118 protein-coding genes and 3 pseudogenes (2 of these 121 only partly in view) are annotated in these 110,455 nt (G+C 62.2%); 53 read left to right on the top strand and 68 right to left on the bottom strand.

Annotated features, from left to right (window positions below):
• Positions 1-423: the start of an ROK family transcriptional regulator gene (locus tag NKI66_RS10145; protein WP_023810301.1), read on the bottom strand. The gene continues 744 nt to the left of window position 1, outside the view; only the first 423 of its 1,167 coding nucleotides appear in the window; its start codon is at positions 421-423; the stop codon falls past the left edge of the window.
• Positions 424-644: 221 nt separating this feature from the next.
• Here NKI66_RS10145 and NKI66_RS10140 point away from each other — a divergent pair, with 221 nt between their 5' ends.
• Both NKI66_RS10140 and NKI66_RS10135 read left to right on the top strand, forming a co-directional pair.
• Positions 645-1,823: a M24 family metallopeptidase gene (locus NKI66_RS10140; RefSeq protein ID WP_352751557.1), complete on the top strand. Its 1,179-nt coding sequence runs from the start codon at positions 645-647 to the stop codon at positions 1,821-1,823.
• A complete protein-coding gene (locus NKI66_RS10135; RefSeq protein WP_031212928.1) occupies positions 1,810-3,039 on the top strand; it encodes a M20 metallopeptidase family protein in 1,230 nt (409 codons plus the stop codon). Before NKI66_RS10140 ends, NKI66_RS10135 begins: the two co-directional genes overlap by 14 nt.
• Before the next feature lie 49 nt (positions 3,040-3,088).
• Here NKI66_RS10135 and NKI66_RS10130 read toward each other — a convergent pair whose 3' ends face one another.
• Together NKI66_RS10130 and NKI66_RS10125 are read right to left on the bottom strand one after the other, a co-directional pair.
• Positions 3,089-4,393 carry a M23 family metallopeptidase gene (locus tag NKI66_RS10130; protein WP_352720383.1) on the bottom strand — a complete coding sequence of 435 codons (1,305 nt, stop codon included), beginning with the start codon at positions 4,391-4,393 and terminating at the stop codon, positions 3,089-3,091.
• 151 nt (positions 4,394-4,544) lie between these two features.
• A complete protein-coding gene (locus NKI66_RS10125) occupies positions 4,545-5,012 on the bottom strand; it encodes a peroxiredoxin (RefSeq protein ID WP_023810305.1) in 468 nt (155 codons plus the stop codon).
• A 95-nt stretch (positions 5,013-5,107) separates the two neighbouring features.
• Here NKI66_RS10125 and NKI66_RS10120 point away from each other — a divergent pair, with 95 nt between their 5' ends.
• Positions 5,108-8,488, top strand: coding sequence for a hypothetical protein (locus tag NKI66_RS10120; protein ID WP_352751555.1), 3,381 nt, complete (start codon positions 5,108-5,110; stop codon positions 8,486-8,488).
• 6 nt (positions 8,489-8,494) lie between these two features.
• Here the strand turns inward: NKI66_RS10120 and tyrS are convergent, their stop codons facing one another.
• Complete coding sequence (gene tyrS, locus NKI66_RS10115; protein WP_352610547.1) at positions 8,495-9,748, bottom strand: tyrosine--tRNA ligase; 1,254 nt, start codon at positions 9,746-9,748, stop codon at positions 8,495-8,497.
• Here tyrS and NKI66_RS10110 point away from each other — a divergent pair.
• Genes NKI66_RS10110 through NKI66_RS10100 form a run of 3 tightly spaced genes read left to right on the top strand, consistent with a single transcriptional unit; the run spans position 9,735 to position 12,557 of the window.
• Positions 9,735-9,989 (top strand): hypothetical protein, encoded by a 255-nt coding sequence (locus NKI66_RS10110; protein WP_155930568.1) that lies wholly within the window; start codon positions 9,735-9,737, stop codon positions 9,987-9,989. The genes tyrS and NKI66_RS10110 overlap by 14 nt on opposite strands.
• 48 nt (positions 9,990-10,037) lie before the next feature.
• Entirely contained in the window at positions 10,038-11,681 is a 1,644-nt protein-coding gene (locus NKI66_RS10105) for an ArnT family glycosyltransferase (RefSeq protein WP_352720377.1), read from the top strand.
• A 45-nt stretch (positions 11,682-11,726) separates the two neighbouring features.
• Positions 11,727-12,557, top strand: coding sequence for a phosphatase PAP2 family protein (locus tag NKI66_RS10100; protein WP_352610549.1), 831 nt, complete (start codon positions 11,727-11,729; stop codon positions 12,555-12,557).
• 11 nt (positions 12,558-12,568) lie between these two features.
• Here NKI66_RS10100 and NKI66_RS10095 read toward each other — a convergent pair whose 3' ends face one another.
• Positions 12,569-13,219: an FMN-binding negative transcriptional regulator gene (locus NKI66_RS10095; protein WP_352720375.1), complete on the bottom strand. Its 651-nt coding sequence runs from the start codon at positions 13,217-13,219 to the stop codon at positions 12,569-12,571.
• A gap of 21 nt (positions 13,220-13,240) precedes the next feature.
• Positions 13,241-13,915 carry an alpha/beta hydrolase gene (locus tag NKI66_RS10090; protein ID WP_023669128.1) on the bottom strand — a complete coding sequence of 225 codons (675 nt, stop codon included), beginning with the start codon at positions 13,913-13,915 and terminating at the stop codon, positions 13,241-13,243.
• A 236-nt stretch (positions 13,916-14,151) separates the two neighbouring features.
• On the opposite strand from NKI66_RS10090, the gene NKI66_RS10085 reads away from it, so the two are divergent.
• From NKI66_RS10085 to sufA, 7 genes are all read left to right on the top strand, one after another.
• The gene (locus tag NKI66_RS10085; RefSeq protein WP_352751553.1) at positions 14,152-15,315 is read left to right on the top strand and encodes a cysteine desulfurase family protein; all 1,164 of its coding nucleotides are present in this window, start codon (positions 14,152-14,154) and stop codon (positions 15,313-15,315) included.
• 186 nt (positions 15,316-15,501) lie between these two features.
• Positions 15,502-17,019, top strand: a complete 1,518-nt coding sequence (gene sufB, locus NKI66_RS10080; RefSeq protein ID WP_352751551.1) for a Fe-S cluster assembly protein SufB — start codon at positions 15,502-15,504, stop codon at positions 17,017-17,019.
• A gap of 27 nt (positions 17,020-17,046) precedes the next feature.
• Entirely contained in the window at positions 17,047-17,802 is a 756-nt protein-coding gene (sufC, locus tag NKI66_RS10075; protein WP_352751550.1) for a Fe-S cluster assembly ATPase SufC, read from the top strand.
• Between the two features lie 19 nt (positions 17,803-17,821).
• Positions 17,822-19,090, top strand: a complete 1,269-nt coding sequence (gene sufD, locus NKI66_RS10070; RefSeq protein WP_352751548.1) for a Fe-S cluster assembly protein SufD — start codon at positions 17,822-17,824, stop codon at positions 19,088-19,090.
• 4 nt (positions 19,091-19,094) lie between these two features.
• A complete protein-coding gene (locus tag NKI66_RS10065; RefSeq protein WP_352751546.1) occupies positions 19,095-20,339 on the top strand; it encodes a cysteine desulfurase in 1,245 nt (414 codons plus the stop codon).
• Between the two features lie 21 nt (positions 20,340-20,360).
• On the top strand, positions 20,361-20,753 hold the full coding sequence (locus tag NKI66_RS10060; protein WP_352673838.1) for an SUF system Fe-S cluster assembly protein: 393 nt from the start codon (positions 20,361-20,363) through the stop codon (positions 20,751-20,753).
• Positions 20,754-20,856: 103 nt separating this feature from the next.
• Positions 20,857-21,237, top strand: a complete 381-nt coding sequence (gene sufA, locus NKI66_RS10055; protein ID WP_023810316.1) for a Fe-S cluster assembly scaffold SufA — start codon at positions 20,857-20,859, stop codon at positions 21,235-21,237.
• A gap of 249 nt (positions 21,238-21,486) precedes the next feature.
• On the opposite strand, the gene NKI66_RS10050 is transcribed toward sufA, so the two are convergent.
• Positions 21,487-21,984, bottom strand: a complete 498-nt coding sequence (locus NKI66_RS10050) for a GFA family protein (protein ID WP_352552740.1) — start codon at positions 21,982-21,984, stop codon at positions 21,487-21,489.
• Positions 21,985-22,075: 91 nt separating this feature from the next.
• Between NKI66_RS10050 and NKI66_RS10045 the strand changes: the two are divergent.
• A pseudogene (locus tag NKI66_RS10045) lies at positions 22,076-22,400 on the top strand (TfoX/Sxy family protein).
• A gap of 205 nt (positions 22,401-22,605) precedes the next feature.
• Here NKI66_RS10045 and NKI66_RS10040 read toward each other — a convergent pair.
• Together NKI66_RS10040 and NKI66_RS10035 are read right to left on the bottom strand one after the other, a co-directional pair.
• Positions 22,606-23,523, bottom strand: coding sequence for a pseudouridine-5'-phosphate glycosidase (locus NKI66_RS10040; RefSeq protein ID WP_352440142.1), 918 nt, complete (start codon positions 23,521-23,523; stop codon positions 22,606-22,608).
• Between the two features lie 75 nt (positions 23,524-23,598).
• Positions 23,599-24,543 (bottom strand): carbohydrate kinase family protein, encoded by a 945-nt coding sequence (locus NKI66_RS10035; RefSeq protein ID WP_352751544.1) that lies wholly within the window; start codon positions 24,541-24,543, stop codon positions 23,599-23,601.
• Between the two features lie 281 nt (positions 24,544-24,824).
• On the opposite strand from NKI66_RS10035, the gene recA reads away from it, so the two are divergent.
• Together recA and alaS are read left to right on the top strand one after the other, a co-directional pair.
• Complete coding sequence (recA, locus tag NKI66_RS10030) at positions 24,825-25,925, top strand: recombinase RecA (RefSeq protein ID WP_023810321.1); 1,101 nt, start codon at positions 24,825-24,827, stop codon at positions 25,923-25,925.
• A gap of 298 nt (positions 25,926-26,223) precedes the next feature.
• On the top strand, positions 26,224-28,890 hold the full coding sequence (gene alaS, locus NKI66_RS10025) for an alanine--tRNA ligase (protein ID WP_352751542.1): 2,667 nt from the start codon (positions 26,224-26,226) through the stop codon (positions 28,888-28,890).
• A 6-nt stretch (positions 28,891-28,896) separates the two neighbouring features.
• Here the strand turns inward: alaS and NKI66_RS10020 are convergent, their stop codons facing one another.
• The 3 genes from NKI66_RS10020 to NKI66_RS10010 are packed head-to-tail and all read right to left on the bottom strand — an operon-like array spanning position 28,897 to position 31,338.
• A complete protein-coding gene (locus NKI66_RS10020) occupies positions 28,897-29,478 on the bottom strand; it encodes a demethoxyubiquinone hydroxylase family protein (protein WP_352751540.1) in 582 nt (193 codons plus the stop codon).
• Positions 29,479-29,493: 15 nt separating this feature from the next.
• Positions 29,494-30,114, bottom strand: a complete 621-nt coding sequence (locus NKI66_RS10015; protein ID WP_352751538.1) for a glutathione S-transferase family protein — start codon at positions 30,112-30,114, stop codon at positions 29,494-29,496.
• Between the two features lie 12 nt (positions 30,115-30,126).
• Positions 30,127-31,338: an NADP-dependent isocitrate dehydrogenase gene (locus NKI66_RS10010; RefSeq protein ID WP_352751536.1), complete on the bottom strand. Its 1,212-nt coding sequence runs from the start codon at positions 31,336-31,338 to the stop codon at positions 30,127-30,129.
• 215 nt (positions 31,339-31,553) lie between these two features.
• Here NKI66_RS10010 and NKI66_RS10005 point away from each other — a divergent pair, with 215 nt between their 5' ends.
• From NKI66_RS10005 to NKI66_RS09995, 3 genes and pseudogenes are all read left to right on the top strand, one after another.
• Complete coding sequence (locus NKI66_RS10005; RefSeq protein ID WP_128303273.1) at positions 31,554-32,468, top strand: RNA methyltransferase; 915 nt, start codon at positions 31,554-31,556, stop codon at positions 32,466-32,468.
• Entirely contained in the window at positions 32,461-33,261 is an 801-nt protein-coding gene (murI, locus tag NKI66_RS10000) for a glutamate racemase (RefSeq protein WP_023810327.1), read from the top strand. Before NKI66_RS10005 ends, murI begins: the two co-directional genes overlap by 8 nt.
• A 64-nt stretch (positions 33,262-33,325) precedes the next feature.
• A pseudogene (locus tag NKI66_RS09995) lies at positions 33,326-33,513 on the top strand (DUF3008 family protein).
• Positions 33,514-33,597: 84 nt separating this feature from the next.
• Here NKI66_RS09995 and NKI66_RS09990 read toward each other — a convergent pair.
• A complete protein-coding gene (locus NKI66_RS09990; RefSeq protein WP_023810329.1) occupies positions 33,598-33,807 on the bottom strand; it encodes a hypothetical protein in 210 nt (69 codons plus the stop codon).
• A 375-nt stretch (positions 33,808-34,182) separates the two neighbouring features.
• Here NKI66_RS09990 and rpsD point away from each other — a divergent pair, with 375 nt between their 5' ends.
• From rpsD to NKI66_RS09970, 4 genes and pseudogenes are all read left to right on the top strand, one after another.
• Positions 34,183-34,800 (top strand): 30S ribosomal protein S4, encoded by a 618-nt coding sequence (gene rpsD / locus NKI66_RS09985; RefSeq protein WP_023759539.1) that lies wholly within the window; start codon positions 34,183-34,185, stop codon positions 34,798-34,800.
• Positions 34,801-34,907: 107 nt separating this feature from the next.
• Positions 34,908-35,792 (top strand): tRNA 2-thiocytidine(32) synthetase TtcA, encoded by an 885-nt coding sequence (gene ttcA / locus NKI66_RS09980; RefSeq protein ID WP_352720352.1) that lies wholly within the window; start codon positions 34,908-34,910, stop codon positions 35,790-35,792.
• Complete coding sequence (locus NKI66_RS09975) at positions 35,782-36,615, top strand: inositol monophosphatase family protein (protein WP_352610568.1); 834 nt, start codon at positions 35,782-35,784, stop codon at positions 36,613-36,615. Before ttcA ends, NKI66_RS09975 begins: the two co-directional genes overlap by 11 nt.
• 208 nt (positions 36,616-36,823) lie before the next feature.
• Positions 36,824-37,078: pseudogene (locus tag NKI66_RS09970) on the top strand (UCP034077 family protein); the annotation flags it as partial.
• On the opposite strand, the gene NKI66_RS09965 reads toward NKI66_RS09970, so the two are convergent.
• The 6 genes from NKI66_RS09965 to NKI66_RS09940 all read right to left on the bottom strand — a co-directional run bounded on the left by NKI66_RS09965 (position 37,075) and on the right by NKI66_RS09940 (position 43,724).
• On the bottom strand, positions 37,075-38,259 hold the full coding sequence (locus NKI66_RS09965; RefSeq protein ID WP_502900936.1) for a multidrug effflux MFS transporter: 1,185 nt from the start codon (positions 38,257-38,259) through the stop codon (positions 37,075-37,077). The pseudogene NKI66_RS09970 and the gene NKI66_RS09965 overlap by 4 nt on opposite strands.
• Before the next feature lie 253 nt (positions 38,260-38,512).
• A complete protein-coding gene (gene grxD, locus NKI66_RS09960) occupies positions 38,513-38,848 on the bottom strand; it encodes a Grx4 family monothiol glutaredoxin (RefSeq protein ID WP_006332883.1) in 336 nt (111 codons plus the stop codon).
• A 181-nt stretch (positions 38,849-39,029) separates the two neighbouring features.
• The gene (locus NKI66_RS09955) at positions 39,030-39,263 is read right to left on the bottom strand and encodes a BolA/IbaG family iron-sulfur metabolism protein (RefSeq protein WP_010909092.1); all 234 of its coding nucleotides are present in this window, start codon (positions 39,261-39,263) and stop codon (positions 39,030-39,032) included.
• 133 nt (positions 39,264-39,396) lie between these two features.
• A complete protein-coding gene (locus NKI66_RS09950; RefSeq protein WP_031212939.1) occupies positions 39,397-39,918 on the bottom strand; it encodes a hypothetical protein in 522 nt (173 codons plus the stop codon).
• A gap of 45 nt (positions 39,919-39,963) precedes the next feature.
• Complete coding sequence (purL, locus tag NKI66_RS09945) at positions 39,964-42,195, bottom strand: phosphoribosylformylglycinamidine synthase subunit PurL (RefSeq protein WP_023810335.1); 2,232 nt, start codon at positions 42,193-42,195, stop codon at positions 39,964-39,966.
• A 119-nt stretch (positions 42,196-42,314) separates the two neighbouring features.
• Entirely contained in the window at positions 42,315-43,724 is a 1,410-nt protein-coding gene (locus NKI66_RS09940) for an aminotransferase-like domain-containing protein (RefSeq protein WP_352751532.1), read from the bottom strand.
• A 93-nt stretch (positions 43,725-43,817) separates the two neighbouring features.
• Here NKI66_RS09940 and NKI66_RS09935 point away from each other — a divergent pair, with 93 nt between their 5' ends.
• Positions 43,818-44,069, top strand: coding sequence for a DUF1127 domain-containing protein (locus tag NKI66_RS09935; RefSeq protein WP_352720345.1), 252 nt, complete (start codon positions 43,818-43,820; stop codon positions 44,067-44,069).
• Between the two features lie 3 nt (positions 44,070-44,072).
• Here the strand turns inward: NKI66_RS09935 and NKI66_RS09930 are convergent, their stop codons facing one another.
• The 6 genes from NKI66_RS09930 to purC form a co-directional block, all read right to left on the bottom strand.
• Positions 44,073-44,714 (bottom strand): Pr6Pr family membrane protein, encoded by a 642-nt coding sequence (locus tag NKI66_RS09930; RefSeq protein ID WP_023810338.1) that lies wholly within the window; start codon positions 44,712-44,714, stop codon positions 44,073-44,075.
• A gap of 3 nt (positions 44,715-44,717) precedes the next feature.
• Positions 44,718-45,125 carry a hypothetical protein gene (locus NKI66_RS09925; protein ID WP_023810339.1) on the bottom strand — a complete coding sequence of 136 codons (408 nt, stop codon included), beginning with the start codon at positions 45,123-45,125 and terminating at the stop codon, positions 44,718-44,720.
• Positions 45,122-45,787, bottom strand: coding sequence for a glutathione S-transferase family protein (locus tag NKI66_RS09920; protein ID WP_352751530.1), 666 nt, complete (start codon positions 45,785-45,787; stop codon positions 45,122-45,124). The genes NKI66_RS09925 and NKI66_RS09920 overlap by 4 nt, the downstream gene beginning before the upstream one ends.
• 84 nt (positions 45,788-45,871) lie before the next feature.
• Complete coding sequence (gene purQ, locus NKI66_RS09915) at positions 45,872-46,540, bottom strand: phosphoribosylformylglycinamidine synthase subunit PurQ (RefSeq protein ID WP_023810341.1); 669 nt, start codon at positions 46,538-46,540, stop codon at positions 45,872-45,874.
• A gap of 1 nt (position 46,541) precedes the next feature.
• Positions 46,542-46,784 carry a phosphoribosylformylglycinamidine synthase subunit PurS gene (gene purS / locus NKI66_RS09910; RefSeq protein WP_023810342.1) on the bottom strand — a complete coding sequence of 81 codons (243 nt, stop codon included), beginning with the start codon at positions 46,782-46,784 and terminating at the stop codon, positions 46,542-46,544.
• A gap of 43 nt (positions 46,785-46,827) precedes the next feature.
• The gene (purC, locus tag NKI66_RS09905) at positions 46,828-47,622 is read right to left on the bottom strand and encodes a phosphoribosylaminoimidazolesuccinocarboxamide synthase (protein ID WP_013532127.1); all 795 of its coding nucleotides are present in this window, start codon (positions 47,620-47,622) and stop codon (positions 46,828-46,830) included.
• A 274-nt stretch (positions 47,623-47,896) separates the two neighbouring features.
• Here purC and NKI66_RS09900 point away from each other — a divergent pair, with 274 nt between their 5' ends.
• Both NKI66_RS09900 and NKI66_RS09895 read left to right on the top strand, forming a co-directional pair.
• Positions 47,897-48,217 (top strand): DUF1476 domain-containing protein, encoded by a 321-nt coding sequence (locus NKI66_RS09900; RefSeq protein WP_013532126.1) that lies wholly within the window; start codon positions 47,897-47,899, stop codon positions 48,215-48,217.
• A 126-nt stretch (positions 48,218-48,343) separates the two neighbouring features.
• A complete protein-coding gene (locus NKI66_RS09895; RefSeq protein ID WP_023810343.1) occupies positions 48,344-49,117 on the top strand; it encodes an HpcH/HpaI aldolase family protein in 774 nt (257 codons plus the stop codon).
• A 6-nt stretch (positions 49,118-49,123) separates the two neighbouring features.
• Here NKI66_RS09895 and NKI66_RS09890 read toward each other — a convergent pair whose 3' ends face one another.
• Entirely contained in the window at positions 49,124-49,678 is a 555-nt protein-coding gene (locus NKI66_RS09890) for an RBBP9/YdeN family alpha/beta hydrolase (RefSeq protein ID WP_023810344.1), read from the bottom strand.
• Positions 49,679-49,927: 249 nt separating this feature from the next.
• Between NKI66_RS09890 and NKI66_RS09885 the strand changes: the two genes are divergently transcribed.
• The gene (locus NKI66_RS09885) at positions 49,928-50,743 is read left to right on the top strand and encodes a VOC family protein (RefSeq protein WP_023810345.1); all 816 of its coding nucleotides are present in this window, start codon (positions 49,928-49,930) and stop codon (positions 50,741-50,743) included.
• A gap of 15 nt (positions 50,744-50,758) precedes the next feature.
• Here NKI66_RS09885 and NKI66_RS09880 read toward each other — a convergent pair whose 3' ends face one another.
• The 4 genes from NKI66_RS09880 to NKI66_RS09865 all read right to left on the bottom strand — a co-directional run bounded on the left by NKI66_RS09880 (position 50,759) and on the right by NKI66_RS09865 (position 54,102).
• Complete coding sequence (locus NKI66_RS09880) at positions 50,759-51,487, bottom strand: metallophosphoesterase family protein (protein WP_023810346.1); 729 nt, start codon at positions 51,485-51,487, stop codon at positions 50,759-50,761.
• Between the two features lie 7 nt (positions 51,488-51,494).
• Positions 51,495-52,796, bottom strand: a complete 1,302-nt coding sequence (purB, locus tag NKI66_RS09875) for an adenylosuccinate lyase (protein WP_023810347.1) — start codon at positions 52,794-52,796, stop codon at positions 51,495-51,497.
• 59 nt (positions 52,797-52,855) lie between these two features.
• Entirely contained in the window at positions 52,856-53,269 is a 414-nt protein-coding gene (locus NKI66_RS09870) for a hypothetical protein (protein WP_081734809.1), read from the bottom strand.
• Positions 53,270-53,376: 107 nt separating this feature from the next.
• The gene (locus NKI66_RS09865) at positions 53,377-54,102 is read right to left on the bottom strand and encodes a DUF2259 domain-containing protein (RefSeq protein WP_023810349.1); all 726 of its coding nucleotides are present in this window, start codon (positions 54,100-54,102) and stop codon (positions 53,377-53,379) included.
• 128 nt (positions 54,103-54,230) lie between these two features.
• Here NKI66_RS09865 and NKI66_RS09860 point away from each other — a divergent pair, with 128 nt between their 5' ends.
• Positions 54,231-54,485 (top strand): DUF2171 domain-containing protein, encoded by a 255-nt coding sequence (locus tag NKI66_RS09860; RefSeq protein ID WP_023810350.1) that lies wholly within the window; start codon positions 54,231-54,233, stop codon positions 54,483-54,485.
• Positions 54,486-54,494: 9 nt separating this feature from the next.
• Here NKI66_RS09860 and NKI66_RS09855 read toward each other — a convergent pair whose 3' ends face one another.
• Positions 54,495-55,520 carry a P1 family peptidase gene (locus NKI66_RS09855; RefSeq protein ID WP_023810351.1) on the bottom strand — a complete coding sequence of 342 codons (1,026 nt, stop codon included), beginning with the start codon at positions 55,518-55,520 and terminating at the stop codon, positions 54,495-54,497.
• Positions 55,520-56,593, bottom strand: coding sequence for a branched-chain amino acid ABC transporter substrate-binding protein (locus NKI66_RS09850; RefSeq protein ID WP_023810352.1), 1,074 nt, complete (start codon positions 56,591-56,593; stop codon positions 55,520-55,522). The genes NKI66_RS09855 and NKI66_RS09850 overlap by 1 nt, the downstream gene beginning before the upstream one ends.
• A 179-nt stretch (positions 56,594-56,772) precedes the next feature.
• On the opposite strand from NKI66_RS09850, the gene NKI66_RS09845 reads away from it, so the two are divergent.
• From NKI66_RS09845 to NKI66_RS09815, 7 genes are all read left to right on the top strand, one after another.
• Entirely contained in the window at positions 56,773-57,300 is a 528-nt protein-coding gene (locus NKI66_RS09845) for a flavin reductase (RefSeq protein WP_023810353.1), read from the top strand.
• Entirely contained in the window at positions 57,297-58,226 is a 930-nt protein-coding gene (locus tag NKI66_RS09840; protein ID WP_023810354.1) for an AAA family ATPase, read from the top strand. Before NKI66_RS09845 ends, NKI66_RS09840 begins: the two co-directional genes overlap by 4 nt.
• 3 nt (positions 58,227-58,229) lie before the next feature.
• Positions 58,230-59,474, top strand: a complete 1,245-nt coding sequence (locus tag NKI66_RS09835) for a vWA domain-containing protein (RefSeq protein WP_352751528.1) — start codon at positions 58,230-58,232, stop codon at positions 59,472-59,474.
• 60 nt (positions 59,475-59,534) lie between these two features.
• Complete coding sequence (locus NKI66_RS09830; protein ID WP_013532112.1) at positions 59,535-59,873, top strand: XdhC family protein; 339 nt, start codon at positions 59,535-59,537, stop codon at positions 59,871-59,873.
• A 62-nt stretch (positions 59,874-59,935) separates the two neighbouring features.
• A complete protein-coding gene (locus NKI66_RS09825) occupies positions 59,936-60,673 on the top strand; it encodes an XdhC family protein (protein WP_023810356.1) in 738 nt (245 codons plus the stop codon).
• A gap of 66 nt (positions 60,674-60,739) precedes the next feature.
• Entirely contained in the window at positions 60,740-62,350 is a 1,611-nt protein-coding gene (locus tag NKI66_RS09820; RefSeq protein ID WP_352751526.1) for an NTP transferase domain-containing protein, read from the top strand.
• Positions 62,351-62,580: 230 nt separating this feature from the next.
• On the top strand, positions 62,581-63,432 hold the full coding sequence (locus tag NKI66_RS09815) for an alpha/beta hydrolase (protein ID WP_023810358.1): 852 nt from the start codon (positions 62,581-62,583) through the stop codon (positions 63,430-63,432).
• 28 nt (positions 63,433-63,460) lie between these two features.
• Here NKI66_RS09815 and NKI66_RS09810 read toward each other — a convergent pair whose 3' ends face one another.
• Positions 63,461-64,513, bottom strand: coding sequence for a DUF1176 domain-containing protein (locus NKI66_RS09810; protein ID WP_023810359.1), 1,053 nt, complete (start codon positions 64,511-64,513; stop codon positions 63,461-63,463).
• 138 nt (positions 64,514-64,651) lie between these two features.
• Here NKI66_RS09810 and NKI66_RS09805 point away from each other — a divergent pair, with 138 nt between their 5' ends.
• Complete coding sequence (locus NKI66_RS09805; protein WP_023810360.1) at positions 64,652-65,158, top strand: DUF1993 domain-containing protein; 507 nt, start codon at positions 64,652-64,654, stop codon at positions 65,156-65,158.
• 61 nt (positions 65,159-65,219) lie between these two features.
• On the opposite strand, the gene NKI66_RS09800 is transcribed toward NKI66_RS09805, so the two are convergent.
• Entirely contained in the window at positions 65,220-65,384 is a 165-nt protein-coding gene (locus NKI66_RS09800; RefSeq protein ID WP_023810361.1) for a hypothetical protein, read from the bottom strand.
• A 412-nt stretch (positions 65,385-65,796) separates the two neighbouring features.
• Here NKI66_RS09800 and NKI66_RS09795 point away from each other — a divergent pair, with 412 nt between their 5' ends.
• The 3 genes from NKI66_RS09795 (at position 65,797) to NKI66_RS09785 (ending at position 68,754) form a co-directional block, all read left to right on the top strand.
• Positions 65,797-66,252, top strand: a complete 456-nt coding sequence (locus NKI66_RS09795) for a hypothetical protein (RefSeq protein WP_023810362.1) — start codon at positions 65,797-65,799, stop codon at positions 66,250-66,252.
• Between the two features lie 115 nt (positions 66,253-66,367).
• Complete coding sequence (locus NKI66_RS09790) at positions 66,368-67,435, top strand: aldo/keto reductase (protein WP_023810363.1); 1,068 nt, start codon at positions 66,368-66,370, stop codon at positions 67,433-67,435.
• 53 nt (positions 67,436-67,488) lie between these two features.
• Positions 67,489-68,754, top strand: a complete 1,266-nt coding sequence (locus NKI66_RS09785; protein ID WP_023810364.1) for a cysteine desulfurase-like protein — start codon at positions 67,489-67,491, stop codon at positions 68,752-68,754.
• 15 nt (positions 68,755-68,769) lie between these two features.
• On the opposite strand, the gene NKI66_RS09780 is transcribed toward NKI66_RS09785, so the two are convergent.
• The 5 genes from NKI66_RS09780 to NKI66_RS09760 all read right to left on the bottom strand — a co-directional run bounded on the left by NKI66_RS09780 (position 68,770) and on the right by NKI66_RS09760 (position 74,501).
• Positions 68,770-69,798 (bottom strand): histone deacetylase family protein, encoded by a 1,029-nt coding sequence (locus NKI66_RS09780; protein ID WP_023810365.1) that lies wholly within the window; start codon positions 69,796-69,798, stop codon positions 68,770-68,772.
• Positions 69,795-70,310: a GNAT family N-acetyltransferase gene (locus NKI66_RS09775; protein WP_031212950.1), complete on the bottom strand. Its 516-nt coding sequence runs from the start codon at positions 70,308-70,310 to the stop codon at positions 69,795-69,797. The genes NKI66_RS09780 and NKI66_RS09775 overlap by 4 nt, the downstream gene beginning before the upstream one ends.
• Positions 70,311-70,536: 226 nt before the next feature.
• Positions 70,537-71,466 carry a 3,5-dioxohexanoate:acetyl-CoA acetone transferase gene (kce, locus tag NKI66_RS09770; protein ID WP_023810367.1) on the bottom strand — a complete coding sequence of 310 codons (930 nt, stop codon included), beginning with the start codon at positions 71,464-71,466 and terminating at the stop codon, positions 70,537-70,539.
• A 10-nt stretch (positions 71,467-71,476) separates the two neighbouring features.
• Positions 71,477-72,856, bottom strand: a complete 1,380-nt coding sequence (locus tag NKI66_RS09765) for an aminotransferase family protein (RefSeq protein ID WP_023810368.1) — start codon at positions 72,854-72,856, stop codon at positions 71,477-71,479.
• Between the two features lies 1 nt (position 72,857).
• Complete coding sequence (locus tag NKI66_RS09760; protein WP_352751523.1) at positions 72,858-74,501, bottom strand: N,N-dimethylformamidase beta subunit family domain-containing protein; 1,644 nt, start codon at positions 74,499-74,501, stop codon at positions 72,858-72,860.
• Between the two features lie 154 nt (positions 74,502-74,655).
• Between NKI66_RS09760 and NKI66_RS09755 the strand changes: the two genes are divergently transcribed.
• The 7 genes from NKI66_RS09755 (at position 74,656) to NKI66_RS09725 (ending at position 79,407) form a co-directional block, all read left to right on the top strand.
• Positions 74,656-74,904 (top strand): ParB N-terminal domain-containing protein, encoded by a 249-nt coding sequence (locus NKI66_RS09755; protein ID WP_013532091.1) that lies wholly within the window; start codon positions 74,656-74,658, stop codon positions 74,902-74,904.
• Positions 74,905-75,033: 129 nt separating this feature from the next.
• Positions 75,034-75,519, top strand: a complete 486-nt coding sequence (locus tag NKI66_RS09750; RefSeq protein ID WP_023810371.1) for an SRPBCC family protein — start codon at positions 75,034-75,036, stop codon at positions 75,517-75,519.
• 43 nt (positions 75,520-75,562) lie between these two features.
• Positions 75,563-76,519, top strand: coding sequence for an alpha/beta fold hydrolase (locus NKI66_RS09745; RefSeq protein WP_352751521.1), 957 nt, complete (start codon positions 75,563-75,565; stop codon positions 76,517-76,519).
• Between the two features lie 197 nt (positions 76,520-76,716).
• Positions 76,717-77,115, top strand: coding sequence for a GFA family protein (locus NKI66_RS09740; RefSeq protein ID WP_023810373.1), 399 nt, complete (start codon positions 76,717-76,719; stop codon positions 77,113-77,115).
• Positions 77,116-77,299: 184 nt separating this feature from the next.
• Positions 77,300-77,497: a hypothetical protein gene (locus tag NKI66_RS09735; RefSeq protein ID WP_013532087.1), complete on the top strand. Its 198-nt coding sequence runs from the start codon at positions 77,300-77,302 to the stop codon at positions 77,495-77,497.
• 188 nt (positions 77,498-77,685) lie between these two features.
• The gene (locus NKI66_RS09730) at positions 77,686-78,558 is read left to right on the top strand and encodes an undecaprenyl-diphosphate phosphatase (protein WP_023810374.1); all 873 of its coding nucleotides are present in this window, start codon (positions 77,686-77,688) and stop codon (positions 78,556-78,558) included.
• 72 nt (positions 78,559-78,630) lie between these two features.
• On the top strand, positions 78,631-79,407 hold the full coding sequence (locus tag NKI66_RS09725; protein WP_128303307.1) for a phosphodiester glycosidase family protein: 777 nt from the start codon (positions 78,631-78,633) through the stop codon (positions 79,405-79,407).
• A gap of 72 nt (positions 79,408-79,479) precedes the next feature.
• On the opposite strand, the gene NKI66_RS09720 is transcribed toward NKI66_RS09725, so the two are convergent.
• Positions 79,480-79,755 carry a hypothetical protein gene (locus tag NKI66_RS09720; RefSeq protein WP_245490376.1) on the bottom strand — a complete coding sequence of 92 codons (276 nt, stop codon included), beginning with the start codon at positions 79,753-79,755 and terminating at the stop codon, positions 79,480-79,482.
• On the opposite strand from NKI66_RS09720, the gene NKI66_RS09715 reads away from it, so the two are divergent.
• From NKI66_RS09715 to NKI66_RS09705, 3 genes are all read left to right on the top strand, one after another.
• Entirely contained in the window at positions 79,643-80,644 is a 1,002-nt protein-coding gene (locus NKI66_RS09715) for a glycoside hydrolase family 25 protein (RefSeq protein ID WP_502895807.1), read from the top strand. The genes NKI66_RS09720 and NKI66_RS09715 overlap by 113 nt on opposite strands.
• A 154-nt stretch (positions 80,645-80,798) precedes the next feature.
• Positions 80,799-81,407: a class I SAM-dependent DNA methyltransferase gene (locus NKI66_RS09710; protein WP_352440177.1), complete on the top strand. Its 609-nt coding sequence runs from the start codon at positions 80,799-80,801 to the stop codon at positions 81,405-81,407.
• Positions 81,408-81,524: 117 nt separating this feature from the next.
• Positions 81,525-82,490 carry a DUF3592 domain-containing protein gene (locus NKI66_RS09705; RefSeq protein WP_352440178.1) on the top strand — a complete coding sequence of 322 codons (966 nt, stop codon included), beginning with the start codon at positions 81,525-81,527 and terminating at the stop codon, positions 82,488-82,490.
• Positions 82,491-82,496: 6 nt separating this feature from the next.
• On the opposite strand, the gene pqqE is transcribed toward NKI66_RS09705, so the two are convergent.
• The 9 genes from pqqE to NKI66_RS09665 form a co-directional block, all read right to left on the bottom strand.
• Positions 82,497-83,618 (bottom strand): pyrroloquinoline quinone biosynthesis protein PqqE, encoded by a 1,122-nt coding sequence (pqqE, locus tag NKI66_RS09700; protein WP_128303309.1) that lies wholly within the window; start codon positions 83,616-83,618, stop codon positions 82,497-82,499.
• On the bottom strand, positions 83,615-83,911 hold the full coding sequence (pqqD, locus tag NKI66_RS09695; protein ID WP_023810380.1) for a pyrroloquinoline quinone biosynthesis peptide chaperone PqqD: 297 nt from the start codon (positions 83,909-83,911) through the stop codon (positions 83,615-83,617). Before pqqD ends, pqqE begins: the two co-directional genes overlap by 4 nt.
• A complete protein-coding gene (gene pqqC / locus NKI66_RS09690; protein WP_023810381.1) occupies positions 83,908-84,666 on the bottom strand; it encodes a pyrroloquinoline-quinone synthase PqqC in 759 nt (252 codons plus the stop codon). Before pqqC ends, pqqD begins: the two co-directional genes overlap by 4 nt.
• Positions 84,663-85,601: a pyrroloquinoline quinone biosynthesis protein PqqB gene (pqqB, locus tag NKI66_RS09685; protein ID WP_023810382.1), complete on the bottom strand. Its 939-nt coding sequence runs from the start codon at positions 85,599-85,601 to the stop codon at positions 84,663-84,665. The genes pqqC and pqqB overlap by 4 nt, the downstream gene beginning before the upstream one ends.
• Before the next feature lie 153 nt (positions 85,602-85,754).
• Positions 85,755-85,850 carry a coenzyme PQQ biosynthesis protein A gene (locus NKI66_RS32665; protein WP_013532074.1) on the bottom strand — a complete coding sequence of 32 codons (96 nt, stop codon included), beginning with the start codon at positions 85,848-85,850 and terminating at the stop codon, positions 85,755-85,757.
• 166 nt (positions 85,851-86,016) lie between these two features.
• A complete protein-coding gene (locus tag NKI66_RS09680) occupies positions 86,017-86,577 on the bottom strand; it encodes a PQQ-dependent catabolism-associated CXXCW motif protein (RefSeq protein WP_023810384.1) in 561 nt (186 codons plus the stop codon).
• Entirely contained in the window at positions 86,574-87,467 is an 894-nt protein-coding gene (locus NKI66_RS09675; RefSeq protein ID WP_031212956.1) for a quinoprotein dehydrogenase-associated putative ABC transporter substrate-binding protein, read from the bottom strand. The genes NKI66_RS09680 and NKI66_RS09675 overlap by 4 nt, the downstream gene beginning before the upstream one ends.
• Positions 87,439-87,963, bottom strand: coding sequence for a c-type cytochrome, methanol metabolism-related (locus tag NKI66_RS09670; protein ID WP_023810386.1), 525 nt, complete (start codon positions 87,961-87,963; stop codon positions 87,439-87,441). The genes NKI66_RS09675 and NKI66_RS09670 overlap by 29 nt, the downstream gene beginning before the upstream one ends.
• A 179-nt stretch (positions 87,964-88,142) precedes the next feature.
• The gene (locus tag NKI66_RS09665) at positions 88,143-89,918 is read right to left on the bottom strand and encodes a methanol/ethanol family PQQ-dependent dehydrogenase (RefSeq protein ID WP_502900935.1); all 1,776 of its coding nucleotides are present in this window, start codon (positions 89,916-89,918) and stop codon (positions 88,143-88,145) included.
• Between the two features lie 812 nt (positions 89,919-90,730).
• On the opposite strand from NKI66_RS09665, the gene NKI66_RS09660 reads away from it, so the two are divergent.
• Positions 90,731-91,084 (top strand): hypothetical protein, encoded by a 354-nt coding sequence (locus tag NKI66_RS09660; protein WP_023810388.1) that lies wholly within the window; start codon positions 90,731-90,733, stop codon positions 91,082-91,084.
• Positions 91,085-91,211: 127 nt separating this feature from the next.
• Here the strand turns inward: NKI66_RS09660 and NKI66_RS09655 are convergent, their stop codons facing one another.
• The 6 genes from NKI66_RS09655 to NKI66_RS09630 form a co-directional block, all read right to left on the bottom strand.
• Complete coding sequence (locus NKI66_RS09655; protein ID WP_023810389.1) at positions 91,212-92,075, bottom strand: quinoprotein dehydrogenase-associated SoxYZ-like carrier; 864 nt, start codon at positions 92,073-92,075, stop codon at positions 91,212-91,214.
• 118 nt (positions 92,076-92,193) lie between these two features.
• Complete coding sequence (locus tag NKI66_RS09650; protein ID WP_023810390.1) at positions 92,194-93,165, bottom strand: quinoprotein relay system zinc metallohydrolase 2; 972 nt, start codon at positions 93,163-93,165, stop codon at positions 92,194-92,196.
• A gap of 34 nt (positions 93,166-93,199) precedes the next feature.
• Positions 93,200-93,940: an ABC transporter ATP-binding protein gene (locus NKI66_RS09645; protein WP_352751563.1), complete on the bottom strand. Its 741-nt coding sequence runs from the start codon at positions 93,938-93,940 to the stop codon at positions 93,200-93,202.
• The gene (locus NKI66_RS09640; RefSeq protein ID WP_031212962.1) at positions 93,909-94,733 is read right to left on the bottom strand and encodes an ABC transporter permease; all 825 of its coding nucleotides are present in this window, start codon (positions 94,731-94,733) and stop codon (positions 93,909-93,911) included. Before NKI66_RS09640 ends, NKI66_RS09645 begins: the two co-directional genes overlap by 32 nt.
• Positions 94,730-95,716, bottom strand: coding sequence for an ABC transporter substrate-binding protein (locus NKI66_RS09635; protein WP_352751518.1), 987 nt, complete (start codon positions 95,714-95,716; stop codon positions 94,730-94,732). The genes NKI66_RS09640 and NKI66_RS09635 overlap by 4 nt, the downstream gene beginning before the upstream one ends.
• Before the next feature lie 33 nt (positions 95,717-95,749).
• The gene (locus tag NKI66_RS09630; RefSeq protein WP_023810394.1) at positions 95,750-95,959 is read right to left on the bottom strand and encodes a hypothetical protein; all 210 of its coding nucleotides are present in this window, start codon (positions 95,957-95,959) and stop codon (positions 95,750-95,752) included.
• Positions 95,960-96,322: 363 nt separating this feature from the next.
• Between NKI66_RS09630 and NKI66_RS09625 the strand changes: the two genes are divergently transcribed.
• Entirely contained in the window at positions 96,323-96,703 is a 381-nt protein-coding gene (locus NKI66_RS09625; protein ID WP_023810395.1) for a c-type cytochrome, read from the top strand.
• Positions 96,704-96,750: 47 nt separating this feature from the next.
• On the opposite strand, the gene gph is transcribed toward NKI66_RS09625, so the two are convergent.
• The 10 genes from gph to NKI66_RS09575 are packed head-to-tail and all read right to left on the bottom strand — an operon-like array spanning position 96,751 to position 106,729.
• On the bottom strand, positions 96,751-97,452 hold the full coding sequence (gene gph, locus NKI66_RS09620; RefSeq protein WP_023810396.1) for a phosphoglycolate phosphatase: 702 nt from the start codon (positions 97,450-97,452) through the stop codon (positions 96,751-96,753).
• Positions 97,449-98,006 (bottom strand): thioredoxin family protein, encoded by a 558-nt coding sequence (locus tag NKI66_RS09615; RefSeq protein WP_023810397.1) that lies wholly within the window; start codon positions 98,004-98,006, stop codon positions 97,449-97,451. The genes gph and NKI66_RS09615 overlap by 4 nt, the downstream gene beginning before the upstream one ends.
• 21 nt (positions 98,007-98,027) lie before the next feature.
• Positions 98,028-98,714 (bottom strand): ribulose-phosphate 3-epimerase, encoded by a 687-nt coding sequence (gene rpe, locus NKI66_RS09610; RefSeq protein WP_023810398.1) that lies wholly within the window; start codon positions 98,712-98,714, stop codon positions 98,028-98,030.
• A gap of 59 nt (positions 98,715-98,773) precedes the next feature.
• Positions 98,774-99,712, bottom strand: coding sequence for a CbbX protein (gene cbbX / locus NKI66_RS09605; RefSeq protein WP_023810399.1), 939 nt, complete (start codon positions 99,710-99,712; stop codon positions 98,774-98,776).
• 7 nt (positions 99,713-99,719) lie between these two features.
• Positions 99,720-100,154 carry a ribulose bisphosphate carboxylase small subunit gene (locus NKI66_RS09600; protein ID WP_013532057.1) on the bottom strand — a complete coding sequence of 145 codons (435 nt, stop codon included), beginning with the start codon at positions 100,152-100,154 and terminating at the stop codon, positions 99,720-99,722.
• Between the two features lie 18 nt (positions 100,155-100,172).
• A complete protein-coding gene (locus tag NKI66_RS09595) occupies positions 100,173-101,666 on the bottom strand; it encodes a ribulose-bisphosphate carboxylase large subunit (protein WP_023810401.1) in 1,494 nt (497 codons plus the stop codon).
• A gap of 21 nt (positions 101,667-101,687) precedes the next feature.
• Entirely contained in the window at positions 101,688-102,767 is a 1,080-nt protein-coding gene (fba, locus tag NKI66_RS09590; RefSeq protein ID WP_023810402.1) for a class II fructose-bisphosphate aldolase, read from the bottom strand.
• Between the two features lie 11 nt (positions 102,768-102,778).
• A complete protein-coding gene (tkt, locus tag NKI66_RS09585) occupies positions 102,779-104,791 on the bottom strand; it encodes a transketolase (RefSeq protein ID WP_023810403.1) in 2,013 nt (670 codons plus the stop codon).
• A gap of 10 nt (positions 104,792-104,801) precedes the next feature.
• Positions 104,802-105,674 (bottom strand): phosphoribulokinase, encoded by an 873-nt coding sequence (locus NKI66_RS09580; RefSeq protein WP_023810404.1) that lies wholly within the window; start codon positions 105,672-105,674, stop codon positions 104,802-104,804.
• Positions 105,675-105,682: 8 nt separating this feature from the next.
• A complete protein-coding gene (locus tag NKI66_RS09575; RefSeq protein ID WP_023810405.1) occupies positions 105,683-106,729 on the bottom strand; it encodes a class 1 fructose-bisphosphatase in 1,047 nt (348 codons plus the stop codon).
• A 124-nt stretch (positions 106,730-106,853) separates the two neighbouring features.
• Between NKI66_RS09575 and NKI66_RS09570 the strand changes: the two genes are divergently transcribed.
• Entirely contained in the window at positions 106,854-107,792 is a 939-nt protein-coding gene (locus NKI66_RS09570) for a LysR family transcriptional regulator (RefSeq protein WP_023810406.1), read from the top strand.
• Between the two features lie 201 nt (positions 107,793-107,993).
• Entirely contained in the window at positions 107,994-108,194 is a 201-nt protein-coding gene (locus tag NKI66_RS09565) for a hypothetical protein (protein WP_023810407.1), read from the top strand.
• A gap of 15 nt (positions 108,195-108,209) precedes the next feature.
• Here the strand turns inward: NKI66_RS09565 and NKI66_RS09560 are convergent, their stop codons facing one another.
• The 3 genes in view from NKI66_RS09560 to NKI66_RS09550 are tightly spaced (at most 35 nt apart) and all read right to left on the bottom strand, a layout consistent with a single transcriptional unit that may run on beyond the window.
• Entirely contained in the window at positions 108,210-108,839 is a 630-nt protein-coding gene (locus NKI66_RS09560; protein WP_023810408.1) for a hypothetical protein, read from the bottom strand.
• Positions 108,839-109,675 (bottom strand): lanthanide ABC transporter permease protein PedC, encoded by an 837-nt coding sequence (locus tag NKI66_RS09555; RefSeq protein WP_050592673.1) that lies wholly within the window; start codon positions 109,673-109,675, stop codon positions 108,839-108,841. Before NKI66_RS09555 ends, NKI66_RS09560 begins: the two co-directional genes overlap by 1 nt.
• A gap of 35 nt (positions 109,676-109,710) precedes the next feature.
• Positions 109,711-110,455: the 3' portion of a lanthanide ABC transporter ATP-binding protein PedB/LutE gene (locus NKI66_RS09550; protein WP_352751515.1), read on the bottom strand. It continues 44 nt past the right edge of the window; only the last 745 of its 789 coding nucleotides appear in the window; its start codon lies beyond the right edge, outside the window; it ends in the stop codon at positions 109,711-109,713.

Below are 110,455 nucleotides of genomic sequence, written 5' to 3'. Positions count from 1 at the left end.
CACCCGTCCGCCAGCCCGTAGTCTGGTCAATTCCACCACCATCGCCCCGATCAGCTCGAAGGCGTGGTCCGGCGTCGCATTTGGCGCCTCGCGGTAGATGCTCTCGATCACGTCGCCGCTCAGATTGATCAAGGCGGCGCTGATACCAAGCGGAGTGATGTGGATGCCGACGGCATAGCCCCCATCGGGGTTGATCCGGAGCGTCGCTGGCGGCAGGCCGCGCCCCTTCGGCTCTTCGCGCAGCGACAGGATGTAGCCCTGATCTTCCAGTTCGCGAACGATGGTCGACACCGTCTGGACGGTGAGGCCGACGCGCCGGGCGATCTCGCCGCGGGCGATCGGTCCATGCAGGCGGATGGACTCAAGCACGATGCGCCGGTTGTACGGCCGCCCGAACTCCTGATTGGTCCCCCGCAGTGCCATGATTGCGCCCCTTAGGAGAGCGCAGCTTTGCATTGCTTATTTATTCAGTCAAATGGAATTCAAAAATAAATTCACGACGAAGTTTTCCAGGGAAGGCCTTCGAGGACGTATTCGGTTCAGGACCTGCTCACACGCCGCCCTGGCTGATTGCCGCCATGTCGAAACCGTTTCAAAGGTGGGCGAACCCCGCGACCGTTGATCCGACAAAGCATGGAGCAAAGATGATCGAATTGCCGTTTGCCCGCGACGAGTACCAACAGCGGCTACGAAAAATCCGCACCGAGATGGCCAAGCGCGGTCTCGAGCTCCTTGTTGTCAACGACGTTGCCAACCAGCATTACATCACCGGCTATGATGGCTGGTCGTTCTATACGCCCCAGGTCGTGCTCGTGCCAATCGAAGAGGTCGAGCCGGTCTGGATCGGGCGCGCCATGGATGCGGCCGGCGGTCTTCTGACAGCCTGGATGAAGCCGGAAAACGTGGTTGGCTTCCCGGAAGACCATGTTCAGCGCGTCGATCGCCATCCGATGGACTGGATCGCAAACTGGATCGTCGCCAGGGGCTGGGGGAGCAGACATATCGGCATCGAACTCGAAGCCTATTATTTCTCCCCCAAGGCGCACGCCCGGCTTGTCGCCGGACTTCCCAACGCAAAATGGCACGATGCCGACCTGCTGGTGAACTGGATCCGCGCGGTCAAATCGGCGCCCGAGATCGCGTATTTGCGCAAGGCATCGACCCTGGCCGAAGCGGCCGTCACGCGGACCTTCGAGGTGATTGCGCCGGGTGTTCGCGAATGCGATGCCATCGCCGCCATCCAGGCGGCGCAGATTGCGGGCAGCCCGGATTTTGCCGGCGACATCACCGCGCTTCCACCGACAATCCTCGGTGGCGAGAATGCCTCGGCGCCGCACATCATGTGGAGCGACAGGCGGTTCGGGGAAAACGAGACGATCGCGCTGGAACTTGCCGGCGTCTGCCGCCGCTATGCCGCCGGCCTCGCCAGGACCATGCAGCTTGGCAAGACGCCGACAAATGTTTCGGACACGGCAAAAGCGGTGATCGAGGGCATGGATGCGGTGCTCGACGCGGTCAGGCCGGGAACATCAGCCGAAGCCGTCGAAGCCGCCTGGCGCAAGGTCATCCAGCGCTACGGACTGAAGAAGGAATCGCGCATCGGCTACTCCATCGGGGTTGCCTATCCGCCGGATTGGGGCGAGCACACGATCAGCCTCAGGCCGGGCGACAAGACCGTGCTTGAACCGGGCAATGTCGTTCATTCCATCCTCGGCATGTGGATGGACGGCTGGGGCATCGAGATCAGCGAGACCATCCTGGTCACCGAAGCCGGCCATGAGACCCTGACGAAGTTCCCGCGAGAGATCCATGTCAAATCCTGAGGGTTCGGCCACGGCGGGTGGTGTTGCGAAAACCGTGACGACCGATATCGCCGCCGGAATTCTCGATCGGATGATCGAGGTCCGCCGCCATCTGCACCGCAATCCCGAGCTCTCGAACCAAGAGGCCGGCACGCAGCGTTATCTCAGGCAGATGCTGGTGGATCAGGGGATTGCCGACATTCGCGACGTCGCCGGCTTTGGCCTTGCCGTCGATATTGTCGGCACCGGCAAGCCGTCAAATCGAAAGGTCGCCATTCGCGCCGACATCGATGCCTTGCCGATCGAGGAGGAGTCCGGCGTCGAGTATGCATCGACGAATCCAGGCGTGATGCATGCCTGCGGCCACGACGCCCATGCATCGATGGCTTTCGCGGTCGCCGCGCATCTCCACCAGTCGCGGGACAGTTTTGGCGGTACCGTTCGCCTGATCTTCCAGCCGGCGGAGGAGGACGAACCGTCGGGCGGCAGGCGGGTGGTGGAAGAGGGGCTTCTCGACGATATCGACGCCGCCATCTGCGTCCACGTCGATCCGTACACACCGACCGGCAAGATCGCCGTCGGCTCCGGTCCCTACACTCTGGCCTGCGACACTTTCGATGTGGCCGTCATCGGCTCGGCGTCACACGCGGCAAAACCGCATGAGGGTGTCGATGCGTTGGCCGTGGCTTGCTCCCTGGTGAGCGAATTGCAGAAGATCGTTTCGCGCGAGATCGACCCGTACGATCCGCTGGTGATTTCCGTGACGGCCATCAACGGCGGCAACGCCTACAATGTCACCGCCGGCAAGGTCACGTTGAAAGGCACCATCCGCAGCGGCAGCGATGCAACCCGCGAGCGTGCCTGGCGCCGCATTCGTACGATAGCCGATGGGGTAGCGACCAGCCACGGCGCGCGTGTCGAGGTCGACATCCACAAGGGCGAACCGGGGGTTGTCAACGATGTCGAGATGACTGAACTGATTGCCGCCAGCGCCAAGGCCTGCATCGGTGCCGACAACGTCCTCAACACGCCCGGATGGACGATCGCGGACGACTTTGGCTACTACAGCGAGAAACGTCCTTCGGTCTATTTTCGGCTGGGAATCCGAAACGAGGCGATCGGATCGGTCTTTCCGCTCCATCACGCCCGGTTTCGTGTCGACGAGGCCGCGTTGAAGGTCGGCGCGGCCACCCTGGTTGCGGCAGCGACGGCGTTTCTGTCGATGGAAGCGCCTTAGTCAGCCATCATGATGGTCATCGGCGCATGGGGCAGGAGCCCAGGATCGCTTACAGATACTGGGCGACCTTCTTGCCGACCGTGAGGAAGCGCAAGGGATCGATCGCTTCGCCATTGTGGCGGACTTCGTAGTGCAGATGCGGGCCGGTCGAGCGGCCGCTGCTGCCGGTCTTGCCGATGACGGCGCCGGCGTCCAGTTTCTCGCCGACGGTGACGTCGATCTCGCTGAGATGCCCGTAACGTGTCGCAAAACCATTGCCGTGGTCGACTTCCACCATGCGGCCATAGCCGCCGTTCCAGCCGGCCCTGGTGACGGTGCCGGGCGCGGTGACCTTGGCGGCCATGCCGATCGGCGCCCTGAAATCCATGCCGGAATGCAGTGCTGCGGTGCCGAGGATCGGGTCGGTGCGCACGCCGAACGGGCTGGTGACGGAGTGGCCCGGCGCGGGGTTGGTCAGCGGCAGTTGGCGCGCTTCCTTCTTGAGATGGTCGAGCGCGTCAAGCGCTTCGTCCAACTCCTTGACCTTGCTGTCGAACATCATCGAACTGTCGACCGGGATGAGCGGTCCGCCGACATCGCTGTCGCCCTTGCCGAAGTCGCTGTCGACGGGCAGTCCGGCCGCCTCGAGCGCCTGGGTGATGGCATCGGCGCTCTTGTAGGCATTGTCGGCAAGCGTGCTTATGCGGGTCAGTTGATCGCTCTCGATGGATCTCAGCGATTGGTTGATCGAGACGAAGAGCTTGTCGGCACGATCGGCGGCTGAATCGTTGGGCAGCGGATCGGAGCGGGTCGACCACAGCGAGAACGGCCTTGTGTCGCCGGCCCCGGGATCGGCGCTCAGGCTGGCGACCGCATAATTGCGCGCGGGCTCCTTGATGCTGCCGGTCACTTCGGCGCGTTTGTCCGGCTTCGCAACCGCTGCCGGATATTCGGCCGGCGCTGCGCCGACTTCGCTCTCGGCGCGTTCGAGCAGCGGGCCAAGGCGGCCGTGACGCTGGCTCAGCTGGCTCTGCCGTTCAAGCAGTTCGCTGACCTTGGTTTCCATCAGTTGCTGGTCGAGCAACTGCCGGCTGGTGATGCGGTCGACCTGGGCGCGAAGCGCCGAAATGCGATCTTCATATGCTTGCTGCATGCGCGCCTGACGCGCCGTGGTGGCGCCGATCAAATCGTCGCGCAGCACGAGATAGGAGGTGGCCATGAGGTAGCCTATGGCAATGGCGGCCAGCGCCGAGCCGATAAAGGCCGCCAGCCACGGTCGGATCGTAAAATGCCTGATCTCGTTGCCCCGGGCGATGATGACCGTATGGGGCTCCTTACGTCTGCCGAATACTGCGGACTGACCGGTTGCGTTCACGGGACCAAGCTTTCGTTTACGACACCACGACAGCTTGACTACACATTATTAAGGTTAACAAAGGCTTGCAGCGCCGACTTGTCCGCAGCGGTTGCCCGCCAGGCGTGCGCAAGGTTGTAAGGGAAACCGGGCCGGCCTCGCCGGTAAAATCTCAAAGCGCACGAACGGCCTCAAGCACCTCTTCCGCATGGCCCTTGACGCGGACCTTGCGCCAAATCCTGGCGATCCGCCCGTCGCGGCCGATCAGGAACGTCGCGCGCTCGACCCCCATATACTTGCGGCCATACATCGATTTCTCGACCCACAGATGGTAGGCTTCGATCACCTTGCGCTCCTCGTCGGCGGCGAGGTCGATGGTCAGATTGTACTTCGACTTGAACTTGTCGTGCTTCTTGACGGGGTCGGGCGACAGGCCGATCACCACGGCGCCGGCCTTCTCGAACTCCGGCTTCAGCTGCGAGAAGCTGATCGCCTCCTGCGTGCAGCTTGTTGTGTCGTCCTGCGGATAGAAATAGAGCACGATGGGCTTGCCGGACGATGCGGCAAGGCTGACTGATCCGCCGCCGTCCCGCGGCAGGTCGAATTGCGGCGCGAGATCGCCTACGTCGAGGTCAGCCATACCGATGCCCTTGTTTGAGGTTACGCGCGAAGCCACACCGATATAGTGTCGGACGGGGATTCGTCCACGATCGAGTTCGTACAACGGAAAATTGCGTGGATCAGGAGCGACCGCAGCACGAGAAGATCCGGTTCAGGCGTGATGAGATCACCGACCTGGGGACCTTTCCGTCCGCCTGCCGTGTGCCGCCGCTCGGTCAGGCGTCGATCGGACGCGGTTTTCGCATCCTGTCGCGACTGTTCGCAGGTCTGGTCGCTTTCGTGCTGCTGGCCGCCATGCTCGTTTATCTGGTTGGCGCCTCCGGCATCGGAGCCGACCGGCTTCGCACCGAGGCGGAAACGGCGCTCGAGAAACTGGCGGGCGTCGATGTCAATGTCGCGGTCGGGCCTGCCCGCATCACGCTCGACGGTTCGAGTTTCATCGCGCTTCAGGTCAGCGACGTCAGCTTGAAGACATCGGACGGCAAGCCGATGGCCGATGCCGGCCGCGTGCGCTTCGGCGTGCGTCTGTTCCCGCTGCTGTGGGGGGATGTGCGGCTGACCAGCGCCAGGATCTCGGATGCCCGCATCGTCGTGGCTGCGATGCCGTCCGGCGGCGACTGGACCGCCGGCCTGCGCAATGCGGACGGCCTCATCGATCCGGAGAAGCTGTCCGCCGCGGTGTTCGGAAACATCAACCACGCACTCGATGCCGTGCGGGAGGATTCGCTGCGCCGGATCGACCTTCGCAATGTCGAATTCGTGCTGCCCGAAACCGGAGCGATCAAGCTCGTCAAGCTCACCGACGCCACCGTCGTGCAGTCAGGCCCGGGCGGCATGCAGTTCTCGTCCACGGCGGACATCGACGGCAGGACGGCTACCGTTGCCGCTTCCGCCTCCCGCGATATCGCGGCGCACCGCGTCACGGCACTGGATGCGAGCGTCGATCTGGCCGATACCGGCGACATGGCGGCCGCTGCCGGCAAGCTGGGAACCGTCGCGCTGAAGCTGACGGGATCGGAAGGGTTCGGCGCGAACGCATCGCGGCTGACGGCCGCTTTGTCGTCGACGGGTTCTGTCCTTGATCTCGGCACGCGAGGACTGCTGCCGGCGGACGTCGATATCAATGCGACGCTGGTTGCGGGCAGCAACAAGATCCAGGTCGACAGATTGCTGCTGAAGACCGGCCGCTCGACATTCGATTTCGCCGGGTCGATCGGGCCGAAGCCGGCAAGCGGAGCGGTGGGTGAAGAACCCTCCTATCGCTACGACCTGACCAGCGACGGGTCGTCGCTTGCGCCTTCGGAGTCGCCCGAGCCGGCGCTCACCTTCCTCGCCCGGATTGCCGGGGTCTACAATACGGTGAGCCACAAACTGGTCGCCGAGCAGATCGCGCTCCGGTCCGCCGGCTCCGGCGAGATGCTTGGCACCGCCGCCGTGGCGTTCGTCGACGGCAAAGTGCCGGGGATCAATCTGGCGTTCAACATCCACGACATGCAGGTCTCTCACGTCAAGCAGCTATGGCCGTGGTTTTCGGCGCGCAATGCCCGGCTGTGGGTGCTGGCCAATCTGTTCGGCGGCCGTGTCGTCGACGCCAACCTTCAGTTCCAGGTTGTGCCGGGCCGGCTTGGCAACGGCGTGCCGCTTTCGGCCGATGAGGTGTTCGGCCGCTTCCAGATCGAGGGATCGCGCTTCGACACCGCCGGCCGCATCCCGCCGATACGCGACGCGGTCGGTGTCGTCGGTTTCCACGGCAACGATGTCGATATCTCCCTGTCCTCGGGCACCGTCTACATGCCCAGCGGCCGCACCGTGGCGGCCAGCAACGGCACGCTGACGGTCAAGGCGGCCAACCGCCCGCCGGTCGTCGGCGCGCTCGATATCGACGTCGACGGCGAAGCGTCGGCCGTCGCCGAACTCGCATCCTACGAGCCGATCAACGCCATGCGCCATGTCGGCATTCTGCCGGAAGACCTGTCGGGCAGCGTCACCGGCCACGTCAAGGCTGATATTCCGCTGCAGTCGGGCGTCGACAGTTCGAAGCTCGATTGGCTGGTGTCGCTCGACTACACCGGTATGTCCTTGGCCAAGCCCTTCGAGGGCCAGATCGTGACGGATGCCGACGGTTCGATCACGGTCGATCCGGAGAAGGCGGTGATCTCCGCCAAGGCATTGCTGAACGGCATTCCGGCCGAACTCGATCTGGTAGAGCCGCTCAGGGATGACGGGCCGGCGCGCAGCCGCAAGGTGGCTCTGGTGCTTGACGACAAGATCCGCGCCGCCGCCATGCCCGGCCTGAAGCCGCTGCTTGCCGGAACGGTAAAGGTGGCGATCGACAAGAACGGCAGCGGCGACCAGAACGTCTCGGCCGACCTGACCAACGCCAGGCTGGACATTCCCTGGGCGGGCTGGAGCAAGGGGGCAGGGGTCCCCGCCAAGGTCACCTTCGTCATGACCAGGTCCGGCGAGACCATGACGCTGTCCGATTTCGACCTCGACGGAAAGACGTTCTCCGTCGACGGCAGCATCGTGCTGGTCAATGGCGCCTTGTCGTCGGCGCGGTTCAGCAAGGTCACCTTGAACAGGGGCGACGACGTTGCCGTGTCGGTGAAGCGGTCCGGCAAGGGCTATGCGGTCGACATATCGGGCAACGCGCTCGATGCCCGCTCGCTCATCAAGCAGTTCACTTCGGACGTCGACACGGCTACCAAGACCACCGGTTCCGATGCCATTTCCGTCAGCGCCGATGTCGACCGGCTGACCGGTTTCCACGACGAGCAATTGTCCAATCTGAAGCTCGACTACAGCGCGGCCGGCTCGCGGGTGAACGGGCTGAAGGTCAGCGCCACGGCCAGTTCAGGTGCGGCCATATCAATCAGCAACACCACCGGCGCCGGCCGGCGCACGCTCAACATGCAGTCCGCCGACGCCGGCGCCATTCTGAGATTCCTCAACATCTACGAGCATATGGAAGGCGGCGCGATCACGCTCGCACTGGCCGGGCCGAGCGACGGATCGCTCAAGGGCAAGGTCGACACCAGCAACTTTTTCGTCGTCAACGAACCGAAACTCGCCTCCATCGTCTCGACCACGCCGGCCGGCGACAACCGCAGCCTCAATCAGGCGGTCAAGGGCAAGCTGGACACATCGCGGGTGAAGTTCGAACGCGGCTACGCCGAGATCGACAAGGGCAGCGGCTATCTGAAACTGGCCAATGGCGTGCTGCGCGGACCGCGCATCGGGACGACGTTCCAGGGCACGCTCTACGACCAGAACAACAACATGGACATGACCGGCACGTTCATGCCGGTCTATGGCCTCAATCGCATCTTCGGCGAACTGCCCATCGTTGGCGCGCTGCTCGGCAATGGTCGCGACCGTGGCCTGATCGGTGTCACTTACCGGCTCAAGGGCAATGCCAACAAGCCGCTGCTGGACATCAATCCGCTGTCGGTGATCGCGCCTGGAATATTCAGGTCGATCTTCGAGTACCGGTGATCGAGTTCAGACTGGCCGCACCAGAATGTGTTTTTTCTTTCCCAAAGACAGCTTTGCGATGTTTTCCGGACTCAAATCCTTTGATGTCACCAGGCGGCGCTCGTCGCTCACCGGCTCGTCGTTCAGGCGCACGGCACCGCCCTGCACATGCCGCCGCGCTTCGCCGTTCGATGCCGCCAGTCCGGCAGTGACCAGCAGCGACAGGATACCGACGCCGGTTTCAAGCGCCGTTTTGTCGACCTCGACGGTCGGTAGCGACTCCGCGAGCGCGCCTTCCTCGAACGTCTTGCGCGCCGTATCGCTGGCTTGCTCGGCGGCTGCACGGCCGTGCAGCAGGGCGGTGATCTCGGTGGCGAGGATCTTCTTGGCCTCATTGATCTCGGATCCGCCGAGCTGTTCGAGCCGCGCCACCTCGTCCAGCGGCAGCGTCGTGTAGAGCTTCAGGAAGCGGGCGACGTCGGCATCCTCGGTGTTGCGCCAGTACTGCCAGAATTCGTAGGGGCTCAGCATCTCCGCATCGAGCCAGACCGCGCCCGAAGCCGACTTGCCCATCTTGGCGCCCGACGAGGTGGTGAGCAGCGGCGTCGTCAGCGCATAGAGCTGCGCATCCTCCATGCGGCGGCCGAGATCGATGCCGTTGATGATATTGCCCCACTGGTCGGAGCCGCCCATCTGCAGGCGGCAGCCGAGACGCTTGTAGAGCTCGACGAAATCATAGGCCTGCAGGATCATGTAGTTGAATTCGAGGAACGACAGCGACTGCTCGCGATCGAGCCGCAACTTGACGGAATCGAACGCCAGCATGCGGTTGACGGAAAAGTGACGGCCGACATCGCGGAGGAAATTGACGTAGTTGATCTCCATCAGCCAGTCGGCGTTGTTGACCATAATGGCGTCGTTCGGACCGCTGCCGAATTTGAGGTAGGGCATGAAGTTGCGGCGGATGCCGGCTAGATTGTCTTCGATGTCCTGCGGGGTCAAAAGCTTGCGCGCCTCGTCCTTGAAGGACGGGTCGCCGATCATCGAGGTGCCGCCGCCCATCAACGCGATCGGCCGATGACCCGTCTGCTGCAGCCAGTGCAGCATCATGATCTGGATCAGCGAGCCGGCGTGCAGGCTCTTGGCGGTGGCGTCGAAGCCGATATAGGCCGTCACCGTCTCCTTGGCGAAGATATTGTCGAGGCCGGCATCATCCGAAGTCTGGTGGATGAAACCGCGCTCGCTCATCGTGCGCAGGAAATCGGATTTGAAGGCGGACATTGTTTCTTTCCCGAAAGCGCCCGGCCGCTGTGGCTCGGATGTGCATGAACGCGGGCGTTTAGCATCCAAGCGCGATCAGCAAAAGTGGTTTCCGGTTTTGCGTCTGATCGCGCGCCAGACAAAGGTCCAGCGATCAGCAAAAGCGGTTTCCTGTTTTGGTGCCCGCGCGGATGGCGTTTGCGAATCCTTGCTTCGTCGTTTGGGCTGGCGTATTGAGGCGCCGCGCAGGGGCAGGGCCTGAGGCGCCGCGACGGGGCCATCCCGCAGATCAGATCCGGAAAGCTCCGCGATGAACAGGAACTATCTCTTTCTCTTTCTGTTCAGCGTGCTGATGACATTCAGCGGACTGGCGAGCCTTCCACCCGTCGACCGGGACGAATCCCGTTTTGTCCAGGCCACCAAGCAGATGGTCGAAACCTCCGACTATGTCGACATCCGTTTTCAGGATGCCTCGCGCTACAAGAAGCCGATCGGCATCTACTGGCTGCAATCGGCGGCCGTGGCGCTGAGCGGCGAGGGGGCGGCGGCGCCGATCTGGGTCTACCGCCTCGTCTCCATGCTTGGCATTGCCTTGGCCGTCGTCGGCATTGCCTGGACAGGCACCAAGCTGTTCGGGGCCAATGCCGGTCTCGCCGCCGGCCTGATAATGGCGGCTATCTTCGCCACAGCCTTCGAGGGCCGTGACGCCAAGACCGACGCCATGCTGCTGGCCTGCTGCGTGGCGGCGCAAGGCGCGCTCGCCCAGATTTATCTGGCATCGCGCCGCAACGAACCGGTGGCCGCCCATTTGCCGTGGATCTTCTGGGCGGCTCAAGGCCTCGGAATCCTTATCAAGGGGCCGGTGGCTCCGCTCCTGTCGGTGCTGACGGTCGCCGCCCTGTTTGCCTTCGAGCGCGACTGGCGCTGGCTCCTGAAGCTGAAGCTCGTGCGCGGTGTCGCTCTGGTGGTGCTCATCGTGTTGCCCTGGGTGGCCCTCATCACCTGGAAGAGCGGCGGCGCCTTTCTCAGTGATGCCGTCGGCAAGGACATGATGGCCAAGGTCGCCTCGGGCGAGGAATCGCACGGCCTGCCGCCGGGCTTCTACATGCTGACCTATTCCTTGTTCATGTGGCCGTTCGGTCTGATCGCGGTCGGCGCCGGGCTGCAGGCCCTCAACCGTCTGCGCGACGATCCGCGGTTGCGTTTCTGCCTGGCCTGGTACATTCCGTTCTGGCTGGTGTTCGAGCTGATCCCGACCAAGCTGCCGCACTATGTCCTGCCGGCCTATCCCGGCATGGCGCTGCTGATCGGCTGGCTGCTGACCTTGCCGCCGCAGGAGGCGAATGCGCCGCTCAGGCGCTGGCAGGATTGGTTGTGGTGGTCGACCGCATTCGGTCTTGCCGTGGTCAGCCTTGGCCTGGCGGCGGTCTGCGTCGGAGCGCCGATCTACCTCACCGGCACCTTCTCCTGGTGGAGCATTCCGGCCGCCGCGGCAGCACTGGGGGCGGGCTACCTTGCCTTCTCGCGGGAGTTGCAGGTTCCGCTTCCTCGCATCGGCGCCGTCGCGGCTTGCGCGGGCATCACCTATGGGCTGTTGTTCGGCGTCATCGCGCCTTCGCTGAAGCCGATCTGGCTGAGCCCGGCGATCGAGGCGGCGTTCCAGGCCAACAGGCCTTGCGACACCACGGTGCTCGCTTCGGCGGAATATCACGAGCCGAGCCTGGTGTTCCTGGTCGGCACCAAGACCGTCCTGACCGATGTCGATGGCGTCGCCAAGCATCTGCTCGGCGATCCTGCCTGCGCCCTGGCGCTGGCGCAGGTCGGCGACGAGCAGAAACTGAATGGGCTGCTGGCGGCGCAAGGCAAGTCGGCGAACCGCGTTGCCGAGGTCGACGGCCTCAACTATTCATCGGGAGACAAGCTGTCGCTCGGCCTCTATCGTGTAACCCAGTGACGGCTCGCCGATGCCCATGACGGCAACAATGGGGTCGAATTTCCTATGCTGGTGAAATCACGCCCGCCCGTTTCGAGCCTGCTCCTTGGGGTAGGGCGCCGGTCGCTCGACAATTTTCGCGATACGATGCAGATCGCCAAAAGCCGCCTTGCCACCCGTCCGGCCAGATACCCGAACGTTTTGTGGTCGGTCTGGGTGCTGGTCTGGATTTTGCTGACGGCGGCAGCGTTTGTTCGTCTCGACACTCCGGCCGGAATGCTTCACGGCAAGTGGTCGGCGGGATTTGCCCGGACTGCCGACTTTTTCACCCAGTTCGGCCTGGGTGGCTGGTATCTCATTCCGTCGGCGCTTCTGCTTGTCGCCGCGAACCTGACGGATTGGCGAAGCCTCTCCCGGCGCTCGCTGATGCTCCTCTACAACTGGACCTGCCTGGCTTTTCTGGTGCTGTGCGCCACCGGCCTGTCGGGAATCGCCGTCAATGTGCTGAAATATGCGATTGGCCGGGCTCGCCCGCTCTATTACGAGGACTTTGGCGTGCTTACCCTGCACCCCTTCGCTTTCGATGCGCGCTTCGCCGGCTTTCCATCCGGCCATGGTACGACGATGGGCGCAGTGTTCGGGGTCGCTTTGCTGTTGTTTCCGCGGCGCTGGTACATCGCCCTGGCGATCACTGCCTGCATCGCCTCGACCCGTATCTTCGTTGGCGCGCACTATCCCAGCGACACCGTCGCCGGCTTCGGCCTTGGCTGCGGTTTCGCGCTGGCCTGCGGGCTGGTCTTTGCCCGGCTCGGCTTCATCTTCCGGCCGATGCCTTCGGGACTGCCGGTCCGCAAGACAACGTTTTGGCTGATCGGACCGACAAGGAAGGCTGCCTGAGCATCCGAAGTTCAGTTGCCGTCCAGCCCGCCATAGGATCTGACTAGGCCGGCCATGCCGGGCGACTGGTGGTCTTCGCTTTCCAGCCCTTGGGCAACGCCGACGCGATCGGCCACAGGCCGGTTCTGGCTGACCTTCCACTTGCCGTGGATTTCGCTGATCTCGATTTCCAGCCCGATAATGGCTTTGATCTGCGACTGGATGAACGGCTCCGGCGCGTCGGTCACTGCCCAGGGCGCTTGGCGAGCGCCTTCCTGCGACGCCGTCAGATCGGCGATCTGCTGCGCCAGCCAATCCTGGTCATCCATCACCTTGACTGTGCCGCGAACCTGCACGATGGCATAATTCCAGGTCGGCACCACCTTGCCGGTCTCGCGCTTGGTCTCGTACCAGGACGGCGTCACATAGGCATCGCTGCCCTGGAAGACGATCAATACCGGTGAAGCCGGATTGTCGGCCAGCAGGCGCCATTGCGGGTTGGCCCGCGCCAGATGGGCGCGCAGCCTGCCGTTAGGCCCGATTTCCGCGTCGAGCAGGAACGGGACAGCGTTGGCGACCGGCCCATCGGACCCGTTGGAAATCAACAGGCCCAGCGGATGCGTCCGGATCAGCCCGTGCAGGATTTCCGGCCGCGTTTCCCTGAAATGAGGAGGCTCGTACATCGCCGTCCGTTCTTTTCTTGTTTATCTCAGCCGCTTCGGACGCGGATCCGACAATTCGCCGGCCAGCCGGCGGTCGAGATAGTCGGCGCATTCCTCGAGCAGCAGGTCGGCATCGTTGGCGAAGAAATGGTTGGCGCCGGGCAACGTCTTTTGCGTGATGGTGATGCCCTTCTGCGTGTGCAGCTTGTCGACCAGGCCCTGCACATCCTTCGGCGGCGCCACCTTGTCGGCATCGCCATGGATGATCAGGCCCGATGACGGGCAGGGCGCCAGGAACGAGAAATCATAGGTGTTGGGCTGCGGCGCGATCGAGATGAAGCCTTCGATCTCCGGCCGGCGCATCAGAAGCTGCATCCCGATCCAGGAGCCGAAGGAGTAGCCGGCGACCCAGCAGCTCTTGGAATCGGGATGCAGCGACTGCACCCAATCCAGCGCCGCGGCGGCATCCGACAACTCGCCGGTGCCGTGGTCGAATTCGCCCTGACTGCGGCCGATGCCGCGGAAATTGAAGCGCAGCGTGGTGAAATCCCGCTTCTGGAACATGTAGAAGAGGTCGTAGACGATCTTGTTGTTCATCGTGCCGCCGAATTGCGGATGCGGGTGCAGGACGATGGCAATCGGCGCGCTTTTTTCCTTGGAAGGCTGATAGCGACCCTCCAGGCGGCCGGCAGGACCGGTGAAAATGACCTCAGGCATAAAATACTCCACTTGGTAATACGAACGCGCGGTGCCTGGAACGTTTCCTCTGGCCTTGACGCAGGGCGAGCGTCTTCTTAGAAGCTAGTTTAGAATTGTTCAAAACTGGGTGGCAAGACATCGAGCCCGGCCACCCGCGCCGCAAGCCGCGTAAATAGGACGGCTCGCCTTGGAATTTCAAGGAAATAACGCCATACGACATCGGAATGGCTTCTGACGGGACTTGACGGACGAAAATGGCCGCAAAACGCGCCTATCTCGATTATAATGCCAGTGCGCCGCTGCTTGCCGCGGCCCGCGAGGCTATGGTCGCGGCGCTTGACGTCGCCGCCAATCCGTCATCGGTTCACGCCGAGGGGCGTGCGGCCCGCCGCCTGATCGAGACCGCCAGGCGTGACGTGGCGGCGCTCGTCAACGCCAAGGCGGAGCATATCGTGTTCACCTCCGGTGCGACGGAAGCAGCCTCGACGCTGCTGTCACCAGACTGGCGGATGGGGCGCGGCACCGTGCGCATGAGCCGGCTTTACGTGTCCGAGGCCGATCATCCCTGCCTGTTGAATGGCGGACACTTCCCGGCAGCGCAGGTTACCCGGATCGGTGTCGACGCCAACGGCATCGCCGATCTCGGCGCCTTGGCATCGGTGCTCGGCGGTCATGACAAGAGCGAAGGCCTGCCGCTGGTCGCCATCCACACCGCCAACAACGAAACCGGCGTCATCCAGCCGATCGATCGCATCGCCGGGATTGTCAAGGCGGCGGGCGGTATCCTCATTGTCGACACCGTGCAGGCCGCCGGGCGTGTTTCGATCGATCTATCAGCTGGTTACGCCGATTATCTGATTCTGTCCTCGCACAAGATCGGCGGTCCCAAGGGCGTCGGCGCCATGGTCGCGGCTTCGGATCTGATGATTCCGAAGCCGCTGGTCACTGGCGGTGGCCAGGAAAAGGGCCATCGCGGCGGCACTGAAAACCTCGCTGCCATTGCCGGTTTTGGCGCGGCCGCCCGCGAGGCCCTTGCCGGATTGCCGGCCATGGATGCGGTGCGCCGGCGCCGCGACGAGATCGAGGCCATCGTGAAAACGCTGGTGCCGGACGCGGAAATCTTCGGAACCGGTGCGCCAAGGCTTGCCAATACGGCATTCTTCGCTATTGCGGGCGTCAAAGCCGAAACCGCGCAGATCGCCTTCGATCTGGCCGGTGTGGCGCTGTCGGCCGGCTCTGCCTGTTCGTCTGGCAAGGTCGGACCGAGCCATGTGCTGAAAGCCATGGGATACGGCGACAGTCTCGGCGCCTTGCGGGTGTCCATCGGACCGGCGACCGGCGCGGAAGACGTTGAGCTTTTCCGCACCGCGCTTGCGGGTATTGCCGCACGTAGGGCGGATAGAGAACGGGCCGCGTAGCGGTTGGACGAATTTGGGCCTTTCGGCCTGGTAGAGCCGTGCGTTTCATGCTGGCCGGGTGAATTCCCGGTCGAAGCGCACTATATTAAACTTACGCTGCCGCGAGCACCTCTTGGGGTTCGGTTTTGGCGGTGCCATAGTTTGAAAACTGTCGGGCCTTGACCCCGGCGTGGATGGAGAACGCATATGCCTGCTGTGCAGGACACGATCGATCGGGTCCGAAAGATCGACGTCGACCAATACAAATACGGATTCCAGACCGAAATCGCGATGGACAAGGCCCCCAAGGGCCTCAGCGAAGACATCATCCGTTTCATTTCGGCCAAGAAGGACGAGCCGTCCTGGATGCTGGAATGGCGTCTGGAAGCGTATCGCCGCTGGCTGACGCTTGACGAGCCGACCTGGGCGCGCGTCCACTATCCGAAGATCGATTTCCAGGACATCTATTTCTATGCGGCGCCCAAGAGCACGCCCGGCCCGACCTCGCTCAGCGATGTCGATCCCGAACTCTTGAAGGTCTACGAAAAGCTCGGCATTCCGCTGCAGGAGCAGGAAATCCTTGCCGGTGTGCAGAAGACCGATGCCTCGGAGCCCGAGGAGGTCAGCGATAACGTCTACAAGTCGGGCCGCGTCGCTGTCGACGCCGTGTTCGATTCCGTTTCGGTCGTCACCACCTTCAAGAAGGAGCTGGCGCAGGCCGGCGTCATTTTCTGCTCGATCTCGGAAGCCATCCGCGAGCATCCGGAGCTGGTGAAGAAATATCTCGGTTCGGTCGTGCCGACCTCCGACAATTACTACGCGACGCTGAATTCGGCTGTGTTCACCGACGGCTCGTTCGTCTTCGTGCCCAAGGGTGTGCGCTGCCCGATGGAACTGTCGACCTATTTCCGCATGAACGAGAAGAACACCGGCCAGTTCGAGCGCACATTGATCATCGCCGAGGAGGGGGCCTACGTCTCCTATCTCGAGGGCTGCACGGCGCCGCAGCGCGACGAGAACCAGCTGCACGCCGCGGTGGTCGAACTGGTGGCGCTCGACGATGCCGAGATCAAATATTCGACGGTGCAGAACTGGTATCCCGGCGACGCCGAAGGCAAGGGCGGCATCTACAACTTCGTCACCAAGCGCGGCGACTGCCGTGGCGACCGCTCCAAGATTTCGTGGACGCAGGTCGAGACAGGTTCGGCGATCACCTGGAAATATCCGAGCTGCATCCTGCGCGGTGACGATTCCCAAGGCGAGTTCTATTCGATCGCCGTGTCGAACGGTTATCAGCAGGTCGACAGCGGCACCAAGATGATCCATCTCGGCAAGAACACGTCGAGCCGCATCATCTCCAAGGGTATCGCCGCCGGCTACTCGCAGAACACCTATCGCGGCCAGGTCTCGGCGCATCGCAAAGCGACCAACGCCCGCAATTTCACCAACTGCGACAGTCTGCTGATCGGCGACCAGTGCGGCGCGCACACCGTGCCTTACATGGAAGCCAAGAATTCGACGGCGCAGTTCGAGCACGAGGCGACGACGTCGAAGATTTCCGAGGACCAGAAATTCTACGTCATGCAGCGCGGCATCCCGGAAGAGGAAGCGATCGCGCTGATCGTCAACGGCTTCGTCAAGGATGTCATCCAGCAACTGCCGATGGAATTCGCGGTCGAAGCGCAGAAGCTGATCGGGATTAGCCTTGAGGGCTCGGTCGGCTGACCGGATATATATTCAGGAAACGAAAAAATGCTTGAAATCAGAAACCTGCACGCCCGCATCGTCGATGACGGCACCGAGATCATCCGCGGCTTGAACCTGACGGTGAAAGCCGGCGAGGTCGCCGCGATCATGGGGCCGAACGGCTCGGGAAAATCGACGCTGTCCTACATCCTCGCCGGCCGCGAGGACTATGAAGTGACCGAAGGCGACATCCTCTACAACGGCCAGTCGATCCTCGAAATGGATCCGGCCGAGCGCGCCACGTCAGGCATCTTCCTCGCCTTCCAGTATCCGATGGAGATACCGGGCGTCGCGACCATGGAATTCCTGAAAGTGGCGATGAACGAGCAGCGCAAGGCACGTGGCGAGGAGCCGCTGAAGATCCCGGAATTCCTCAAGCGGGTGAAGGAAGCCGCCGCCTCGCTCAGCATGGACATGGCGATGCTCAAGCGGCCGCTCAATGTCGGCTTCTCCGGCGGCGAGAAGAAGCGCGCCGAGATCCTGCAGATGAAGCTGCTGGAGCCGAAATTGTGCGTGCTCGACGAGACCGATTCCGGCCTCGACATCGATGCGCTGAAGATCGTGTCCGACGGCGTCAACGCGCTGCGGGCGACGGACCGGGCGTTCCTGGTCATCACCCACTACCAGCGCCTGCTTGAGCACATCGTGCCCGACACCGTGCACGTGCTCTACAAGGGCCAGGTCATCAAGTCAGGCGACAAGTCGCTGGCGCTCGATTTGGAAGCCAATGGCTATGCCGGCGTGATCGGCGAAGCAGCGTGAGATGCCAGAGGGCAGTTTGATGAATATGCACGCACAACCGCAGCGGACACCGGCCGAGACAGCGTTGATCGACGCGTTCGGCGACCGATTGTCGCTGCTGCCGGGCGACGGCGCGGTGATGCTGAAGCGCGACGACGCCATCGAGACGATCAAGCACGGTCTGCCGACGCGGCGCGTCGAATCCTGGCACTATACCGACCTGCGCCGGTTGCTGAATACCGTGCCGGACTTCGACCCGGCCGCCATGGCTAAAGCCATCGCACCGATCGTCGAAGGTTCCGCCGTGGTGTCGATCCTGAACGGCAAGTCCGACGCCAAGGTGCCTGTCCTTGAAGGCGTCACCTTCCAGCGCCTTTCGGAAAAGCTGATCGACGGCAGCATCGCACCGGGGCTCGATCCCTATGGCAGCGACGATGCCATCGGCGCGCTGAACACGGCTTTCGTTGCCGATGGTTATTTCATCGATATTGCCGATGGGACGAAGCTGGAAAAGCCGATCGAACTGCAGAACCTGCAGGCTGGCGGCCAGACGCATGTGCGCCTGCCCGTGCGCGTCGGCGCCAGCGCCAAGGCCGTCATCGTCGAACGGCAGACGGGTGATGGCGCTGCCTTGAGCAGCTCGGTAAGTCAGATCGTGCTCGACGAGGGCGCCGAGGTAACGTGGCTGGTCGTCCAGGAGCAGCCGGAAACGGCGACGCATCTGGCGCAGTTCAAGGCCCATATCGGCAAGAATGCGAAACTGACGCTGTTCGTCATGAACGCCGGCGGCAAGCTCGTGCGCCAGGAGATCATGGTCAGGACGACTGGCGAAGGCGCCGATTTCAAGCTTCGCGGCATCAACCTGCTGGCCGGCGACACCCACACCGACGTGACCATGGTGCTCGACCACGCCGTGCCGCACACGACCTCTACGGAAGTGATCCGCAATGTGGTGACGGGCAAGGCGCGCGGTGTGTTCCAGGGCCGCATCAACGTCCATCAATATGCGCAGAAGACCAACGCCAAGATGGCCTGCAACACGCTGCTTTTGTCGGACGATGGCGAGTTCTCGACCAAGCCGGAGCTTGAAATCTTCGCCGACGACGTGATTTGCGGCCACGGCGCGACGGTCACCGAAATAGACCACGACCATCTGTTCTACCTGATGGCGCGCGGCGTCGACGAGAAAAGCGCGCGGGGGCTGCTCGTGAAGGCCTTCGTCGCGGAGGTGATCGAGGAACTGGAGGACGAGGCGATCGTCGAGGCGCTGGAAGCGCGGCTCGACGGCTGGTTCGTGGCACACGGGTGATCTGATGAACGCACCGGGCAAGAGCGGAGATTTCTACGACGTCGAAGCGATTCGCCGCGATTTCCCGATCCTGTCGCGGGAAGTCTACGGCAAGCCGCTGGTCTATCTCGACAATGGCGCCTCGGCACAGAAGCCGCAGGTGGTGCTGGACACAATCCAGCATGCCTATTCCCAGGAATACGCCAACGTCCATCGCGGCCTGCATTTTCTCTCGAACGCCGCGACCGACGCCTACGAAAAGGCCCGTGAGACGGTGCGCCGCTTCCTCAACGCGCCAAGCACCGACAACATCGTCTTCACCTCGAATACGACTTCGGCCATCAACACGGTCGCCTATGGCTATGGCATGCCCAACATCGGCGAGGGCGACGAGATCGTGCTGTCGATCATGGAGCACCACTCCAATATCGTGCCGTGGCATTTCATCCGCGAGCGGCAGGGCGCCAAACTGGTCTGGGTGCCGGTCGACGATCTCGGCGTATTCCACATCGACGAATTCGAGAAGCGGCTGACCGACCGCACCAAGCTGGTCGCCATCACGCAGATGTCGAATGCGCTGGGCACGGTGACGCCGATCAAGGAGATCGTGCGCATTGCGCATTCGCGTGGAATTCCCGTCCTTGTAGACGGCAGCCAGAGCGCCGTGCATATGCCGATCGATGTGCAGGATCTCGACTGCGACTTCTTCGTCTTCACCGGCCACAAGGTCTACGGCCCCTCGGGCATCGGCGTTCTCTACGGCAAGAAGGACATTCTCCAGGGCATGCGGCCCTTCATGGGCGGCGGCGAGATGATCGAAGAGGTGACGGAAGACATCGTCACCTACAACGAGCCGCCGCACCGTTTCGAAGCCGGCACGCCGCCGATCGTCCAGGCGATCGGGCTGGGTGCTGCGCTCGACTATATGGAAAAAATCGGCCGCGAGCGCATTGCCGCCCATGAGGAAGACCTCAAGAACTACGCGCATGAGCGGCTGCGCGCCATCAATTCGCTGCGCATCTTCGGCGATGCGCCCGGCAAGGGCGCCATCATCTCGTTTGAGCTGCAAGGCATTCATGCGCATGACGTGTCGATGGTGATCGACAGGCAGGGCGTTGCTGTCCGCGCCGGCACCCATTGCGCCCAGCCGCTGTTGAAACGCTTCGGCGTAACCTCCACATGCAGGGCATCGTTCGGCATGTATAATACCAGGGCCGAAGTCGACGCTTTGGCCGAGGCGCTTGAAAAAGCGCGCAAATTCTTTGGATGACGATTTTTTTGGGTGACGACCATGGATGATGTGAGCATCGCAGCCGAGACCATTCCGGAAACAGCGCCCAATGCGCTGGTTTCGGGATCGGCCATTCCAGCCGACGAGCTGGCGCGGCTGACCGACGACATCGTCTCGGCGCTGAAGACCGTCTACGATCCGGAAATCCCAGCCGATATCTACGAGCTCGGCCTGATCTATAAGATCGACATCGAGGACAATCGCTCGGTCAAGATCGACATGACGCTGACCGCTCCGGGCTGCCCTGTCGCCGGCGAAATGCCCGGCTGGGTGGAGAATGCCGTCGGCGCCGTCGAAGGCGTGTCCGGCGTCGAGGTCAACATGACTTTCGACCCGCCATGGTCGGCCGACCGCATGTCGGAAGAGGCGCAGGTGGCGGTGGGTTGGTACTAGCCCGACAGAGGCTGGTGCACTTGCACCAGGGATAAAACTTCACCATTTTAGGTGAGGAATCATTCGGCAGGCCTTGAACCTGCATGGAATGGAAGGAAAAAGAATGGGACGCTTCGCCGTCATCACGATGACCGAAAAGGCCGCCGACCGGGTGCGCGAGATTGTCGCCACCCGCGACAACGCGCATGGCATCCGCCTCGGCATCAAGAAGGGCGGCTGCGCCGGGATGGAATATACGGTCGATCTGGTGACCGAGCCCAACACCAAGGACGACCATATCGAGCGCGATGGCGCGCATGTCTATGTGGCGCCCGAGGCAGCGCTATTCCTGTTCGGCACCGAGATGGATTTCGAGCAGACGACGCTTCGCACCGGCTTCACATTCCGCAACCCGAACCAGAGTTCGGCTTGCGGTTGCGGCGAATCCGTCGAACTCAAGCCGGCCGACCTGAAGGCGCTGGCAGAAGCACGCGCCTCGGCCTGATCTTCCAGCCCCGTAAGCGGCAGGGGTGATCGCATATGACTGGCTTGCGCTCTACGAATACCCCCTTAATCCCTCCCCACAAGGGGGAGGGAGACTTGGTAGGCGCTGATTCCGCAAATCCCCGAGGTTTCGACGCCAAAAGGATGGCGCGCGGCAGCGTTCCCTCCCCCTTGTGGGGAGGGTTAGGGTGGGGGTCCTCTTCGTAAAAACCCATATGCAATCGCCCCGCCGTAAACGGGGTGAAGGACGCTAATCCACCCACATGCCCGTCCGCTTGTGCCAGTCGGCGATCGATTCCTCGGGATAGACGTCGAAGACCTTGTCATGCTTGCCAACCTCCGGCTCCACCCAGTTCGCCTTGTATTTCAGCATCAGGTGCACCTTGCTTGGCGGAATGGGTAAATCGCTGTCGATCGCCGAGGCGAAGGGATGCACCAGTTCCGGCCATGTCGGATCGTAGAGCCAAAGGGCCGCCCCGCATTTCTTGCAGAAATTGCGCTCGCCGGTCGAGATTTCGCAATGCGGATGCTCGTCGTCCTCGATCTCCGCCCGAAAGACGCCGAGGCTGCGCTTGCCCCTGATGTTCAGTGTTTCGTTGTCGGCACCGAGATTGATGGCAAACCCGCCGCCGCCCTGCTGCTTGCGGCAGATCGAGCAGTAGCACAGCATGAATGGCGCCGGCGTGTGGCTCTCCACCTCGAAACGCACGGCATTGCAGCGGCAGGACCCTTTGAGCAGGACGGGCATGGCGGGAAACTCCGATCGACCTCACACAACCTGTCAGCATGATTTTGGTTGCGGCGATGACAAGGCCAAACGCCGGTGACATGATCGCGGCATGGACAATGAACGCATCGCCGAACTGTTCGAGGGCCTCGGCCCTGTCAGCATCCGCAAACTGTTCGGCGGCAAGGGCATCTATTTCGACGGGTGTCATCGTCGCCATCGTGCTGCGCGGTGAGTTGATGCTGAAGGCCGACGAGCAAAGCGCGCCCGAGTTCGAGGCCGCCGGCTGCACGCAATGGACCTATACCGGCTCGCGCCACGGCAAGCTGGTCGCCATGCCCTACTGGGGCGTTCCCGACAGCGCTTTCGATGATCCCGACGAGATGGCGGCCTGGGTACGGCGGGCGTATGCGGCTGGACGGCGGGCGGGGAAGTGATGCCAGCCTTGGGACGGTCGAGGGACACCACCCCCCTCTGGCCTGCCGGCCATCTCCCCCGCAAGGGGGGAGATTGGCGGTTTCACCGTCTGCCTGCTTTTTTCAACGTTGAAGATTGGCAGAGGCGTTGACGACATTCGATCTCCCCCCTTGCGGGGGAGATGTCCGGCAGGACAGAGGGGGGTGCTGTCCCGCCGACGTTGGCCTACAACGCCTTCGCAATCCGTGCCGCCAGCCGCGCGTTGTTTTCCACCAGCGCGATGTTGGTCTTGAGGCTCCTGCCGCCGGTCAGTTCGAGGATTTTCGACAGCAGGAAGGGTGTCACCGCCTTGCCGGTCACGTTGAGCGCTTCTGCGGCCTTCTGCGCGGCGTCGATATAGCCCGCCATCTCCTCAGCCGGGATTTCATGGTTTTCCGGCACAGGATTGGCGATCAGCATGCCGCCGGCGAGCCCCAGCGCTGCCCTCGTCTGGTAGAAATGCGCGATCTCTTCCGGCTCGTGCAAGGTCAGCGGCGCGCGGAATGGCGAATGTCGCGACCAGAAGGCTGGCATCGTCTCGCAGCCATGGCCGATCACCGGCACGCCGCGCGTCTCCAGCACCTCCAGCGTCTTTTCGATGTCGAGGATCGCCTTGGCGCCGGCCGAGACGACGATGACCGGGGTGCGCGCCAGCTCGTCGAGATCGGCGGAAATGTCAAAACTCTTTTCGGCGCCCTTGTGCACGCCGCCAATGCCGCCGGTGGCGAACACTTTTATGCCGACCATATGCGCCGCGATCATCGTGGCGGCGACCGTGGTGCCACCGGTGCGCCCTTGCGCCACGGCAAAACCGAGATCGGCGCGCGACAGCTTCATGGCGTCGCCCGTCATCGCCAGCGATTCGCGCTCGCCGTCCGAAAGCCCGATCTTGATGCGGCCGCCAACCACGGCGATGGTCGCCGGCACGGCGCCGCCGTCGGTGATGATCTTTTCGACATCGGCCGCCATGGCGCCATTGTCGGGGTAGGGCATGCCATGGGTGATGATGGTGCTTTCCAGCGCCACCACCGGCCGGCCGGCCGCCAGGGCCTGCGCCACCGGCGCGTGGATGTCGATGAAGGGGCCGGCGGTCTCAGGGGTCATCAGGGTCTCCAATCCGGAATGCGGCGCGTCCGTCGGGACATCAGGCAACATCGCGGCACTATGAATTCGCCGGTCTCATGCCACTTCCCTGGCATCCGGCACAAGAGCCAATGCCTCAGTGAAATCAGCCGCGGTGAACTCCGGAACGGCGCTGGCGCTTTCGATGGCAAGCGTCGCCCCGGCAATGCCTTCGCGCAGAGCTGCCCGCAGCGGCAGGCCACGCAGCAAGGCAGCAACCGTAGCGCCCGCCAGCGCATCGCCAGCGCCGGTGACGTCAGCGACCTTTCTTGGCGGCGGCGGCAGGATCGAGAAGGCGCTGGCTTCATCGAAGCCCAGCATGGGCTCGCTGCCCGCCGTCACCACGCCGCTGACAAGGCCGCTGCATCGCAACCCGTCGACGACCTCGCGCTCCGTGGCAGTCGCGGCGACGCCGGCCAGCACCATGGCCTCGCGCCGGTTCATGAAGACGAGCGAGAGCTCCTTCAGCACCGGTATCAGCCGCACCACCTTGGCCGGCGAGATGGCAATGGCGAAAATCGGCTTGCCCGCGGCGAGCGCCACCAGCCGTTCCAGCGCCGAAGAGGGCAGATTGGCGTCGCACAGGATCGCATCGGCGCCAGCGATCACCTCCCGCACCTTGGAGCGCCTGATCTGCTTGGGAAACGCCAAATCATAGAGCGCCATGTCGGCAAAGCCGACGATCAGCTCGCCCTCACTGTCGATCAGCGCCGTGTAGCTCGGCGTCGTGCGGTCGAGGAAGACCGCCGACAGGTCGGTAATGCCTGTCTCGGCAATGGCTCGCGAAACGGTGTCGGCAGCGGCATCGCCGCCGCGAACCGACATGAGCGACGCGGAGACGCCGCGCCGCACGGCGCTGCGCAAAGCGTTGAAGACGCCGCCGCCGACATCCTCGCGCATCGTGCCGGGATTGGAGGCAGCCGGCACGTAAGCGCCGGACACCTGGCCGCGCCGGTCGATATGGGCGCCGCCTACGGCCAGTATTTTCGTGGATTTCAGCATGTCGGCGATATGACCTTTGTTATTCCAGCCGCACAAGCGCTAGGCTACGCGACGGAGCTTCGCATGCAAGGCGGCGATTCGGCAGATCGAAAACAACCGAGCCGTCTGGCCCAACGTGTGGTGCATCCCTGATCGAATCCTTGGACAAAAAAAGAACAAATCCGGATATTGTTTGTTTTTCAGATATTTGACCCCTCTTGCCAAATGAGAACAAAAAAGGTACAAATAGGCAGGGATTACGGATTGTCCGGCCTTCATTGACGACCAAGGGGTGATGTATCATGGCTCAGAATTCTTTGCGGCTGGTAGAGGACAAGGCAGTGGACAAATCAAAGGCTCTAGATGCGGCGCTGTCGCAAATCGAGCGGGCTTTCGGCAAGGGCTCGATCATGCGGCTCGGCGCCAACGATCAGGTCGTCGAGATTGAAACGGTGCCGACCGGCTCGCTTGGCCTAGACATCGCGCTTGGTGTTGGTGGCTTGCCGCGCGGCCGCATCATCGAGATCTACGGGCCGGAAAGCTCGGGCAAGACGACGTTGGCGCTGCACACCGTTGCGGAAGCCCAGAAGAAGGGCGGCATCTGCGCCTTCGTCGATGCCGAGCATGCGCTCGATCCGGTCTATGCCCGCAAGCTTGGCGTTGATCTCGAAAACCTCCTGATCTCGCAGCCCGACACCGGTGAGCAGGCGCTGGAAATCTGCGACACGCTGGTGCGCTCCGGCGCCATCGACGTGCTGGTGGTCGATTCGGTCGCGGCGCTGACGCCACGCGCCGAAATTGAAGGTGAGATGGGCGATTCGCTGCCGGGCCTGCAGGCCCGCTTGATGAGCCAGGCGCTGCGCAAGCTGACCGCGTCGATCTCGCGCTCCAACACCATGGTCATCTTCATCAACCAGATCCGCATGAAGATCGGCGTCATGTTTGGTTCGCCCGAGACCACGACGGGCGGCAACGCGCTGAAATTCTACGCTTCGGTGCGTCTTGACATCCGCCGCATCGGCTCGATCAAGGACCGCGACGAGGTTGTCGGCAACCAGACCCGCGTCAAGGTGGTCAAGAACAAGCTGGCGCCGCCCTTCAAGGTGGTCGAATTCGACATCATGTTTGGTGAGGGCGTGTCCAAAACCGGCGAACTGGTCGATCTCGGGGTCAAGGCCGGTATTGTCGAGAAGTCTGGCGCCTGGTTTTCTTATAATTCGCAGCGTCTCGGCCAGGGCCGCGAAAATGCCAAGCTGTTCCTGCGTGACAATCCCGACACGGCACGCGAGATCGAGTTGTCGATCAGGCAGAATGCCGGGCTGATCGCCGAGAAATTCCTCGAGAATGGCGGCCCTGAGCGCGGCGAAGACGACGGTTTCGAGGAAGAATCCGGCGCCATGTAACAGCTTCGTGCGCGATGCCGGCCGGAGTTCGGCCATAATCGCGTTCTATTATCTCAGGCTTAGGTAATTGAGTTCCGCGTTATTGCGTTTCGAAACCGCCGGCCCAGTGCCGGCGGTTTTGCGTTTCGGCAGCGAAAACAGGCCGGTTCGAACGGCCGGCAAAGGCCGTGGATTGGACCAATTCCGTGTTTCTGGACAGGGTGAGGCGCGGCGGCTAAAAGGCCAAGTCCTAATCTTCTAAAAACGCAGAGCCCATTTCCGCCGGTTTGCCGGCGGCTCTTCCGAAAAGGCAGCATTCATGAGTGGCGTGAACGAGATCCGGTCGACATTTCTCGACTACTTCCGCAAGGAGGGTCACGAGATCGTCGCGTCGAGCCCGCTGGTGCCGCGCAACGATCCGACACTGATGTTCACCAACGCCGGCATGGTGCAGTTCAAGAATGTCTTCACCGGTTTGGAGAAGCGGCCCTATTCGCGCGCGTCGACAGCCCAGAAGAGCGTGCGCGCCGGCGGCAAGCACAACGATCTCGACAATGTCGGCTACACGGCACGCCATCTGACCTTCTTCGAGATGCTCGGCAATTTCTCCTTCGGCGACTATTTCAAGGAGCGCGCCATCGAGCTTGCCTGGAACCTGATCACCAGGGAGTTCGGGCTGAACAAGGACAAGCTGCTGGTCACCGTCTATCACACGGACGACGAGGCGGCCGGTTTCTGGAAGAAGATCGCCGGGTTTTCCGACGACCGCATCATTCGCATCGCGACATCGGACAATTTCTGGGCGATGGGCGATACCGGACCCTGCGGGCCGTGCTCGGAGATCTTCATCGACCGCGGCGAGCACATCTGGGGTGGTCCTCCCGGCAGCCCGGAGGAAGATGGCGACCGTTTCCTGGAATTCTGGAACCTGGTGTTCATGCAGTATGAACAGGTGACGAAGGAGGAGCGGATCGACCTGCCGCGCCCCTCGATCGACACCGGCATGGGCCTGGAGCGCATGGCGTCCATCCTGCAAGGGGTGGAAAGCGTCTTCGAGACCGATCTGTTCCGTCACCTGATCGACGCGGCCTCGTCCGCGATCGGGCATGGTCCCGACAAGGAGACTGTCGCGTCCTACCGGGTCATTGCCGATCATCTGCGCTCGTCCTCCTTCCTGGTCGCCGATGGCGTGCTGCCTTCGAACGAAGGCCGTGGCTATGTCCTGCGTCGCATCATGCGCCGCGCCATGCGTCATGCGCAGTTGCTCGGTGCCAACGAACCGCTGATGTGGAAGCTGGTGCCGGCGCTGGTGCGCGAAATGGGTCAGGCCTATCCGGAACTGCTGCGCGGCGAACAGTTGATCACCGAGACGCTGAAGCTCGAGGAGACCAGGTTTCGCAAAACGCTGGTGCGCGGCCTCGGCCTGCTTTCGGAGGCGACCGAAACGCTTCATGCCGGCGACATGCTGGATGGCGAGACGGCCTTCAAGCTCTACGACACCTATGGCTTCCCGCTCGATCTGACGCAGGACGCGCTGCGCCAGCGCAGCATCTCTGTCGATCTTGCCGGCTTCACCAATGCGATGGAGCAGCAGAAGGCCGAGGCGCGCAAGCACTGGGCCGGCTCCGGCGACGCGGCCACCGAGACCATCTGGTTCTCCGTGCGCGAGAAGGCCGGCGCCACCGAGTTCCTCGGATATGAGACTGAAGCTGCCGAAGGCATCATCCAGGCGCTGGTCAGGGACGGCAAGACCGTCGACAGCGCCGGCAAGGGCGACGCGGTGGCGATCGTCGTCAACCAGACGCCGTTCTATGCCGAGTCCGGCGGCCAGATGGGCGACACCGGTGTCATCTCCGGCGAGGGGTTCTCGATCGAGGTTTCGGATACGCAGAAGAAGGCCGACGGGCTGTTCGTGCATGTCGGCAAGGTTGCCAGCGGCACGGTCAAGACCGGTGCCGCCGTCGAGCTGAAGGTCGACCATGCCAGACGCTCGAGGCTGCGCGCCAACCATTCCGCGACGCATCTGATCCATGAGGCGCTGCGCGAGGTGCTGGGCAGCCATGTCGCGCAGAAGGGCTCGCTGGTCGCGCCCGAGCGCCTGCGCTTCGACATCTCGCACAACAAGCCCATTTCATCGGAGGATCTCGAAGAGGTCGAGCGCATGGCCAACGAGATCGTCGTGCAGAACGGCCCGGTGTCCACGCGCCTGATGTCGGTCGACGATGCCATTGCCGAAGGCGCCATGGCGCTGTTCGGCGAGAAGTACGGTGACGAAGTGCGCGTCGTGTCCATGGGCACCGGTGTGCACGGCGCCAAGGCCAACCGGCCCTATTCGGTCGAGCTCTGCGGTGGCACGCATGTCCGGGCGACCGGCGATATCGGCCTGGTGCGTGTCGTGTCGGACAGCGCGGTCGCCGCCGGCGTGCGCCGCATCGAGGCGCTGACCGGCGAAGCCGCGCGCAAACATCTCGACGAGCAGGACCGGCGTTTGAAGGCGACGGCGGCCGTGCTCAAGATTTCGCCGGCCGATGTGCCGGCGCGCGTCGAGACGCTGCTCGAAGAGCGCAAGAAGCTCGAGAAGGAATTGACCGAGGCGCGCAAGAAGCTGGCGCTGGGTGGGGGATCGTCAGCCGATGCTCCAGCCGCCAATGAGACGGTCGCCGGTGTCGGCTTCCTCGGCAAGGCGGTCTCCGGTGTCTCACCGAAGGATTTGAAGCCGCTGGCGGACGCCGGCAAGACCTCGCTCGGTTCCGGCGTCGTCGTCTTCGTCGGCGCTGGCGAGGACAACAAGGCAAGCGTCGTCGTCGCCGTCACCGACGATCTGCTGAGCCGCTTCAGCGCTGTCGATCTGGTGCGCCTGGCCTCCGCCGCATTGGGCGGGCAGGGCGGCGGCGGTCGGCCCGATATGGCCCAGGCCGGTGGACCGGATGCTTCCAAGGCGGCCGACGCGATCGCCGCGGTAAGGGCTGCGCTGGAAGCAGCCTAGCGTTCATCAGGGACGCTTTGCCGCTTTCAACGCATGCGTCATTCTGCTGGAATCGCCCCAGGTGGACAGCCAGATCAGGCTGTCCGTGGCGACCGAGATCGTCGACCGCAAAAGGTTGAGCAGCGGTCCAGGCGATTTCAGCTGCTCCTCGGCGTGATGGAGATGGGCAAGCTCTTCCTCGCGGATCGCCAGGATGATGCCGTGCAGTTCGCCATCGCGTTCGGCGAGGAAAAACAGCTGATCGTCGAGATGGCGATGCACCGCCGCTTCGACCGCTGCGGTGCAGGCCCAGATGCCTTGCGGTCCGAGCAGGGCGGTCAGAAAACCCAGCAGCCAGCCGCCCCAGCTCCAGAATTGCATCACCCGGCACGGTCGCGACTGCCGCAACGGCATGGCGGCACGGAAGGCGGCACAGTGATTGCGCTCGTGCCCAAGCATCTCCGACAAGGACGGCACGCAATCTGGCCAAAAGCGCTTGGCGACAAGAATCTGCGCCGAATAGATTCGGATCGCCCCGAATTCGCCGGCGTGGTTCACTCGGACTATTCTGGCGACCGTGAGTGCGTCCTGGTGAGAAAGATCATCCATGGACGCGCCCAAGCCTTATGTCAGCCGGTTGGCAAAGCGTGGGAGTTTTGCAACGCGATCCCACCAGGCCTGGATCTCGGCAAACTCGGCCAGCAGCTTTTGCCCCTCAGCGACCTTGACGAAATAACCGATGATCGGCACCGCATGCAGATCGGCCAGTGTCAGCCGATCGCCCAGCAACCACGAGCCCGGCGCTTTCAGCGAAGAGAGCGTCTGCAGCGCTTTGCTCGCCTGCGAAAGCCCTCTGGCGATCAGCCTCTCATCGGGCGCATCCTTCTCCAGCCGCTCGACGGCGACATCCCAGACCATCGACCTGTAGGCATAGGCGTCGAGCATACCGATGATCTGGTTCATCCGTGCGCGGCCGCGAGGATCCGCCGGCTGGAGGGCCGGTCCTTCAAAAACCTCGTCGACATAGCGCGTGATCGCGCTCGTCTCGAAGAGCCGAAATCCGTCATGCTCGAAGGCCGGGATGCGGCCGAACGGATGGTGCTCGAAATACCAGGCGGGAATGCCCTCGGCGGCAAAGACATCGACCGGGACAAGCGCATAGTCGATGCCTTTTTCCGCGAGCACGAGGCGGACGATGCGCACGTAGACGCTGTAGTCCGCCCCGTAGACGATGGGCTTGCCCATGCCGATTGCCGGTCAGGCCATGGCCTTCTGCAGGTTCTCGTCGATCTTGTCGAGGAAACCGGTGGTCGAGAGCCAGGGCTGGTCGGGGCCGATCAGGAGCGACAGGTCCTTGGTCATGAAGCCGGACTCGACGGTCTGGATGCAGATTTTTTCCAGCGTCTCGGCGAAGCGCCTCAGCTCGGCATTGTCGTCGAGCTTGGCGCGGTGGGCCAGCCCGCGCGTCCAGGCGAAGATCGAGGCGATCGAATTGGTCGAGGTCTCCTCGCCCTTCTGGTGCTGGCGATAGTGGCGGGTGACGGTGCCATGCGCGGCTTCCGCTTCCACCGTCTTGCCGTCCGGCGTCATCAGCACCGAGGTCATCAGGCCGAGCGACCCAAAACCTTGCGCCACCGTGTCGGACTGCACGTCGCCGTCATAGTTCTTGCAGGCCCAGACATAGCCGCCCGACCATTTCAGGGCGGAGGCCACCATGTCGTCGATCAGGCGGTGCTCGTACCACAGCTTCTTCGACTTGAACTCGGCCTCGAATTCAGCCTCGTAGACCTCCTGGAAGATGTCCTTGAAGCGGCCGTCATAGGCCTTGAGGATAGTGTTCTTGGTCGACAGATAGACCGGATAGTTGCGCAGCAGGCCGTAGTTCAGCGAGGCGCGGGCAAACTCGCGGATCGACTCGTCGAGATTGTACATGGCCATGGCGACACCGGCGCCGGGCGCGTCGTACACATCGTGCTCGATCACCTGGCCGTCCTCACCCACGAACTTGATGGTCAGCTTGCCCTTGCCGGGAAAGCGGAAATCGGTGGCACGGTACTGGTCGCCGAAGGCATGACGGCCGACGATGATCGGCTTGGTCCAGCCGGGCACCAGGCGCGGCACGTTCTTCATGATGATCGGCTCGCGGAAGATGGTGCCGCCGAGGATGTTGCGGATGGTGCCGTTCGGCGACTTCCACATCTTCTTCAGCTTGAACTCCTCGACGCGCTGTTCGTCGGGCGTGATCGTCGCGCATTTCACGCCGACGCCGTGTTTCTTGATGGCGTTGGCCGAATCGATGGTCACCTGGTCGTTGGTGGCGTCGCGATGCTCGATGCCGAGGTCGTAATATTCAAGCTTGAGGTCGAGATAAGGGTGGATCAGCTTGTCCTTGATGAACTGCCAGATGATGCGGGTCATCTCGTCGCCGTCGAGTTCGACGACCGGGTTCGCCACCTTGATCTTCGCCATGGAAAGAATGCCTCGTTGCTGGGATATGGGACGGCCTTGCCCGCGTGGCGTTGGGCCGGGAGATGTCGCCCGTATATCAAAGCGCTTTTGGCCACGCAAACGGCGATCGGTCACGAATTGGAGGCCAGAGCCGTCGTCATTTGCGAATGCTTCATTTTCCCGGCCGAATATGGCAGGGACGCTGAAATGCCGCAAACAGCAGTTCATTGACAATCATGCCCGTCATCAAAGATCCCGATAGCATTGCAGTCGCCGGCCCGGCGATCATCCTCGTCGAGCCGCAGCTTGGCGAGAACATCGGCATGGTCGCGCGCGCCATGGCCAATTTCGGTCTGTCGGAGCTGCGCCTGGTCAACCCGCGTGATGGTTGGCCGAGCGAGAAGGCACGCGCGGCGGCCAGCCGCGCCGACCATGTCATCGACGCCGTGAGAGTGTTCGACGACCTGGCCTCGGCGCTCGCCGACTTGAATTTTGTCTTCGCAACCACGGCCAGGCAGCGCGACGGCTTCAAATCCGTGCGCGGGCCGGTGGAGGCGGGCAGGATGCTTCGGACCCATCATGCAATGGGACAACGCACTGGCATCCTGTTCGGACGCGAACGCTTCGGCCTCTACAATGACGAGGTCGGCTTGGCCGACGAGATCGTCACTTTCCCGGTCGATCCCGATTTCTCCTCGCTCAACATCGCCCAGGCCGCGCTGCTGATGTCCTATGAATGGATGAAGTCCGGCCTGGAAGATGAGACCAAGACCAATTTTTCCGGCCCGGACATGAAGCCGGCAAGCAAGGAAGAATTGCACGGCCTGTTTGCGTATCTGGAAGGCGCATTGGAAGCGCGCGGCTATTTCCGGCCGGCGCCGAAGAAGCCGAAAATGGTCGACAATCTGCGCGCGGTGCTCACACGCCCCGGCTTTGCCGAACCGGAGCTCAAGGTGCTGCGCGGCATCATCTCGTCGCTCGACAGGTTTTCTCCGGCGATGCCGCGCGGCGACGGGTCCCCTGGCGACGATCCGCGGCGCTTGCCCGCGGCCGCCGCGCGTGCCCGCAAGGCAGAGGCGGCGCGCTTTGCCGACACCGGCAAGGACGATGACATACCGCCGCTTGGCGGAAAAGGAACCGACAATGACTGAGCGGCCGATCCTGATGTTCGATTCGGGCATCGGCGGGCTTACCGTGCTGCGCGAGGCACGCGTGCTGATGCCCGACCGCCGCTTCATCTATGTCGCCGACGACGCTGCGTTTCCCTACGGCGCTTGGGAAGAGCCGGCGCTGAGGGCGCATATACTCGAATTGTTCGGCAAACTGCTGGAGCGCTTTGCGCCGGCCATTTCCGTCATCGCCTGCAACACCGCCTCGACGTTGGTGATCGATGCGTTGCGCGATAGATTTCCCGAGCATCCTTTCGTCGGCATGGTGCCTGCGATCAAGCCGGCGGCGGAACGCACGCGCTCAGGGCTGGTTTCGGTGCTGGCGACGCCTGGCACCGTCAAGCGCCAATACACGCGCGACCTGATCAGCAAATGGGCGCAGAAATGCCATGTCCGCCTGGTGGGCAGCGACAGGCTGGCGGGACTGGCTGAGATCTACATGCGTGAGGGCTTCGTCGATGAAGAAGCCGTGCGCACCGAGATTACGCCGTGCTTCGTCGAACATGATGCGCTGCGTACGGATATCGTCGTGCTCGCCTGCACACACTACCCCTTTCTGGCCAATCGCATGCGCAAGACGGCGCCCTGGCCGGTCGATTGGCTCGACCCCGCTGAAGCGATCGCGCGCCGGGCGCTGTCGCTTCTCGCCGACATCGATCCGAGCGGTCGTGGCGAGATGCTGCCTGAAGGCCCCGACCTTGCCGTCTTCACATCGAAAAGAGCCGATTTTCCGACCCGTCGCCTAATACAGGGCTTCGGGCTGGCGATGTCGTGATTCCGAAGCGGAACATCACGGCAGTCGTTGCGTTTTTCTCCAGATTCTAACGGGAGAAAGAGCCATGCCAGCCACCTCGAAAGCCCAGCAGAAAGCCGCCGGCGCGGCTCTGTCGGCCAAGCGCGGCGAGACCAAGAAGAGCGAACTCCAGGGCGCTTCCAAGGGAATGTACGAATCGATGAGCGAAAGCAGCTCGAGGAATTCGCCGAGACGAAGCGCAAGGGCCTGCCGGAGAAGAAGTCGAAAGACTAAGGGTTAAGCATCCGGAATCAAAGAGCCCGCGGCCAAGACCGCGGGCTTTGAAATGATATCGGCCGCCTGAGACCGGATAGGAGCCTACCAGCGCCCGCTGCAGCGCTTGATCTTGTAGCGTATGACCTTCTTGTGGCCGTGCCGCCAGATAACCTTCTTCTTGATCACGATGCGGCAAGCCTGGTGATGCCGGTGTCCTTGCCAATGCCTGGCCTCCGCCGGCTCCGGTGTCAGGACCGCCATGGATCCCGCCAACACAGCGGCTCCTGTCAGGGTAAGGAAGAATTTCTTCATGCGAATGTAGCTCCTCTGCTCCGGTCCCTTCCTGATGCCGCTGGCGCAACCTCCCGCCACATCCGGCACTGCACTCAACCCAGAGACGCTATATCGTCGCCATGGCCTACGCCAGCCACAAGCTTGACACCGGTTAAATCTCCGTTTAATCAGCGCCCCAACACCGGGCCGCAATGCCCGGTGGTTTTCTTTATGTGCGCAAGATGCGTGGAAATCCAATTCTACTATCTTGTTTGAACTGACGTGTCCCGTGGGTTTTCCGCCGCGTTGCGTGGGAAAACCCTGTCAGGTCTCGAAAACGGAGGCCAGAGGAGGGCGCGTTTCCTTCACCCGGACCATGAGGTTCCGGGTGTATTGTTTTGAAAAGGGAATGCGATGAGCAAGCGCGAATCCGCGAAGTACAAGATCGACCGCCGTCTCGGCGAAAATATCTGGGGCCGCCCGAAGTCCCCGGTCAACAAGCGTGAATACGGTCCTGGCCAGCATGGCCAGCGCCGCAAGGGCAAGCTTTCCGATTTCGGCCTGCAGCTGCGCGCCAAGCAGAAGCTGAAGGGTCACTATGGCGATGTTTCGGAAAAGCAGTTCCGCAAGGTCTATGAAGAGGCTGACCGCCGCAAGGGCGACACCTCGGAGAACCTGATCGGCCTGCTCGAATCGCGTCTCGACGCGGTCGTCTACCGCGCCAAGTTCGTGCCGACCATTTTCGCCGCCCGTCAGTTCGTCAACCACGGCCACGTCAACGTCAACGGCAAGCGTGTCAATATCGGCTCGTATCGCTGCAAGCCGGGCGATGTCGTCGAAGTGCGCGAAAAGTCCAAGCAGCTGGTCATCGTTCTGGAAGCGGTCGGTCTCGCCGAGCGCGACGTGCCGGACTACATCGAAGCCGATCACAACAAGATGGTCGCGACCTTCTCGCGCATCCCTGGCCTTGCGGACGTTCCGTTCGCCGTGCAGATGGAACCGAACCTGGTCGTCGAATTCTATTCGCGCTAAACGAGCGCGTTCTGCGATACCAAGCAAAGGCCGCCTGTCGAGGCGGCCTTTTCTTTGTCGGTCATGTCCGCTAATCCGGCGCTCTGGGCCACTGAAAGCGACATGCCATGAACATGCTTCCAGACATCGAACCGATCGCCGACAGCGAAGGCGGCTTCCATCCGCTGTTCGCCGACGTGCCGTCCTCGGTCGAATTCAACAAATTGCGCAAGCGGCTGCTGCGGCTGACCCGGCAGGCGATCGAGGATTTCTCGATGGTCACGCCCGGCCAGCGCTGGCTCGTTGCCCTGTCTGGCGGCAAGGATTCCTACGGCCTGCTCGCGGTGCTGCTCGACCTTAAATGGCGCGGGCTCTTGCCGGTCGATCTTCTGGCCTGCAATCTCGACCAAGGCCAGCCCAATTTCCCCAAACATATCCTGCCGGACTATCTCGACAGCCACGGCATTGCCCACCGGATCGAGTATCAGAACACCTATTCCGTCGTCACCGACAAGCTTCCTGCGGGCAGCACCTATTGCTCGCTCTGCTCGCGCCTCAGGCGGGGCCATCTCTACCGCATTGCGCGCGAGGAGGGGTGCTCGGCGCTGGTGCTCGGCCACCATCGCGAGGACATTCTCGAAACCTTCTTCATGAATCTCTTCCATGGCGGCCGTCTCGCCGCCATGCCGCCAAAACTGCTCAACGACGAGGGCGACGTCATGGTGCTGCGGCCATTGAGCTACTGCGCCGAGGCCGATCTGGAAAAATTCGCCGCCGCCATGCATTTCCCGATCATTCCCTGCGATCTCTGCGGCAGCCAGGAAGGTCTTCAGCGCAACGCCATGAAGGCGATGCTCGAGGACCTGGAAAAGCGCATGCCGGGCCGCAAGGATACGATGCTGCGCGCGCTGTCGAACAGCAGGCCATCGCATCTGCTCGACAGAAAGCTGTTCGACTTCGCTGCGCTCAATGAGACCCTCAGCACAAGGCAAGATATTTCCGATGACATTTGACGACACCGCGATCGACTGGCTGGCCGGCATTCTGGCCGAGGCGGCGCTGACCGAGATCATGCCGCGCTTTCGCCGGCTTGGTGAGGGCGACATCCGCCAGAAGACGTCGGCTGCCGACCTGGTGACCGAAGCCGACGTCAATGCCGAGCGGCTGATCGCCGCGCGGCTGCGCGAGCGCTATCCCCAGGCGATGATCGTCGGCGAGGAGGCCTGTTCCGACAATCCGGCACTGCTCGATGGTCTGGGCGATGCCGATCTGGCCTTCGTCATCGATCCGGTCGACGGCACTTTCAACTTCGCCTCCGGCGTGCCGCTGTTCGGCGTCATGCTGGCGGTCGTGGTCCAGGGCGAGACGGTTGCCGGCATCATCCACGATCCCGTCGGCAAGGACTGGCTGATCAGTGCCAGGGGCGCTGGCAGCCATATCCGGCATGCGCATGGCAGCCTGGAGAAGGTGCATGTCGCGGCACCTGCGCCGATCGCGCAGATGACCGGCTCCGTCTCCTGGCAATATATGGCCGAGCCGGAGCGGTCGCGGCTGGCGCGCAACCAGACGAAGATCCTGTCGCAATTCGCCTATCGCTGCGCCGCGCACGAATACCGCCTGTTGGCGAGCGGCCATGCCCACTTCGTCGTCTACAACAAGCTGATGCCGTGGGATCATCTGGCCGGCGTGCTGATCCATGCCGAGGCCGGCGGCCACGCGGCGCGCTTCGACGGCAGCACCTATCTGCCCTCGCATCTCGGCGGCGGCCTGCTTGTCGCGCCCGATCGCGAAAGCTGGCACGAATTGCGCCGCGAACTCTGGGCGGCACAGGATTAATTGCTGCGTTAGCCGAAGGAGCGGTGCAATTTCACGCAAATCCGGAGGCTCTCGAATGAAACCTCGGTTCGCATTTGTCGCCACGGCTCTTGCCGCCGCTCTGTTTGCCAGTTCCCAGGAAGCAAGATCGCAAGAGCGCAGCTGTCGCAGTTCCGATCCCGTCGATACGATAAGGGAGATGTCGGACGCTATCTAAGCCTGCTGGAAACCGCCACCCGGAACCGCGGGCATGTCCCTGACACTGCGGTTCTCGCTTCGCCGCAACGGCACACTGATTGGCAAACCTCGCGCCACATATTCCGATCTGGGAACCGATGCCCAGCGCAGCAGGGCCTTCGTGGCATCCATCCTCAGGGCACTTGATGACGCTCTGCCATTGCCTTTTTCGGACAGCATGGGTGAAGCAATCGCAGGGCGCATGCTTGCCCCTCGGTTCACGGCAACTCTTGAAGGTGCGTCCTAATGCAAGTCGGTGATGTGCCCTGAAACGGGCGGGTTCTGTGGCTGGAACATCTTGCCGCGCTCGGCGATGAAGATCATCAGCAGCGCCGCGACCGAGACACTGCAGAAGCCGGCGGCCAGCGGCGTCACCGTGCCGTTGAAGGCCTGACCGATCAACGTGCCGAGAATGCCGCCGAGAAACGTCTGCATGAAACCGAGGATCGACGACGCCGTGCCGGCCAGTTGTCCGAGCGGTTCCATGGCCAGCGCGTTGAAGTTCGCGCCGAGCGCACCGAACGGAAGCATGGCACAGGCAAAGAAGGTGATGAACAGCCAGAGCGGCATCTTCATTTCCAGCGAAACGACCAGCCAGGCAAGGCTGATGACCAGGAACAGCAGCAACGCGCTCTGCGACAGGCGGCGCATGCCGATGCGGCCGACAAGGCGCGAATTCAGAAAGTTGGAGAAGGCGAGCACGCCCGCAACCCCGGCGAAGATGACCGGGAACATCTCCCCGACATGGAAGATGTCCACACAGATCTGCTGCGCCGAAGCGATGAAGCCGAACATGGCGCCGAAGATGAAGGTGCTGGCGAAGGCATAGCAGATCGCAATGCGGTTGGTGAGCACGATGCGAAACCCGCCGACAATCGAGTTCACGGTCAGCGGCCGGCGATGTTCGGGATGCAGCGTTTCAGGAAGGCGCAGCAGCGACCAGGCCGAGACGAGGAGCGCACCGACGGCCATGGTGACGAAGATCCAATGCCAGGTCGCAAACAGCATGATGAACTGGCCGATGCCGGGAGCAATGACCGGTATCGCCATGAACACCATGAAGATCAGCGACATCACCTCGGCCATGCGCCGGCCGTCGAACGTATCGCGCACGATCGAGACGGCGATGACGCGGGTGGCGGCTGCACCGATGCCCTGCACGGCTCGGCACAGCAGAAGTGTTTCAAAGCTTGGCGCAATGGCGGCAGCCGCCGCCGCGGCGACATAAATCACCAGCCCGGCGACCAGCGGTGCGCGACGCCCGAAGCGATCCGAGATCGGCCCGAAGAACAGCTGTCCGCCGCCGAAGCCCAGAATGTAGGCCGTTATGACGTACTGCCGGTGGTTTTCATTTTCGACGCCGAGCGAGGCGCCGATCTGCTGCAGCGCGGGCAGCATGATATCGATGGCCAGCGAGTTCAGCGCCATCAGCGCCGCGCACAGGGCGATGAACTCCCAGCGCGGAATGGGCAGTTTGCTTGCCGATTGCGGCTCTGGTTTTGACTGGTCCACGGCAAGTCCGATCTTTCAAACGAAAATGCGCCGGCGGGCCGGCGCATTGGCTCGTCTTGGTCCTGGGTTCAGGACATGAAAATTGCCGAGGTGGGCTGCTCCCGGCGCCTTTGTGCATGACCCCGAAAATCAAAATCAACCTTCGGATGGCAATATGCACAAACAGAAATCAGGCGGCGCCTTTGACGCTGACGCCCTTCTCGACGAGGAATGTCTGCAACTCACCGGCCTGGAACATCTCGCGGATGATATCGCAGCCGCCGACGAATTCGCCCTTGACGTAGAGCTGAGGGATCGTCGGCCAGTTGGAATATTCCTTGATGCCCTGGCGCAGTTCAGCCGAGTCCAGAACGTTCACGCCTTTGTAGTCGGCGCCGATATAGTCGAGGATCTGGACGACCTGGCCGGAAAATCCGCATTGCGGGAAACCGGGCGTGCCCTTCATGAAAAGGACGACGTCGTTGCCCTTCACTTCATTGTCGATGTAGTCGTTGATACCGCTCATGGAAAATCCTTTCCCGCCTGTGGGAGTCAGGCTCGAAACATATCCCTTCAAATAAACCCAACGATTGCTCGAAACAAGACGTTAGCCGTGCCGTGGCTGAAATGGCGCAAAGGATGAGCCGTGTTGGGCCAAGCGGTTCTCTCGACACTGATCCGCGTGGTTGCGGTTGTTCCGGTGCGGCTCAGTCAGGAACGCTGGTCTGCAGCGCCAGTGCGTGCAGCACGCCACCCATATTTCCTTTCAGCGCGTCATAGACCATCTGGTGCTGCTGCACGCGGCTTTTCCCTCGAAAGCTCTCGGCCACCACCTCGGCCGCATAATGGTCGCCGTCGCCGGCGAGATCGCGGATCGTCACCTTGGCGTCCGGAATGCCGTCCTTGATCAGTTTTTCGATGTCGTGGGCATCCATTGCCATGGCAAAATCCTGTTTCGAGCGGCCGGCAGCCGGCCATAAGATGAGAGTCGGGCGAGCCTAAAGCCTTTCCGGTCCGGATTGAAGCCGTTCTGTCCCACCAACGGCAAGACGGTTCGATGGCTTCAGAGAAAGACTAGACCGGTGGGCTTGCTTCATTCTCGGCAACGTCCTCGCGTGTCGAGAAAGCACGGCCAAGGCTGAAGGCAAGTACATAGAGCGGCAAGTTGAGCACGAGGCTGACAATGGGAAGATAGCTCGTCATTTGCCAAGCCGGCGAGAAGAACGCCTGGCCGTAGCCGTCGCAGGTCAACGACGAGCCGTACTCCCACAACGCGCCTACGACCACCGCGCTGGCAAAAAGCTTGATGCAGGTGACAATGTGCCTTGCCCGTGCCGGATCCGGCGCCAGGCGGTCCCACAGAACCAGGCAGACGATCGGGACCGCGTAGACGAGATTCTGCGCGATGAGCATGGGGATGGCGCCATTGGCCGCGGCAAGGAACTCCGCGCGCGTTTCCAGCCGCATGCATACCTCGCTTGAGGTTGTCGACAGCAGGAAAAAGACGAACGGTCCCAGGAACCAGAAGAAGAACAACGACGGCCAGAAGACGACTGCAAGCAGCGCCCGGGCAGCCAGTTTCCTGTGATTGATCATGAGTTTCCCGAAAAACCGTTCCCACTTTTCGGGATCATGCTCTCGTCAACTGGCCTGGTCCATGAAGCGGGGGAACCAGCCTTCGTGCGCCGCGGAGAGTTCGCTGACCGGGATTGCCCTGGCGTCGCCAAGCTTCAGCGCGTTGCCCCCGGTCGAGCCGATCCACGGCGCGAAGATGCCGAGTTCGCCCTGCTGCTTGCGAATGGCGTCCCATTCGTCACCATGCGGATCGATCGACAGCGTCAGGAGATAACGGCCCTGATCCTCGCCGAACCAGACCGGGATCGGGTCGGTGCCGACAAGCCCGGGAACGGCGGCGCCGATTCCGGACGCCATCGCCATCTCGGCAAGTGCAACGGCGACACCGCCATCGGAAACGTCGTGCGCCGCCGTGACGATGCCGGAGGCGATGAGCGCTCGCACATGGTCGCCGACGCGTTTTTCGTGATCGAGATCGACCGGCGGCGGCGGGCCATCCGTGCGGCCGTGTACGTCCCTGAAATAGACCGATTGGCCAAGATGCGTTCCCCAGGACGCCGGTGCGCCGACCAGCAGGATCATCTGGCCCTCGGCCGCAAAGCCGATCCGCACCATCTTCGACCAATCGGCGATCAGCCCGACGCCGCCTATGGTCGGGGTTGGCAGGATGCCTTGGCCGTTGGTCTCGTTGTAGAGCGAGACATTGCCGGAGACGATCGGGAATCCGAGCGCACGGCAGGCGTCGCCTATGCCTTTCACCGCGCCGACCAGCTGGCCCATGATCTCAGGCCGTTCCGGGTTGCCGAAATTGAGGTTGTCGGTTGCGGCCAGCGGCAGAGCGCCGGTGGCGGTCAAATTGCGCCAGCATTCGGCCACCGCCTGCTTGCCGCCCTCATAGGGGTCGGCCTCGCAATAGCGCGGCGTCACGTCGGAGGAGAAGGCGAGCGCCTTGGTCGCATGGCCTTCGACCCGGACCACGCCGGCATCGCCGCCTGGAAGCTGCAGCGAATTGCCCTGGATCAACGTGTCATACTGTTCCCACACCCAGCGCCGCGAAGACAGGTCGGGCCCGCCGAGCAGCTTCAGCAGCGCGTCTGCAACGTCGGCTTGCGGAATGTCATTGGCGGCCAGCGGCGCCGGCTTTTTCGGTTCGGTCCACGGCCGATCATATTCCGGAGCCTTGTCGCCAAGATCCTTGATCGGCAGGTTGGCGACCTCGTCGCCCTGGTGCAGAACGCGGAAGCGCAGATCGTCGGTGGTCTTGCCGACGATGGCGAAATCGAGCCCCCATTTGTGGAAGATCGCCTCGGCTTCCTTTTCCTTTTCCGGGCGCAGCACCATCAGCATGCGCTCCTGGCTTTCCGAAAGCATCATTTCGTAGGCGCTCATGCGCTCTTCGCGCACAGGAACCTTGTCGAGATCGAGCTCGATTCCGAGGTCGCCCTTGGCGCCCATTTCGACCGCCGAGCAGGTGAGGCCGGCGGCACCCATGTCCTGGATGGCGATGACGGCGCCCGAGGCCATCAGTTCGAGGCTGGCTTCCAGCAGGCATTTTTCGGTGAAGGGATCGCCGACCTGCACTGTCGGGCGCTTCTCATCGATTTTGTCGTCGAATTCGGCCGAAGCCATGGTGGCGCCGCCGACGCCGTCGCGGCCAGTCTTGGCGCCGAGATAGACGACCGGCAGGCCGACGCCCTTGGCTTCCGACAGGAAGATCGCATCGGTTTTGGCAAGGCCCGCCGCAAAGGCGTTGACCAGGATGTTGCCATTGTAGCGGGCGTCGAAATTGACCTCGCCGCCGACTGTCGGCACGCCGAAGGCGTTGCCATAGCCGCCGACGCCGGAAACCACGCCTGAAACGAGGTGCCGGGTCTTGGGATGGTCAGGCGAGCCGAAGCGCAGCGCATTCATCGCCGCGATCGGCCGCGCGCCCATGGTGAAGACGTCGCGCAATATGCCGCCGACGCCGGTCGCCGCGCCTTGGTAGGGCTCGATATAGGACGGGTGGTTGTGGCTCTCCATCTTGAAGACGACGCAGTCGCCGTCGCCGATGTCGACCACGCCGGCATTCTCGCCCGGCCCCTGGATGACTTGCGGACCGGTGGTCGGCAGCGTGCGCAGCCACTTCTTCGAGGATTTGTAGGAGCAGTGCTCATTCCACATCGCCGAGAAGATGCCGAGTTCGGTGAAGCTCGGCTCGCGCCCGACGAGGTCGAGGATGCGCTGATACTCGTCGGGCTTGAGCCCGTGTGAGGCAATGAGCTCGGGGGTGATCGGCACGGAATTGGAAATGGTCATGGGCGGCGATTTATATCCGGGACGTTGGGATTTTGAGTCCCGTCTTATCGCAAGCCTCGCGGCCGATACACCCATGGATCGACGAAAAACGACGGAAAACCGGACAAAGCCACGCAGTGTCAGGAGAAGCTGTCGTAGCCGGCGCGGCCTTCATCGAGAAGTCGCCGGATCGCCGCGACGCCTTCGGCTATGTCCTCGCGCTGTCTCGGCTGCGAAACGCCAAAGCGGACGCCATGGAAAACCTGCTCGGAGCGGCCGGCCTTGAACTCGTCCTCATCGTCGATCAGCACGCCGTGCTCAAGGCAGGCGTTCTTGAAGGTGCCGGAAAGCCAGGGGTCGGGCAGGGTCAGCCAGACAAAGGGCACCCTGTCATGCGACTTGAATGCGAAGCCGGCCAAAGTCTCGCGCACGATGGCGATGCGGGCGCCGATTTCGGCGATGCTGCGCTTGCGTATCTCATCCGCCTGACCTGACAGCACCAGCCTTGTATTCACCTCCGCCAGCAGGAAGGGCATGCCGCCGGTCATCATCTTGTGAGCGACACGGATGCGGTGGCGGTAGGCGGGCGGGCAAGAAAGCCAGCCGCCGCGTACACCGGCTGCGACCGACTTCGACAGGCCGCCCGCGACAATGGTGCGTTCAGGCGCATACTCGGCCAGCAATGGTGTCGGGTCATCGGTCAGATTGCCATAGAGGTCGTCCTCGATGAGGACTACGTTGTATTCGCGTGCGACATGGGCGATCGCCTCGCGGCGCGCCGCCGACAAGGTGGCCAGCGTCGGATTCTGCGCAGTCGGCATCAGGAAGATCATCTTGGGATGCTTTTGCGCGCAGACGCGCTCGAAATCCTGCGGATCGATGCCTTCCTCGTCCGATGCCACCAGCGCGGTGCGCCTGCCGATCAGGCCGGCACTGCGGGAAATCTGCGAGTAGGTGAGGTGCTCGAAGGCAACATAGTCGCCAGGCATGGTGAGCGCCGCGATTGCCGCCATCACCGCCGCATGGGTGCCGAGCGTGGGAACGATGGTGTCGGCACTCGGACGAAACGAATTGCGCGCCAACCAGCGGGCGCCGGCTTCGTACCAGCGGTCGGGAAAATCCCGCGTGTAGCTTGAAATCTCATGTGGATGGTCCTGCGCCGTGCGCGACAGGACACCGGCGACGATGTCGCCCTGGCCGATATCGGGTGCTGCGGTGCTGTCGAAACGCAGCTTGCCTTTAGGCGCATCGATATAGCGTGTGCCTTCGCCGCCGACGTCCGGAGCCGGAAAATCCGGCTTCGCGCGCTGGCCGAGCACATAGGTTCCACGCCCGACTTCGCCGCTCACCAGCCCACGCTCGCGCAGCAATTGATAGGCCCGGCCGACCGTGCCGACGGTGGTGCCGATGTCGTAGGCGAGGTCGCGTTGCGGCGGCAGCTTTGCGCCGGCATCGATCACCCCCCGGTCGATGTCCGTTTCGATGGAATCCGCAAGCCGCTGATACAGCGGGCCGGAGCCGGTGGTGAGGTCGGGGAGCCAATTTGTCATGGTGACAATTTTCTATATTGCACCCATACATGAGTCAATACATATCAGATGCGTGCCAAAAAGGGTACAATTTGGAATTCTGGTAGAAAGAAAATGAATACAATCGCCACAATCCGTCATTCGAGCGCCGAGTTATCGGGCCAAGCGACACGTCCATCGGACCGGAGCGGCTTTGTCAGCCGTCTGGTGCGTCTGGTCAGATCGCTGGCGAGATGGATCGACAGCCTGCTGGATCGCCGCCGCAGCCGGCTGGCGCTGCTGGAAATGACCGATGATCAGCTCAAGGATATCGGCGTCTCGCGCTGCGATGCCCACCGTGAGGGCATCAGGCCGTTCTGGGACTGAAAGCTAGCGGAGTTTTGATGCCCTGATGCGTGCAATGCCATGGTCCGCAAGGACGGCGACCACGCACAGCACGAGAAAAAGTCCGGTGATGGCCAGCGCCGAGATGGCAACGCTGGGCGCACCGTTCTTGGCGACGTCAAGGAAGGGATAGGGCACCTCGCCGGCAAGCGGTGCCCGTACCAGCGCATAGATCAGATAGGCGACGGGATAGAGCATCCACCAGGAAATGTCGCTCCAGCGCGTCCTGCCGTCAGCGCCCGATATCAACCACCACAGCACGAAGAGCACCGGCGTCACATAATGCAGCAGGACGTCGCAGAGCAGGAACAGCCCCTGCGGCTGCCAGAGTTGTGCCAGGACCGTTGCGTAGATGATGAAGACCAGCGCGATCGAAACCGCAACGCCGGTGCGCATCCGCGCGCCTGCAACGGCCGGCAGCCAGGCATAGAAGGTGGGTGACAGCAGCGACGTGTACACCAGCACCGCGCCGATGTTGGTCAGGATGGTGAAGAAGCTGAAGACGAAAATGATTGAGCCAAGCAGGCTGCGGCCGGCTTCCATCGATGCCGGAATGCTGATGCAGAACTGCAGGATGAGCCCGGCCAGACCGATGACCAGACCCGCGATCTGCAGGAACCGGCCCACGGGCTAGGCCGTCGCGGCGCAGGCCGGATTGCCGGCCTGCCAACGGGCGATGTCCGAGCCGATGCGGGCGCCGAGCGGATCGTTCATCAGCGGTCCGAAGACGTCGACGCGGCTAGAATTGCCTTGCGCTTGCACGACGAGCAAAGGTTTGCCGCCATAGTGCTTGGCCGGCACCAGCAGGAAACGCGGCGTGCCGCTGAACGAATTCAGCTCATTGGCCATCTGGTACGGTTTGAAGGCTGGGTCCTTGCTGGCGATCCAGCATTTGTGGGCAGCGATCGCCACTTGTTCCATGGCCAGCAGCGCAGCACTTTTGCCTGAGGGAACAGGCGTGCTCTTTGGCGTCGACTGGCAGGATGCCAGCACAAAGCCCGCCGCGGCGACCAGCGCGATCGTCTTCGACTTGATCAAGCGGCACCCATCTCAAGCTCGGAAAGAAAAATCTTCAAACCATCGGTCATCTCGCCCCACACCCGCGACAATGCCGGGTGTTGCGAGGCGATCTGCTGGTAGGCGTCGAATTTCGGATAGGCGTCGAGCAGGTCGTGGCGTCCCGTCATAACGCGAAAATTGTTGAAGATGAACCGCGTCGGCGTCAGCCAGCCATCGGCGAAACTAATGTCGTCGCCGAGTGCGAAGGGCCCTTGCGCCATGCGGGCCTCGATCGCCGCCAGTCCATGATGTAGGCGGGCGAACTGGGCGTCGATCTCGGCATTGTTTCGCTTCGGCACGGAATGAAGCTCGAAAAGCTTCATCATCGGTGTCAGCACATCGAGATCGGTGATGCGGGCGAACATACGCACCAGCGCGCGGTCCTTGGAATCGGGCGGCAGCAGCGCCGGTTCCGGGAACCGTTCCTCGAGATATTCGGCGATGACCACCGATTCGACGATGGTTTCGCCCGAGCCGGTGATCAGAACCGGAATCCGGTTCATCGGTGAGATGGCGCGAAACTCTTCCGGGATGGGGAAACCGGGCGGCGGCGCGATGATCTTGAGTGGTACGTCCTTGATGTAGGCCAGTGCCCGCACGATCGACGAGTAGGGCGACAACGGCCGCGAATAGAGTTTCATGACCGTCTCTCTCCCCAATGAACCAGACTTGCTCCAAAGAGACAGGAATGTCCGGCTGTTTTCAAGCTGTTCGCTTCGATATCGTCAGGCGGCGATGCCGAGGGCGCTCTCGAACAGTCCGCGGCCGTCGGTGCCGCCATGGGCTGCTTCGATCAGGTTTTCCGGGTGCGGCATCAGCCCGAGCACATTGCCTTGGCTGTTGACGATGCCGGCAATGTCGTTGATCGAGCCGTTGGGGTTGGTGCCCTCCGCATAGCGGAACACCACCTGGCCTTCGCCTTCGAGACGGGCAAGCGTGTCGGCGTCGGCGAAATAATTGCCGTCATGATGCGCGACCGGCGAGCGGATGATCTGGCCCGGCTGATAGCGGCGGGTGAACATGGTGTTGGCATTGGTGATCTCGAGCTTCACCTGCCGGCAGACGAATTTCAGCGAGGTGTTGCGCATCAAGGCGCCCGGCAACAGGCCGGCCTCGACCAGGATTTGGAAACCATTGCAGACGCCGATGACTGTAACGCCCGCGGCCGCTTTTTCGGCCACTGCCCGCATGACCGGCATGCGCGCAGCGATCGCGCCGCAGCGCAGATAGTCGCCGAAGGAAAAGCCGCCCGGAATGGCGATCAGGTCGACATCGGGGATTTCGGTGTCGGTCTGCCAGACGGTGACTGGCGGTGTTCCCGAAATCTTGGTCAACGCCGCGATCATGTCGCGGTCGCGGTTGAGGCCGGGCAGGAGGACGACGGCTGCTTTCAATTTAGGCAATCTCCACCGCGTAATTCTCAATCACCGTATTCGCCAGCAGCTTGTCGCACATGGCCTTGAGGTCGGCTTCGGCCTTGGCCTTGTCACTTTCGGCCAGTTCGACGTCGAAAACCTTGCCCTGCCGCACCGCGCCGACGCCGCCGAAGCCAAGGCCCGACAATGCGTGTTCTATCGCTTTGCCCTGCGGGTCGAGCACGCCGTTCTTGAGGGTGACGGTAATGCGGGCCTTGATCACGCTGGACATGCTCCTGTTCTGACTATCAGTTCGCAAGCCGCGATCAGTGCGGCTTGCCTTTGAGGCCGTCGGTCGAGGCGACGAGCACCGGGCCGGTCGGGCGCGGCGGCTCGTTCTCGTTCATGATGCCGAGGCGGCGGGCAACTTCCTGGTAGGCCTCGACGAGGCCGCCCATGTCGCGGCGGAAACGATCCTTGTCGAGCTTGTCCTGCGTCGCCACGTCCCACAGGCGGCAGGAATCCGGCGAGATCTCGTCGGCGACGACAATGCGCATCATGTCGCCCTCGAACAGCCGGCCGCATTCGATCTTGAAGTCGACGAGCTGGATGCCGACGCCCATGAACAGGCCGGAGAGGAAGTCGTTGACGCGGATGGCCAGCGCCATGACGTCGTCGATCTCCTGCGGGCTCGCCCAGCCGAACGCAGTGATGTGCTCTTCCGACACCATCGGATCGTCAAGCGCGTCGGCCTTGTAATAGAATTCAATGATCGAGCGCGGCAGAACGGTGCCTTCCTCGATGCCGAGCCGCTTGGACAGCGAACCGGCGGCGACATTGCGCACCACCACTTCGAGCGGAATAATCTCGACTTCCTTGATCAACTGCTCGCGCATGTTCAGCCGGCGGATGAAATGGGTCGGGATCCCCATGCGGTTCAAATGGTTGAAGATGTACTCGGAAATGCGGTTGTTGAGGACGCCCTTGCCGTCGATGACTTCATGCTTCTTCTTGTTGAACGCGGTGGCGTCATCCTTGAAGAACTGGATAAGCGTGCCCGGTTCGGGTCCCTCATAGAGTATCTTGGCCTTGCCTTCATAAATGCGGCGGCGATTTTTCATCTGGATTTTTCTCTGGGGTTCCGGACAGGCGGTATCAGACCATTTCCTGTCCGTCTGCCTGAAATAGTGCGGCTACGGTAGGGTTCAATGCCGGGTCTATCCCAATCACATCGTTTGCTCAATCGGCAAATCCTTCCAATCAACCGCTTTCGGGACTGAAATGTCGCAGCGCAGCATGCGATGAAGCGTATTGACCGGCCCGCGACCTTTTGGTTTGTGCTTTGGCAACGCACATATTCACCGCCAACGAATCGAATTTGACCGGAGGGACGCCATGAGCAGCATGAAAGACCGCGAAGAGGGCTTTGAGCGTAAATTCGCATTCGACGAGGAGCTTCGGTTCAAGGCCTCGGCGCGCCGCAACAAGGCGCTCGGCCTGTGGGCCGCCGAAAAGCTCGGAAAGTCCGGCGCTGATGCCGACGCCTATGCCAAGGAAGTGGTTATCTCCGACATCGAGGAAGCCGGCGACCACGACGTGTTCCGCAAAATCCGCGGGGATTTCGACGCGGCCGGCGTCGAGCAGTCGGACCACCAGATCCGCCGCACCATGGACGAACTGATGGCGCAGGCGATCGAGCAGATCAAGAACACCTGATCCGGGCCATGCGCTGATCCCGGCCATACGCTGGACCAATCGACCGCCCGGCCTATCCGGGCGGTTTTTCTTTGCCTTTGTCACGATTTCCGGCTGAAACTGCCGGAGTTAACAAGGAAAGTACCCATGTCCCTGAAGTCCCGCCTCGCGGCCGACGAAACGTTGTTCACCGCATGGTCCGGCGTGCCGGATGCCTTGACCGTCGAGATCGTCGCCAAGCAGGGCTTTGATGCCGTCACGCTCGACATGCAGCATGGCGGCCATCACGAAGACAGTGTGCTGCGTGGCCTGGTGCCGGTGCTCGCTGCCGGCAAGCCGGCGCTGGTGCGCATTCCTGTTGGCCGTTTCGACATGGCAAGCCGCGCGCTCGATTTCGGCGCCGAGGCGGTCATCGCGCCGATGGTGAATTCGGTTGCCGATGCAAAACTGTTCGCCGCCGCCATGAAATACCCGCCGCTCGGCGAGCGCTCATGGGGGCCGACTTACGCTTTTCCACGCCACGGCAAGGGCGACCAGGCCGAGTGGCTGCGCGACACCAACCAACGCACCATGGCCTTCGCCATGGTCGAGACGCGTCCGGCCCTCGATGCGCTCGACGGCATCCTCGACACGCCCGGCATCGACGGCATCTTCCTCGGCCCATCGGATTTCTCGATCGCCTGGAGCAATGGTGCGACCGTCAATTCGACGCTGGAAAGCATGATGGAGACGGTGGCATCGGTGGCCGAGCGCACCCGCAAGGCCGGCAAACATGCGGCGATCTACGTTGTCGAGCCGGCAATTGCCGGCCGGGTTGTGTCGATGGGCTATCGCCTGCTGGCCATGGGCTCCGAGCATTCGCTGATCGGGCTTGGCGCAAAAACGCTGATCAAGAGCGTCCGCGATTCGATTGGGTCCTGAAGAAACTCAGGGTTTCAAATCCGTCAGGAATTTGGCGAAGGTCATTGAACCTTCGGGCCACGGCCCGAAGCCTGAATCCGCGTTCAGATGACCGGTCTCGCCGGCATCGATGAATAGTGAGCCCCATGCACCGGCAATGTCTTCGGCGACATCGAAGGCGCAGAACGGATCGTTGCGGCTGGCGATCACGATCGAGGGAAAGGGCAGCGGCTCACGCGGGTAGGGACCGAAGGTCATCAGGTGCCTGGGCCTGATCTCGGGATTGGCGACGTCGGGAGGTGCCACGAAGAAGGCCCCGGCGATCGGCTTGCGGAATTGCGGAATGGCTTGCACCGCAGTGGTGACGCCGAGCGAATGCGCGACCAGGACGACCGGCCGCTCGGCCTCGTTGACCGCCTTGGCGACGCTCGCGGTCCAGTCCTCGCGAACCGGCTTCGACCACTCGGCCTGTTCGACGCGGCGCGCCGTCGACAGTTTCGACTGCCAGCGGCTCTGCCAATGGTCGGGGCCGGAATTGGTGTAGCCCGGCACGATGAGGATATCTGCTTCCTTGACCTTCATGGCGCTGAGATAGCGAGCGGCATCGCTTCGTGCAACCGGCGGGAACGCCACTTTTGATCACAATAGTGAACACCATGTTCGCTTCTTCGCGTCTTGTGTGAACGATGCCGATGGACGATCTGTGGTCAGGAAAAGAAACAGCCGTGCGCGGGAACCCTGACTTTGGAACTGACACGACGTACAATGATCGGCGGAGTGGGGCTTCTCGCTTTGGGAGCTTCATCGCAGGCCGGTCGAACGGAGCATTTGATGAGCGAGTTGCCTTTTGCCGCCACCACCCCAGTCAGCGTTGCCCGCGTCGGGCTGAAGGCGCGCGACGCGGAAAGCCTTGCCGCATATTACCGCGAAATTGTCGGTCTGCAGGAGTTGAGCCGTGCCGATGGTTCGATCACGCTGGGCGCCGCCAACCGTCCCTTGTTGGTGCTTGAGCAGGACGCTTCAGCTAAGCCGGATGATCCGCGCAGCGCCGGGCTGTTCCACACCGCCTTCCTGCTGCCCAGCCGCGCCGATCTCGGCCGCTGGATCAACCACGCTATATCGAACAAGATCGCGATCGAGGGCGCTTCCGACCATCTGGTCAGCGAAGCTCTGTACCTGACCGATCCCGAAGGCAATGGCATCGAGATCTATGCCGACCGCCGCCCGCAGGACTGGAAGTGGAATGGCGACAAGATTGCCATGGCAACGGAGCGGCTGAACATTCCGTCCGTCGTTGCCGAAGTGCCTGCGGGTGACGCCGGCTGGCAGGGCGCGCCGGAAAACAGCATCGTCGGCCATGTCCACCTGCGTGTCGGCAGGCCGGAAGACGCCGAAGCCTGGTGGAACCAGGAATTCGGCTTCGACACGGTGGCGAAATATGGCGGCCAGGCGGTGTTCCTGTCTTCGGGCGGCTATCACCACCACATCGGCGCCAACGCCTGGCAGAGTTCAGGCGCAGGCCGCCGCGATCCCTCCCGGTCAGGTCTGGCCTGGGTCGAGATGCGTTCGGACAAGGCATCCACCGAAACCACGCGGGAAGACCCGTGGGGCACGGTGATCCGCACCGTGCCTGGCGCTGCCGGCTAAGCGCCCGCTGCGCTCTTAAACAGAACTGGCGGCGTAACCGGTCAGCAATCCGTGTGCCCAACTGTCGAAGCCGGCCGCCGTCGCGCGGCTGGATGCTTCGGCCCAGTCATAACTGACCGCGTGATGGCTGAACGACCATTCTCCGCGCTTGTGCGTGGCGAGGGCGTAGCGGGCATGCGGGCTGCCGGTCACGGTAAGGCCGGGAAACGCCTGAACACCGACGCTGCCGGGATTTAGGATCGTCTGGCGGTCGGAAAGCCGCACGACGCGCGGCGTATGGGTGTGGCCGCACAAGGTCAGCCCGGCATCGATGCTGCCGAGCTTGTGTCTGATTTCTTTTTGATTGGATGGATAGAAGTGATTGCCGCCGTCTTCCTCGAGCAGGAACGTCTCGTCGTCGCTGGGGCTGCCGTGGCAGAGCAGAATTTCAGGGGCGAGCGTCAGGGCAATCGGCAATGCCAAAAGCCAAGCCAATGACGTCTGGGAGAGGCAATGGTGGGTAAAGGCATCGACGTCTTCCAGCCCGGAAGCCGGCGGCTCGATCAGCACACGGTCGTGATTGCCGCGCACGGTCGGCCAGTTCTGTGCAATCAAATATTGCGCGGTTTCTTCCGGCCATAGCGGCCCGGAGAGACAATCACCCAGATTGACGATGATGTCGGGAGAATTGTCCTTGATCCGCGCATGAACCGCTTCAAGCGCGCGCAGATTCCCGTGAATGTCGGAAAGGACAGCCAGTCGCATGGAAATCCTATCCGAACACCCGCTTGAAGATCGTGTCGACATGCTTGGTGTGATAGCCCAAGTCGAATTTCTCGCGGATATCGACCTCTGGCAGCGCTGCGGTCACTTCCTTGTCGGCGAGCAGTTCTTCAAGGAAATCAGCGCCTTGCTCCCATACCCTCATAGCGTTGCGCTGCACCAGCCGGTAGGAGTCTTCGCGCGACAGGCCGGCCTGCGTCAGTGCCAGCATGACGCGCTGCGAATGCACGAGACCGCGGAACTTGTTCATGTTCTTCAGCATGTTGTCGGGGTAGATAAGCAGCTTGTCGATGACGCCGGTCAGCCGTGACAGTGCGAAATCAAGCGTCACCGTGGCGTCCGGCCCGATCATGCGCTCGACCGAGGAGTGCGAGATGTCGCGCTCGTGCCAGAGTGCCACATTCTCCATCGCCGGCAGCGCCATGGAGCGCACCATGCGGGCAAGCCCGGTGAGGTTTTCGGTCAGCACCGGGTTGCGCTTGTGCGGCATGGCCGACGAGCCTTTCTGGCCCGGCGAAAAATACTCTTCCGCCTCCAGCACCTCGGTGCGCTGCAGATGCCGGATCTCGATCGACAGCCGCTCGACCGAGGAGGCGATGACGCCGAGCGTGGCAAAGAACATCGCATGGCGGTCGCGCGGGATCACTTGCGTCGACACCGGCTCGGGCTTCAGGCCGAGCTTCGCCGCGACATGCTCCTCGACATAGGGATCGATGTTGGCGAAGGTGCCGACTGCGCCCGAAATGGCGCAGGTGGCAATGTCTTCCCTGGCATGAACCAGACGCTCGCGGCACCGCGAGAACTCGGCATAGGCCTGCGCCAGCTTGACGCCGAAGGTGGTCGGCTCGGCATGGATGCCGTGGCTGCGGCCAATGGTGACGGTGTCCTTGTGCTCGAAGGCACGGCGCTTCAGCGCTGCAAGCAGGCCGTCGATGTCAGCGAGCAGAATGTCGCTGGCGCGGGTAAGCTGTACGGCAAAGCAGGTGTCGAGAACGTCCGACGAGGTCATGCCCTGGTGGATGAAGCGGGCGTCCGGGCCGACGAATTCGGCAAGATGGGTCAGGAAGGCGATGACGTCATGCTTGGTGACGCGCTCGATCTCGTCGATCGCCTCGACATCGAATTTTGCAGCACTGCCCTTTTCCCAGATGGTTTTGGCCGCTTGCCTTGGGATGACGCCGAGTTCGGCCAGCGCGTCGCACGCATAGGCTTCGATCTCGAACCAGATGCGAAACCGGGTTTCGGGCGACCAGATGGCGACCATTTCCGGCCGGGAATAGCGAGGGATCATCGGTCAGTCCTGACGTATCGAGAAGTTTGCCCGCGTCCTAACAGAGGCGAGCAAAATGCTCAACGCTGCTGGCGCGCAAACCAGACGCCCGCGGCAAACAACGCGACGAAACCAAGCGGAAAATAAAGCCGGACGCCCAGGACCAAGAACTGATAGAGCGCAATCAACGTCGTGAAGACGAACTGGAGGGCCCAGGTGTGGGTGAAAGCAGGGGCATGCCACTCGGCATAGTAGGAGCGGTACTGCAGCGCAAACAGCCCGCCGGTCAGACCGACCGTTGCGGCGGCGAGGCACACGAACGCCGCCGCGAAGGCGACTTCCCAACGCCTTCCCTGCGAGACCAGCCGCGCCGCAAACAGACCAACCGGAAAGGCCAGCGCAGCTCCCGCTGCGAACAGCACGGTGACAATGCGGATTTTCGCCGGTGTCTCCCAGTCGTCCAGAAACAGGGTGACGAGCGCACTGGCGCCCATCGTTAACGCCCACAACAAGGCGCCATAAAACGCAGTGCGCGGCGTCGGTATAGCGCGGCGAAGGCGGTTCAGCGAACGATCGCGCGGGGCGGGTGGGACAAGCGGTGTCACAGGCGGCCGGTGACCGCGATCCAGCGAAAGTCCGGGCCTTCAAAGCCGTATTGGCGCACCGCGATCAGCACGGCATAGGCGCTGAGACTGTCCATCGAAAAGGTCTGGACAGCGCCGATGCGGTAGCCGTTCGGGCAACCCCGGCTTTTCGGTATCGCCTTGTCCTCGTGCAGCAGCTTGGTGGTGCCGCCGTCTTGCGCCTCGATGCGCAGCAGCCGGAAGCCGTTGATCTCGCCCTGGCTCTCGCAGCCCTCGGTGTTGTTCATGCCGATCTCGTCGAGCCGGAACTCGAGCGGTGGGTCGACCGGCGAAAAGATCGGGCGCGGGTTGACTGCCATCCGGTGCGGATCGGCCGAAAGTTCGGTCACCGGGTTGAAACCGGCGGTGATGCCGCGATTGGCGTCCAACTCGGCCTGACTGACAATGGCTTCGCCTTTTTGCCGGGCCTGAAGGCGCGCCGCATCCAGTTTGGCATTCTCGTCCTCAAGCCGGACCCGGATCGGCGTGCCCTTGAGAAAGCTGTCGGTGCTGGTGTCGATGTAGTAGCGGTTGGCATAGGGAAAGCCCGATCCATCCTGCACGCCATATTCCTCGAAAGCAAAGACGCTGCCGTCCTTGGTGAAGCCGAGGATTTCAAGTTCGGCGACATCGCCGGCATGAGCCGCGATCGAGGTGGCAAACTGTGCAAGCAGGCCAACGGCAAACAGAAAGAGCATTCGCATCGGTCTTCACCCCCGTGATCGTCTCAATCCCCTAGCACGCCGAAATCAAAACGTCGTGCGGTGCGAAAGCCGATGCATCCAATCGGCCCGTCATTTGTTATGGTCGGCAGTCCCAATGGAGAACCACCATGACCGACACCAGCAAAATTCGCGAGCATATGGAAGTCGTCGGCGCCGACGGCGTGCATGTCGGCACTGTCGACGAGGTCGATGGCCAGCGCATCAAGCTGACCAAGGCCGATAGCGGCGAGGGCGCTCACAAGGGCCATCATCACTATATTCCCCTGAGCCTGATTGCCGAAGTCGACGGGAAGAAGGTCTGGCTGTCGGCGAATTCCGATGTTGCGGTGACGTTCGAGGAAGAAAAGTCCGATCGGGTCTGATTGATCGCTTCACCTCAGGCGTGACGACCAGACCGGAAACAGATCGTTTTCGGCAGGCGTTGCCGCATAGACGCCGCGACTGATGGCGCGCGCCATGGTGGCGCCGGCGGCGGCGTAGAGATCGATTGCCGCATCGGCGGAGAGTTCGATACCGCTCGTGCCGGTCGCCAGCGCGAACACAAGATCGCCATCGGCCGGTGTGTGCGTCGGCCATATGGCGCGCACGAACCCGTCATGCGCCGATATCGCCAGGCGCTTGGCGGCAGCTTTTGTGAGCACCGCATCGGTGGCAATGACGGCGATGGTGGTGTTGCCGCCGGTCTCCATCTGCCTGCCAACATGCTTGTCGCGGTGTTTCAAAAGAATCCGTTTCGCATCGTCCGGCATCGGCGTGGGGTAACCAAGCCCGCCGAATTCGCCGCCGATCTCGAACGGTGCTGCCCAGAAATGGCGGGTTCGGCTGACGGTTACCGAGCCCGTCGGATTGACGGCGGCCAGCGCGCCGATGGTGACGCCGCTATCCAGCAGCGTCGAGGCGGAGCCGAGGCCGCCCTTTAGCCCCGAGGTCAGCGCACCGGTGCCGGCACCGATCGTGCCGAGTTGGAAATCGGCGGTGGCGGTTTGCGCCGCCTCATAGCCAAGCTCACGGTAGGGCGGATAACGGCCCCAATCCTTGTCGCCGCCATTGCGCAGGTCGAACAGGATCGCCGACGGCACGATCGGCACACGAAAGCCACCGACTTCAAGGCCGATGCCGCGTTCGCGCAACGCCGCCTGCACGCCGGACGCCGCGTCGAGGCCGAAAGCCGAACCGCCTGAAAGCACGACGGCGTGCACCACATCGACCGAATTGTGCGGTTCGAGCAGGTCTGTCTCGCGCGTGCCCGGCGCGCCGCCCAGGATCTGAACGCCAGCCACCGTCGGCGCATCGCAAAGCACGGTCGTCACCCCGGATTTCAGCCTGGCGTCGGACGCATTGCCGACGCGCAGGCCGGCAACGTCGGTGATCAGGTTGCGTGGGCCGGTGCGAAACATCAGTTGCTTTCCAAGGGCGCAAAGCGCGTGCCGTCGAAACGGAAGACGCGGTAGGGGCTCTGGCTGAGGTCGCCTTTTGCATCAAAGCGGATCGGCCCGATCGCCGTGGTGAAATCCTGCCCGGTCAGGGCTTCAGCCAATGGCTTGCCCGAGCTTTCGGACAAGCTTGATGCCGCCTTGGCGATTTCGACCGCGGCGTAGGCGGGCAGCGCATAGCCGTCGGGCACGATCTTCCTAGCGTCAAATGCCGCCAGCACTTTTGGATCGGCGACATCGGCCCATTCAGGCGGTGCGATCATCAGCGTGCCCACGGCATAGGGCACGTCGCCCGGCGGTGTGCGGAGATTTTCGCCGCCGGCAAAGACGATGCCAGCCTGAAGCTGTGCGGCATCGCGGCCCATGATGGCGATGTCGTCGCCGTCGCCGCCAGCAAAGACATGCGTCGCGCCGGCCTTCTTCAGCCGGCCGATCATGCCGATCTGGTTGTCGAGCTGTGGCCGGAACGTGTCTGTGAATACCGGCCTCAGCGCTGCCTGTTCGGCCGCTGCCCGCAACGTCTCGGCGATCTCACGGCCGTAGATGGTGCCGTCGTCGATAATGGCGAACAGCTCGTTCTGCCACAGATGGGTGAGGGCAGAAGCGACGGTGTTGCGCTCATCGTCGCCGCGTAGTCCGAGGCGATAGACCGGCCAGCCAGTCTTGGCGCGGCGGTCGGTCAGGCTTTCGGTCCGCACGCCAACGGTGATGACCGGAATGCCGGCGTCCTTCAGGATCGGCATCGCCGCCTCGATCGCCTCGGTGCAGAGGAAGCCGACCACGATATTGACCTTGGCGGCGGCAAATTCCCTGGCCGCGGCAGCGCCGCCATCGGCGGTGCAGGCATCATCCACCGTCTTGAGTTCGATGCCGTTCGCCTCGGCGGCCAGACCGGTGCCGGCCTCGATCTGCTTGCCGAGAATGGCCGATGGTCCCGACAGGGGCGCTGAGACGCCGACGAGCAGCGTCTGGGCATCCGCGGCACTGGCCAGAAACAGCCAGAACAGCGCCGCTATTGTTCTTGTCCTGGGTCGCATTCGAGCGATGGGTCCCTCCGTGCCGGCTCTATGCTCCCGGCACTATTACCGCCAAGACCTAAAGGCTGCCCGGCCTTGGTGCAACACGCGAATTTCGGGATATGGCTCAGGCACTTCGCTTGTGGCGGGCTATGTCTGGCCATATATGTCGGTAGGATCCTGACCATGGAAAATTTACGGTGCTGAAGAAGAACGACATTGGGCCGCAGGCCTATCGCGATGCGATGAGCCACTTTGCCGGCCACGTCCATGTGGTCACCACCGACGGGCCGGCCGGCAAGCGCGGCACGACGGTGATCGCCGCCTGTTCGGTGTCGGACACGCCGCCGACCATCCTGGTCTGTCTCAACCGCGAAAATGCCAAGAATGAGCTGTTCGTGAAAAACGGCAGGTTTGCCCTAAACACGCTGGCCTCGCACCAGGAGCCACTGTCGGTCGGCTTTTCCGGCATCACCGGCCTGCCGGTCGAGGAACGTTTCGCGCTTGGCGAATGGGATGTGATCTCTACCGGCGTACCGACGCTGAAAGGCGCGCTCGCCGTGTTCGACTGCGAATTGATCGACACCAAGGATCTGGCCACCCATCGTGTGCTTTTTGGCAAGGTGACAGGTCTGCGTATGGGCGATAATTTGCGGCCGCTGATTTACCACGCCCGCGGCTACCACGTACTGGAAAGCGGAGCGGCGGCGTTCACGGAGAAAGAATGACCGAGCTGAAACCGCGCGCCGCGCCACGGACGATCGACGAGACGCTCGATCTCCTGACCGGTGCGGACTATGTGGCGGACCGGTCGCTGGCGACCGTGCTGTTCCTGTCGTTGCGTATGAAGCGGCCGCTGTTCCTCGAGGGCGAGGCCGGCGTCGGCAAGACCGAGATCGCCAAGGTGTTGGCACAGGCGCTCGGTCGCCGGCTGATCCGCCTGCAGTGCTATGAAGGCCTCGACGTTTCGTCCGCCGTCTATGAGTGGAACTACGCCGCGCAGATGATCGAGATCCGCATGGAGGAGGCGGCCGGCAAGGTCGAGCGCTCCGCCATGGAGCGCAACGTCTTTTCCGAAAAATACCTGATCCGCCGCCCGGTGCTCGATGCGCTGACCGGAAAGACGGGCGCTGCCCCGGTTTTCCTGATCGATGAGCTCGACCGTACCGACGAGGCGTTTGAAGCCTTCCTGCTCGAAATCCTGTCCGACTTCCAGGTGACGGTGCCCGAACTCGGCACCATCAAGGCGGAAGAACCACCGATCGTCATCATCACCACCAATCGCACCCGCGAAATCCACGATGCGCTGAAGCGGCGCTGCCTTTATCACTGGGTCGACTATCCCAATGCCGAGCGCGAGCTGGAGATCGTGCGCCGCAAGGTGCCGCAGGCCAACCAGCGGCTTTCGGCCGAAGTGGTCTCCTTCATCCAGAAGCTGCGCCAGATCGAATTGTTCAAGGTGCCGGGCGTCGCCGAAACCATCGACTGGGCCGGCGCGCTGACCGAGCTCGACAAGGTGGCGCTCGATCCTGAAACCGTCTCCGACACGATCGGCGTGCTGTTGAAATACCAGGACGACATTGCCCGCATCGAACAGGGCGAAGGCCGGCGCATCCTCAACGAGGTGAAGGCCGAGCTTTCGGCGGCGGAGTAGGCGATGTCGCGCCCCGAGCCAAAAGAGGCCATGCCGCACGGGCGGATCGCCGACAACGTCGTCTATTTTGCCCGCACCTTGCGCAAGGCCGGCATGCGGGTCGGCCCGGCTTCGGTCAAGGACGCAATCGAAGCGGTGCTCGCCGCCGGCATCGGCTCGCGCGACGATTTCTACTGGACGCTGCACGCCGTGCTGGTGTCCAGGCATGAGGACCACGCCATTTTCGACCAAGCCTTCCGGCTGTTCTGGAAGTCGCGCGAACTGATCGAAAAGATGCTGGCTATGTTTTCGCCGGTGGCACCCGACAACAGGGAAAAGCAGAAGCCACGCGCCGCTGAAAACCGGGTCAGCCAGGCGATGTTCGAGGGCCACCAGAAGAACCAGCCGCCACAGGAAATTCCCGAGATCGAGGTCGACGCCCGCTTCACCTCTTCCGGCAACGAGGTGCTGCGGGCCAAGGATTTTGCCCAGATGAATACCGCCGAGATGGCCGACGCCAAGAAGGCGATCGCGCAGCTGCGGCTGCCTTTCGACATGGTGCGCACCCGGCGCTTCAAGGCCGATGCGCATGGCCGCCGTATCGATCCGCGCGCCATGATGCGTTCGGCCGCGCGCACCGGCGGCGAACTGATCCTGCCGAAATTCCGCTCAGCCCGCGAGGTTCACCCGCCGCTGGTGGTGCTGGCCGACATTTCCGGCTCGATGAGCCAGTACACACGCATCTTCCTGCATTTCCTGCATGCGCTGACCGAAAAACGCCGGCGCGTGCACACGTTCGTTTTTGGCACAAGGCTCACCAATCTGACCCGGCAGATGCGCCATCGCGACCCGGATGCAGCCCTTGCCGACTGTTCGGCGGCGGTCAGGGACTGGTCGGGCGGCACCCGCATCGGCGACACGCTGGCCGAGTTCAACCTGATATGGTCGCGCCGCGTGCTGGGGCAGGGCGCGGTCGTGCTTCTGATCACAGATGGGCTGGAGCGCGACGATGTCGCCGGCCTGTCTGAAGAAATGGAGCGCCTGCACAAATCCTGCCGGCGTCTGATCTGGCTGAATCCGTTGCTGCGCTTCGACGGCTTTCAGGCGCGCGCCCGCGGCGTCAAGACGATGCTGCCGCACGTCGACGAGTTCCGCTCGGTGCACAATCTCGACGCGCTCGCCGATCTTTGCGCGTCGCTGGATAAGAAGTCGGCAGAATCCGTCGATCCGCGCCGATGGCTGGAAGCTGGCGCGAGGCACGCCGCATAGCCATATCTTTCCCATCCGGAAAACAGATCCCGAGAAAAACAGACTTCTGGAGAAACGGTCATGGAAAACAGCATTTATCTGGATGAGGCCCGCGACCCGCTGATCATTGCGGAGGGCTGGATGAAGGACGGCAAGGACGTGGCCATCGCGACAGTGGTCGAGACCTGGGGTTCGGCGCCCCGACCTGTAGGCAGCCATCTGGTCATCGACGCCGACGGCAATTTCCACGGCTCCGTCTCGGGCGGCTGCGTCGAAGGCGCTGTGGTCAGCGAGGCCATCGACGTCATCGACAGCGGCAAGGCCAGGATGCTGGAGTTCGGTGTTGCCGATGAGACCGCATGGCAGGTCGGCCTGTCCTGTGGCGGCCGCATCAAGGTGTATGTGGAAAGACTGGGCTAGAGCATGCCCAAAAGTGGGGCCCGGTTTTTGGACAAGATCATGCTCGGACAAGAGATTTCCTGATGGATCCCTACGCCTTAAAAACTTTGAACGCCGAACGACGCGCTCGCCGAGCGGCGATCCTTGTCACCGATCTCGGTGACGGCCGCGACAGGATCGTGCGCGAGGGCGATCAGGTCGCCGGCGATCTTGGCGCCGCGATCGCCAGGGCGTTTCGCACAGGCAATTCCGGTTCGGTCGAAGCCGAGGGGCGGAATTTCTTTCTCAACGCGCATCTGCCGCAGCCGCGTCTGGTCGTGATTGGCGCTGTCCATATCAGCCAGGCGCTGGCGCCGATGGCGAAGATCGCCGGCTATCCCGTGGAGATCATCGACCCCCGCACCGCTTTCGCCACGCCGGACCGCTTTCCCGAGGTGGCGCTTCATGCCGAATGGCCGGAGGATGTGCTGAAGCGCCAGCCGCTCGACAGCTACACCGCACTTGCCGCCGTAACCCATGACCCGAAGGTCGATGATTTCGCGCTGAAGGCCGCGCTCGACGCCAATTGTTTCTATGTCGGGGCGCTCGGTAGCAGGAAGACGCATGCCAAGCGGGTCGAACGCCTGCTGGCGCTGGGCGCGAGCGCCGATCAGATCGCCCGTATCCATGCGCCGATCGGGCTCGACATCGGTGCTGCCAGCCCGGGAGAGATCGCCGTTGCGGTGTTGGCCCAGGCGATCCACGCCTTCCGCTCGCGCGGTCTCGATGCCTCCGCATCGGCTCCAAAATCGAAATCGATTTTGGAAAAGCACGATGCGTAGATTCAAAGTAGTAGAGCGTCCTTTGCGCGTCCAAAAGGACGCGCGGCGCTCTACGGGCGCTGCGGCGTGAAATTCGGCCCGATCCCTATCGAGGCGGCGGAAGGCGCGGTGCTGGCGCACTCCACCACCGCTGGTGAACGCCGCTTCCGCAAGGCGCACAGGCTCAGCGCCGAAGATGTGGCGCTGCTGCGGGCCGCCGGCATTTCGCAGGTCGTTGCAGCCGTGCTGGCTGAGGACGACCTCGGCGAGGATGCCGCCGCGCAGGAAATAGCTGAGAGCATGACCTTTCGCGGGATCGAGGCCAAGCCTGCCGCGACCGGGCGGGTCAACCTCCATGCCAAGGCGCCGGGCATCTTCACGGTCGATGCCGCTGTCATCGACGCCATCAACGCCATCGATCCGGCCATCACCATCGCCACGCTGGCGCAGCATGCGCCGGTGGAGAAAGGCCAGATGGTCGCGACCGTGAAGATCATCCCCTTCGCGGTCAGTTCAGCGCTGGTCGGCGCCGCGACGAAAATCTGCGCCGGTGGTGAGATATTTGCCGTCAATGCCTACCGGCCCGTGCGTGTCGGCGTCATCCAGACGGTTCTGCCGGGCATCAAGCCAAGTGTGCTCGACAAGACGCTGCGCGTCACCGAAGCGCGGCTGGCGCGCACGGGCGGCAGGCTGACTGCGGAGCGCCGCACGCCGCATGAGATCGCACCGGTGGCGGAGGCCGCGGTCTCCCTGGCGCGCGACAACGACATGGTGGTGATCTTCGGCGCTTCGGCGATGAGCGATTTTGCCGATGTCATTCCCGCCGCGATCGAGAGGGCGGGTGGTATAGTCATCCGCGCGGGCATGCCGGTCGATCCCGGCAATCTGCTGGTGCTCGGCACACTCGCTGGCAAGCGCGTCATCGGCGCGCCTGGCTGCGCCCGCAGCCCCAAGGAGAACGGTTTCGACTGGGTGCTGGACCGTTTGATCGCCGGTATCGACGTGACCGCCAGGGATATTGCCGGCATGGGGGTCGGCGGGCTGCTGATGGAAATCCCGACACGGCCGCAGCCGCGCGAACCGCTGCCGGCGAGAAGCCAGGTCAAGGTCGGCATCGTGCTGCTGGCGGCTGGCCGCTCAAGCCGCATGGGCGGGCCGAACAAGCTGCTGGCGCTGTTCGACGGCAAGCCGCTGGTGCGCCGCACCGCTGAGCGGGCGCTTGGCTCGAAGGCGTCCGGCACTGTCGTCGTCACCGGCCACCAGCGCGATCGGGTGCGCTCGGCACTGGCGGGCCTCGACGTGACCTTCGCCGACAATCCCGATTTTGCCGAGGGCCTGTCCACCTCGCTGAAGGCCGGCATTGGCTATCTGCCCGAGGATTCCGCCGGCGTGATGATCGTTCTCGGTGACATGCCGGGTATCGCGTCCGACGACCTCGACAGATTGATCGATGCTTTCCGCAAGGCCGGCGGCAATGCGGTGGTCCGCGCTTCGCATGACGGCAAGCGTGGCAATCCGGTACTGTTGCCGCGTTCGCTGTTTCCGGCGATCGCCCATCTGGAGGGTGACACGGGCGCTCGCCATCTGGTCGAGACTGAAGGGCTCGATGTCATCGATGTCGAGATCGGCGCGGCGGCGTCAGTCGATGTCGACACACGCGAGGCGCTGGAAGGCGCTGGCGGCGTGCTGCAGGATTGACAAACCCAAGCCGAATTACGCATGCCTTGGACATGTCTATTCATACCGTCGCACCCCCCTCTGCCCTGCCGGGCATCTCCCCCTCAAGGGGGGAGATTGGCAGCTTTGACGGCAGCTCACGTCCTGAAACCTTGGAAATTGGCGAAAACCGAAAGCGCATCCAATCTCCCCCCTTGAGGGGGAGATGGCCGGCAGGCCAGAGGGGGGCGTGCCGCGCGTTCCTCACGGCAATGCTTTTCTTGGTTTCTTCAGCCACCCACGCTGCCGCTCTCGAACTAAAACCCTTCAAGGACGATCTCTTCGCCTATCCGGCCACGCTGTCGTCCGACACCAATGGCGCCTATACCGTCATCGATTACCGCGAGCTACGCGACATCAACCAGCGTGACCAGGTGCCCGAGCGGCGGGTGAACGCCCAATATACCGACGCCAGCGTGCGCAAGGTGCAGCAGGATCTGTTGCTGAAGACCGATGCCGGCGATGTCAGGCATGTCGCCGTCGGCAAGACCGAGGGCGCCGGCATCATCGTGCTTTACCTGCACGGGCAGGGCGGCAGCCGCAAGCAGGGTGTCGACGACTTCACTTTCGGCGGCAATTTCAACCGGCTCAAGAACCTGATGGCCAGCAATGGCGGCCTCTATCTCAGTCCTGATTTCCCCGATTTCGGCGATACGGGAGCGGCGCAGGTGGCGGCGCTGATCGGTCATTATGCCGAACAGTCGCCCGGCGCGAAGATCTTCGTCGCCTGCGGCTCGATGGGCGGCGCGCTGTGCTGGGAGCTGGCCGCGCGCAAGGACACGGGCGGACGCATCAATGGTCTGCTGCTGCTCGGTTCGCTGTGGGATGAGAGCTTTTTCACCAGCCCGGCCTTCAAGCGCCGCGTGCCGGTCTTCTTCGGCCAGGGCAGCCACGACGTGGTCTACCCCGTGGCAAAGCAGGAGGCGTTCTTTCGCTCGATCCTGGCCAAATCGAAGACCTATCCGACCCGCTTCGTCCGTTTCGAGACCGGCACCCATGGTACGCCGATTCGCATGACCGACTGGCGCGGCACACTCAACTGGATGCTGTCGAAGGCGCCCTGATCGATCAGCCTGCAAGCTCGTGTGAGGCTCAGGGCGCGGTGTTGTAGTCGACGACAGTCTCGGGGTTTTGCTCCCCGTCATAGGACGCATCGACGTCGTACTGGACCAGCGAGAAATTGCCGTTGCGAAACAGGTACGTCCCCGCGTCGGACGCATCGCCGATGCCGCGCCACTTGTTGAACGTGGTGATCGTGTGGGCGGCTTCGTCATAGTCGGAATTGACTGCCCAGCCGGACGTCTGGAAACCGACGATGGTCATGCCCAGCAATTTGCCGTTGCTGTCATTGTTCTCGTAGCGGATATCCATTTTGGGTTCGGCGAACTGCAATTGCTGCACGCCCGATGTCTCGTCGGTCATGTAGTAGACCGAGCTTTCATTGTAGGCGGCGGCCGAGCAGGAAAAATGGAACAGTCGCGTTTCCTTGTCGGGATCGCCGGGCTGCGCATCCTTGTCCTTGTATTTGATCGAAAAAACGGTCGGATCATTGGCGAGGAACTGCTTGTCGCACTGGTCGCCATAGGTTGCCAGAAAGGCCTTCTTGGCCTGCTCCAGTGCGGTGTCTTTCTTTGGCGGTGGCGGGCCATCGCCGCAGCTTGGCGGCAGCGCCTCCTCGAAATCGGCAGTGGAGGGCTTCAGTGCCCCTTTCTCGATGTGGATCGGATCGAAGGGTGGCTCCACTTGTGTCTGGGCATTCACCTGGCGCAGCGTGTAGCACCCGGCAAAGACCTTTTTGCCGCCGCTCTTGTCGGTGGCGCGGACGGCGACGGGGACGTTGTAGAAAATGCTGCCGGCCGCACCTTCGTCGGAAACAGCCCCGGTCTCGACCTCGACCTTGTCGGTGCCATCAAAACCCTTGACGAAACTGTCGAAATCCTTTGCCGGCTTTGTATCGCCGAAATAACCCCAGGCGCGGGCGAATTCGTGCCGGCTGATGGCGCTGTAGAGCGAACGCACAACCGCATCGGCGCTAGACCGGTCGTCGACATAGGGCGTTTCGGGGGCATCGTCGGCCGCCAATAGCGTCTGGCCGATCGGGACAAGGGAGAGAAAGGCAGTCGCTGCGAAAAGGGCGCGTCTCATCGGGAACCTCCGCTCGATGGGGAGATTCTACTCTGGCGATTGCGGCAACGTGGTGACGCAGGCTCGGCGGTCTTGAAGAATCGCGCGCGAAGGCGCTACGTCGCGTCCGCCGGCGTTCGGCCGGGCAGGAGATTTGACGTGACGATATCGATGTATGAGGCCTCCGTGCCTGTGTTTTCAGCCAGGCTGAAAGCGCTTTCCAATGTGCTGGCGACCGCCGAACAGAATGCGCTTGATCGCAAGATCGATCCGCAGGTGTTTTTGACCTCTCGGCTGGCGCCCGACATGTACGCACTGACCCGGCAGGTGCAGATCGCTACCGATCACGCCAAGGGCGCGCCGTCGCGGCTCGCCGGGCGTGAGGTGCCGAAATATGAGGACAACGAGGCGAGTTTTGCCGATGTCCAGGCGCGCGTCACCAAGACCCTGGACCTTCTGGAGACCTTTTCGGCCGCCGAGTTCGACGGTTCGGATGACAAGGTCATCGAACTGAAGCTTGGCCAGCGCGAGATTTCGATGCCCGGCACGCAGTATCTGCTGCATGTGGCCATGCCCAATTTCTATTTCCACCTGACCACCGCTTACGACATCCTTCGCCACAATGGCGTGCCGCTGGGCAAGGCGACATTCCTGGGAGCGCGCTAGAGGATTAGGGTCTTCGAGATGTCCCGGACTGATCCGGGACATCTGGCGACTCCGATGACAGTCAGCGAATGGACATTTCGCGGGCGATGCGGGGGAAGTCGGCCGGCTTGATACCGATGTCGGCGCGGTCGGCATTGCTCATCGAATGAAGCAGCGCGAGCGCCGAGCGGTATCTCAGATGTTCCTGCGGCCGAGGCCGGGCGAACATTTCAGTGAAGAAACCCATGATTCAAGCCCCAAATTGGTCCTCCACGCCAGCCAATATAGGTGAATCGTGACAATTGTGCAGTGCAGCATTTGCATACCTGCCATGTCTTGGCGAATTTTTGCCTTGGCGAATCTTTCGCCATTTTCTGCAACCCGGTGAAACTTTTGGCCGACGCGCACCGTAGCCTCGAATGCTGGCTACATGGCCGGTTTTTCCTCGCCACTCCTGGCGAATTCCGGACTGCGTGAAAATGCAGTCCGGCTTTTGTTTTTGGGATTGCGGTGGGTCAAGCGGTAGACGAGGCGAAGGCTAAATTCGTTAAGATCGGTGCCATGCATTTTTAACGAGCCGGTTCTATGCTTTGATACCCGAATGGTCGGGCGAGGGGGAGGCTGACATCGCTACTGGCGCCAAGCGGGATTTCGCTTCGTTGCTCGACGACCTCTTCATCGCCCCCGACAAGAATGGCGAGGGCGAAGAGGCCGGCGCTCGTCCATCCATCCCGTTCGACTATCTTTCGGTGGCCGATGAACTCCATTCCGGCCGCATCAAGGTTTCCGCTGCCGAATATCGCGAGGCGGGCGCGGATCTGGCGACGGAATTCGCCGCCTTGCTCGATCATGCCAAGCTGGCTCTCGCCGGCGAAGAGCCAAAGCCCGAGGAAAAGCTGCCGCCGATCGATCCCGAAGCCATCGCCATGGAACTCGGCCTCAATCAGCCCAAGCAGGTCGCCGATTTCGGTCGCATGCGCCGCAGCTTTGCCTTTGCCAACCATCCCGACCGTGTCGCTCCGCATCTGCGCCAGCGCGCCATGATCCGCATGCAAGTGGCCAACATGCTGATCGACGAGGCCAAGCGCCGTGCATTGGCAGGTGCTCGCCGCTAACCCGGCTGGTTCACGCAAAAGTCGCTCTGGCGAGGCTTGGAGAGCGGCTCTGCTTTGCCTATAGATGCGGCTTCCTCCGCGCAGTCGCGCCAGCCTTCCTCCGGAGCCGAATTCCATGCACAAGCGTCGTCTCGGTCGGACCGATCTTCTTGTTACCCAGATCTGCCTGGGCTCCATGACCTGGGGCCAGCAGAACACCGAGGCCGAAGGCCACGCCCAGATGGACCTGGCGTTCTCGCGCGGCGTCAATTTCATCGATACCGCCGAGCTCTACCCGATCCCGCCCAAGGCGGAGACGCAAGGGTGGACCGAAAAGATCATCGGCAGCTGGATGAAAGCCAAGGGCAACCGCGACAAGGTAATCCTTGCCTCGAAGGTCGTCGGCCGCACGGCCAACAGCTGGTTTCGCGGCGACAGGCCGTCGCAACTGGTGCGCGCCGATATCTTTGACGCCATCGACAAGTCGCTGGCCAAGCTCGGCACCGACTATATCGACCTCTATCAGATCCACTGGCCGGAGCGGGATATCCCCTGGGGCGCCAACCCGACGCGCGTCGGCGCCGTGTCGCCGCGCGCCGATTCCGTCGGCGCACCGGCCGACGAAACGCCGGTCGCCGAGACGCTTGCCGTGTTCGACGAACTGGTGAAGGCAGGAAAGATACGCCATTTCGGCCTGTCGAACGAGAGTTCCTGGGGCGTGATGCGGTTCCTTGCCGAAGCCGACAAGGACATCGGCCCGCGCGTCGCGTCGATCCAGAACGCCTACAATCTCGTCAACCGCACCTTCGAGGTGAACCTCGCCGAGGTCTGCGAGCGCGAGCAAGTGTCGCTGCTGCCCTATTCGCCGCTGGCACAGGGATACCTGACTGGCAAATACGACCATGGCGCGCGGCCTCAGGGCTCGCGCACGCAGCTATTCAACCGCGGCCAGCGCTACGAGACGCCAGGTGCTGCCGAAGCACAACTTGAATACAATGAGCTGGCGCGCTCCATTGACCTGGAGCCGGCACTGTTTGCCAATGCCTATGTCTCAAGCCGGCCGTTCGTAACCTCCAACATCGTCGGCGCAACGACGCTTTCGCAGCTCGACATGGCGCTGTCTTCCGTCGATGTCGTCTGGACCGAAGAAATGCAGAAGGCGGTGGATGCGATCCATCAGCGGGTCGGTAATCCCTGTCCTTGAACGGGGATTGGCCGCTGGCCGAATCCAATGATTACAATGGGAGAAGGGCAACAATGAATTTTCCGATCGAGCTGGTCCGCGAAAGATTTCCCGCTCTCTCCCTGACCGACAAGGGCCGTCGCCGCATCTATCTCGACAATCCGGCCGGCACGCAGGTGCCGCAAGTCGTCGCAGACGCCGTGTCGCGCTGTCTTTTGACCACCAACGCCAACCTTGGCGGCTATTTCGAAACGACGATTGCCGCGCAGGCCGTCGTCGATGAGGCGCATCGGGCAATGGCCGATTTCCTTGGTGCGGCGAGCCCGGAAGAAATCATCATCGGCGCCAACATGACGACGCTGACCTATCACATGTCGCGCACGCTCGGCCGCACGATGAAGCCCGGCGACGAGATCATCCTCACCCGCATGGACCATGAGGGCAATGTGTCGCCCTGGCTGCAGCTGGCCGAGGATCTCGGCCTCGTCGTGCGCTGGCTGCCGTTCGACGAAAAGAGCTGGCAGGTCGAAGAGGCGACGCTCGCCGGGTTGCTATCCGACAGGACCCGGCTGGTCGCGTTGAACTATGCCAGCAACCTGACTGGTTCCATCAACCGGGTGAAGGCGCTGAGCGCCATCGCCAGGAACGCCGGCGCGCTGGTCTATGTCGATGCCGTGCAGTTCGCCCCGCACGGCCTGATCGACGTTCAGGAGCTCGGCTGCGATTTCTTGATCTGTTCGGTCTACAAATTCTTCGGCCCGCATATGGGCATTTTGTGGGGCCAGCATGATGTCATCGATGATCTGAAACCCTACAAGTGCCGCTGTTCATCCAACGGCCTGCCGGAGCGGTTCGAGCTGGGCACGCCGCAGATCGAACTGATGGCCGGCCTCACGGCCGCGGTCGATTACTTCGCCGACCTTGGCGCGGCAGCGGGCGAGGGTGGATCGCGAAGGCAGAAGATCGCCAAGGCGTTCGCGGTGTCGATCGCCTATGAAAACCCGCTGGCGCAACAGCTGATCGACGGTCTGTCCGATATCGAGGGTCTGACCATCCACGGCATCACCGATCCGAAGCGGATTGGCGAGCGCGTGCCGACGGTGTCCTTCACCGTCGACGGCATCGTGCCGGAGACGATCGTACGGCAGATGAACGCCGAGAACATCTTCCTGTGGTCGGGGCACAACTATGCCTGGGAGATCGTCCATCAACTCGGCATCCCGGCCGAGTATGGCGTCGTGCGCATCGGCATCGCTCACTACAACACATCTGCCGAAATCGACGAGACGCTGGAGAGCGTGCACCGGGTCATCGCCATGCTCAGGCAGCAGCGCTCCTGACACTGGCTTGAGTACTCACCGCATCTTGCCGCCGAAGCCGGTGAGGAACGCGGTGAGATTGTCGCCGAGTTCGTCGCAGAGGTAGCCGCCCTCCTGGACGATGACCGTCGGCAGGTCGAGCTTTGCGATGGCCTCGCCGATGCGCGAGAAACCCGGCGTCGTCACCGAAAGTCCGCCGAACGGATCGCCCTCGAACGCATCGAGCCCGAGCGCCACGACCAGCACGTCGGGCGAAAAGGCACGGATGCGCTGGAACGCTACCTCGAGCGCTTCGAGAAACGCCGCGTCGGCGGATTTGCGTGGCAGCGGCAGGTTGAAATTGTAGCCGAGGCCTGGCCCTTCGCCGCGCTCGTCGGCATGGCCCCAGAAGAACGGGTAGAAACGCACGGGATCGGCATGCAGCGAGACGGTCAGCACATCCGGTCGTGCATAGAAGATGCCTTGCGTGCCGTTGCCGTGATGCAGGTCGACATCGAGGATCGCCACCCGTGCGGCCTGTTTACGCAGAGCCTGTGCGGCGACGGCCGAATTGTTGATGAAACAGAAGCCGCCGGCGACATCGGCAAAGGCGTGGTGACCGGGCGGGCGGCATAGCGCGTAGGCGGCCGGTACGCCTGACATCACCGCCTCGGCCGCATCGACCGCGCTCCAGACGCTCCACAGCGCGCTTTGCCAAGTCTCGCCCGAGATCGGGCAAGCAGTATCGGCCATGTGGTAGCCGGCCTGCCCGACTGCCGAGGCCGGGTAGGAGCCGTTGCGCGCGATCGGATGGATGTTGGGGATCACTTCGGCCGAAGCGCCCTCGATGCGCTGCCAGCGCGCGTAGATATGCTCGAGGAAATCCAGATATTCGGGCGTATGCACAGCCGCGACCGGGCCGAGCCCATGATCCCGAGACCGCTCGATCGTGCAACCGGCGGATAATGCGCCGGCTAACAATCTTTCGACGCGCTCCGGCTTTTCCGGATTGGGCTGCGCCGCACCGCTTGACAGAAAGGCCTTGGGGTCGTGACGCTTCTGTTCCTCGGCGTAGAAGGCTTTCATTCCTGCTCCTCATTCTCGGCCGTGTCGGCGAAGGCAAAGAAGGCATCGCCGATGATCTTCTGGGTCTGTTCGTAGCTCGACCAGGCGATGCCCAGCCTTTCATAAAAGGCCTTGGCGCCCTCATTGTCGGTGTCGACGGATAGCCTCAGATACACGCCGCCTTCTTTCCGGCACTGCGCCGCAACGTGCCGCAGCAGCCGCTCGCCGATCTTGCGGCCACGAAAACGATCCTCGACATAGAGGTCTTGCACATAGACGCCAGGCCGCCCCATCCAGGTCGAAAAGATCGGGAAATGCAGGCAGAGCCCGGCAAATTCGCCGCCGACTTCGGCGATCAGGGTGGAGAAGGATGGCTTTTCACCAAAGCCGTAAGTTCTGAGATCGTCCGGTGTCGAAATGATCTCCTCGGGCGCGCCGATATGGGTGCCGAGTTTCAGGATCGCCGCGTGGATCGTTTCGACGTCGTCGAGAGTGCCGAGTCGAAGGAGGATATTGGGCGGGGGGACAATCATCGGAGGTTCGGTGCCCAGGCACCCCCCTCTGTCCTGCCGGACATCTCCCCCGCAAGGGGGGAGATTGGCAGTTTTGATACTACCGCCCATCCTGCAACGTTGGAAGTTAGCGAAAGCCGAAATGACATCCGATCTCCCCCCTTGCGGGGGAGATGTCCGGCAGGACAGAGGGGGGTGCGAAGGAACGCAATCATTTCAGATTGTCTCCCTTTCAAACGCCAGCATCTCAAAACGCCACCCGGTCGCCGCCCTTGAGCGCCAGCATGTCGCGCGCTTCGGTGGGGGTTGCAACCTCCAGCGACAGCCCATCGAGAATGCCACGGATGCGGCGCACCTGATCGGCATTGGATTTCGCCAGCTGGCGGCCGTCATAGAGACTGTCCTCCAGCCCGACGCGGACATTGCCGCCCATGGCCGCGGCGATCGAGATCAGCGGCATCTGCTGGCGGCCGGCGGCCAGCACCGAGAACTGGTAGCTGTCGCCGAACAATTTGTCGGCGATCCGCTTCATGTGGACGAGATTGTCCGGGTCAGCGCCGATGCCGCCCAGAATGCCCAGCACGAACTGGATGAACAATGGGCCAGACACCAGCCCCCGGTCGCGGAAATGCGCCAATGAGTAGAGATGGCCGACATCGTAGCATTCGAATTCGAAGCGCGTGCCGCAGCCCTTGCCCAGTCTTTCCAGCACCCCTTCCATGTCGGCGAAGGTGTTCTTGAAGATCGTGTCGCGGGTGGCTTCCAGCAGCTTCGGTTCCCACTCGTGCTGCCATTCCCTCGGCTTGTCGAGCATCGGGAACAGCGCGAAATTCATCGAACCCATGTTGAGCGAGCACATTTCGGGTTCGGCTCTGAGCGGTGCCGCCAGCCGCTGGTCCAGGGTCATCAGCGACGAGCCGCCGGTGGTGATGTTGATCACTGCATCGGTCGCCTGTTTGATGCGCGGCAGGAACTGCATGTAGACGTCCGGATCGGCGGTCGGGCGGCCGTCACTCGGATCGCGGGCGTGCAGATGCAGAATCGAGGCACCGGCTTCGGCCGCCGCGATCGCCTCCGCTGCGATCTGGTCCGGCGTCACCGGCAGATAGGGCGACATCGACGGCGTGTGCACCGAGCCGGTGACAGCGCAGGTGACGATGACTTTTCTAGGCGCCATCTTTGTCGCCTCAGCCTTCGACCGGTAGGTCGAGTTCGGAGGCCAGAACGTCCAGCGAGTCGCCGATGATGGAGACGATCTCGCCGACCTGCTCCCTGGTGACGATCATCGGCGGCGCGACCATGAAATTGTCGCCGTCGACGCCGCCCTTGACCCTGCGGCCATAGATGATCAGCCCGCGCTCATAGGCGAGGTCGAGCAGCCGTTGCGTGGCTTTCTTGGTCTGGTCGATCGGCCTCAGCGTCTCGGGATCGGCAACCATCTGGGCGCCGGTGAGCAGGCCCTTGCCACGCATATCGGCGATGAACGGAAACCGCTTCGCCAGCCCCTTCAGCCCGTCCATCAGCACGTCGCCCATGGCGGCCGCATTGGCGATCAGGTCGAGCCGGTCCATTTCACCGAGCACGGCAAGCCCGGCGGCGCAGGCCAGCGGATTGCCAGCATAGGTGTGGCCGTGCTGGAAGCCGCCGGAGTCAAGCAGCGGCTGCACCAGCCGCATCGGGGCGGCGAGCGCGCCAAGCGGCGCATAGCCCGAACCCAGCCCCTTCGACAGCGCAACGATGTCGGGCTTGCAGTTCCAGTGGTCGCCGCCGAGGAATTTGCCGGTGCGGCCGGCGCCGCTCATCACTTCATCGTGGATGAGCAGGATGCCGTAGCGGTCGCAGATCTCGCGGATGCGCGGATAGTAGCTGTCGGGCGCCACCAGCGCTGCGGTCGCAGCGCCACCGATCGGTTCCATGATGAAGGCGACCACGCTCTCCGGCCCTTCGGCCAGGATCTTCTCCTCCAGCATGTCGGCATAGCGGATGCCGCGCTGTTCCATCGAAAGATTGTCGCGGTCGTGCCAGGCGTTCGGCGCCGGCACGGTCGGCATCACCCGCATCATCGGCTCGAAAGTTTCGGCCAGCGCATCGTCGCCGGTAATCGACAGCGAACCCAGCGTGCCGCCATGATAGGAGGGGAAGCGCGTGATCACCTTCCAGCGGCTGGCCTGGCCGGCGGCGACAGCCCATTGCCGCGCCAGCTTGATGCAGGATTCCGTCGCCTCCGAGCCGCCCGAGACGAAGAAGATACGGTCCATGCCTTCCGGCAGCTTGCCGGCCAGCTCACGTGCCAGTTCTTCGGCCGGCTCGTTCTCGAAATGCAGCCGATAGGCGAAGGTGGCGCGGTCCATCTGCCGCTTCATGGCATCCAGCACGTTGCGGTTGGAATGGCCGATATTGGCGACCATCGGGCCGCTCGAGCCGTCGATAAAGCGGCGGCCGTCCTGCGTCCACATATAGATGCCCTCGGCACGGTCGATCAGCGGCCGGCGCAGGCTGGACAGATAGAACAGATGCGAGTCTCGCCGGACTTCGGTTTCTTCAACGGCGGATTGGATTTTCGACATATCAGGGCTTTCCGAGGTAACGATCGAGGACATTTTTTGTGACGCGTTCGACCATCGGGTCCTGTCTTAGCAGGCCGGCGACCCATTCGCAGCTTCCGGCGTGGAACACCTCGCCCTTGCCGCGCGGGAAATTGACGATCATGCCATTGCCGCGTTTGACCTTTTCCAGATTGGCGTCGCTCGCCTCTCCGAACAGTGTTTCGGCGGTGAAGCGACCGTCTTCGTCGGTGAGGAACTGATCCTCGATCGGAATGTCGGCGCTTTCCTCGACCTGGGATGCCATGCCGACCGCGAGAACCTGCAGGCCGTCTGGCGCGCCGCTGGTGGCGGTGGGGTAGGGCAGGCCGCCGCGTATCTCGAAGTCGAGCCCATCGACTTCATAGCCATAGACGTGGCTGTCGGAGCCCAGCAGGTCACCATAATAGATGCCGGTGCCGGCAAAGGCCCAGTGCTCCGGCCGGTAGACCGGAAAGCCACGCACGCCGCGCGGCGCGCAACCGCCCCAACCGGTATAAACCCCGCGCGTGGCGTTGAGCCCGAAGGTCGCCGAACCCGGCCGGCCGATTTCCGGCGCTTCCCAGGAGTTGGTGGCGCGGGTGATGTCGCCGCCTGGGAGATAGGCGGGGTCTTCGGCACGCGCGCGATATTTGTAGCAGACCTGCCGGCGGGCCTCGTCTTCCAGCCGCGTCTGCCACATGAAATTGCCGGCAAAGCGCGCCGCATGGCCGCCGCGCTCGACATAGGCGTCGACGGCATCGCGCATTTCCCAGGTCCAGTATTTGTCATGGCCGACGAAGACGGCACAGTCGTAGCCGTCGAGAATTTCGGGCGAAAAATGCAGATCGTGCTGGCTGATGAGATCGACGCCATAGCCGGCCTGTTCGGCGAAGCGGAAGAAATGGCTGTCATAGCTGGCCCAGCCCGAAGAGGCGTATTTCTTCGAATGGCCTGTGGCGAGCGCCCATTCCATATGCGGATAGCGGGGAATCGTCTTGGGTGGCACGGCGACTTCCAGCGGCACGCGCGGCGCGTCTTTCGGCAGCACGACGAAGCCGCGGCACCAGGGGCGTTGCGTCGACACGATGGGCGAATACTGGTTGCGATCCGGCCCGGTGATGCCCTGGTAGTGGTTGGAGCCGCCCCAGGTGTTGTAGGCCAGCCATGTGCCTGTCGCAGCCACCTGCAGCACACGGCCGGGTTTACGGCCCGGCTGCGGGCTGACGATGAAAAGATGATGGGATTGGATCGGTTTGCCGTCGCGGCCGTCGGCGGTCAGCGTGACCCGATAGGCGCCGGACGGCCAGTCCGCCCCGACGCGAAATTCGAAGGATACGTCCCAGCCGCAGCCTTCAACCGAACACTGGTCAGGTGTGTCCTGCCGGCGTGCCGCGATGCCCGATTTTTCGAACGCTTTGGTCTCGCTGCCGCCATCCCGGGTGATTGTCATGCCGAAGTTCGGAGCTGTCGAACTGACATGCAACGCCACCGTTTCGCCGGCGCGATAGGAAAAGCGGTCGCTGTAGCACCAGATCTCGCCGCGCTCGCCATCCATCCCCGGCCATTCGTAGTAATGGCCACGCACCGCGTGGCGGCGCTGCTCCGGCGTCAGTCCGAAATCGGGGAATTCGGTCGGCAGATGGGTCATGAACACCTGAAAGGTCGAAGGCCGCCATTTCGGCGATCTGCTGTCGTTGCGTCAAATGGAAACGATCGGACCAGCATTCGTTAGCCGCACCCTTGGCCGCCTCCATCAAACGGACTATCTCAGGGCAGGCGGCGTTTCCGCCACGGGGGTCGGAATGCTCAGAGTGCAAAAGGTCAAAGTCGACGAGATCTACGTGCCGACAGCGCGCAAGAAGACGCTGCATCCCGAGACCGTCCGCCATCTGGCCGAGGACATTCTGGAAAACGGCATGAAGACGCCGATCCAGGTCCGCCATGACGGCAAACGCCACATCCTCGTCGAAGGCCTGCACCGGCTGGAAGCGGCAAAGTGGCTCGGCGAGACCGAAATCGAGGCTTATCTGGTGCAAGCCAAGCGCCACTGACACTTCCTTCGTTCCCCACGGACCGACGCGGAGCAGGGACGTCATCGCAAAATTTTCGTGGACGATGTCGGTTTGCGGTTCATCGGCTCGTCCTTGGGACGGAAGCCAGATCAAACGCAGGACGCCCTTATGACCACCAAGCTCGACACCGCCCCCACCAACGACCGTGAAGTGGTTCTTGCCCGCATCATCGATGCGCCGCGTGAGAACGTCTATCGCTGCTGGACCGATCCGAAACTGATCACGCGCTGGTTCTCGCCAAAGCCGTGGACGACGCCGCGCGCCGAGATGGATGTGCGCACCGGCGGCTCGAGCCTTGTCGTCATGGCTAGCCCGGACGGTAACGAATTCCCCAACCCGGGAATCTTCCTCGAAGTCGTTCCCGGCAGGAAGATCGTCTTCACCGACGCCTACACAGAGGCTTGGCAGCCTTCGGAAAAGCCGTTCATGACCGTCGTGCTGACCTTCGAGGACGAGGGCAACGGCAAGACGCGCTACATCGCTCGGGTCAGGCACTGGAGCGTCGCCGACCGCGAACAGCATGAGAAGATGGGTTTCCACGAGGGTTGGGGACAGTGCGCCGACCAGCTCGAAGAACTCGCCAAAACGCTTTGATCCGCATGACGCTCTGATACCGGCAGGACGAGAGGAGATCGATATGTCCAAAACCCTGTTTTTCGCCATTTTTGCTTCGGCCGCAGCACTGCTTGCCTGCCCGGGCACCACCAATGCGGAGGAGACAAAACCCGCCATGACGACTGAGACGAACGCACTGCCGAAGCCGGAAAAGTCTGGCCTGCTGCCGATCGACGGCCTGAATTATTATTATGCCATCTATGGCAAGGGCGAGCCGCTGCTTCTGCTGCATGGCGGTCTCGGCACCACGGATATGTTCGCGCCGATCCTGCCGAAACTTGCCGAAAACCGCACCGTCATCGGCGTCGACCTGCAGGGTCACGGTCGCACCGCGCTGGGTGACCGACCATTCACCGTGGAAGCGATGGGCGACGACATGGCCGCCATCGTCAAGGCGCTCGGTTACGACCAGGTCGATGTCATGGGCTATTCGCTGGGCGGCGGCGTCGCCTTCCGCATGGCCGGCCAGCATCCCGAAGCGGTGCGCCGCCTCGTCCTGGTATCGACCGGCTACGCCACGGGCGGCTTCTATGACGAGATGCGTCCCCAGCAGGCACAGGTGAGCGCGGCTGCGGCTGAGTTCATGAAGGACACGCCGATGTACAAATCCTACGTCGCGGTGGCGCCGCATCCGGAGGAGTTCCCGAAGCTCCTCGATGCGCTGGGCGGCTTCATGCGTCAGAACCGCGATTACTCGGCCGACGTCGCCAAGCTGAAGATGCCTGTCATGCTGGTCTATGGCGACAGCGATATGTACAAGCCCGAGCACGAGATCAAGTTTTATCAGATGCTCGGCGGCGGGCTGAAGGACGCCGGCTGGATGCGCGAGAACCTGTCGCAGAACCGCCTGGCGATCCTGCCCAACCGCACCCACTACGACACTTTCTTCGCCCCCGAACTCACGGCCGCCGCGCTGCCGTTCCTCAACGGCCAGACCAAGGTCAAAACCTGGGACGAGGTCGTCGGCGAAACGGAGTGAACGCCAAGGCCGCCGGTTGTTGGCTGGCAGCCGGCGGATCGTCATGCGGCCGCCATGACGGCTTTCGGCGTCATGACTTCAGCCCCACTCGCATCAGCATAAGCGATGACGTTGCATCAAAGCTTTTCAATTGACCCAATCGGCCGCGCCGATACCTTGCGCGCCTATTCTCCCCCACCAGTGGATCGATCCGGACAATGGCAAGATATGACGGCGGATGCCTGTGCAAGGCGGTGCGCTACCGCGCGGACGCGGCCCCCATCAACGAACGCGTCTGCCACTGCCGGGTTTGCCAGAAGGCGATCGGCGCCGCCTTCAACGCACGCGTCCTGTTTCGCATCGACGACGTGACGATCGACGGGCCGCTGGCGACCATAAACTCTTCGCCGGATCTCAAGCGCGGCTTTTGCCCGAGCTGCGGCACGACGATGTTTTCCCGGCGTGATTCCGCTGATATCATCGGCATCACCACCGGTTCGCTCGACGATCCCACGGTTTTCAAGCCGCAAATGCATATTTTCACCGCCTCGAAGCAGCCCTGGGTGGTGCTCGATGACAGCCTGCCGAAATACGAAGGCGCCCCTCCGCCAGGCTAATTTTCCCCTTTCCCTTTGTTGTGGAAGAAGGTGGATCGACGCGCTACGCCAGCGAGAAGGAAGAACGCAACCATGGCCAAAATTTAATCCAAATCGACACGAGGTAGCCGGCAAAGCGTCATTGGCGGGCCATCATTGTCTCCCTATTTATGGGTCGCGGGTACGGCATTCGAGGAGACGACGGATGAACGACAGCATCAGCACCCTGGACGAGCTTTTGAGCGATCCGATGGTCCTGCTTGTGATGGAGCGCGATCGTGTGCGCCCCGAACAGGTGCGCATGCTGCTCGAACGGGCTCGCCGGCCTTCGACCGATGAGCCCGAAGTGCCGCCGGCGCATGTGATCGCCAGGACATGCCAGAAACTCTGGCTCTGCCCGTAGTCGCTTTGCGATTTTCCCTGTGTATCTCAAGCCGGCTCCAAGGTGGGCCGGTTTCGAACGGCGTGCACTTCGGCACGCCAGCTTACAAATCCGTAAATTGATTATCCGGCCCATGACGATAAGGCTTGTCGGGGATTGACCGGTGGTCGGTCCACGCAACTCTGATCTCTCATGCACGGAATTCGATTTTGGCCGACATCTGCACACAAGGCCTGGACACGGGCTTCGTCGGGCTGGGGTTCGCCAAGGTGGCGTTCCTCGGCGTGGTGCAAGGCATCACCGAACTGTTGCCGATTTCCTCGACCGCCCATATGCGCATCGTGCCGGCCGTGCTCGGCTGGCAGGATCCTGGCTCCGCCTTCTCCGCCGCCATGCAACTCGCGGCTCTTGCCGCGGTGGTCAGCTATTTCTGGAGTGATGTCAGGAATATCCTGTTTGGTTCGTTCGACGCTCTGGCGCGACGCGATTTCGCCGACCGGCATTTCAAGCTGGCGCTCTGGATCGTGCTGGCGACGATCCCGATCGTCATCGCCGGCGTGGCGCTGTCGGGCGTGCTCAACGCCTGCAATTCGCCGCTACGCAGCCTAACGGTGATCGGCTGGGCCTGCATCGCAATGGCGATCTTGCTGGCGCTGGCCGAGATCTTTGCCCGTCACCGGCGCAGCATGGGCGGTGCGTCGCTGACCGATGCGCTGCTCGTCGGTGTTGCCCAGATCGGCGCGCTTGTCCCCGGCGTCTCGCGCTCGGGCTCGACCCTGACGGCGGCACTGGGGCTCGGCTTCAAGCGGGCCGAGGCGGCGCGCTTCTCGTTCCTGCTCGGGTTGCCGGCGATTGCACTCGCCGGCCTTAAGGAACTCTGGGAACTGCACAAGGTCCATCTCGACGCCCATGGGTGGTCGGTCCTTGCCGTCGGGCTGGTCGTCGCCTCGATCTCCGCCTTCTTCGCCATATGGGGGCTGATGCACGTGCTGGAGCGTTTCTCGGCCTGGCCGTTCGTCATTTATCGCGGCCTGCTCGGTGTCGTCCTGCTGCTGGGCGTGGCGATGGGATGGCTCGTCTAAGGCAAGTTCCACAGTATCGCTTGAAACGGGCTATATCCGTACCGGACCTCGAACTTCGATTCCGGTACGCACATGGATTTTTTGACCCTCCTGCAATCACTGCCGTTGCTGCTGGCGTTGGCCAAGGGCGCACTGCCGTCGGTGGCGGCATTTGGCCAGTGGGCCGCTTCACTGCCGCCATGCCGGGACTTCACCTTCGAGGCGACCAGCTATCTCGTTTGCGAGGTCGATCCGAAACGATACCAGCTCGAGCTGTTCTGGAAGGATGCGGCGGGCAAGCCGTTTCAGTCGCTGCACAATCTGCATGCCGCGCAACAGGCGATCGGGCGCACGATGGTGTTCGGCATCAATGCCGGCATGTATCACCCTAACCTCGCGCCGGTCGGCCTCTATGTCGAGCGTGGCCAGGAGATGGCCTCGGTGAAAACGGGATCGGGAAGCGGCAATTTTTCCCTGCAGCCGAACGGCATTTTCTACCTGCGCGACGGCAAGGCCGCGGTTCGTGCCACTCGGGATTTCGTGAAAAGGCGCCCGACCGTCGACTATGCGACGCAATCGGGGCCGATGCTGGTGATCGACGGAAAGCTGCATCCAAAATTCCAGGCTGACGGCACTTCGCGGAAAACCCGCGACGGTGTCGGGGTGCGAAAGGACGGCGTCGCGGTCTTTGCGATTTCGAACGGCACAGTGACCTTCCATGCCTTCGCCCGGCTTTTCCGCGACGCGCTTGGCTGCGACAACGCGCTGTTCCTCGACGGCACGATATCAAGCTTGTTTGCGCCTGCCATCGGCCGCAAAGACGACTACTGGAATCTCGGGCCGATGATCGGCGTTTTCAGGAAATCCTAGCCGGTTTTCCACCGCGCTTACCCACACGCGGTATGGGCGAAAAAAATTGATTCAAACTTTATTGGTAATTTCTCATTCATAACTGATCCGGTTTGTCCGTCGGCTGTCGTTTTGCCCTCGGTCTGTTGTGTTTTGAGTACAGGTCCAGATGCGGATTCCGGGCGTCGTCAGTTTTTTGATCGCATCGCTATGCCTTGCCGGCTGCTCTTCAACGGCCGGCGTCGACGCGCTGGATTTGCAGAAACCGTCCAACGAGACCACCAGTTCCGTGATTCGGCCGCCGGCACCGATCGCCGCTGCTCCGGCGGCAAGGGGCAACAGGGCGGCAAGGGCCGAATTGGCCCCCATGTCTGACAACGGTCCGAGGCGCCCGTTTGGTTTGGCGGAGGAGGAAGAGACGGGGGTGTTTGCCGCGCCTGATGTGCCTGATCCCCAAGTGCCTGATGTCGGCGGGTTGCCGGTCGAGCCGGCAGCCTTGGTGTCGCCGCCCAAGCTGTTGACCCGCGCGGCACCGGCCATGCTTGCCGGGCCGCTCACCCGTTACGGTTTTCGTGATGCCAAGCCTATCAATTTCGGCAAGGCTTCGCCTCGCCGCCTTGCAGTGCACGGCGTCGACGTCTCGCGTTGGCAAGGCAACGTGAATTGGGACAAGCTGCGCGCCCAGGGCGCCAACTTCGCCTACATCAAGGCGACCGACGGTGGCGACCACCTCGATCCGATGTTCATGAAAAACTGGCGCAACGCCGACGCCGCCGGCTTGAAGCGCGGCGCCTATCATTTCTTCTACTGGTGCCGCACGGCCGGCGAGCAGGCGGACTGGTTCATCCGCAACGTGCCCAGGGTCGAAGGCGCACTGCCGCCGGTGATAGACGTCGAGTGGAACGGCGAGTCCAGCTGCAAGCGCCGGCCGTCGCGCGAAAAGGTGCTGGAAAAGATGCAGGTGTTCATGGACAAGCTGGAGCGCCATTACGGCCAGCGTCCCATCATCTACACCGCGCCCGATTTCTACCGCGACAATCTCAGGGGCGAATTCCTCGACTATCCGTTCTGGCTGCGTGCCGTGGCCCAGCATCCGTCAAAGGTCTATCCCGGCCGCAAATGGCTCTTCTGGCAGTATTCCGGCTCCGGCCTGTCGCACGGCGTCACCGGCCGTATAGACCTCAATGTCTTCCATGGCGACGAACGGCAATGGCGCGCCTGGGCCGGCGGCCGGCAGACGGTAGCCGACGCCAACTGAGACAGTCGTCAGTCCCGGCGCGCTTCGCTCTGCCTGATGCCCGCGGTCTGGGCAAGCGCGATATCGGACTGCTCGATGGACACGCTTCCGCCGGCAGCATTCGCTGAGGAAAGTGTCCGGCTCTTTGACCGACATGGACGCATGGGAGGAAAAGATGGGTGTGTCATCGGAGGCTCTGGCGCAGAGCCGTCAAACGATCAGCGCCTACGAGGATTATGCCGAACAATATGATGCCACCGTGCGCCATGTTCCCAACGAGAGGGAGCAGGCATCGCTGAAGCGCCTGGTGGCAATCGCCGGTGCAGGCGGCCGGATTTTGGAAGTCGGGTCCGGAGCCGGATATGACGCGGATTTTCTGGAGACTTTGGGTGTCAAAGTCCGGCGCACCGACGCAACCAAGCGGTTTCTGGAACTGCAGGCCGCGCGTGGCAAGCATGGCGAGTTGCTCGATCTCATCACCGATGATCTCGGCGGCCCCTACGACGCAGTCCTGGCCCTATGCGTCCTCATCCATGTGCCTCGCGACGAGACCGACCAGGTACTTGCCAAGATAGCCGGGTCGCTGCGGCCGGGCGGCGCCTTCCTCGTCTCGATGCGCAATGGCGACGGCGAGACATCAGGCGAATATCACATGGTCTACTGGCGCAGGGACGACTTCGCGGCCCGTCTCGAAGGCGCCGGGCTCGTCCTCATCAGGGACGATTTCAACGTCGGCCGCGATAGCGAAGAATGGAACACGTTCCTGGCCGTCAAGCCTGCATGACCCGCCGAACGCTGTCGCTGTTTGCGCTGCTCAGCCTTTTCAGATTTCGCGAATAAGCAAGACATTGCCGCAGCCTTGCTGTCTATGTGAAGTTCCTGCACTCCTGGGGGAGACGAGTTGGAACTCAAGATCATGCTTGTCGGCTTTGCCTGCGTGGTCGCGGGCGCGCTGTCGTTCATCACCTTCATGAAATGGCGAGAGGTGAAAGCGCTCAGCCGCTGGCTGCCGGCGCCGGGAAAGATCATTTCCTCGCGCGTCGAGGCACGTGAAGTGAGAAACTCGGGCGTTGGCTCGGACAGCAGCGATACCACCGAAATGCGGAATTTTCCGGCGATCACCTTCGAATACAAGGTCGGCGGCAAGAAATTTCAAAGCTCGCGCCACAGCGTGAAGGAGAATTTGGGGAATTTCGAAGTCGCTGAAACCCTTGCCCAGTTTCCCCGCGGCGCGGAGGTGACTGTCTTCTACAATCCGGCCGATCCGAGCAAAGCGGTGATCGAGCGCACACTGCCGGACGGCGCCTTCAAGTTCATGGTCCAACTTTCGGCAGGATTGGTGATCGGGGCGGTTGTGCTGGTGTTTTCCGTCGGCGGTGTTCTGGAAGCGATCGGGCCGCATTTGCCCAAGCCGCAGAATCTCGGTGCCGCGGCGTTGCTGCTTTTTATGGGCTTGTTCATCCTGCGCATGGGTTTTGCCCAGAAATCGTTGGCCGAACAGGCGGCAAAATGGCCGATCGCGGCCGGCCGCATCGAAACCTCAGGCCTGCAGGCGCTCCGAAACCATTCAGGCTATGGTCGCTGGCGCACCGTCTTCAAATCCCGCATCGTCTACTCCTATGGCGTCGCCGGCCAGCGCTACAGCGCCGATCGTGTGACCTTCGGCGCCACCGTGACCGCCTCGCTGCCCGGCCTCGTCGGCGGCCAGGCACGGCAATATGTCGAAGGTAGCAAGGTCGACGTTCACTATGACCCCGTCAACCCCGGCTCAGCGGTGCTCGAATGCCGGGTCCGGGGGCTTGGGCTGCTATGGATCTGCTCGGCAGGCTTTCTCGGCGGCGCCGCCTTTCTGCTCGGGCTGGTATGACACTGGTCAGGCGGATTCGGTCACGGCGCCGATCCGCCGGTAGACGAATGGTTCTTCTCTCGAAGGAATTGTGGCAATGCGCTTGGCTTCGTCGATCAGCATTGCCATGCGAGCATGGATCGGCGATTTCGCGCAAGCCGGGTCCGTTGCGGCGGCATCGCCGGCGATCGCCATCGCCTGGCAGCGGCAGCCGCCCCAGTCGATCTCGCGCCGCTCACAGCCGCGGCACGGCTCCTGCATCCAGTCCGTACCGCGAAAGGCATTGAACCCCGGTGAATCGGCCCAGATCGAGGACAGTCTGCGTGGTTCGAAACGCTCGAAGCTGAGAGACGGGATCGTCTGTGCGGCATGACAGGGCAGTACGGTGCCGTCAGGCGTCACCATGAAGGCGTCACGCGCCCAGCCGCCCATGCACGGCTTGGGATAGATCGCAAAATAGTCCGGCGTCACAAAATCGATGTTGATGATGCCGGCCAACCGCTCCTGTGCCTCCGCGACGATCTCCGCCTGCCTGTCGACCGCTTCACGCTCGGGCATCAGTTGGTCGCGATTGGTCAACGCCCAGCCGGCATACTGCACATTGGCGATCTCGAGCCTCTCCGCGCCCAGCGAAAGGGCGAGATCGATGAATTCCGGCACTTCCTCGATGTTATGGCGATGGATCGGCGCGTTGATGGTAAGAGGCAGACCGGCAGCGCGCGCGCGGCGTGCCGTCTCCAGCTTCTTTTCGTGAGCGCCCTTGTGGTTGCCGATGCGATCGGTGGTCGCCGGCCGCGCACCCTGAAAGCTCAGTTGCAGATGGTCGAGACCGGCTTCGGCAAATGCCTCGATACGGCCCTCGACGATGCCAACGCCCGCGGTAATCAGATTGGTGTAGACGCCGCGCCCCGCAAGCCCGGCGATCAATTGCTCGAGGTCGCGGCGCAGTGTCGGCTCGCCGCCGGACAGATGCACCTGCAGCACTCCGAGATCGGCTGCCTCCGAGAACAGAGCGAGCCAGGTCTCTGTGTCGAGTTCGCGATTGGCCTTCAGCAGTTCGAGCGGATTGGAGCAATAAGGGCATTGCAGCGGGCAGCGATGCGTCAGTTCCGCCAGCATGCCGATTGGCGGGAGGAGGGGCGTGCTCATAGCCTCACCAGCAGCTTATCCGACCATTCCTGCAGGAAGGCGATGACGTCAGTCGCCACGGCCTCCTGCTCGGCCTCGTAATCCGCGGCAAGGCCGGCAATGATGTCGCCGACCGTGGACCGTCCATCGCAGCGGCGCAATATGTCGAGACTGATATCGTTCGGCCAGAATATCTTTTCCGGTGACAGTACGGCGAATGCCTGCCGCACGGAATCGTACTGTATGCGCGCGTGCTTCGGCAGCGAAGGCACCGATCGCAACGACACCACGGCTCTTTCGCGCAGCGCCATCATTGGGCTGCCTCGGGCTGGAAGGCGCCAGGCGGTATGCTGCCCTGCTCGCCATAAGCGTGTTGAAGCGCATCAAGCATGGCCCAGAGTATATCGCATTTGAACACCAGTGCATCGATTGCCTGCTGCTGGCGCTCCGCCGTATCGGCATGGCTGAGCACGTAGGCGAGGGCGAAGCCGGCGTCACGCGAGGCTTGTTCGGGCCTTTGCCTGAAATAGGCCAGCGTATCCTCGGTGATGTAGTCGTATTTGGCCAGCATTGCCGGCACCCGCTCACCGATGATGAGTGGCGAGAACATCTCGGTCAGCGACGACGCGACCGCCTCGAACAGCGTCCGGTTTGTACAAAAGGAAAGGTAAGCGCCCACCGCGAAGCGCGTCGCCGGCAGCGCCAGCCTTTCGCTCTTCACGGCCTCGGCGTCCAGGCCGAGCGAAGTTGCCAGATGCAGCCAGCGCGCGATGCCGCCGCTCCAGCCGTCCTCGCCGTCATGATCCTCGATCCGCTTGCGCCAAGCGGCGCGAAACGCCGGATCCTCGGCATGCACGAGGATCATGGCATCCTTGCGCGGGATGACCGCCTGATAGCAATAGCGGTTCAGCGCCCAGGCCTTCATCTCGGCCTTTGACAACGCGCCGCTGGTCATCCTGTGGTGAAAGGGATGGCGATTGTGATAGCGCTCGGCGCCAACCTGCCTCAATACGGCTTCGAGAGCGCTCGTGGAGAGTCCGCCTTTGGCTGCATCGCGGAAGTCGCTCAAAATTCCATCTCCATACCGTCGTTTGCGATTTCCCAGCCTGCCGCCTTGACCGCCGCGTGCTCGGCGGAATTCTCGTCAAGGATGGGGTTGGTGTTGTTGATGTGGACGAAGACACGGCGGCTAACCTTCACATCGGCCAAGCCTGCGATCGAACCCAGTTCTCCCGAGATCGCCAGATGCCCCATGCGCGCGCCGGTTTTCTGACCGACGCCGGCGACGATCATCTCGTCGTCGGTATACACCGTGCCGTCGAACAAAAGACAGGCGGCATCGGTGAGACGCGCGCGTAAGCGCGCATCGATGCGCGCGCAGCCTGGGATATAGAAGACGGAGCCGCGGCTGCCGATGCCGGCAATTCGGACTCCGATCGTGTCACCTGCGTCGGAGCTGAAATTGGCATCCGGACGGTCTCTATCCTCCAGATAGAGTGCTATCTTCCCGGGCACGGGAAAGGGCTCGATCATTACGCCGGTATCGCGGCCTTCTGCGTCGCAGATGGCCAATTCTTTCGCCGGCGGCAGGATGCGCCGCGGCACAAGCGCTGGATCGAGAACGTTGAAAATCGAATTCGCCTCCAGCGTCGCCAGAACCTGCGCCGTTGCATAGATGGCGAAAGGCTGCCGTTCGCGCAGGCTGAGCAGTCCGGCGATATGATCGACATCGGCATTGGTCAGCACCACCGCGCGAATAGGCGTCGAGCGCAGCGGCGCATCGCCCGCAGGCTGCAGTTCAGGTGTTGCAGCGATTTGTTGGCGAATGTCGGGCGAGGCATTGAAAAGAACCCAGCCGAACCCGTCCGCAGAGGCGGCGACACTTGACTGGGTTCGTGAATGTACGCCGGCCATGCCGGTGCGAGCCGCACGACTCAGACGGTAGTTGCAGTTCCATTGCGGAAAGCCGCCGCCCGCCGCCGATCCGATGATCTTCAAATGCATGAAAATGCCCGCGCGGCGGCTTCTCTGACCTGCAGGCAATTTGCAGTCACAAAAAACGCTTCGCACGCTTTGCGTGCGTCAAAATCTTTCACGAAAATCCCATGCGGCGAGGGGATGCGCGCCCCTGTCGCCAGGGACGCGCACCTCTGCGGCCTACTTCTTGGGAGTAATTTCAGCAGGCAGATACCGTGAAATTTCGAAGCCAGCGGCAACCTGACACATGGTCGGTTTTTTCCAGTTCTTCTTCATGACATTTCTCCTCTTATACCAGCCCGAAGGGACCGATCCTGTCGTTAGCCAACCATTGCAGGGCACCGACGCAATGGCTCGTCCATCAAGTCTCAAAATGGACAAATGAAACAATAGGTTTTGAAAAATTGAAAACAAACTATCGAGAATAATTGCAGTCCTTACTTCAATTGTTCATTGTGTAGGGTTTCTTCTCCTCCAGTGGAAGGTTTGCATCTTCCCACCCATCGGCGCCGAGCGGATACCAGATTACTGAACTGTAGCCCCACTCGACGGCCCGTTTCGCCGCATTCCACGACATCCAGCAATTCGTCATGCAGTAGAACAGAATCGCGCGCGACTTGTCCGTCCCGGCCTTGGCCGCGAGGCCTTGGCGAAAATAGCTGGCGGTCTCCTGCGAAATAGCGCCGTATCCCACATTGGCCAGCCATATGCTGCCTGGAATGTCCTTTCTGACCTTGTCCCTCCATATGGTTCCTGCCGGCAAATTGGTCGGTTTGGGCGTGTCCGGCATCACGTCGAAGAAGATCGCCTTTTTCGCTCGCCACAGCGCTTCCGCTTCCACCGTTGTCACCACCCTCGCGCCTTGCAGCGTCCGCGGCACCGGCGCCCGATAGTCGTCCATCCGGAAACCGCTGGGTTCGACGACATCGCCAGCCCATGTCGGCTCGGTCAGACCCAGAAGGCTCGCGGCGACCAGCAAGAAAATAGTCTCCCTTCCATTCATTGGGTAATCAGGTTGTCGTGTTCGTCGATCAGCGGCACGTTGTAGCTCAGCAGGATCCTGGTGATCTCAGCCTGGTTTTCCCTGATCACCCGGTTGAGCGTCCGCTTCCATTCCTGGTCGGACGGACGTACGCCCATGGTGATGCGGTAAGACATGCGCGAGCCGGTTTTTTCCTTCACCAGTGGAACGATCGTCACATCAGCTCCGAGTTCCCTTGCATAGTAACCTGCCATCGGTCCCCACAGCACCGCCGCATCGATCCTGTGTGCCAGCATGTCCTTGATCATGACCTCTCCCATGGATGGGGTGACGCGCGTATCCACCGCAAGCGGATAGATCTTGGCGGTCCGCAGAAGCTTGTTGGCGGCCATGTTGGCGGTTGGCGGCGTGCTTTCAACGACGCCGATCGTCTTGCCCGTGAGTCTGGGATCCTCGATCGTTTCCACACCTTCCATATCGTGGCTTTTTGGATGCACCAGCACATAGGCGGAGCGATAGTAGGCGTTGGTGTTCTGCACCAGCTCATCGCCTTGGGCATAGCCCATGATGATGTCGCATCGGTTGGCCCCCAACGTATTGCGCACGAAGCCGGTGATCGTGGGAAACCAGGTGTAGGAGACGGACTTGCGCCCGGTTTTCGCGGCAACCAGCTCGGCCAGCTTGTTTTCGAAGCCTTCGCCGCTCTTGTCGGTGAAGGGCATATTCGAGGGATCGGCGCAGACGCGCAGAATGTCGGGATCGACCAGTTCTCCCGCCGCGCCAAGACCGGCGCTTTGCGCATGCGCGTTCGACGGCAGCAAGGCGAGTGTGCCGAGGATCGGCAGAACGACGCGCAGCTTCAATGCATCGCGGCCAATCATGTCATCCACCCATGCAGGATGCTTCGGCATCCTTCGCCGCCTGGGCCTTGTCTTCGTGCTTGGGCGGCCGTCCGCGGGGGGCCGCGCCATCTGCGCGCGCGCGCAGGTAGACGTAGAGGTCGTCCATGTAGCAATAGACATTCTTGTTGTCGCCAAAGGCAGGCATGACGTTTTCCTTGCCGCCGCCGACATTCTTGCGGCCTTCGGCGACGATCGAGAGGAATGTGGCGTAATCCATGGTTTTCAGGCTGTTGACCAAAGCCGGCGCATAGCTCGAACCTGTCGCGTCCTGTCCGTGGCAGACATGGCAATCGGAGTGATACCGGCGGTAGCCGCTGAACGTGTACCAATCGACGGTTCCGTTTTCGATCTTGTAGGTCGGATTTCCATCCGCATCCATATACTTGCCGCCTTCTTCCTTTACCGCCTTGGCTTTTTCCATGCTGTCGTCGGCCTGGGCGACGCCTGAGCTTGCCAGAGGCAGCAGAGCCAGGACCAAAGCCGAAATTACAATGCGAACGGACATTCAAACGCTTCCTTCATTTGCCAATGGACACGGTTTTGCTGTCGCGACCGGCATTGATCGGTGTTTTTGGGTGCGTAACCGAATCGAGAGCCCGGACATGGCTTCCGGATGATCCGGGCTCTCGTTCTTCAAGCCTTTGGTCTCACAAGACCCGAGGCGTGCTCAAGGTTCCCGGCGCATCAATCCGGGAGACCGAAGACGGTGAGCTGACCGCCCAGCGTTGTGTAGTCGGCAAGTGCCGCGTAGCCGCCGACGGCACCAAGACCAGCGGTGCCAACGACCGCCGCCTCGTCGCCTTGGGCACGGCCCTGATCGACGGCGCCATGCCAGGCAGCGGCGTTATCAGGCGAAAGCAGGCCGCCTGCCAGGCCGATACCTGCCCAGCCACCGACGCCGGACAGAACGGCGATGTACTGCTTGCCGCCCTGCTCGTAGGTCGTGATGTTGCCGATGATGCCGGACGGGGTCTTGAACTTGTAGAGTTCCTTGCCGTCCTTATCGACCGCCTTGATGTAGCCTTCGAGTGTACCGTAGAAGACGACGTCGCCATCTGTCGCCAACGCACCCGACCACACCGAGAACTGCTCGGGCTTCGACCAGACGATCTCACCCTTGGCCGCATCCCAGGCAATGAAGTTGCCCATGTTGCCGTCGCCGCCAGGTGCGGGATACATCGACACGGTGGCGCCAACATAAGGCTGACCGGCGGTGTAGCTCACCTTGTAAGGCTCATAGTCCATGCAGACATGGTTGGTCGGGACATAGAACAGCCCGGTCTTCGGCGAATAGGCCGCCGGCTGCTGGTCCTTCGTTCCAAGCGCTGCCGGGCAGATGCCCGTCGAGTTGGTGTCTTCGCCGTTCTGCTGGGTCGAATATTTCGCCACGACCTGCGGGCGACCATATTGTTCGCTCTTGGGGTCCATGACGACTTCCGTCGCCCAGTTCACGGCCGGATCGTATTTCTTGGCGACGAGAAGGTCGCCGGTGGCGCGATCCATGGTGTAGGCGAAACCATTGCGATCGAAATGCACCAGCACGTCGTGCTTGGCGCCGTTGACCTCCATGCCATCGACGAGGATCATCTCGTTGATGCCGTCATAGTCCCATTCGTCATGCGGGGTCATCTGGTAGAGCCATTTGGCAACACCGGTATCCGCATCGCGGGCCATGATCGTCATCGACCAGCGATTGTCGCCGGGGCGTTGTACCGGGTTCCACGTCGAGGGATTGCCGGTGCCATAGTAGACCAGGTTCAGCTTGGGATCATAGGAATACCATCCCCATGTCGTGCCGCCGCCTGTCTTCCACTGCTCGCCTTCCCAGGTGTTCGTGCCGGAATCCTTGCCCACCGGCTTGCCGAGATGCGTGGTCTTCTCAGGATCGAGCAGGGTGTCTGCGTCCGGACCTTCCGAATAGGCTTTCCAGGCGAGTTTGCCATCTTTCAGATTGTAGGCGGCCAGCCAGCCGCGAACGCCGAATTCGGCGCCGGATACGCCGATGAGCACCTTGTCCTTGACGACGACGGGAGCAGCCGTGCCGGATTCGCCCTTGCCGCCATCGGTCTGGTCGCCGTTCTTGACCGACCAGACGACCTTGCCGGTCTTCGCGTCGAGGGCGACGACGGTGGTGTCGGCCTGATTGAGAATGATCTTGCCGTCACCATAGGCAACGCCGCGATTGACCGTATCGCAACACATGATCGGAATGACGTTGGGATCCTGCTTGGGTTCGTATTTCCAGAGGATCTTCCCGTCATTCTTGAGATCGAGCGCAAAGACATTGTTCGGGAAAGGCGTGTGAACATACATCACATCGCCGATGATAAGCGGTCCACCCTCGTGGCCTCGTAGCACGCCGGTGGAAAAGGTCCACTTGACCTGCAGGTTCTTCACATTGTCCGCAGTAATCTGGTTGAGTTTGGAATAGCGGGTGTTGGCGTAGTCACCCGTCTGCATTGCCCAGTTCTTCGAATCCGAAGCCAGCTTTGCAAGGTCCTCGTTAGCCGACGCCGTAAAGGCCGCGCCGAGCGACAGAAACGCCGCAGTGGTTAGAATATAGGTAGCTTTCGTAAATACACGCATCCGAATTCCTCCCGAGGTTCATAGTGATGAATCATTTGCTGAGCCCACAAGGGCTTGCCCAAGCGATTCACGGGGGGGAAATATTTCCGGCAGCGTGTCACGACCTAAGCCAGATGTGCAGAGGGCACCGTTACTGCCCACCTCACCTTGGCCTACGAAAGACTGTCGCCGCTCCCTAATGACGGTGACGCCCTTGAAGCCGGAAACAGAGTGAGGCTATGTCATCGCAAAACGCTAGGCAAGCAAAAAAGCCTGGGTGTTTTTTTGCACCGCAATATCGTAAATGATGCGGCGCAATATAAGGAAATAAGTAGGGTAGTATTTGTTAGATGAAGTATTTCTGATTGAGAAATAACGGTGGGCCGGATAAAATTTGATTATTTTTTGAGTTTTACATTTCACCTAAGTGTGGATTTTATTTGGAGGTATTCACTTCGATGTCTCGGCATGGCCATGTACGTGCCCCGTTGGGAAACGATAGTGAGCCAAGCATGAGATGATCGTTGGAGTTGGAGCGTGGACCGGGGCATGGGGCCCCCATGCGGAACCACCGTCGACCAGCACTGCATTCCTCCTTTGGTCGTATACGGAAGCCATGGGCGCTTGACTGACTCTGCGGCACGTTGCCAACTGCCACGGTGATCCCGACTGGGCGCATCACGCCCAGGCCAACCGGAGGTTTTCCCGTGATCAGATATGTTGGATTTTCGACTTTGCCGCTGCTTCTTGCCGCGCCGCTGGCCTTCGCAAACCCGGCGGGCGCCGCGGGAGATTACCCGACAGCAACGATTGCCGATTACGTGCTCGGCTGCATGCAGACGAACGGCCAGACACGTCAGGCGCTGGAAAGCTGTTCCTGCTCGATCGACGTCATCGCCTCGATCCTTCCCTACGACCACTATGAGAGAGCCGAGACTTTCAAGAGCATGTCTTTGACCACAGGGGAAAACGCGGGGCTGTTTCGCGAGAGCGCACCGGCGAAGGCAGCCCGTACCGAATTGAAGCGCGCGCAGTCGGAAGCCGACGTGCGCTGCTTTTAGAACCTGCTCAAATCCGCAAGCCGGATGGAGTTCCATCCTTTGTCTGGACAGTACCTTCCCGAAACAAGCTCCACTTTCGGGGTCAAGCTGGCAAGCACCCGGCAGTCCGGCACAGGATATCGAGACTTCAGAGTCCCGCTGTCTCCAGCGGCCACTGATTGCGAAATGTCTTGCCATCCGTATCGATCGCTTCAACCTGGATTTCGCCGTTGCCGTGCACGGTGAAATCAAATCGGAAATTGGGGTCTTCCGAAATCGATATTCCACCTTCCATGGAGAGGATCGGCTGGCCGGCTTGGGAGATCGACAGTTTCTGGACAAAATGCGCCGGTATGAAATACTGGGTCAGCGGATCCCGCTGCAGCCCCGAATTGTTAGGGTGCCGGATCATCAACTGCAGTTCCTCGGTCTTGGTCATCGTCTCTTTGGGCGGGAACTGGCGCAGCTTCATCTGACCCATCGTCGCGTTGGCCTCGTCCTGGTTCTTGACCGCAGGGGCGGAGCATCCGCCTGACGCCTTGACGAAGGTCTGCGCCATATGGAGTTGGCCGCCCTGCGTCTCAGCGATGGCCCGCAGATAGGAATAGTCGTTGACGCGCACGCGCGTCGACAGATGCGTCACGCCGGCATCCTTGCCGAGCTGGAACGTTGCCGCCACCGGTGCAGGGTTGGCATCGATGATCAAGGTAACGGATTTGATGCCGTCCGGCGCCTTGGCTGGATCGAGATAGATGTCGACGGGCACGATGGCGGCATCCTGCGCCCGCTTCGGCGCTTCGATCCTGACGACGCCGGTATCGACCAGAATTGCCCGATCGCCGAACACGTCGCCCTTCAAATCCTGCCAGATCCTATCCGAGGACGCGGTTGTTTGCTGTGCGCTGGCGGTTCCCGAGGAGCCGAGCAGCGTGCCGATGGCCAAGATGATCGCGACGAAAACGAATGCGAGCGGCAAAGCGAGCTGCCGGCTCGAGTAAGCGTGATTTTGCATTTCGATGCCTCCACCAATGCAAGAGAGGTGGTGCCCAGGCTGGCGTTGAGGATAAGCCTTTGGCGACGCCTTGGCAAATCGCCGTGCCTTACAGCTGCCTGGCGCATGTCGGTGTCGTCTATTCCCATTCGAGTTCGGCAAATGCGGCCGTTGCGTTGCGCTCGTTGTAGTCGTCGAACAGGTGCCAATTATCCCGTTCGCTTTCGCCAGCGGTTTTGACTGCTTCGCGCAGCGGCGTTCCGTCGGCGATCGCCTTGCGGATATCGCGCGCCAGAACCTCGAAATAGCGTCGCTCCCCCGCCAGCGCCTGTGGCCAGTCGGCCGTTACAGGACCATGACCTGGAACGACGCGCGCGGCGTCGATCGCGGTGAGCGCATCCATCTGGCGGAGCCATCCAAGCAGTGATCCGTCGAGCGTCGGCAAGGAGCCCATAAACACGACATCGCCGGCAAAGAGCGTTCTGGTCGCGGGATCGAACACGGTCAGGTCGTTGTCGGTGTGCGCCGCCTTCCATGCCCGCAGTTCGATCATGCGCCCGCCGAGGTCGAGTTGCAGGCGATCGTCGACCAGCATGGTCGGCGACACGATCTCGATCCCCTCCATCAGCGCCTCGCCAAGCTGTTCGCGATAGTTGTGCAGATAGAACGCGCCACGCGCCTCGAGAGCACGCGGCAGATTACGGTGACCGACGATGGTCGCGCCGATCTTCCGGAATGCCGCATTGCCGAAGATATGGTCGGGATGCATGTGGGTGTTGACCAGGAAGCGAACCGGCTTTGCTGTCAGCTTTCCGATCGCGGCGAGAAAGGCGTGCGCCTCGATGAGGCTGCCACCGCTGTCGATGACGGCAACCGCATCGGTGCCGATGACGGCGCCCAGATTGCAGATCGCACCGTCGTTGGCGGCGGTCATCAACTCATCCGCGCCCTGGAAGGCGAAGACGCCGTCGGCGATTTGTCTGACCGAGAACCGAGAACTGCCACCTGCGGCCAGAACGGCTCGTCCGAGGCAGCATGGCAGCAAGGCGGCGCTGGCGGCGGTGCAGGCGAAGCCACTCACAAGCCTGCGTCTTAGCAGATCAACCGACATGAAGGCCTCCGATATGCATTTCGCCTGCTGGCAATCAGGTGACGTCCGGAAATCTATGATGGAACGACCGCAGAAGGTCGCTCATCACCTGCGAATTGCGATGTTGCCGTGGCAGCCGTACGTCGAACACGCCGAGCACATGGGTTGGCCGCGGCGCGAGCACGATGATGCGGTCCGACAGCATCAGTGCCTCGCGTAGATTGTGCGTCACCATCAAGGCGGTCGTTGGCCGTGCCGACCACACGGTCAAAAGCAGATGCCGAAGCCGCTCGGCGGTCTGTTCGTCGAGCGAGACAAAGGGTTCGTCCAGGAAAAGCACCGCCGGCTCGGTGGCGAAAGCCCTGGCAAGTGCTGCCCTGCGCGCAAGGCCGAGCGACAGTTCGGCAGGATAGAGCGAGCGCATGCCGGTGAGGCCGAGCGTGTCGAACAGCCTGTCGAGATTTTTCGCTCTCAAGCTTTTCGGCAACGCCAGCCTGACATTCTGCTCCACCGTTCGCCACGGCAGCAGGGTCGGTTCCTGGAATACGGCGGCGATGCGGTTCGAACCTCCTTGCGGCAACTGGAAGGAGCCGGAAAAGTCTTTGTCCAAGCCAAGCAGGATACGCAGCGTCGTGGTTTTGCCGCAGCCCGACGGTCCCAGCAAGCAGGCGAATTCGCCTTGCCGGACCTCGAAGGAAAGGTCCTGAAGCGCCGTGATCGAGACGCCTCGCGCGGACCTGAAGGTCTTTTCGGCGATGTCGACCTTAAGCGGGACGACGGCGCCAACGGGTTGCATGTCGTTCAACGGGCTGCACCAGGAGAAGTTCAATGACAAGCATCACCGCCACGAAAGCCAGCGTGTAGGCAAGAATGGCGGCGACATCGAAGAGCTGGAAATAGAGATGGATCTGGAAGCCGACACCGTTCGAGCGGCCGAGCAACTCGACGACCAGGACGATCTTCCAGATGAGGGCGATGCCGGATCGCGATGCGGCGGCAAGATAGGGCTGCAATTGCGGCAGCAGGATATGGCGGATGCGTTCAAGGCGGCCGAAGCGATAGACGGTGGCCATTTCGGCGTAACTTGGATCAAGCGCCCTGGCGCCTTCGCGCATCGTCACCACGACATTCGGGATCTTGTTCACCGCCACCGCGCCGATCGCCGCCACCTCGTTGAGGCCGAACCAGATATAGCCGAGGACGATGACCACCAGCGCCGGGATGTTGAGGAACAGGATCACCCACGGGTTGAAAAAACGGTCGACGCGACGATGGCTGCCGAGCAAAACGCCGATGACGGATCCGATGATCATTGCGACGATATATGCCGCGGCGACCCGGCCGAGGGTCACGCCGAGATGGTAAAAAAGGTCGCCGCTCGCAGCCTCCCTGAGAAGCACCTGCCAGACCTGCCCAGGTCCTGGAAAGGCACGGCTTGGCCAGACACTTGCCGCAAGGTTCCATAGCAGGCAAAGCCCGAGCAGGGAGACCGCTACGGTCAGCGCGGGCATGAGTGCCGTCGCCAGATTGCGTCGGCCGGACATGGTCGGCGGGGCATCACGCGCGCCGTCGGTTCCCAATGCGGTCATTTCTCGGGGTCCTGCCAGAACGTGCCGGGCGCCATTTCCGGCGCGCTGCCGACAAGCTTCGCGCCGCCGATCGCCGCAAGCACATGGTATAGCCTCCCGGCGTCGGCCGCTTCCTCGGCGATCGACCGGCTGGGAATGCCCTGGCGGTAGCGATCGCGCAGTTTTTCCAGTTCCTTGCCTTCCGCGCGAATGATCGGCGCCAGGCGCAGCCATTCGTCATCGGATCTGGCCAGCAAGTCCTTGGCTTGCGCGGACGCCCTCACGAAACCCCTGACGGCATCGGGGTTCTCGTTGGCCCATTGGTCATGGAAGACGTAACCGAGCGCCGAAACGGGTCCCAGAGCCCCGAGCGTCTTTGCCGCGTCATTCACGCCGATCAATCGACGGAAGCCATTGGCCTCGAGACGCGCGCAAAAATGCCAGAAATTCAGCACTGCATCGAGTTCGCCCTGTATCGCCTTTTCCGAAATCAGTGGCGGCGCGCCAAAGACGATGTCGCTGGTTGCCGACAGGTCGACGCCGAGATCGCGTCTGGTCAGCGCTTGTATCAGCAGCCAACTCTTGTCGAGCGGGTCGCCGGCGACGCCGATCTTCTTGTCCTTGAGATCGGCGACCGTCCGGATCGGCGAATCCTCCTTCACCATGATCGCACCCACCGCGGTCGAATAGGGGGTCAATGTGAGGTCGCCGCCTTCGGAGCGCTGGCGCGAGACCCACAGCCAGTCGGAGACGATCATATCGATCGCGCCAGCCAGCATCGCGACGTTGGTTGCATCCTCGCCGGCGAAGTCGATGATCTCCAGACCGATCCCGTTCGCGGCATCGAATTTGTGCTGCCTTAGCGTATCGAGTTCCCAACTCACGGTTCCAAACTTCAGCACACCGAGGCGAATCCTGGCTGCCGCAACGCCCGGCCTGGTAGCAAGAACAGCGGCTGTCCCGAGAACCGCCAGACGCAACGTCATGCGCCGTGAAACCATCATGACACCTCCTCCCCAGGGTTCCGCGCTGCCAAATCAAATGGCTCGTTCCTTGTTTGGAAATGCGCATTTCCAGCGCATGACCTTGAGGGTCGGGTGTTCTTGGGACCATTTCGCGATTTCGCTGGGGGCAAGGATCATGCATTGGAACAGAGTGCCGCGGCTCTCGAAATAGAGATGTTCGTCTCGGCAATTGCTCGGATTGGCGCTGAGGCAAACCGTCAATATGAGATCGACCATGTCCATTCAGCACCTCTTGCGCGTTCCCAAACGCTCATCCCGGCGAGCTCAGCCCAACCAGAAGCGAGGGCAAAATCACCGTTTGCCGGATTTCCCGAGGTGCCAATGGAGAAACCGGAGTGAGGTCAAGCTACGCGCTCGCCGGATCACCGTCAACAAAGACGAATGGACGGGTCTGTTGAGCACCCAGGCCTCTAAACCTTTGTACGATTGACTTTCACAACATGCCAATTAGCTTCTGAATCACGCGGCGCGGCTCCACGGGAGAAGCGGATATTCCACACCACCGCGTAAGGCGCATGCCGACGGATCAAAGGATCGGCATGCGCAAATCGTCCAGGGCACCCAGACGATCAATGAGGAAATGCCATGCGCGCAATCGCATTTTTCGCAGTCATGTCCGTTGTGCCCTTCATCGCGAGCCAATCCCAGGCACAGGATGCGGCGGCTGGTGAGAAGGTCTTCGCCAAATGCAAGGTCTGCCACGTCGCCGACCAGGACAAGAACAAGGTCGGCCCGTCGTTGAACGGCGTCATAGGCCGAACGGCTGGAACACACCCGGGGTTCAGCTATTCTCAGGCGATGGTCGCGGCTGGCAAATCCGGCGTCAAATGGGATGAGCCCTCACTGAAGACCTATCTTCACGATCCCAAGGCCATGGTCAAAGGAACGAAGATGGCGTTTGTCGGCCTCAAGCAGGACGAAGACATCGCCAATGTCATTGCCTATCTGAAGCAATTCTCGAAATAGAGCGCAGCCGGCCGTTCGAATTTGCGTTCGGCCGGCGGACGCCTCAATCACGCATCGGCTTGCAGCCTCTGCATTGCCGAAGGCAGATCGAAAAGGCTGTCGCAAACAAGGTCGGCGCCAAGCTCTTCCACCGGAATGTGGCTGTAGCCGCCGCGCAACAGAATGACGGGCATGCCGGCGGCGCGTGCGGCGCCCAGGTCGGCGCCACTGTCTCCGACCAGCAGCGCGTCACCGGCGTCGACCCCAAGCTGTGCCAACGCCAGCAGCAGGGCATCGGGCGCCGGTTTCAGGAATGTCACCGCGTCTCCGCCAACGATGGCGCCGAAATATTCCGTCAATCCGAAATGAAGCAGGATTTCGCGGGTCGCCAACTGCGGTTTGTTGGTTACCACCCCCATGCTTACCCCGCCCAAATGAAAGTGGGTGAGAGCCTCCCTGACGCCAGGCATCAGCCTTGTCAGGCCGGTCAGATGCCGGCGGTAGATAGGCGCCATGACGCGGTTGGCCTCATCGAGAGCGTTACCGAGCAGTGGCGCTCCCGACGCCGCGAAGGCTCGCTCGATCAATTTCCTGACGCCGCCGCCGATCATGGCCGTGACCTGATCCAGGCGCAGCGGCGGCAGATCGCGGCTGGCCAGCAATTCGTTGACTGCGGCCGCTATGTCCGGCGCCGAGTCGACCAGCGTGCCGTCGAGGTCGAACAGGATCGCCTTCGGCGATCGAAGCGGCCTACCTGCGCCGACGTTCATGCGGCATCCTTCCACTTGATCGAGCAGCCGATCGAGGCGATCTGGTCCAGCGGCCCGTCGCCGGTTCGGGCAACCTGCTTCATCGCCTCGAACAGATCGCGTCTCAGCCCGGGCGCTCCGGCTTCTCGTCGCGAGGCGTCCAGCCGACCGCGATATTGCAGTCCCAACTCGCTGTTGAACCCGAAGAAATCGGGAGTGCACACGGCTGCGTAATCGCGCGCCACAGTTTGGTGCTGGTCGTGCAGGTAAGGGAAGCTGAAGCCGCTCGTCGTGGCGAATAGCTTCATTTGGTCGAAGGAATCCTCCGGGTAGGCATCGGCATCGTTTGAGTTGATCGCGACAAAGCCGATACCTTCGGCCTTGAGGTCGTTGGCATCGCGCACGATACGTGAAATCACCGCCTTCACATAAGGGCAGTGATTGCAGATGAAGGCCACGACCAGGCCGTTCGGGCCGGCCTGGCTGAAGATCGAATGCGACCTGCCGTCGACGTCAGGCAAAACGGCATCGATGGCGCGCCAGCCGAAATCGCAGACAGGGGGGACGGCCGCCATGCTTGCCTCCGATGGAATGGTTTACGCGGCTTTCCGGATCGCACCGTCGGCCGCCTGTCGGATGGTTCCAATGTTGGCGCGATAGGCCGCCTCGGTGCCCCCCTTGAACACGGCCGACCCGGCGACCAGCACATTGGCGCCGGCTGCAGTGACCAGCGGGGCGGTTTCGGCCGTGACGCCGCCATCGATTTCGATGTCAATCGGGCGGTGGCCAACCAGTGCCTTGATTCGCCTGATCTTCTCGATGACCGCGGAAATGAAGGCCTGGCCGCCAAAGCCTGGATTGACCGTCATCAGAAGCACCAGGTCGAGCCTGTCGAGCACATATTCGATGGCGCTCTCCGGCGTCGAAGGATTCAGCGATACGCCGGCCTTCTTGCCGAGATTTTTGATCGCCTGCAGGGAACGATCGAGATGCGGCCCGGCCTCGGCGTGCACCGTGATGATGTCGCAGCCGGCGTCGGCGAAGGCGGCCAGATAGGGGTCGGCCGGCGCGATCATCAGATGGCAGTCGAAGACTTTGTCCGTTCGGTCGCGGATCGCCTTGATCACCGGCGGACCGAAGGTGATGTTGGGTACGAAATGCCCGTCCATCACGTCGAGATGGATCCAGTCGGCACCCGCCCGCACGACAGCTTCGACCTCGTCGCCGAGCCGCGAGAAATCCGCGGAAAGCACGGAGGGTGCGATGATTGTCCTGGTGACCATGGTCGTCGTCTCCAATCCTGTCTGCGCTGTTGGTCTCTGCGCCAGCCGGCTTCATCCCGTCAGCGCATCTTCGTCTCCGGTTCGCCTTCGAGTTTCCCTTCCGCGAACACGCGGCTGCCGCGGATGTCGGATTCCTCGATGGTGACAAGATCGGCCTTGGTCAACACCCTGCTGCGCGATGCGAAAAGCCGGTTGGCCTGCCGCAGCCGTGCCCGATCGAGCCCATTGCGGACCGAACGCGCGTTGGAGAAATGCGGCAGCCTCATGCGGATCGGAAGATACTCTTCGAGCGCACGGGATGCCGCCTCGCTGAGGCGATAATTCTGCTCCGCGAGCATAATCTCGGCGATTGATTTCAGTTCGCTGACACCATAGTCGGGGAAATCGAGATGGTGGGCGATGCGCGAACGCATACCGGGATTGCTGTCGAAGAAGCGGTCCATCTTGTTCTTGTAGCCGGCAAGGATCACAACCAGATCGTCACGGTTGTTCTCCATGCACTGCAGCAGGATTTCGATCGATTCCTGGCCGTAGTCGCGTTCGTTCTCGGGCTTGTAGAGATAGTACGCCTCGTCGATGAAAAGCACGCCGCCCATGGCACGCTTGATCACCTCGCGGGTCTTGGGCGCGGTGTGGCCCACATACTGGCCAACAAGATCGTCGCGCGTCACGGCGACCATGTGGCCTTCGCGGACATAGCCCAGACGATGCAGGATTTCGGCCATCCTCAGCGCCACGGTGGTCTTTCCGGTGCCGGGATTTCCCGTAAAGTTCATGTGCAGCGTCGGGGCGCCCGAGGTCAGCCCGAACTTGCGGCGAAGCCGGTCGACCAGGAGGAGAGCGGCGATCTCGCGGATGCGGGTCTTGACCGGCTTCAGGCCAACGAGTTCACGGTCGAGCTTGTCCATCACCTCGTCGATGTTGGAGGCCTCGAACTCGGCCTGCAGATCAACCGTCGCGTCCTGTGCGGCAGCGTCCTTGGTCATCGCGTTCAGCATGGTTCAGCTAGCTCCGCTCGCCCTCGGGCCTGTCGGTCGCATAAGGCACGATCGAATAACCCTGGCTGCGGCCGTCGCGCTCCTGGCGCAGCAGCCGGAACCCGGGTTCGCTGGGCGGCCGGTTGACAATGAACGACATGCGCGGCGCTTCCCAGCCCTTGGTCGAATCGAAGGCGGTTACCCGCACATACATGTTCGGACAGGCTTTCCGGCAAGCATTGACCTCGAGCAGTATGCCCGCCGGATCTTTCAAATCGAACATCGGGTTGCCGTACATTTCCCAGTAGGTGTTTCGCGGATGCGGATCGTCCGTGTACTCGACGCTGACCGCCCAATGGTTCTTCAGCGCGTATTTGATCTGCGCCGAAATCTGCTCATCGGTCAGGTCTGGCAGGAACGAGAACTGTCCCTGCGTGACCTTGTTTCCCGGATTGGTCATCATGACGATGGTTCCTTTCGTCTAGAAGCTGGGCGTTGCGGTTGGCACGAAGTCGGCCGTGTCGGTCGATTCGTAGTTGAAGGTGACGTCCTTCCAGGTCTCCAGGGCAGCCTTCAGCGGCGTGCACCATCTGGCCGCCTGTTCGAGGATCTTGGTCCCTTCGCGCAAATAATCGCGCCCCTCGTTGCGGGCCAGGATCATCGCTTCCAGGGCGACGCGATTGGCCGTCGCGCCTGCCTGGATGCCGTCCGGATGGCCGATTGTGCCGCCGCCGAACTGCAGGATGACGTCCTCGCCGAGATAGTGGATCAACTGATGCATCTGGCCGGCATGGATGCCGCCCGAGGCGACGGGCATCACCTTGTTGAGCGAGGCCCATTCTTGATCGAAGAACAGCCCGGTTTCGAGGTTCTGCGGCGTGCGCTCCTCACGCAGCGTGTCATAAAATCCCTTGATCATGAGCGGGTCGCCTTCCAGCTTGCCGACCACCGTGCCGGCATGGATGTGGTCGACGCCGGCCATGCGCATCCATTTGCAGATGACGCGGAAATTCATGCCGTGGTTCTTCTGGCGCGAATAGGTCGAGTTGCCGGCACGGTGCAGGTGCAGGATCATGTCGTTGCGGCGCGCCCACTTGGCCATCGACTGGATCGCCGTGTAGCCGATGACGAGGTCGATCATGACGATGCAGGAACCAAGCTGCTTGGCGAATTCGGCGCGCTCGTACATCTCCTCCATCGTGCCGGCGGTGACGTTAAGATAATGGCCTTTGACCTCGCCGGTGGCGGCCGACGCCTTGTTCACGGCCTCCATGCAGTAGAGGAAGCGGTCGCGCCAGTGCATGAAGGGCTGCGAGTTGATGTTCTCGTCGTCCTTGACGAAGTCGAGGCCGCCCTTCAGCGCTTCGTAAACGACGCGCCCATAATTGCGGCCCGAGAGGCCGAGCTTCGGCTTCGTCGTAGCGCCGAGCAGCGGCCGGCCGAACTTGTCGAGCCGCTCACGCTCCACCACGATGCCTGTCGCCGGCCCCTGGAAGGTTTTGAGGTACGCGACCGGGATACGCATGTCTTCCAGCCGCAGCGCCTTGACTGCCTTGAAGCCGAACACATTGCCGATGATCGATGCGGTCAAATTGGCGATCGAGCCCGGCTCGAACAGGTCGAGGTCGTAGGCGATGTAGGCGAAGTACTGTTGCTCGGTCTTGGTTCCGGGACCGGTGTTCGGCACCGGCTCGGATCTGAACGCCTTGGCGCGGTAGAGCTCGCAAGCGGTCAGCCGGTCGGTCCACACCACGGTCCACGTCGCGGTGGAGGATTCGCCGGCGATGGCGGCCGCCGCCTCCTCGTGGTCGACACCGGGTTGCGGCGTGATCCGGAACATGGCGATCAGATCGGTTTCCTTGGGCCTGTAGTCAGGCTCCCAATAGCCCATCTTCTTGTAGGGGATGACCCCTGACTTGTAGCGTTCCTTGCCTTCCTTGAGCGTCCCCACTGGCAGTATGTCGATCTTGTTCATGACAGGTCTCCTGTTTGTTGCTCAGGCGGCTTTCGCGGTTGCGATATGGGGGTCGAGTTTTCCCGCGGCGTAACGTTTCGCCATCTCGTCCATGGCGATGACCTTGATCTTCGAGGCGTTGGACGCCGTACCGAAGCGCTCGAAGCGGTCCCGGCAAAGGTCGCGCAAGGCATCCATGGCGGGTTTCAGGAATTTGCGGGGATCGAACTCGCGCGGGTCTTCCGTCGCGACGCGGCGGAACTGCCCGGCCATGGCCATGCGGCAATCGGTGTCGATGTTGACCTTGCGCACGCCGTAGCGGATGCCGCGCTCGATCTCCTCGACCGGAACGCCAAAGGTCTGGGGCATCTCGCCGCCGTATCTGTTGATGATGTCCTGCAGCTCCTGCGGCACCGAGGAAGAGCCGTGCATGACCAGATGCGTGTTGGGCAGCTTCTCGTGGATCGCCTCGATCACCTGCATGGCCAGGATGTCGCCGTCCGGCTTGCGGGTGAATTTGTAGGCGCCGTGCGAGGTGCCGCAGGCAATCGCCAGCGCGTCGACCTGGGTTGCAGTCACAAAATCGACCGCCTGATCTGGATCGGTCAAGAGTTGGTCGTGAGAGAGCGCGCCCTCGGCGCCGTGGCCATCCTCCGCCTCGCTTTGGCCGGTTTCCAGCGAGCCGAGCACGCCCAGTTCGCCTTCGACGGAAGCGCCGACCCAATGCGCCATGCGTGCGACGCGTTCGGTTATGGCGACGTTGTAGTCGTAGCTTGCCGGCGTCTTGGCGTCCGCCATCAAGGATCCGTCCATCATCACCGAGGTGAAGCCGTGGCGGATCGCGGAAAGGCAGGTGGCCTCGCTGTTGCCGTGGTCTTGATGGATGCATAGCGGGATGGCCGGGTGGATTTCGGTCAGCGCCTCCATCATCTTGGCCAGCATGATGTCGTTGGCATAGGACCGGGCGCCACGTGAAGCCTGGATGATGACTGGCGCGTCGCAGGCCTTGGCCGCCTCCATGATGGCGAGGCCCTGTTCCATGTTGTTGATGTTGAATGCCGGAACGCCGTAGCCGTGCTCGGCGGCATGGTCGAGAAGCTGGCGAAGGGTGATGCGAGCCATTGTGAATCCTCCTAGATGATGAGCTTCAGCGCCGCTGCAGCAACCGCTTCGGACGTTATGTTGAAATGCCGGTAGAGGTCGGGGGCAGGGGCGCTGGCGCCGAAGCCGGTCATGCCGACGAAAGCGCCGGTCTCGCCGATCCAGCGGTCCCAGCCCAGCCGGGCTGCCGCTTCGACCGCGACGCGCGGCGCCGAGCCGAGGACGGCCTTGCGGGTGGCGCTTTCCTGCTCCTCGAAAAGCTCCCAGCACGGCATCGACACGACGGCGGCGGCGACGCCATGCTCGGTCTCCAGCCTTTCGGCGGCAGCAACCGCGATCTCGACCTCCGAGCCGGTGGCGATCAGGGTGACGGCGCGGTGCTTTGCCGGCTCGCGCAGGATGTAAGCGCCCTGGCAGGAGCGGTTCTCGTCGCTGTGCGACCGACGCAGCATCGGCAGGTTCTGGCGCGACAGCACCAGGACGCTAGGCCGATCCTTGCTCTTTAGCGCGAGTTCCCAGCACTCCGCCGTTTCGATGACATCCGCCGGGCGGAAGACGTTGAGATTAGGCGTGGCACGCAGCATCGCAAGGTGCTCGACCGGCTGGTGCGTCGGGCCGTCCTCGCCGAGGCCGATGGAATCGTGTGTCATCACATAGATGACGCGCTGGCCCATGAGCGCCGAGAGCCGCATCGCGCCGCGCGCATAATCGGCGAAGCACAGGAACGTACCGCCATAGGGCACGAAACCGCCATGCAGCGCGATGCCGTTCATGGCGGCCGCCATGCCGTGTTCACGAATGCCGTAGTGAATGTAGCGGCCGGCATAATCACCCGGCGCAATGCGGTTCATGCCCTTGGTGATCGTCAGATTTGAATGCGTCAGATCGGCCGAGCCGCCGACGGTCAATTCCGTTGCGCCGTTGATGACCTCGAGCGCCATTTCGGAGGCTTTTCGCGTCGCCACCTTGGTTGCCTTCTCGACATGTTCGCGACGAAAGGCGTCGAGCGCTTTGAAGACGGTGTCGGGCAGTTCGGCGGCGACGGCGCTCTCGAAAGCCTCGCGCCGCGGCGAGGCGGCAAGCCGCTGCTCCCAGGCGCGCCGCATCGCTTCGCCGCGACCGGCAATCTCGCGCCAGGCGAAAAGGATATCATCCGGCACATCGAACGGCGCGTGGGCCCAGCCGATGTTTTCGCGTGTCGCGGCGATCTCTGCTTCACCCAGCGGTGCGCCGTGCGTCTTCTCCGAACCGCCGAGATTGGGGGCACCCATGCCGATCACTGTGCGGCAGGCAATCAGCGATGGCCGATCCGACCGCCGCGCCGACTCGATTGCCGCGGCGACTGCCTCCATGTCGTGGCCGGCGACGCTTTGGACATCCCAGCCGGCGGCCTTGAAGCGCGCCGGCTGGTCCATCGACGTGGAGAGGGAGGTCGGCCCGTCAATGGAAATCGCATTGTCGTCCCAGAAGACGATCAGGCGGGAAAGCTTCAGGTGACCAGCGAGGTCTATCGCCTCGTGACTGATGCCCTCCTGAAGGCAGCCGTCGCCCGCAATCACATAGGTATGATGATCGACCAGATCGGTACCGTAGCGGGCGGCAAGCATACGTTCCGCCAGCGCCATGCCGACCGCCGTGGAAATGCCCTGTCCCAGCGGTCCGGTGGTGGTCTCCACGCCAAGCGCATGGCCGTATTCCGGATGCCCGGCGGTGCGGCTGCCCAACTGCCGAAATCGCTGCAATTCCTCGACCTGCATGTCCTCATAGCCGAGCAAATGATGCAGCGCGTATTGCAGCATCGAGCCGTGGCCGGCTGAAAGCACAAAACGGTCACGGTCGGGCCAGTCCGGCCTCGACGGATCGATGTTGATGAAGCGGTTGAACAGCACCGTTGCGACATCGGCCATGCCCATCGGCATGCCTGGGTGACCCGAATTCGCCTTTTGGACGCTGTCCATCGCCAGCGCGCGAATGGCGTTCGCCATGTCGCGCTCCGAGACGGGAGCGGTTGTGGTGACGGGCTTCAGTGCTGTTTGGCTGGTCATTGCATCCTCCTCACGACACACGGCTCTTGCGTTCAGTCAATTGCAGGATGAGCGGCGTCAGGATCAGCTGCATGGCAAGATCGAGCTTGTTGCCTGGCACCACTATGGAATTTGGCCGCGACATGAACGAGTCGTGGATCATCGACAGCAGATACGGAAAATCGATGCCGCGCGGATTGGCGAAGCGGATAACCAGCATCGATTCGTCCGGCGTCGGGATCCAGCGCGCGATGAACGGGTTGGACGTGTCGACGATCGGCACGCGCTGGAAGTTGATGGCGGTCTGCGAGAATTGCGGGACAATGTAGCGGACATAGTCGGGCATCCGGCGCAGGATCACGTCCATCACCGCCTCGGTGGAATAGCCGCGTGTCGAACGGTCGCGATGGATCTTCTGGATCCATTCGAGATTGATGACCGGCACGACGCCGATCTTGAGATCCGCATGCTTGGCCAAATCGATCGTGTCGGTGACGACACAGCCGTGCAGCCCCTCGTAGAAGAGCAGGTCGCTGGGAGCGAATTCGCGCCATTCGGTAAAGGTTCCCGGTGGCGTGCCGTGCTGCTTTTCCTCTTCCTCATCATGAATGTAGGTGCGGGTCTTGCCGGTTCCGCGGCGGCCATATTCCGTGAACACCTCTTCGAGAATTCCGAGTTCGTTGGCCGCGGCATTGAAATGGGTGAAGTTCGGGTTGCCGGCCTTTTCCTCCTCGGCCACCTTTCCCTTCATCGCCGCGCGGTCGTAGCGGTGGAATGCGTCGCCTTCGATGAAAGCGGCCTCGATGTTCTCGCGCCGGAAAATCAGATCGAAGATGCGCTTAACCGAGGTCGTGCCCGCGCCCGACGACCCGGTGATGGTGATGATGGGGTGCTTGGCTGACATGGTGCTGCTCAGGCTCTGAACAGGCCGCGGCGGCTGAACAGCGGCGCACGCTCACCGATGTTGCTCGGCTCTGTGTGGTAGCGGGTGATGCGCGCGACTTCCCGCGCCGACCCGAAGATCATCGGCACGCGCTGATGCAGGCTCTCGGGTTCGATTTCCAGGATTCGGTTGATCGCATCGGTGGCGGCACCACCAGCCTGTTCTATGAGATAGGCGATCGGGTTGGCCTCGTAGACGAGGCGCAGCCGTCCCTGACCATAGCCCTTGCGCCGATCGCCGGGGTAGAGAAAGACGCCGCCGCGCATCAATATTCGGTAACAGTCTGCAACCAGAGAGGCGATCCAGCGCATGTTGAAATCCTTCTCGCGCGGTCCTTCGGTGCCCTCCAGGCAGTCGTCGACATAGAGCCGCACGGCCTCGTCCCAGTGCCGGTAGTTGGCGGCGTTGATGGCGAACTCCTGAGTGCGTTGCGGAATGATCCGGCTTTCATAGGCCTGGACGAAGGTGCCGAGCCTTGTCGAGAAGACGAAGACATGCGTGCCGCTGCCGAGCGACAGGACGAGTGCCAGCTGCGGCCCATAGATGAAGAAACCGGCGCCTAGCTGGTTCACGCCCGCCTGCAGGAAAGAGGCGGCCGGATCAGCGTCCGGCGCGCCAGTTGCGGTCAGGAGCGAGAAGATCGTTCCGATCGACACGTTGGTGTCGATGTTGGAAGAGCCGTCGAGCGGGTCGATCGCAATGGCGAGTGGCGCTTGCCTGTCGAGCAGGACTGGCTGCTCCAGTTCCTCGGAGGCGTAAAGCGCGACTGGTGCGCGGCGCATGGCGTCGAGGAAGATGTCGTCGGAGAAGACGTCGAGATCCTTCTGGACGTCGCCATCGGCATTGGCGCCACGGGTTTCCGCAAAGGCGGCGCCGAGCACCCCTTGATTGATGGTGTTGCGGACCTTGATGGCGGCCTGTGTCAACTGACGGACGGTCGTCACAACTGCCGAGCGGAATTCGTCAGGCTGGCCGAGATAGGAGTTCAGAAAAGCGTCGAGCGTTGCCGCTGGCATCGTAACCTCCCGGTCCGGCCGCATCTCCTCGGAGCGGCTGGACTGGAGGAATGGAAACAAACGTGGAGAGATAAGTAAAATTCAATAACTTTACTTAGCCAGTAAAAATAATTTAGTATGCGGCATGAGGAACCTCACGATCAAGCATTTCAAGACCGTCCAGGCAATCATCAAGTGCGGAAAAATTGTCAGCGCAGCCAAGATGTTAGGCCTGTCTCCTCCAGCGCTGACAATCCAGTTGCGGCAAGTGGAGGAAGAATTCCAGCTGGCTCTGTTCGACCGAACGTCGGACGGCATGCGTCCCACTGCCGCAGGTCGGGCTTTCGTCGAGACAGCACAGGTTATCGAGGAGCATCTCGGTTTGCTCGAAGACAAGATGGATGCCATCAAGGGCGTACGCACCGGCAGCTTGAGGCTCGGCGTCGTTTCCACCGCCAAATATTTCGCGCCGCGGCTGATGGCTGCGTTCATGAAGGACCATCCCGACATCGACATGCGGCTTGCCATCGGAAACCGTGCCCAGACGATCGAAAACCTCCGAAACCACGACATCGATATCGCGCTGATGGGGCGCCCGGCGAAAGAGGTTCCGGTGCGTGCTTCGGTCTTCGGCGATCACCCGCTGGTCATCATCGCGCCGCCCGACCATCCGTTGGTCGCGGCGCGCGATATCTCCAAGGAGCGCATCGCCGAGGAGCATTTCCTTATTCGCGAGCCCGGCTCCGGAACCCGCATCTCGTTGGAAATATTCCTGAGCGACGTGCCTGGGCGCATCGACGACCTCGGTGTCGAGATGGCCTCGAACGAAACGATCAAGCAGGCGGTGATGGCTGGTCTGGGCATCGCCTTCATCTCTGCCCACACCATCGCTGCGGAAACCGAAGCAGGCCGGCTCGTCATCCTCGACGTTGTCGGCATGCCGATCCGCCGGCAATGGTTCTCGGTGATGCGGACCGATCACGCAATCTCGCCGGCCATGGCCACGTTCAACGATTTCCTGATGCGCAAGGGCGCGATGTATCTGCCCCTTTTCGGAAAGCTGTATCCAGACAAGGCGGGATGACATTTTACGAACGCAACGGATGAAAGTCCGGTGGAGAACGCCCGCGATCGTTGGTGTTATATAAGCGATATGTTATGTTGCAGTGCGAAAGAGCGGGGGCCACGTCCTTTCACATCCGTAAGCGATCCGTATGTGCAACCCCTGCAGACTGTTCGGAAATCTCCCGGGTAGGGTTCGGGAATTCGATGGGGAAAAGGGGTAATGCTTTACACCCTCGTTATGATGGTCTGCCTGACGGATGTACCGCGGACCTGCGAACAACGCGAACAAATGGTAGACGGTCTGGCGATGAATCCCGGGACTGCCTTCATGCAGGCGCAGCCGCTGGTGGCTCGGTGGATCGAGACGCATCCCGGTTATTTCGTGCAGCGCTGGCGTGTGCTGCCTGGCAGGGGGTCATGAGGCAGGCGCCAAGGTCTATTTCTTCACGACGAGCGTTTCCGAGACGGTCTTCGACAACTGGTAAAGCCGCTGCTCGATTATCGTGGGCACATCGCAGACATAAGTCAGCGACTGGACCCGTTCGGTGAAAATTCGCGTCGCGAAATTCAGCTGGTCGGTTCGCCGTTCGACTTCGTCCGGATCCGCATCGGCCTTGGCGCGCAGCGCGTCGACTTCGGATGCTTCCTTGCGCAACTGTGCCGCCATTTCGAGCTGTTTGTGCGCATAGCGGGAGATGCCGGAGATCACGTGCGAACGCTCGGCGTCCATATGGTCGAACATTCCCTGCACCAGCATCGTCATTTTTGGTGCGACCTGCTCGGCCGACAGGGAAGTCGCGAAATCCTTGATCTCTTTCTGGGCTTCGGCAATCGGCGTCCGCCGGGCCGCCACCGCCTCGACAAGCGCCGACACACGGGCATCCTTCGCCCAATCTTTCGCGGTCGCAGGAAGCTCCGGCCCATTCCAGATCTGGCCAAGCGAGAGCTGTGGCACCTTACGCTGCATGCAGGGCCAGTCGGGATCGGTGTTTGCCGCGCCGGCGCTCCCCATCGAGGCAAGCGTGGCGACCAGAACCAGAGTGTGAGCAAGCCTCATTCGCGCCATCAGGCGTTTCCTCCCATGTCCTGTTTGCGGATCAACAAACCGCGCGAAGGATCGTATGCGATGATGGCGCCGCCCAGAAACAGCAGCGTGCAGCCGGCGACGACGCCCAGCGACAGCCATTCGATCTGTCCGTAGAAGGCAAAGCGGATCAGTTCGACGGCATAGGTGAACGGGTTGCAGAGGCAGATCTTGTAGAGCAGCGGGCTCGCCTCCTGGATGCGCCACAAGGGATAGAGCGCCGGAGACGCGAAATAGCCGGGAAAGATGACGAAGTTCATGATGCCGGCGAAGTTTTCGAGCTGCTTGATCAGCGAAGACAAGAGCATACCGAGCGCGCAAAGCATCATGCCCGACAGGAACAGTGCCGGCAGCACGTAGAGGTAGCCGAGTGGCGGCGCCTTGACGCCCCACAACCAGGCAACGATCAGGAACGCGTAGACCTGCACGATCGATACGGCCACACCGGCCAGCATCTTCGACACCAGCAGGAACCAGCGCGGAAACGGGCTGACCAGCAGGATGCGCATGTTGCCCATCTCGCGGTCGTAGACCATCGACAGCGAAGACTGCATGCCGGAAAACAGCAGGATCATGCCGCAAAGGCCCGGTGTGATATAGACCTCGTAGAGCACATAGGTCTTGTAGGGCGGGATGATCGACACGCCGAGCACCTGGCGAAAGCCGGCGGCGAAGATGAACAGCCAGACGAGCGGCCGGACCAGCGAGGAAATGAAGCGTTCGCGCTGGTGCAGGAAGCGCAGGCACTCGCGCAGGACGACGCCTTTCAGGCAAATGAGATAGTGGCGCAGGCCGAATGGCTCAGACCGCACCGGCATGATGCCGGCGACCTTTCCAGGCATCGCAGGAGCGCTCATGGCGACGTCTCCGCCATGCCCGCCGCATCGACGCGGCTGAGCTTCGAAAAGGTTTCGCGAATCGAATTTCCACCGTTCGCACGGGTCACATCCGACACCTTGCCGCTCGCGACCAGATCACCCCGCCGCAGTATGACAACATGGTCGGCGTCTTCGACTTCGTCGATCAGATGCGTGGCCCAGAGCACGCCGATGCCCTCTGCCTGGACGAGCTTGCGGATGGTGGCGAGGATGCCCGCGCGGGATTCGATGTCGAGGCCGACGGTCGCCTCGTCAAGCAGGAGCAGGGAAGGTCGGTGAAGCAGCGCCCTGGCGATTTCGATGCGTCGCATCTGACCGCCGGAGAGGCTGCGTGCCTTGTCGTGCTGGCGGCCCTGCATGTCGACCGTTTCAAGCAGCGCGGCAATGCGCTGGCGAGCTTCGCGTCCGCCAATGCCATGCAGCGAGGCGTGGTAGGAGAGATTCTGGTAGACGCTGAGGTCGAGGTCGAGCGTGCGTGCCTGGAACACGATGCCGACCCGTCTGAGTGCTTCGCCGGACGCGCGGCGAATGTCATGGCCGAAGATGCGGATCGATCCGTGACGCGTGTCGTAGAGGTGGCTTATCAGTGAGAACAGCGTTGTCTTGCCGGCCCCGTTGAGGCCGAGCAGAACGGTGAAAGTCGCCGGCGCGATCGAGAAGGAGACGTCGTTGAGCGCCCGCTTCTGGCCATAGGAATGGCTGACGGCACCGACATCGAGC

It is taken from the genome of Mesorhizobium sp. M0518, from assembly GCF_040321125.1.
Classification (GTDB): Bacteria; Pseudomonadota; Alphaproteobacteria; order Rhizobiales; family Rhizobiaceae; genus Mesorhizobium.
The sequence above is the reverse complement of the archived record's forward strand: the minus strand, read 5'-3'. Positions and strand labels throughout refer to the sequence as shown.

Coding starts and splice junctions, on each gene's coding strand:
- NKI66_RS10140 (WP_352751557.1), top strand. CDS start 645: ATGATCGAATTGCCGTTTGCCCGCGACGAGTACCAACAGCGGCTACGA.
- NKI66_RS10135 (WP_031212928.1), top strand. CDS start 1,810: ATGTCAAATCCTGAGGGTTCGGCCACGGCGGGTGGTGTTGCGAAAACC.
- NKI66_RS10125 (WP_023810305.1), bottom strand. CDS start 5,012: ATGGCTGACCTCGACGTAGGCGATCTCGCGCCGCAATTCGACCTGCCG.
- tyrS (WP_352610547.1), bottom strand. CDS start 9,748: ATGTCCGCCTTCAAATCCGATTTCCTGCGCACGATGAGCGAGCGCGGT.
- NKI66_RS10105 (WP_352720377.1), top strand. CDS start 10,038: ATGAACAGGAACTATCTCTTTCTCTTTCTGTTCAGCGTGCTGATGACA.
- NKI66_RS10100 (WP_352610549.1), top strand. CDS start 11,727: ATGCTGGTGAAATCACGCCCGCCCGTTTCGAGCCTGCTCCTTGGGGTA.
- NKI66_RS10095 (WP_352720375.1), bottom strand. CDS start 13,219: ATGTACGAGCCTCCTCATTTCAGGGAAACGCGGCCGGAAATCCTGCAC.
- NKI66_RS10090 (WP_023669128.1), bottom strand. CDS start 13,915: ATGCCTGAGGTCATTTTCACCGGTCCTGCCGGCCGCCTGGAGGGTCGC.
- NKI66_RS10085 (WP_352751553.1), top strand. CDS start 14,152: ATGGCCGCAAAACGCGCCTATCTCGATTATAATGCCAGTGCGCCGCTG.
- sufB (WP_352751551.1), top strand. CDS start 15,502: ATGCCTGCTGTGCAGGACACGATCGATCGGGTCCGAAAGATCGACGTC.
- sufC (WP_352751550.1), top strand. CDS start 17,047: ATGCTTGAAATCAGAAACCTGCACGCCCGCATCGTCGATGACGGCACC.
- sufD (WP_352751548.1), top strand. CDS start 17,822: ATGAATATGCACGCACAACCGCAGCGGACACCGGCCGAGACAGCGTTG.
- NKI66_RS10065 (WP_352751546.1), top strand. CDS start 19,095: ATGAACGCACCGGGCAAGAGCGGAGATTTCTACGACGTCGAAGCGATT.
- NKI66_RS10060 (WP_352673838.1), top strand. CDS start 20,361: ATGGATGATGTGAGCATCGCAGCCGAGACCATTCCGGAAACAGCGCCC.
- sufA (WP_023810316.1), top strand. CDS start 20,857: ATGGGACGCTTCGCCGTCATCACGATGACCGAAAAGGCCGCCGACCGG.
- NKI66_RS10050 (WP_352552740.1), bottom strand. CDS start 21,984: ATGCCCGTCCTGCTCAAAGGGTCCTGCCGCTGCAATGCCGTGCGTTTC.
- NKI66_RS10040 (WP_352440142.1), bottom strand. CDS start 23,523: ATGACCCCTGAGACCGCCGGCCCCTTCATCGACATCCACGCGCCGGTG.
- NKI66_RS10035 (WP_352751544.1), bottom strand. CDS start 24,543: ATGCTGAAATCCACGAAAATACTGGCCGTAGGCGGCGCCCATATCGAC.
- recA (WP_023810321.1), top strand. CDS start 24,825: ATGGCTCAGAATTCTTTGCGGCTGGTAGAGGACAAGGCAGTGGACAAA.
- alaS (WP_352751542.1), top strand. CDS start 26,224: ATGAGTGGCGTGAACGAGATCCGGTCGACATTTCTCGACTACTTCCGC.
- NKI66_RS10020 (WP_352751540.1), bottom strand. CDS start 29,478: ATGGATGATCTTTCTCACCAGGACGCACTCACGGTCGCCAGAATAGTC.
- NKI66_RS10015 (WP_352751538.1), bottom strand. CDS start 30,114: ATGGGCAAGCCCATCGTCTACGGGGCGGACTACAGCGTCTACGTGCGC.
- NKI66_RS10010 (WP_352751536.1), bottom strand. CDS start 31,338: ATGGCGAAGATCAAGGTGGCGAACCCGGTCGTCGAACTCGACGGCGAC.
- NKI66_RS10005 (WP_128303273.1), top strand. CDS start 31,554: ATGCCCGTCATCAAAGATCCCGATAGCATTGCAGTCGCCGGCCCGGCG.
- murI (WP_023810327.1), top strand. CDS start 32,461: ATGACTGAGCGGCCGATCCTGATGTTCGATTCGGGCATCGGCGGGCTT.
- NKI66_RS09990 (WP_023810329.1), bottom strand. CDS start 33,807: ATGAAGAAATTCTTCCTTACCCTGACAGGAGCCGCTGTGTTGGCGGGA.
- rpsD (WP_023759539.1), top strand. CDS start 34,183: ATGAGCAAGCGCGAATCCGCGAAGTACAAGATCGACCGCCGTCTCGGC.
- ttcA (WP_352720352.1), top strand. CDS start 34,908: ATGAACATGCTTCCAGACATCGAACCGATCGCCGACAGCGAAGGCGGC.
- NKI66_RS09975 (WP_352610568.1), top strand. CDS start 35,782: ATGACATTTGACGACACCGCGATCGACTGGCTGGCCGGCATTCTGGCC.
- NKI66_RS09965 (WP_502900936.1), bottom strand. CDS start 38,259: ATGGCGCTGAACTCGCTGGCCATCGATATCATGCTGCCCGCGCTGCAG.
- grxD (WP_006332883.1), bottom strand. CDS start 38,848: ATGAGCGGTATCAACGACTACATCGACAATGAAGTGAAGGGCAACGAC.
- NKI66_RS09955 (WP_010909092.1), bottom strand. CDS start 39,263: ATGGCAATGGATGCCCACGACATCGAAAAACTGATCAAGGACGGCATT.
- NKI66_RS09950 (WP_031212939.1), bottom strand. CDS start 39,918: ATGATCAATCACAGGAAACTGGCTGCCCGGGCGCTGCTTGCAGTCGTC.
- purL (WP_023810335.1), bottom strand. CDS start 42,195: ATGACCATTTCCAATTCCGTGCCGATCACCCCCGAGCTCATTGCCTCA.
- NKI66_RS09940 (WP_352751532.1), bottom strand. CDS start 43,724: ATGACAAATTGGCTCCCCGACCTCACCACCGGCTCCGGCCCGCTGTAT.
- NKI66_RS09935 (WP_352720345.1), top strand. CDS start 43,818: ATGAATACAATCGCCACAATCCGTCATTCGAGCGCCGAGTTATCGGGC.
- NKI66_RS09920 (WP_352751530.1), bottom strand. CDS start 45,787: ATGAAACTCTATTCGCGGCCGTTGTCGCCCTACTCGTCGATCGTGCGG.
- purC (WP_013532127.1), bottom strand. CDS start 47,622: ATGAAAAATCGCCGCCGCATTTATGAAGGCAAGGCCAAGATACTCTAT.
- NKI66_RS09900 (WP_013532126.1), top strand. CDS start 47,897: ATGAGCAGCATGAAAGACCGCGAAGAGGGCTTTGAGCGTAAATTCGCA.
- NKI66_RS09895 (WP_023810343.1), top strand. CDS start 48,344: ATGTCCCTGAAGTCCCGCCTCGCGGCCGACGAAACGTTGTTCACCGCA.
- NKI66_RS09890 (WP_023810344.1), bottom strand. CDS start 49,678: ATGAAGGTCAAGGAAGCAGATATCCTCATCGTGCCGGGCTACACCAAT.
- NKI66_RS09885 (WP_023810345.1), top strand. CDS start 49,928: ATGAGCGAGTTGCCTTTTGCCGCCACCACCCCAGTCAGCGTTGCCCGC.
- NKI66_RS09880 (WP_023810346.1), bottom strand. CDS start 51,487: ATGCGACTGGCTGTCCTTTCCGACATTCACGGGAATCTGCGCGCGCTT.
- purB (WP_023810347.1), bottom strand. CDS start 52,796: ATGATCCCTCGCTATTCCCGGCCGGAAATGGTCGCCATCTGGTCGCCC.
- NKI66_RS09870 (WP_081734809.1), bottom strand. CDS start 53,269: ATGGGCGCCAGTGCGCTCGTCACCCTGTTTCTGGACGACTGGGAGACA.
- NKI66_RS09865 (WP_023810349.1), bottom strand. CDS start 54,102: ATGCGAATGCTCTTTCTGTTTGCCGTTGGCCTGCTTGCACAGTTTGCC.
- NKI66_RS09860 (WP_023810350.1), top strand. CDS start 54,231: ATGACCGACACCAGCAAAATTCGCGAGCATATGGAAGTCGTCGGCGCC.
- NKI66_RS09855 (WP_023810351.1), bottom strand. CDS start 55,520: ATGTTTCGCACCGGCCCACGCAACCTGATCACCGACGTTGCCGGCCTG.
- NKI66_RS09850 (WP_023810352.1), bottom strand. CDS start 56,593: ATGCGACCCAGGACAAGAACAATAGCGGCGCTGTTCTGGCTGTTTCTG.
- NKI66_RS09840 (WP_023810354.1), top strand. CDS start 57,297: ATGACCGAGCTGAAACCGCGCGCCGCGCCACGGACGATCGACGAGACG.
- NKI66_RS09835 (WP_352751528.1), top strand. CDS start 58,230: ATGTCGCGCCCCGAGCCAAAAGAGGCCATGCCGCACGGGCGGATCGCC.
- NKI66_RS09830 (WP_013532112.1), top strand. CDS start 59,535: ATGGAAAACAGCATTTATCTGGATGAGGCCCGCGACCCGCTGATCATT.
- NKI66_RS09825 (WP_023810356.1), top strand. CDS start 59,936: ATGGATCCCTACGCCTTAAAAACTTTGAACGCCGAACGACGCGCTCGC.
- NKI66_RS09815 (WP_023810358.1), top strand. CDS start 62,581: ATGCTTTTCTTGGTTTCTTCAGCCACCCACGCTGCCGCTCTCGAACTA.
- NKI66_RS09810 (WP_023810359.1), bottom strand. CDS start 64,513: ATGAGACGCGCCCTTTTCGCAGCGACTGCCTTTCTCTCCCTTGTCCCG.
- NKI66_RS09800 (WP_023810361.1), bottom strand. CDS start 65,384: ATGGGTTTCTTCACTGAAATGTTCGCCCGGCCTCGGCCGCAGGAACAT.
- NKI66_RS09790 (WP_023810363.1), top strand. CDS start 66,368: ATGCACAAGCGTCGTCTCGGTCGGACCGATCTTCTTGTTACCCAGATC.
- NKI66_RS09785 (WP_023810364.1), top strand. CDS start 67,489: ATGAATTTTCCGATCGAGCTGGTCCGCGAAAGATTTCCCGCTCTCTCC.
- NKI66_RS09780 (WP_023810365.1), bottom strand. CDS start 69,798: ATGAAAGCCTTCTACGCCGAGGAACAGAAGCGTCACGACCCCAAGGCC.
- NKI66_RS09775 (WP_031212950.1), bottom strand. CDS start 70,310: ATGATTGTCCCCCCGCCCAATATCCTCCTTCGACTCGGCACTCTCGAC.
- kce (WP_023810367.1), bottom strand. CDS start 71,466: ATGGCGCCTAGAAAAGTCATCGTCACCTGCGCTGTCACCGGCTCGGTG.
- NKI66_RS09765 (WP_023810368.1), bottom strand. CDS start 72,856: ATGTCGAAAATCCAATCCGCCGTTGAAGAAACCGAAGTCCGGCGAGAC.
- NKI66_RS09760 (WP_352751523.1), bottom strand. CDS start 74,501: ATGACCCATCTGCCGACCGAATTCCCCGATTTCGGACTGACGCCGGAG.
- NKI66_RS09755 (WP_013532091.1), top strand. CDS start 74,656: ATGCTCAGAGTGCAAAAGGTCAAAGTCGACGAGATCTACGTGCCGACA.
- NKI66_RS09750 (WP_023810371.1), top strand. CDS start 75,034: ATGACCACCAAGCTCGACACCGCCCCCACCAACGACCGTGAAGTGGTT.
- NKI66_RS09745 (WP_352751521.1), top strand. CDS start 75,563: ATGTCCAAAACCCTGTTTTTCGCCATTTTTGCTTCGGCCGCAGCACTG.
- NKI66_RS09740 (WP_023810373.1), top strand. CDS start 76,717: ATGGCAAGATATGACGGCGGATGCCTGTGCAAGGCGGTGCGCTACCGC.
- NKI66_RS09735 (WP_013532087.1), top strand. CDS start 77,300: ATGAACGACAGCATCAGCACCCTGGACGAGCTTTTGAGCGATCCGATG.
- NKI66_RS09725 (WP_128303307.1), top strand. CDS start 78,631: ATGGATTTTTTGACCCTCCTGCAATCACTGCCGTTGCTGCTGGCGTTG.
- NKI66_RS09720 (WP_245490376.1), bottom strand. CDS start 79,755: ATGGGGGCCAATTCGGCCCTTGCCGCCCTGTTGCCCCTTGCCGCCGGA.
- NKI66_RS09710 (WP_352440177.1), top strand. CDS start 80,799: ATGGGTGTGTCATCGGAGGCTCTGGCGCAGAGCCGTCAAACGATCAGC.
- pqqE (WP_128303309.1), bottom strand. CDS start 83,618: ATGAGCACGCCCCTCCTCCCGCCAATCGGCATGCTGGCGGAACTGACG.
- pqqD (WP_023810380.1), bottom strand. CDS start 83,911: ATGATGGCGCTGCGCGAAAGAGCCGTGGTGTCGTTGCGATCGGTGCCT.
- pqqB (WP_023810382.1), bottom strand. CDS start 85,601: ATGCATTTGAAGATCATCGGATCGGCGGCGGGCGGCGGCTTTCCGCAA.
- NKI66_RS32665 (WP_013532074.1), bottom strand. CDS start 85,850: ATGAAGAAGAACTGGAAAAAACCGACCATGTGTCAGGTTGCCGCTGGC.
- NKI66_RS09680 (WP_023810384.1), bottom strand. CDS start 86,577: ATGAATGGAAGGGAGACTATTTTCTTGCTGGTCGCCGCGAGCCTTCTG.
- NKI66_RS09675 (WP_031212956.1), bottom strand. CDS start 87,467: ATGCCGAAGCATCCTGCATGGGTGGATGACATGATTGGCCGCGATGCA.
- NKI66_RS09670 (WP_023810386.1), bottom strand. CDS start 87,963: ATGTCCGTTCGCATTGTAATTTCGGCTTTGGTCCTGGCTCTGCTGCCT.
- NKI66_RS09665 (WP_502900935.1), bottom strand. CDS start 89,918: ATGCAGACGGGTGACTACGCCAACACCCGCTATTCCAAACTCAACCAG.
- NKI66_RS09655 (WP_023810389.1), bottom strand. CDS start 92,075: ATGCAAAATCACGCTTACTCGAGCCGGCAGCTCGCTTTGCCGCTCGCA.
- NKI66_RS09650 (WP_023810390.1), bottom strand. CDS start 93,165: ATGTCGGTTGATCTGCTAAGACGCAGGCTTGTGAGTGGCTTCGCCTGC.
- NKI66_RS09645 (WP_352751563.1), bottom strand. CDS start 93,940: ATGCAACCCGTTGGCGCCGTCGTCCCGCTTAAGGTCGACATCGCCGAA.
- NKI66_RS09640 (WP_031212962.1), bottom strand. CDS start 94,733: ATGACCGCATTGGGAACCGACGGCGCGCGTGATGCCCCGCCGACCATG.
- NKI66_RS09635 (WP_352751518.1), bottom strand. CDS start 95,716: ATGATGGTTTCACGGCGCATGACGTTGCGTCTGGCGGTTCTCGGGACA.
- NKI66_RS09630 (WP_023810394.1), bottom strand. CDS start 95,959: ATGGACATGGTCGATCTCATATTGACGGTTTGCCTCAGCGCCAATCCG.
- NKI66_RS09625 (WP_023810395.1), top strand. CDS start 96,323: ATGCGCGCAATCGCATTTTTCGCAGTCATGTCCGTTGTGCCCTTCATC.
- gph (WP_023810396.1), bottom strand. CDS start 97,452: ATGAACGTCGGCGCAGGTAGGCCGCTTCGATCGCCGAAGGCGATCCTG.
- NKI66_RS09615 (WP_023810397.1), bottom strand. CDS start 98,006: ATGGCGGCCGTCCCCCCTGTCTGCGATTTCGGCTGGCGCGCCATCGAT.
- rpe (WP_023810398.1), bottom strand. CDS start 98,714: ATGGTCACCAGGACAATCATCGCACCCTCCGTGCTTTCCGCGGATTTC.
- cbbX (WP_023810399.1), bottom strand. CDS start 99,712: ATGCTGAACGCGATGACCAAGGACGCTGCCGCACAGGACGCGACGGTT.
- NKI66_RS09600 (WP_013532057.1), bottom strand. CDS start 100,154: ATGATGACCAATCCGGGAAACAAGGTCACGCAGGGACAGTTCTCGTTC.
- NKI66_RS09595 (WP_023810401.1), bottom strand. CDS start 101,666: ATGAACAAGATCGACATACTGCCAGTGGGGACGCTCAAGGAAGGCAAG.
- fba (WP_023810402.1), bottom strand. CDS start 102,767: ATGGCTCGCATCACCCTTCGCCAGCTTCTCGACCATGCCGCCGAGCAC.
- tkt (WP_023810403.1), bottom strand. CDS start 104,791: ATGACCAGCCAAACAGCACTGAAGCCCGTCACCACAACCGCTCCCGTC.
- NKI66_RS09580 (WP_023810404.1), bottom strand. CDS start 105,674: ATGTCAGCCAAGCACCCCATCATCACCATCACCGGGTCGTCGGGCGCG.
- NKI66_RS09575 (WP_023810405.1), bottom strand. CDS start 106,729: ATGCCAGCGGCAACGCTCGACGCTTTTCTGAACTCCTATCTCGGCCAG.
- NKI66_RS09570 (WP_023810406.1), top strand. CDS start 106,854: ATGAGGAACCTCACGATCAAGCATTTCAAGACCGTCCAGGCAATCATC.
- NKI66_RS09565 (WP_023810407.1), top strand. CDS start 107,994: ATGCTTTACACCCTCGTTATGATGGTCTGCCTGACGGATGTACCGCGG.
- NKI66_RS09560 (WP_023810408.1), bottom strand. CDS start 108,839: ATGGCGCGAATGAGGCTTGCTCACACTCTGGTTCTGGTCGCCACGCTT.
- NKI66_RS09555 (WP_050592673.1), bottom strand. CDS start 109,675: ATGCCGGTGCGGTCTGAGCCATTCGGCCTGCGCCACTATCTCATTTGC.